This is a genomic window from Verrucomicrobiia bacterium (genome assembly GCA_035574275.1).
Taxonomy (GTDB): Bacteria; Zixibacteria; MSB-5A5; order DSPP01; family DSPP01; genus DSPP01.
On the sequence record DATLYY010000007.1, the window covers coordinates 1 to 105,471 of the forward strand.

Annotated in this window: 92 protein-coding genes and 1 pseudogene; 64 read left to right on the top strand and 29 right to left on the bottom strand. The window is 55.6% G+C overall.

Annotated features, from left to right (window positions below; genetic code table 11):
* Positions 1 to 401 precede the first annotated feature (401 nt).
* The 8 genes from VNL73_01370 to VNL73_01405 all read left to right on the top strand — a co-directional run bounded on the left by VNL73_01370 (position 402) and on the right by VNL73_01405 (position 8,378).
* On the top strand, positions 402 to 2,063 hold the full coding sequence (locus tag VNL73_01370; GenBank protein HXF48059.1) for a hypothetical protein: 1,662 nt from the start codon (positions 402 to 404) through the stop codon (positions 2,061 to 2,063).
* A 196-nt stretch (positions 2,064 to 2,259) separates the two neighbouring features.
* Positions 2,260 to 3,750 carry a Fe-S cluster assembly protein SufB gene (gene sufB, locus VNL73_01375; GenBank protein ID HXF48060.1) on the top strand — a complete coding sequence of 497 codons (1,491 nt, stop codon included), beginning with the start codon at positions 2,260 to 2,262 and terminating at the stop codon, positions 3,748 to 3,750.
* A gap of 54 nt (positions 3,751 to 3,804) precedes the next feature.
* Positions 3,805 to 4,569: a Fe-S cluster assembly ATPase SufC gene (gene sufC, locus VNL73_01380; protein ID HXF48061.1), complete on the top strand. Its 765-nt coding sequence runs from the start codon at positions 3,805 to 3,807 to the stop codon at positions 4,567 to 4,569.
* A complete protein-coding gene (sufD, locus tag VNL73_01385; protein ID HXF48062.1) occupies positions 4,570 to 5,925 on the top strand; it encodes a Fe-S cluster assembly protein SufD in 1,356 nt (451 codons plus the stop codon). It abuts the gene before it with no gap.
* 18 nt (positions 5,926 to 5,943) lie between these two features.
* Positions 5,944 to 7,194, top strand: coding sequence for a cysteine desulfurase (locus tag VNL73_01390; GenBank protein HXF48063.1), 1,251 nt, complete (start codon positions 5,944 to 5,946; stop codon positions 7,192 to 7,194).
* Positions 7,191 to 7,643: an SUF system NifU family Fe-S cluster assembly protein gene (locus VNL73_01395; protein HXF48064.1), complete on the top strand. Its 453-nt coding sequence runs from the start codon at positions 7,191 to 7,193 to the stop codon at positions 7,641 to 7,643. Before VNL73_01390 ends, VNL73_01395 begins: the two co-directional genes overlap by 4 nt.
* 33 nt (positions 7,644 to 7,676) lie before the next feature.
* Positions 7,677 to 8,036, top strand: coding sequence for an iron-sulfur cluster assembly accessory protein (locus VNL73_01400; protein ID HXF48065.1), 360 nt, complete (start codon positions 7,677 to 7,679; stop codon positions 8,034 to 8,036).
* Between the two features lie 15 nt (positions 8,037 to 8,051).
* On the top strand, positions 8,052 to 8,378 hold the full coding sequence (locus VNL73_01405) for an SUF system Fe-S cluster assembly protein (GenBank protein ID HXF48066.1): 327 nt from the start codon (positions 8,052 to 8,054) through the stop codon (positions 8,376 to 8,378).
* Positions 8,379 to 8,441: 63 nt separating this feature from the next.
* On the opposite strand, the gene VNL73_01410 is transcribed toward VNL73_01405, so the two are convergent.
* The 24 genes from VNL73_01410 to VNL73_01525 all read right to left on the bottom strand — a co-directional run bounded on the left by VNL73_01410 (position 8,442) and on the right by VNL73_01525 (position 34,119).
* Positions 8,442 to 9,488, bottom strand: coding sequence for a tagatose 1,6-diphosphate aldolase (locus VNL73_01410; protein ID HXF48067.1), 1,047 nt, complete (start codon positions 9,486 to 9,488; stop codon positions 8,442 to 8,444).
* Positions 9,489 to 9,649: 161 nt separating this feature from the next.
* Complete coding sequence (rodA, locus tag VNL73_01415; GenBank protein ID HXF48068.1) at positions 9,650 to 10,894, bottom strand: rod shape-determining protein RodA; 1,245 nt, start codon at positions 10,892 to 10,894, stop codon at positions 9,650 to 9,652.
* Between the two features lies 1 nt (position 10,895).
* Positions 10,896 to 12,719 carry a penicillin-binding protein 2 gene (mrdA, locus tag VNL73_01420; GenBank protein HXF48069.1) on the bottom strand — a complete coding sequence of 608 codons (1,824 nt, stop codon included), beginning with the start codon at positions 12,717 to 12,719 and terminating at the stop codon, positions 10,896 to 10,898.
* Positions 12,716 to 13,201: a rod shape-determining protein MreD gene (gene mreD, locus VNL73_01425; protein HXF48070.1), complete on the bottom strand. Its 486-nt coding sequence runs from the start codon at positions 13,199 to 13,201 to the stop codon at positions 12,716 to 12,718. Before mreD ends, mrdA begins: the two co-directional genes overlap by 4 nt.
* Entirely contained in the window at positions 13,198 to 14,004 is an 807-nt protein-coding gene (gene mreC / locus VNL73_01430; protein ID HXF48071.1) for a rod shape-determining protein MreC, read from the bottom strand. Before mreC ends, mreD begins: the two co-directional genes overlap by 4 nt.
* A gap of 46 nt (positions 14,005 to 14,050) precedes the next feature.
* Entirely contained in the window at positions 14,051 to 14,512 is a 462-nt protein-coding gene (locus VNL73_01435; protein HXF48072.1) for a PTS sugar transporter subunit IIA, read from the bottom strand.
* An 8-nt stretch (positions 14,513 to 14,520) separates the two neighbouring features.
* Entirely contained in the window at positions 14,521 to 14,688 is a 168-nt protein-coding gene (locus VNL73_01440) for a Trm112 family protein (GenBank protein HXF48073.1), read from the bottom strand.
* Positions 14,689 to 14,693: 5 nt separating this feature from the next.
* Complete coding sequence (locus tag VNL73_01445) at positions 14,694 to 15,701, bottom strand: acetyl-CoA carboxylase carboxyltransferase subunit alpha (GenBank protein HXF48074.1); 1,008 nt, start codon at positions 15,699 to 15,701, stop codon at positions 14,694 to 14,696.
* Positions 15,698 to 16,726: an MraY family glycosyltransferase gene (locus VNL73_01450; protein HXF48075.1), complete on the bottom strand. Its 1,029-nt coding sequence runs from the start codon at positions 16,724 to 16,726 to the stop codon at positions 15,698 to 15,700. Before VNL73_01450 ends, VNL73_01445 begins: the two co-directional genes overlap by 4 nt.
* A complete protein-coding gene (locus tag VNL73_01455; GenBank protein ID HXF48076.1) occupies positions 16,723 to 17,559 on the bottom strand; it encodes a glycosyltransferase family 2 protein in 837 nt (278 codons plus the stop codon). Before VNL73_01455 ends, VNL73_01450 begins: the two co-directional genes overlap by 4 nt.
* Before the next feature lie 3 nt (positions 17,560 to 17,562).
* Complete coding sequence (locus VNL73_01460; GenBank protein HXF48077.1) at positions 17,563 to 18,276, bottom strand: polyprenol monophosphomannose synthase; 714 nt, start codon at positions 18,274 to 18,276, stop codon at positions 17,563 to 17,565.
* Positions 18,277 to 20,715, bottom strand: coding sequence for a hypothetical protein (locus tag VNL73_01465; protein ID HXF48078.1), 2,439 nt, complete (start codon positions 20,713 to 20,715; stop codon positions 18,277 to 18,279).
* Positions 20,716 to 21,618, bottom strand: a complete 903-nt coding sequence (locus VNL73_01470; GenBank protein HXF48079.1) for a lysylphosphatidylglycerol synthase transmembrane domain-containing protein — start codon at positions 21,616 to 21,618, stop codon at positions 20,716 to 20,718. It abuts the gene before it with no gap.
* Entirely contained in the window at positions 21,615 to 22,730 is a 1,116-nt protein-coding gene (locus tag VNL73_01475; protein ID HXF48080.1) for a glycosyltransferase family 2 protein, read from the bottom strand. Before VNL73_01475 ends, VNL73_01470 begins: the two co-directional genes overlap by 4 nt.
* A gap of 1 nt (position 22,731) precedes the next feature.
* A complete protein-coding gene (icd, locus tag VNL73_01480; protein HXF48081.1) occupies positions 22,732 to 24,003 on the bottom strand; it encodes an isocitrate dehydrogenase (NADP(+)) in 1,272 nt (423 codons plus the stop codon).
* Complete coding sequence (gene mdh, locus VNL73_01485) at positions 24,003 to 24,929, bottom strand: malate dehydrogenase (protein ID HXF48082.1); 927 nt, start codon at positions 24,927 to 24,929, stop codon at positions 24,003 to 24,005. The genes icd and mdh overlap by 1 nt, the downstream gene beginning before the upstream one ends.
* Positions 24,926 to 25,339 (bottom strand): nucleoside-diphosphate kinase, encoded by a 414-nt coding sequence (gene ndk, locus VNL73_01490; GenBank protein HXF48083.1) that lies wholly within the window; start codon positions 25,337 to 25,339, stop codon positions 24,926 to 24,928. The genes mdh and ndk overlap by 4 nt, the downstream gene beginning before the upstream one ends.
* A gap of 3 nt (positions 25,340 to 25,342) precedes the next feature.
* Positions 25,343 to 26,347 (bottom strand): succinate--CoA ligase subunit alpha, encoded by a 1,005-nt coding sequence (gene sucD / locus VNL73_01495; protein ID HXF48084.1) that lies wholly within the window; start codon positions 26,345 to 26,347, stop codon positions 25,343 to 25,345.
* Between the two features lies 1 nt (position 26,348).
* Complete coding sequence (gene sucC / locus VNL73_01500) at positions 26,349 to 27,485, bottom strand: ADP-forming succinate--CoA ligase subunit beta (GenBank protein HXF48085.1); 1,137 nt, start codon at positions 27,483 to 27,485, stop codon at positions 26,349 to 26,351.
* Positions 27,482 to 28,867 carry an HD domain-containing protein gene (locus VNL73_01505; protein ID HXF48086.1) on the bottom strand — a complete coding sequence of 462 codons (1,386 nt, stop codon included), beginning with the start codon at positions 28,865 to 28,867 and terminating at the stop codon, positions 27,482 to 27,484. The genes sucC and VNL73_01505 overlap by 4 nt, the downstream gene beginning before the upstream one ends.
* Before the next feature lies 1 nt (position 28,868).
* Complete coding sequence (gene arcC, locus VNL73_01510; GenBank protein HXF48087.1) at positions 28,869 to 29,810, bottom strand: carbamate kinase; 942 nt, start codon at positions 29,808 to 29,810, stop codon at positions 28,869 to 28,871.
* A 6-nt stretch (positions 29,811 to 29,816) separates the two neighbouring features.
* The gene (locus tag VNL73_01515; GenBank protein HXF48088.1) at positions 29,817 to 31,130 is read right to left on the bottom strand and encodes a cyclic 2,3-diphosphoglycerate synthase; all 1,314 of its coding nucleotides are present in this window, start codon (positions 31,128 to 31,130) and stop codon (positions 29,817 to 29,819) included.
* Positions 31,131 to 31,327: 197 nt separating this feature from the next.
* The gene (locus tag VNL73_01520) at positions 31,328 to 32,824 is read right to left on the bottom strand and encodes an aldehyde dehydrogenase family protein (protein ID HXF48089.1); all 1,497 of its coding nucleotides are present in this window, start codon (positions 32,822 to 32,824) and stop codon (positions 31,328 to 31,330) included.
* 314 nt (positions 32,825 to 33,138) lie between these two features.
* Entirely contained in the window at positions 33,139 to 34,119 is a 981-nt protein-coding gene (locus VNL73_01525; GenBank protein HXF48090.1) for a CsgG/HfaB family protein, read from the bottom strand.
* Positions 34,120 to 34,220: 101 nt separating this feature from the next.
* Here VNL73_01525 and VNL73_01530 point away from each other — a divergent pair, with 101 nt between their 5' ends.
* A complete protein-coding gene (locus VNL73_01530; GenBank protein HXF48091.1) occupies positions 34,221 to 34,445 on the top strand; it encodes a 4Fe-4S binding protein in 225 nt (74 codons plus the stop codon).
* Positions 34,442 to 35,629 (top strand): NAD(P)/FAD-dependent oxidoreductase, encoded by a 1,188-nt coding sequence (locus VNL73_01535; GenBank protein HXF48092.1) that lies wholly within the window; start codon positions 34,442 to 34,444, stop codon positions 35,627 to 35,629. The genes VNL73_01530 and VNL73_01535 overlap by 4 nt, the downstream gene beginning before the upstream one ends.
* 16 nt (positions 35,630 to 35,645) lie before the next feature.
* Here the strand turns inward: VNL73_01535 and rpsT are convergent, their stop codons facing one another.
* On the bottom strand, positions 35,646 to 35,894 hold the full coding sequence (gene rpsT / locus VNL73_01540; protein ID HXF48093.1) for a 30S ribosomal protein S20: 249 nt from the start codon (positions 35,892 to 35,894) through the stop codon (positions 35,646 to 35,648).
* A gap of 42 nt (positions 35,895 to 35,936) precedes the next feature.
* Between rpsT and murJ the strand changes: the two genes are divergently transcribed.
* The 13 genes and pseudogenes from murJ to VNL73_01605 all read left to right on the top strand — a co-directional run bounded on the left by murJ (position 35,937) and on the right by VNL73_01605 (position 51,202).
* On the top strand, positions 35,937 to 37,523 hold the full coding sequence (gene murJ / locus VNL73_01545) for a murein biosynthesis integral membrane protein MurJ (GenBank protein ID HXF48094.1): 1,587 nt from the start codon (positions 35,937 to 35,939) through the stop codon (positions 37,521 to 37,523).
* A 6-nt stretch (positions 37,524 to 37,529) separates the two neighbouring features.
* Positions 37,530 to 39,788: a ComEC/Rec2 family competence protein gene (locus tag VNL73_01550; protein HXF48095.1), complete on the top strand. Its 2,259-nt coding sequence runs from the start codon at positions 37,530 to 37,532 to the stop codon at positions 39,786 to 39,788.
* Between the two features lie 153 nt (positions 39,789 to 39,941).
* A complete protein-coding gene (locus VNL73_01555) occupies positions 39,942 to 41,111 on the top strand; it encodes a DUF4388 domain-containing protein (protein HXF48096.1) in 1,170 nt (389 codons plus the stop codon).
* Between the two features lie 4 nt (positions 41,112 to 41,115).
* Positions 41,116 to 41,481, top strand: a complete 366-nt coding sequence (locus VNL73_01560) for a hypothetical protein (GenBank protein ID HXF48097.1) — start codon at positions 41,116 to 41,118, stop codon at positions 41,479 to 41,481.
* Between the two features lie 42 nt (positions 41,482 to 41,523).
* Positions 41,524 to 42,411 (top strand): tetratricopeptide repeat protein, encoded by an 888-nt coding sequence (locus VNL73_01565; protein HXF48098.1) that lies wholly within the window; start codon positions 41,524 to 41,526, stop codon positions 42,409 to 42,411.
* Positions 42,412 to 42,420: 9 nt separating this feature from the next.
* Complete coding sequence (locus tag VNL73_01570; GenBank protein ID HXF48099.1) at positions 42,421 to 43,353, top strand: hypothetical protein; 933 nt, start codon at positions 42,421 to 42,423, stop codon at positions 43,351 to 43,353.
* A complete protein-coding gene (locus VNL73_01575) occupies positions 43,328 to 43,666 on the top strand; it encodes a roadblock/LC7 domain-containing protein (GenBank protein HXF48100.1) in 339 nt (112 codons plus the stop codon). Before VNL73_01570 ends, VNL73_01575 begins: the two co-directional genes overlap by 26 nt.
* 8 nt (positions 43,667 to 43,674) lie before the next feature.
* Positions 43,675 to 44,250: pseudogene (locus VNL73_01580) on the top strand (ADP-ribosylation factor-like protein).
* Between the two features lie 504 nt (positions 44,251 to 44,754).
* Entirely contained in the window at positions 44,755 to 45,240 is a 486-nt protein-coding gene (locus VNL73_01585) for a roadblock/LC7 domain-containing protein (protein HXF48101.1), read from the top strand.
* Positions 45,241 to 45,284: 44 nt separating this feature from the next.
* Positions 45,285 to 46,979 carry a type IV-A pilus assembly ATPase PilB gene (gene pilB, locus VNL73_01590; GenBank protein ID HXF48102.1) on the top strand — a complete coding sequence of 565 codons (1,695 nt, stop codon included), beginning with the start codon at positions 45,285 to 45,287 and terminating at the stop codon, positions 46,977 to 46,979.
* Between the two features lie 50 nt (positions 46,980 to 47,029).
* Entirely contained in the window at positions 47,030 to 48,109 is a 1,080-nt protein-coding gene (locus VNL73_01595; protein HXF48103.1) for a type IV pilus twitching motility protein PilT, read from the top strand.
* Between the two features lie 15 nt (positions 48,110 to 48,124).
* Positions 48,125 to 49,324: a type II secretion system F family protein gene (locus VNL73_01600; GenBank protein ID HXF48104.1), complete on the top strand. Its 1,200-nt coding sequence runs from the start codon at positions 48,125 to 48,127 to the stop codon at positions 49,322 to 49,324.
* Between the two features lie 114 nt (positions 49,325 to 49,438).
* Positions 49,439 to 51,202, top strand: coding sequence for an ATP-binding protein (locus VNL73_01605; protein ID HXF48105.1), 1,764 nt, complete (start codon positions 49,439 to 49,441; stop codon positions 51,200 to 51,202).
* Between the two features lie 90 nt (positions 51,203 to 51,292).
* On the opposite strand, the gene VNL73_01610 is transcribed toward VNL73_01605, so the two are convergent.
* Together VNL73_01610 and VNL73_01615 are read right to left on the bottom strand one after the other, a co-directional pair.
* Positions 51,293 to 52,975 carry a DUF4900 domain-containing protein gene (locus VNL73_01610; GenBank protein HXF48106.1) on the bottom strand — a complete coding sequence of 561 codons (1,683 nt, stop codon included), beginning with the start codon at positions 52,973 to 52,975 and terminating at the stop codon, positions 51,293 to 51,295.
* Between the two features lie 25 nt (positions 52,976 to 53,000).
* Positions 53,001 to 53,885 carry a prepilin-type N-terminal cleavage/methylation domain-containing protein gene (locus tag VNL73_01615; GenBank protein ID HXF48107.1) on the bottom strand — a complete coding sequence of 295 codons (885 nt, stop codon included), beginning with the start codon at positions 53,883 to 53,885 and terminating at the stop codon, positions 53,001 to 53,003.
* Positions 53,886 to 54,184: 299 nt separating this feature from the next.
* Between VNL73_01615 and VNL73_01620 the strand changes: the two genes are divergently transcribed.
* The 11 genes from VNL73_01620 to VNL73_01670 all read left to right on the top strand — a co-directional run bounded on the left by VNL73_01620 (position 54,185) and on the right by VNL73_01670 (position 66,739).
* On the top strand, positions 54,185 to 56,524 hold the full coding sequence (locus tag VNL73_01620) for a sodium-translocating pyrophosphatase (protein ID HXF48108.1): 2,340 nt from the start codon (positions 54,185 to 54,187) through the stop codon (positions 56,522 to 56,524).
* Between the two features lie 351 nt (positions 56,525 to 56,875).
* Positions 56,876 to 57,733 (top strand): hypothetical protein, encoded by an 858-nt coding sequence (locus VNL73_01625; protein HXF48109.1) that lies wholly within the window; start codon positions 56,876 to 56,878, stop codon positions 57,731 to 57,733.
* Positions 57,734 to 57,772: 39 nt separating this feature from the next.
* A complete protein-coding gene (locus VNL73_01630) occupies positions 57,773 to 57,994 on the top strand; it encodes a hypothetical protein (GenBank protein ID HXF48110.1) in 222 nt (73 codons plus the stop codon).
* A gap of 200 nt (positions 57,995 to 58,194) precedes the next feature.
* Positions 58,195 to 58,440, top strand: a complete 246-nt coding sequence (locus tag VNL73_01635) for a hypothetical protein (protein ID HXF48111.1) — start codon at positions 58,195 to 58,197, stop codon at positions 58,438 to 58,440.
* Positions 58,424 to 59,854 carry a tetratricopeptide repeat protein gene (locus VNL73_01640; GenBank protein ID HXF48112.1) on the top strand — a complete coding sequence of 477 codons (1,431 nt, stop codon included), beginning with the start codon at positions 58,424 to 58,426 and terminating at the stop codon, positions 59,852 to 59,854. Before VNL73_01635 ends, VNL73_01640 begins: the two co-directional genes overlap by 17 nt.
* 372 nt (positions 59,855 to 60,226) lie before the next feature.
* Positions 60,227 to 60,961 (top strand): YIP1 family protein, encoded by a 735-nt coding sequence (locus VNL73_01645; protein ID HXF48113.1) that lies wholly within the window; start codon positions 60,227 to 60,229, stop codon positions 60,959 to 60,961.
* A 13-nt stretch (positions 60,962 to 60,974) separates the two neighbouring features.
* A complete protein-coding gene (locus tag VNL73_01650) occupies positions 60,975 to 62,291 on the top strand; it encodes a TolC family protein (GenBank protein ID HXF48114.1) in 1,317 nt (438 codons plus the stop codon).
* A 2-nt stretch (positions 62,292 to 62,293) separates the two neighbouring features.
* Complete coding sequence (locus tag VNL73_01655) at positions 62,294 to 63,541, top strand: efflux RND transporter periplasmic adaptor subunit (GenBank protein ID HXF48115.1); 1,248 nt, start codon at positions 62,294 to 62,296, stop codon at positions 63,539 to 63,541.
* Positions 63,541 to 64,227, top strand: a complete 687-nt coding sequence (locus VNL73_01660) for an ABC transporter ATP-binding protein (protein ID HXF48116.1) — start codon at positions 63,541 to 63,543, stop codon at positions 64,225 to 64,227. The genes VNL73_01655 and VNL73_01660 overlap by 1 nt, the downstream gene beginning before the upstream one ends.
* Positions 64,228 to 64,239: 12 nt before the next feature.
* On the top strand, positions 64,240 to 65,496 hold the full coding sequence (locus VNL73_01665) for an ABC transporter permease (GenBank protein ID HXF48117.1): 1,257 nt from the start codon (positions 64,240 to 64,242) through the stop codon (positions 65,494 to 65,496).
* Entirely contained in the window at positions 65,489 to 66,739 is a 1,251-nt protein-coding gene (locus VNL73_01670) for an ABC transporter permease (protein ID HXF48118.1), read from the top strand. The genes VNL73_01665 and VNL73_01670 overlap by 8 nt, the downstream gene beginning before the upstream one ends.
* Here the strand turns inward: VNL73_01670 and mazG are convergent, their stop codons facing one another.
* Positions 66,740 to 67,504, bottom strand: coding sequence for a nucleoside triphosphate pyrophosphohydrolase (mazG, locus tag VNL73_01675; protein ID HXF48119.1), 765 nt, complete (start codon positions 67,502 to 67,504; stop codon positions 66,740 to 66,742).
* 87 nt (positions 67,505 to 67,591) lie between these two features.
* Here mazG and VNL73_01680 point away from each other — a divergent pair, with 87 nt between their 5' ends.
* The 29 genes from VNL73_01680 to ftsZ all read left to right on the top strand — a co-directional run bounded on the left by VNL73_01680 (position 67,592) and on the right by ftsZ (position 104,599).
* Complete coding sequence (locus VNL73_01680) at positions 67,592 to 70,234, top strand: valine--tRNA ligase (protein HXF48120.1); 2,643 nt, start codon at positions 67,592 to 67,594, stop codon at positions 70,232 to 70,234.
* Between the two features lie 42 nt (positions 70,235 to 70,276).
* Positions 70,277 to 71,650 carry a DUF4139 domain-containing protein gene (locus VNL73_01685; GenBank protein HXF48121.1) on the top strand — a complete coding sequence of 458 codons (1,374 nt, stop codon included), beginning with the start codon at positions 70,277 to 70,279 and terminating at the stop codon, positions 71,648 to 71,650.
* A 13-nt stretch (positions 71,651 to 71,663) separates the two neighbouring features.
* A complete protein-coding gene (locus VNL73_01690; GenBank protein ID HXF48122.1) occupies positions 71,664 to 72,779 on the top strand; it encodes a tetratricopeptide repeat protein in 1,116 nt (371 codons plus the stop codon).
* 48 nt (positions 72,780 to 72,827) lie between these two features.
* The gene (gene priA / locus VNL73_01695; protein HXF48123.1) at positions 72,828 to 75,269 is read left to right on the top strand and encodes a primosomal protein N'; all 2,442 of its coding nucleotides are present in this window, start codon (positions 72,828 to 72,830) and stop codon (positions 75,267 to 75,269) included.
* 90 nt (positions 75,270 to 75,359) lie between these two features.
* Positions 75,360 to 76,037 (top strand): HD domain-containing protein, encoded by a 678-nt coding sequence (locus VNL73_01700; GenBank protein HXF48124.1) that lies wholly within the window; start codon positions 75,360 to 75,362, stop codon positions 76,035 to 76,037.
* Positions 76,034 to 77,056, top strand: a complete 1,023-nt coding sequence (gene purM / locus VNL73_01705) for a phosphoribosylformylglycinamidine cyclo-ligase (GenBank protein ID HXF48125.1) — start codon at positions 76,034 to 76,036, stop codon at positions 77,054 to 77,056. The genes VNL73_01700 and purM overlap by 4 nt, the downstream gene beginning before the upstream one ends.
* Positions 77,053 to 77,394 carry a hypothetical protein gene (locus VNL73_01710; GenBank protein ID HXF48126.1) on the top strand — a complete coding sequence of 114 codons (342 nt, stop codon included), beginning with the start codon at positions 77,053 to 77,055 and terminating at the stop codon, positions 77,392 to 77,394. Before purM ends, VNL73_01710 begins: the two co-directional genes overlap by 4 nt.
* A gap of 3 nt (positions 77,395 to 77,397) precedes the next feature.
* Complete coding sequence (gpmI, locus tag VNL73_01715; protein ID HXF48127.1) at positions 77,398 to 78,918, top strand: 2,3-bisphosphoglycerate-independent phosphoglycerate mutase; 1,521 nt, start codon at positions 77,398 to 77,400, stop codon at positions 78,916 to 78,918.
* Complete coding sequence (gene lnt / locus VNL73_01720; GenBank protein ID HXF48128.1) at positions 78,911 to 80,461, top strand: apolipoprotein N-acyltransferase; 1,551 nt, start codon at positions 78,911 to 78,913, stop codon at positions 80,459 to 80,461. The genes gpmI and lnt overlap by 8 nt, the downstream gene beginning before the upstream one ends.
* Positions 80,458 to 82,746: a two-component regulator propeller domain-containing protein gene (locus VNL73_01725; GenBank protein ID HXF48129.1), complete on the top strand. Its 2,289-nt coding sequence runs from the start codon at positions 80,458 to 80,460 to the stop codon at positions 82,744 to 82,746. Before lnt ends, VNL73_01725 begins: the two co-directional genes overlap by 4 nt.
* A gap of 1 nt (position 82,747) precedes the next feature.
* Positions 82,748 to 83,707: a GNAT family N-acetyltransferase gene (locus tag VNL73_01730; GenBank protein HXF48130.1), complete on the top strand. Its 960-nt coding sequence runs from the start codon at positions 82,748 to 82,750 to the stop codon at positions 83,705 to 83,707.
* Positions 83,704 to 84,774, top strand: a complete 1,071-nt coding sequence (locus VNL73_01735; GenBank protein ID HXF48131.1) for a glycosyltransferase family 4 protein — start codon at positions 83,704 to 83,706, stop codon at positions 84,772 to 84,774. The genes VNL73_01730 and VNL73_01735 overlap by 4 nt, the downstream gene beginning before the upstream one ends.
* Positions 84,774 to 86,003 carry a hypothetical protein gene (locus VNL73_01740; protein HXF48132.1) on the top strand — a complete coding sequence of 410 codons (1,230 nt, stop codon included), beginning with the start codon at positions 84,774 to 84,776 and terminating at the stop codon, positions 86,001 to 86,003. Before VNL73_01735 ends, VNL73_01740 begins: the two co-directional genes overlap by 1 nt.
* Positions 86,000 to 87,463 carry a glycosyltransferase family 39 protein gene (locus tag VNL73_01745; GenBank protein ID HXF48133.1) on the top strand — a complete coding sequence of 488 codons (1,464 nt, stop codon included), beginning with the start codon at positions 86,000 to 86,002 and terminating at the stop codon, positions 87,461 to 87,463. The genes VNL73_01740 and VNL73_01745 overlap by 4 nt, the downstream gene beginning before the upstream one ends.
* Positions 87,456 to 88,316: a glycosyltransferase family 2 protein gene (locus tag VNL73_01750; GenBank protein ID HXF48134.1), complete on the top strand. Its 861-nt coding sequence runs from the start codon at positions 87,456 to 87,458 to the stop codon at positions 88,314 to 88,316. Before VNL73_01745 ends, VNL73_01750 begins: the two co-directional genes overlap by 8 nt.
* Before the next feature lie 282 nt (positions 88,317 to 88,598).
* The gene (locus tag VNL73_01755) at positions 88,599 to 89,045 is read left to right on the top strand and encodes a division/cell wall cluster transcriptional repressor MraZ (GenBank protein ID HXF48135.1); all 447 of its coding nucleotides are present in this window, start codon (positions 88,599 to 88,601) and stop codon (positions 89,043 to 89,045) included.
* Positions 89,046 to 89,048: 3 nt separating this feature from the next.
* The gene (gene rsmH / locus VNL73_01760) at positions 89,049 to 89,951 is read left to right on the top strand and encodes a 16S rRNA (cytosine(1402)-N(4))-methyltransferase RsmH (protein ID HXF48136.1); all 903 of its coding nucleotides are present in this window, start codon (positions 89,049 to 89,051) and stop codon (positions 89,949 to 89,951) included.
* Positions 89,948 to 90,373: a hypothetical protein gene (locus VNL73_01765; protein ID HXF48137.1), complete on the top strand. Its 426-nt coding sequence runs from the start codon at positions 89,948 to 89,950 to the stop codon at positions 90,371 to 90,373. The genes rsmH and VNL73_01765 overlap by 4 nt, the downstream gene beginning before the upstream one ends.
* A complete protein-coding gene (locus tag VNL73_01770) occupies positions 90,363 to 92,312 on the top strand; it encodes a penicillin-binding protein (protein HXF48138.1) in 1,950 nt (649 codons plus the stop codon). The genes VNL73_01765 and VNL73_01770 overlap by 11 nt, the downstream gene beginning before the upstream one ends.
* Complete coding sequence (locus VNL73_01775; protein ID HXF48139.1) at positions 92,305 to 93,816, top strand: UDP-N-acetylmuramoyl-L-alanyl-D-glutamate--2,6-diaminopimelate ligase; 1,512 nt, start codon at positions 92,305 to 92,307, stop codon at positions 93,814 to 93,816. Before VNL73_01770 ends, VNL73_01775 begins: the two co-directional genes overlap by 8 nt.
* Positions 93,797 to 95,260 (top strand): UDP-N-acetylmuramoyl-tripeptide--D-alanyl-D-alanine ligase, encoded by a 1,464-nt coding sequence (murF, locus tag VNL73_01780; protein ID HXF48140.1) that lies wholly within the window; start codon positions 93,797 to 93,799, stop codon positions 95,258 to 95,260. The genes VNL73_01775 and murF overlap by 20 nt, the downstream gene beginning before the upstream one ends.
* On the top strand, positions 95,260 to 96,348 hold the full coding sequence (gene mraY, locus VNL73_01785; GenBank protein HXF48141.1) for a phospho-N-acetylmuramoyl-pentapeptide-transferase: 1,089 nt from the start codon (positions 95,260 to 95,262) through the stop codon (positions 96,346 to 96,348). The genes murF and mraY overlap by 1 nt, the downstream gene beginning before the upstream one ends.
* Positions 96,348 to 97,748: a UDP-N-acetylmuramoyl-L-alanine--D-glutamate ligase gene (gene murD / locus VNL73_01790; GenBank protein HXF48142.1), complete on the top strand. Its 1,401-nt coding sequence runs from the start codon at positions 96,348 to 96,350 to the stop codon at positions 97,746 to 97,748. Before mraY ends, murD begins: the two co-directional genes overlap by 1 nt.
* Positions 97,727 to 98,860: a putative lipid II flippase FtsW gene (ftsW, locus tag VNL73_01795; GenBank protein HXF48143.1), complete on the top strand. Its 1,134-nt coding sequence runs from the start codon at positions 97,727 to 97,729 to the stop codon at positions 98,858 to 98,860. Before murD ends, ftsW begins: the two co-directional genes overlap by 22 nt.
* Positions 98,853 to 99,992, top strand: a complete 1,140-nt coding sequence (murG, locus tag VNL73_01800) for an undecaprenyldiphospho-muramoylpentapeptide beta-N-acetylglucosaminyltransferase (GenBank protein ID HXF48144.1) — start codon at positions 98,853 to 98,855, stop codon at positions 99,990 to 99,992. The genes ftsW and murG overlap by 8 nt, the downstream gene beginning before the upstream one ends.
* A complete protein-coding gene (gene murC / locus VNL73_01805) occupies positions 99,986 to 101,404 on the top strand; it encodes a UDP-N-acetylmuramate--L-alanine ligase (protein HXF48145.1) in 1,419 nt (472 codons plus the stop codon). Before murG ends, murC begins: the two co-directional genes overlap by 7 nt.
* On the top strand, positions 101,401 to 102,126 hold the full coding sequence (locus VNL73_01810) for an FtsQ-type POTRA domain-containing protein (protein ID HXF48146.1): 726 nt from the start codon (positions 101,401 to 101,403) through the stop codon (positions 102,124 to 102,126). The genes murC and VNL73_01810 overlap by 4 nt, the downstream gene beginning before the upstream one ends.
* Positions 102,123 to 103,343: a cell division protein FtsA gene (gene ftsA, locus VNL73_01815; protein HXF48147.1), complete on the top strand. Its 1,221-nt coding sequence runs from the start codon at positions 102,123 to 102,125 to the stop codon at positions 103,341 to 103,343. Before VNL73_01810 ends, ftsA begins: the two co-directional genes overlap by 4 nt.
* A gap of 41 nt (positions 103,344 to 103,384) precedes the next feature.
* Positions 103,385 to 104,599, top strand: a complete 1,215-nt coding sequence (ftsZ, locus tag VNL73_01820; GenBank protein HXF48148.1) for a cell division protein FtsZ — start codon at positions 103,385 to 103,387, stop codon at positions 104,597 to 104,599.
* Between the two features lie 157 nt (positions 104,600 to 104,756).
* Here ftsZ and rpmB read toward each other — a convergent pair whose 3' ends face one another.
* Positions 104,757 to 104,975: a 50S ribosomal protein L28 gene (rpmB, locus tag VNL73_01825; GenBank protein HXF48149.1), complete on the bottom strand. Its 219-nt coding sequence runs from the start codon at positions 104,973 to 104,975 to the stop codon at positions 104,757 to 104,759.
* Positions 104,976 to 105,083: 108 nt separating this feature from the next.
* Here rpmB and VNL73_01830 point away from each other — a divergent pair, with 108 nt between their 5' ends.
* Positions 105,084 to 105,227, top strand: a complete 144-nt coding sequence (locus tag VNL73_01830) for a hypothetical protein (GenBank protein ID HXF48150.1) — start codon at positions 105,084 to 105,086, stop codon at positions 105,225 to 105,227.
* Positions 105,228 to 105,471: the final 244 nt, after the last annotated feature.

Below are 105,471 nucleotides of genomic sequence, written 5' to 3' on the forward strand. Positions count from 1 at the left end.
AACCAAAAAAAGCCGGAATAGAACACCAAAGCGCCGCGCAAGCGGCGCAGGGCAGCTGCCTCTTTGAAGGCAGCCAACCCAATAGAACTGAAGGGAAGGTGGCGCCTCCCCTTCACATGCCGCCCAAATCCCGCGAACCCAGAGCCCCAGACCTCGGGTAGCCAAAGAGGACACAAGGAAAGGAAAAAGGGGCGGAAGCGTACGCTCCGCCCCTCCCTCTCCTTAAAAAACACCTTGTCCCCTCCTTACGAAGGAGGGGATTAAGGGGAGGTTTTTTTACAGCCCCCCAAAAAAACAGAGGGGGCTTTTTTTATTTTTCCTGCAAAATCGCAACAAAATCCCCACCGTTTTTGCCTTTCCAAACGCTTGCCAATCCTGCAAGTTTTTTTAACTTATAATCGATGGCGATTCCGTTCAAGAACTACGACCCGCACAAGCCGAATTTTTACGCCGAGGCCTTCCCCCGCCCGAACATCCGCTCGATGGATGACTACGCCGAGGCCTACACCCGCTGGGCCATCGACTCCGGCGTTTTTGACTGGGTGGAGGGAACCACGCTGCGGGCCGTCGCCACGGATATGCACCTTTTGACCAAGGAGCCGGTGCATTACGGGCTTTTCAAGGGGCAACAGCGCTTCGTTCATCCGCACATCGCCAAGCTCTTGGGCATCAACCCGGTGGGCTATCCGGAAGACAAGCTTTCCTGGCTGGCGGGGGGCACCATCCGCCAGACGCAGAACATCATCGCCTATCACCAGGGCTCCTCCGAATTCGGCTCCAGCCAGCAGCAGAACCAGCTCCGCAAACTCGGCTACATGCCGCCGATTTTTGAAAAGTACGCCCGCAACGTCATCGGCGAAGAGGGTGAACACGGCACGCAGATGGGCTACTGGCTGGGGATGACCGGCGGCGATTTCGAATGGCTTTTGGTGGAGGATTTGCTGGCGCGCAACGCCAACTCCGACGACCCGAATTTGCAGCAGCCCTTAATCGAGTTCAACCCGCCGGTCGAAACCCTGCCGGAAATGGGGCATTACTTCGACAAGCAGGATCGGGACGGCTGGTCGAAGCTGGTCTCCTCCAGCGACACGGCGGACGCCCTTTACGCCGGAATGATGCGCTATTTTTTGAAGCAGGAAGCGAAACATTTGGGGAGCGGCCAGCAGATTATCGAGTTGTATTTGCAGGCCGGCCGAATCCCGATGGATTTGCATCTGAAAATGGAGTGGGAGTGGTCCGCCCGCGCCTACCGCCTGCACGGCAATCCCTACAACTCCGACGGGGCACGGCGCAATTTCCAAATCGGCGCCAAAAACCCGATTCTTCCCTGGGACCGCAAAGGCCCGAACGGGGAGATTTTGAGTTTCACCATGCCCCACCCGAAGGGGAAGAACGGCTTCCTTACCGTCCCCATCACGCCGGAGATGGACCCGGGGCATTTGAACGGCTACGAGGCGACCACCGTGCGCAAGCGGATTGCCGGGCAGAATGAAGGGAAGCGGAGCGCGCTTCTCTCCGAATCCCAGCGCAAGGAGATGCGGGCGTTTCTGGAAAAAGTGACCATGTTCGTTCCGGAGCCGGCCCGCTCGGAAATATTGAATTCCGGCAAAATCCCGACCGCCGAAATTTCCTGGCGGCCGTATCATCTCGCGTTCATCGAAGACCCCTGGCCGCATTTGCGGGGGTATTATACCGACGTTTTCGGCTACCCGATTCCCTCCGAGCGGGAGTATTTGGAATACCGCAAACTGGTGGACATCACCCCGGCCGACCGGGAAAAGATTCTGGAGCTTACCCGCAGCAAGGGGTGGATGGTGGAGTTTGAGCCGGGGAGCCGGTACGACGTTTACAAAGACGGGCAGGTGCAGCCGGACAAGGATGATTTGGTTTTGTACGAGTTCAAAGTCGGCAAACCGGCCTCCCGCTTCAAGGTACTTTTCACCTTTCCCCAGGCAATATCTAAATTCGAATCCTCCCGCCCCGCACAGATGCCCTCCACGGTCTCCGGCTCCGACGGCGCGCAGACCCTCTGGGATTTGCATGATGACATTGTGGGGAATTGAGAAATTGAACAGTTTTGTTAGGGTTTGCACAAGCCCAAATCTCCAATTCCTGCAATAACTTAGCAGGGATTAAAAATCTTTCAAAAATCCTTGACAATTCTCCCATAAAGTTCGTATAATTAATTGCCGACCATTATAGTCGGGAATAGGGATGGACGCAAGAACAATCCCTGCAAAGGCATAGGGAAGGATAAAAATGGCCATTACGGATGAAAATATAAAGCTCCAGAACCCGGCCCCGGAAGAAGGGGTTGAGGGACTGGTTGGCAAAGAATACAAGTACGGCTTCTACACCGACATCGAGCAGGATAAGGCCCCCAAGGGGCTGAATGAGGATATTATTCGCCTCATTTCGGCCAAGAAGGAGGAGCCGGAGTTTATGCTGGAATGGCGGCTGAAGGCGTTTTCCCACTGGCAAAAAATGGCCAAGGAGGAAGGCCAGCCGCGTTGGGCCAACATCCACTACCCGGAAATCGACTATCAGGATATCATCTACTATGCGGCGCCCAAAAAGAAGCCGAAACTGGACAGCTTGGATCAGGTGGACCCGGAGCTTTTGAAAACCTTTGAAAAGCTGGGAATTCCGCTCGACGAGCAGAAAATGCTCACCGGCGTGGCGGTGGATGCGGTTTTCGATTCCGTTTCGGTCGCCACGACCTTCAAGGCGAAGCTGGCCGAGTTGGGGATCATTTTCTGCTCGTTCTCCGAGGCGGTGCGGAACCATCCGGAACTGGTCAAAAAGTATCTGGGGACGGTGGTGCCGCCCAATGATAATTTCTTTGCCGCACTGAACTCGGCGGTGTTTTCGGACGGCTCCTTCTGCTATGTCCCCAAGGGGGTGCGCTGCCCGATGGAGCTTTCCACCTATTTCCGCATCAACGCCGCCGACACGGGGCAGTTTGAGCGGACTTTGATTATCGCAGACGAGGGGGCCTACGTTTCGTATCTGGAAGGATGCACGGCGCCGATGCGGGACACCAACCAACTGCATGCGGCGGTGGTCGAACTTATCGCCCTTGAAGGCGCCACGGTCAAATACTCCACCATCCAGAATTGGTATGCCGGGGACAAGGAAGGGAAGGGCGGAATCTTCAACTTCGTCACCAAGCGGGGAAAATGCCTGGGAAAAAACTCCAAAATCTCCTGGACGCAGGTGGAAACCGGCGCGGCGATTACCTGGAAGTATCCTTCGGTGATTCTGGAAGGGGAGAACTCCATCGGCGAATTTTACTCCGTCGCGGTCACCAACAACTACCAGCAGGCGGACACCGGCACGAAGATGATTCATTTCGGCAAAAACACCAAAAGCACCATCGTTTCAAAGGGGATTTCGGCCGGGCACGGGAACAACACCTACCGCGGGCTCGTCAAAATGCAGCCGCGGGCCAAGGGCTCGCGGAACTACACGCAATGCGATTCGCTTTTAATCGGTGATAAATGCAGCGCCAATACGTTCCCGTACATCGAGGTGCAGAACAGTTCCTCTTCCGCCGAGCATGAGGCCTCCACCTCGCGCATCAGCGAAGACCAGATTTTTTACTGCAAGCAGCGGGGGTTGAACACGGAGAACGCCATTTCGATGGTGGTGAACGGTTTCTGCAAGGAGGTTTTTCGGGAATTGCCGATGGAGTTTGCCGTGGAAGCAACGAAGCTTTTGTCGGTCAGTTTGGATGGGAGCGTGGGTTAAAAGCGAGATTCTTCGCTGCGCTCAGAATGACAACCAAATAGGGAGAATAAAGGAATGTTGAAGATAAAGAATTTGAGAGTGGCGGTGGGAGGGAAGGAAATACTGAAGGGGATTAATCTTTCCGTAAAAGCCGGGGAGGTGCATGCCGTGATGGGGCCGAACGGCTCAGGCAAAAGCACTTTGGCGCAGGTTTTGGCCGGGCACCCCTCTTATCAAGTGCTCGAAGGGGAAGTTCTCTACCAGGGGAAAGACCTTCTTGAAATGGCGCCGGAAGACCGGGCCAAGGAAGGGGTTTTTATGGCCTTCCAATATCCCGTTGAGATTCCCGGCGTTTCCAACGCTTATTTTTTGCGCTCGGCCTACAACGAAATCCGCAAGCACAGGGGCGAAGAGGAGCTGGACGCGATGGAGTTTTTGAAGCTTCTGCGCCGGAAGATGAAAGTGATGCACATGGATGAGTCGTTAATCAACCGGCCGGTGAATGAAGGGTTTTCGGGCGGGGAGAAGAAGAAAAACGAAATTTTCCAGATGGCGGTTCTGGAGCCGAAGCTGGCGATTCTGGACGAGACCGATTCCGGGCTGGACATCGACGCCTTGAAGGTGGTCGCCGAAGGCGTCAACAACCTCCGCAAGCCGGAGAACGCCACCGTTTTAATCACCCATTATCAAAGATTGTTGAACTACATCACGCCGGATTTTGTGCACGTTCTGGTCGGCGGGAAAATCGTCCGCTCCGGCGGCAAGGAACTGGCCTTGGAACTGGAAGACAAAGGGTATGACTGGGTGCGGGAGAAGGACGCCGCTTTGGCGGGAGCATAGATGAGCACGACATTGGTTTCTCCCAATCTCACAGCGCCGGAAAAGGCGCACTACGTGGCGGATTTTGAGCTTTTCAACAAAAACGGAGCATCGGCGGCTCCGGCGTGGGTGCGGAAGCTTCGGCAGGAGGCATTCGCCCGCTTTGTGGAGATGAATTTTCCCACGATGAAGGACGAGGAGTGGAAGTACACGAGCGTTTTGCCGATTGTGAAGCTGCCCTTCCGGCTGGCCTCCAAATTTCCAAGCGGGCTTTCCAAAGCTGAAATCGAAGCCCACTTTTTCGGGCAGGCGGGCTGGCCGCGCTTGGTTTTCGTCAACGGAATTTTTTCCAAAGAGCTTTCCGCCGTCTCCGGATTACCGAGGGGCGTTTTGGTCAAAAATCTGGCTTCCGCGCTTGCGGAAAATGCGGAGTTGGTGGAGGCGCACCTCGGGAAATACGCCTCGCCGGATGCCAACATTTTCACGGCGCTCGGAACGGCGTTTCTGGAAGAAGGGGCGTTCGTTTATCTCCCTGCCGGCACAGTTCTGGAGAGACCCATTCACCTTCTTTTCATATCCACGGCAGAAAAAGAGGTCACCGTGGCGCACCCGCGCATCCTCATCGTCGCCGAAACGGGGAGTCGCGGCGCAATAATCGAAAATTATCTTGGCAAATCGAACCAGCCGTATTTCACGAACGTGGTCACGGAAATCGTAGTCGGGGAGAATGCTTCTCTCGAGCATTACAAACTGCAGCGGGAGGATGGGCACGGGTTTCACATCGCGGCCACGGAGGTTTATCAAAAGCGGGCCAGCCATTATTCCGGATTCACGCTGGATGCCGGGGCGCAACTGGGGCGGAACACCCATCGCGTAGTTTTGGATGGAGAAGAAGTGGAGTGCCATTTGAACGGGCTTTACATCGCCGGCGGCAAACAGCATATCGACAACCATACCGCCATCGACCACCGGCGGCCGAACGGCAAAAGCTTTGAAGTTTACAAGGGGATTGTGGACGGGCGGGCGCGGGCCGTTTACAACGGCAAAGTATTCGTCCGGCAACCGGCGCAGAAGACCGATTCCAAACAGACCAACCGGAATCTTTTGCTCTCCGATTTGGCGCGAGTGGATACCAAGCCGCAGCTGGAAATTTTTGCCGACGACGTCAAGTGCACGCACGGGGCGACGGTGGGGCAATTGGACGAAACGGCAATTTTCTATCTGACTGCGCGGGGGATCAGCCGGGCCAATGCCCAAAGGCTTTTGACCTTCGGGTTCGCCAACGACGTCATCAACCGCATAAAACTGGAACCGATGCGCGCCGAGCTGGAAGCGGAACTTTTGGCCCGGATAGAAAGCGGCTCCAACACAATATAGGTTTTTATGGCGACAACAATGACCCCCGAAGTAAAAGCCGGGAAGCGATTTCATCTTGATGTAGAGAAAATCCGCAAGGATTTTCCGGCTTTGCACCAAAAGGTGTACGGCAAGCCGCTGGTCTATTTGGACAACGCCGCCACCAGCCAGAAGCCGCAGACGGTCATCGACACAGTTTCCCGCTACTACACCATCGAGAATTCCAACATCCATCGCGGGGTGCATTATTTAAGCGAACGGGCGACCAAGGCGTACGAAGATGCACGTACAAAAGTAAAGGAATTCATCAACGCCCGCGAAGTGCGGGAAATCGTTTTCTGCCGCAGCACCACGGAGGGAGTCAATCTGGTGGCGCAGAGCTTTGCGCGGGGCCTTCTAAAGCCCGGCGATGAGATACTCATCACGGCAATGGAACACCATTCCAACATCGTGCCGTGGCAGATTTTATGCGAGCAAACCGGCGCCGTTTTGCGGGTGGCGCCCATCAACGATGCGGGGGAACTTGTGCTTCCAGAATTCGAGAAGCTTTTGACCTCGAAAACCAAGCTGGTTTCAGTCGCCCATATTTCCAATGCGCTGGGAACCATCAACCCGGTCGAGCAGATTATCGAGACAGCCCACCGGCGCAGCGTTCCGGTCGTCCTCGACGGCGCGCAGGCGGTGCCGCATCTCAAGGTGGACGTGCAGAATTTGGACTGCGATTTTTATCTTTTCTCCGGGCACAAGATGTTCGGGCCCACCGGCATCGGCGTGGTGTACGGCAAGGCGCATTTGCTTGAAGCCATGCCGCCGTATCAAGGGGGCGGGGATATGATTCTCTCGGTCACATTTGAAAAAACAACCTACAACGTGATTCCGCACAAGTTCGAAGCCGGGACGCCGAACATCGCCGGGGCCATCGGGCTGGGGGCGACTGTCGAATATCTGGCCGGCATCGGGATGGAGAACATCGCCGGATACGAACAGGAGCTTTTGGAATACGGGACGGAGAAACTTTCGGCCGTTCCGGGGTTGCGGCTGGTCGGCACGGCAAAGAAGAAAGCCAGCATTCTTTCGTTTGTGATGGGCGGAATTCACCCGCACGACATCGGCACGATTTTGGACCGCGAGGGGATCGCCGTGCGCACCGGGCACCACTGCGCCCAGCCGGTGATGCAGCGCTTCGGCGTGCCGGCCACGGTGCGGGCCTCGCTGGCTTTTTACAACACCAAAGAGGAAATCGACGCTTTGGTTGCCGGGCTTTTGGAAGTGCGAAAGGTTTTTGGATGATTTCGGAAATCGGCGAACTGTATCAGGAGGTCATCATCGACCACAGCAAACGTCCGCGCAACTTCCGGGTTTTGGAAAAAGCGGACCGGCAAGCGGAGGGATACAACCCGCTCTGCGGCGACCGGCTCGTGCTTTATTTGAAGATGAATGGCGACACGATTGCCGACGTCAGCTTTCAGGGCTCCGGCTGCGCCATTTCGACCGCCTCGGCCTCGATTATGACCTCCGAACTCAAAGGGAAAACGGTGGAGGAAGCGGAGGAGATTTTTGAAAAGTTTCACCAGATGGTTACCGGGACGCCAAACGAGAATTGGGAAGAACAACTGGGAAAGCTGGCCGCTTTTTCGGGCGTGTCGCAGTTTCCGGTGCGGGTCAAGTGCGCCAGCTTGTGCTGGCATACTTTGAAAGCCGCTTTGGAAGAGAAGAAGGAAACTGTTTCTACTGAATAGCTGTTTAAATAAACAATGGAAGGAGAACAATAAATGGTAACGTTAACGCCAACGGCCGGCGAGGCCGTGCGGGGAATAATCGAGCAGGAAAAACTGCCCCAGACGACCGCTTTGCGGCTGGGGGTTACCACGGAAGGGTGCGAAGGGAGCGGGACGAAGTTCCGCTACGTTCTGGATTTCGACGCAACGCCCGCCAAGGAAAACGACTCGGTTTTCGAATCCGAGGGGATGAAAATTTTGGTGGACAACGACAGCTTGCCTCATCTTTCCGGGTTGCAGCTCGATGCGCGGAAGCAGATGGGCGGGGTGCAGTTCGTTTTCCGCAACCCGCAGGCGAAGCACAGCTGCGGCTGCGGGCACTCCTTTTCCGAGGAAGCGCCGGAGTCGCATTAAACCGTGCTGGAGACGATGGAAAAGACCCCCCTTACCGCGTTGCCGCTCGAAGCGCAGGTCATTGAGGCGATCCAGAGCTGTTACGACCCGGAAATTCCGGTCAATATCTACGAGCTGGGGCTGATTTACGATTTGAAAGTCAGCGCGGAAGGGGAAGTGGAAATAAAAATGACTTTGACCACACCGCACTGCCCGGTGGCGGGCTCGCTTCCCGGCGAAGTGGAGGAGCGGGTGCGCGCCGTGCCGGGGGTCAAGGAGGTCAAACTCGAACTCGTCTGGGAGCCGCCTTGGGATATGAGCAAAATGTCGGAGGCGGCCAAGCTGGCGTTGGGGCTTTTGTAACTTTTCGGATGCAAAACAAAAGGGCGCCCATAGGGCGCCATTTTTATCTGTATTGTAAGATTATCAGCCGATGATGGCCGGCTCGGCGTGCTTTTCCAATTCGTCAATCGAGGAGGCGCCGAATTTTTTGAACCAGGGGGCGGCGGCTTTAAGCCGCTCGTTCAGGGCCCGGATGTTTTTGACGCCGACGTCCGCCAGCCAATCCTCGAGCGCCTTCAGCCCCTGCTTGGCGTAAACCGGAATTCCTTCCTTCCAGGTGGCGCGGCCGCACAAAACGCCGTTGAAGTCGATTTGTGCCTCGGCGGCCAGTTCCAAGCTTTCGAGAAATTGGGCGTTGGAAACACCGGCGCTCAAGTAGATGAACGGTTTTTTGGCGGCTTTGGCGGCCTTTTTGTAATGCTCCATCGCCTCTGATTTTGAATACGCCTTGGTTCCCTTGAAAGCCCTGGTTCCCTCGACAAATTCCAAGGCGACGGGGATTTCGACTTTCAGAACGTCCACTTTGTACTCCGGCTTGGAAAACTCGGCGATGCTCTCGGTCACGATTTCCGGTTTTTGCCTGGCATATTCGACCGATTTTTCATCCCCACCCTTGGGGTCGTAGCCCACAAACTCGAGGAAATAGGGGATGTCATAAAGCGCGCACTCGGCGCCGATGCGCTCAACAAAGGAATGCTTTTCGGCGTTCACCTTGGCATCGTCAAAAGGGGTGTAATAAATCAGGAGCTTCACGGCGTCGGCACCGGCTTCCTTCAGCTTCCGCACGGTCCAGTCAATCAGCAAATCGGGGATTCTTCCCGGGCGGGTATTGTCGTAGCCGGATTGTTCGTAAGCAAGAAGCACACCTTTGCCTTGGGCCCTTTGTTTCATCGCCGGCAGGCCGTATTCGGGGTCGAGCAGGATGGCGGAGGCGTAAGGGGTCAGAATCCGGGTAACCGCCGATTTGAACTCGGCCATCATTTCATTTGTAATCCGGTCGGCCGAAACTCCTTTTTCCTTGGCAATCGCTTTCTTTAACGAGCCGCGCTGATCCATCGCCGCGGCGGCAATCACCCCGCGGGAATCGGCCAGTGCTTTCATACCGTTCAGTTTTCCCGGCGTCCAGTTCATTTCCCGCAAGGTAATTTCTTGAGACGGAAAATTCAACCGGTTCTGGAAAAAAATGCGGGATTCTTCGCTGCGCTCAGAATGACAAAAATTGGGGACAGTTGACGTTCCGGCGTCGATTCTGTCCCGCGACGGAAGTCGAGGCTCCGGAGCAATGGATAGATTCAGTATTCGTACCGGCGACGGCCGATGCCGGCCAATACCCCGAGCATAATCCAGGAGGTTATCATCGAGGTGCCGCCGTAGGAAACGAGGGGAAGGGGGAGGCCCGTGACGGGCATCAAACCGATGGTCATCCCGATATTCACCAGAACCTGAAAAACCAAAACGGCGGTGATGCCCAAGGCGGTGAAGCTGGCGAAGCTGTTGCGGGCTTTCTGGGCGTAGTCAATCCCGCGGTGAATCAGGTAGCCGAAAAGGGCGATCAGCACCAAAACCCCCAGAAAGCCGAACTCCTCCCCCACTACGGAGAAAATGAAATCGGTATGCTGTTCGGGCAGAAAGGCAAGCTTGGTCTGCGTCCCCCCCATGTACCCCTTCCCCAAAAGTCCGCCGGAGCCGACGGCAATTTTGGACTGGATGATTTGATACCCGGCGCCGCGGGGATCCCGGTTGGGGTCCAAAAAAATCAGGATGCGCAGCTTTTGATAATCGTGCAGCCGGTTCCAGACCAAAGGCATAATCATGCCGGCCAAAAGATTCACGGTCACCGTGGCGGTGGAGAAAAAGCCGCCGGGGCGGACGAGATACAGGACGGCCAAAAGCAAAAGGAAAAAAAGCCCCCAGGAAATCCAGTGCAGGGCGGCCAAAAGACTCAAAGCGGGGGAGATGATGAAAAACAGGTAGATTGCCGGGATGGAGGACCAAAAAAGCATGGCCAGAAAAATGGCGAAAAAGACAAGCGAGGTGCCCAAATCAGGCTGGCGCAGAATCAAAAGCATCGGCAACAGGGCCAGAAAAAGGGCCGGCAGGAGCCGCTTGGGGATGTTCGTTTCGTACTTGGAGGAATAGGCCAGAAAGCGGGCCAAAGCGAATACGGTGGCAATTTTGGCCAGTTCCGAGGGCTGCAGGTTCAAAAATCCCAGATCGTACCAACGGGTGGCTCCCAAGCGGGTGGAGCCGAGAAAGAAAACGCCGATGAGGGCGAGGATGGCGACGATGTAAAAAAGGTAGGCGAAAGCCTCAAAAAATCGGAAGGGCAGGGCGTACACAACCCAGAAAGCGACCAGCCCCAAGGCGATCCAGAACAACTGTTTCAAATAGAGATCCTGCTCCAGCGGGTTGGGGGACATGTGGGTGGAACTGTAAATCAAGGCGACGCCGGAGAGGGAAAGGAGAAGCCCGATGGCCCAGAGCCGGCGGTCCACTTCGTTCCAGAACTCAAGGATTACGGTTTTTACGGCGCGCATATCAGTCGGAATACTCGAAGGTGGCGGAATCGGCCGGGCTGACCAGCGGGCCGGTCGGCTTTCTTTTCAACAGGTAGGCCTGCAGCATCTGCTGGGCCACCGGCGCCGCAATATCGCTACCATGGCCCGCATTCTCGACCAAGACGGCAATGGCGATGACTGGATTTTCCGCCGGGGCGAAGCAGGCAAACCAGGCGTGGGGCTCGCCGTGGGGGTTTTCCGCCGTGCCGGTTTTGCCGGCGACTTTGATCCCCTCCACCTGCGAGCGGTGGGCCGTGCCCCGCTGGCCGTGGACCACCTCGACCATCGACTTTCTTAGAATTTCAAGCGTTTCCTGCGAAAAAGGAAGCCGCTCGACGATTTCCGGCCGGTATTCCTGCACGCCGGTTTGATCCTGCACTTTCTTCAACAGATGGGGTTTCCACAAAACGCCGCCGTTTCCCAAAGCGGCGTAGAAATTCGCCAGTTGGAGCGGGGTGGTCAGATACTCCCCCTGCCCGATGGACAAATTAAGCATGACCCCCTGCGACCATTTCCCCTTTCCCAGCCGGCGGTCATACCAGTCGGTGTTCGGCACCAGCCCGCGCGCCTCGTCGGGCAGATCGATTCCGGTGCGTTTGCCGAAGCCGCATTTTTTGCCGTACTCCGCCCATTTGTTGATACCGAGTTTCTGGCCGAGTTGGTAGAAGTAAACATCGCAGGATTGCTCGATGGCGCCGATAAGGTTCAAGCTGCCGTGCCCCTCCGGCTTCCAGCAGCGGAAAAAACGGGTGCCGAATTGATAGCCGCCGCGACAGGGAGTCGGCATATGGGTTTGAGGTTTCACCAAGCCATCCTCCAAGGCCGCGCCGGCGGTCAACAGCTTGGCCGTGGAGCCGGGAGGGTATTGCGATTGAATCACCCGGTTAAGAAGGGGGTGATTGGGATCCTCCACAATCCGGTTCCACTCCTCGTAGGTAATCCCGACGGAAAGCCCGGCCGTGTTGTAGACCGGTTTTGAAACGAAAGCCAGAATTTCCCCGTTGGCCGGATCCAGCGCCACGGCGCCGGCACAGCAAAAGTTAGCCAGCGCGGATTCGGCGGCCGCCTGCACATCCATATCGATGGCGATGACCATGTCGCTGCCGGAGATGGGGTGGAGCGGGGGCTTGTCCGGCACTTCCCCCAAAACCTTTCCCTGGGCGGTGACTTCGAGGTACAAGACGCCGTCCGAGCCGCGCAAAAGCTGATCGTACTGTTTTTCAATCCCCCGCTTGCCGATGTAGCCCCCCTGCCGGTATCCCTTGGAGGCAAGCTGCAAAAGCTCCTGTTCCGAGATTTCGGAAATGTAGCCGACCAGATGGCTGCCCCAGTTGTTGGGGGGGTAGTCGCGGGCCTGCTCCGCTTGATAAATGACCCCCGGAAGGTCCTCGTTCAGTTCCTCCAGTTGCGCAACGGTGGCGAAATCGACATCTTTTTTCACCTTGATCGGCTCGTAGCGGCTGGTGCGCTCCCGCTTTATCGCCGCATCCAGTTCCGCTTCGGTGAGGCCGATCAAAGGGGCCAGTTTTTGGATGGTCAGTTCCAGGTCGCGCACCTCGTACGGCAGGATCGACACGGAATAGGCGGGGCGGTTGGCCACGATTTTTCGCCCGTGCCGGTCGTAGATCGCGCCGCGGGGGGCGGGAATGGGGATCAGGCGCAGCCGGTTGACGTCCGCCATCCGCCGGTAGTAGGGGTGAAAGACAATTTGCAGAAAGAAAAGCCGGATCACCAGGGCGCCGGCCAGAAGGGCCAAAACGGCCAAAAGGATTGCATTTTTGTTCCTCCGGGAAAATTCGTTCAAAGGGTAAACTCCGGCTCTTTTTTCCTTGTACGCCCGGCCAGGTAGAAAAGAACAAAAGCCAAAAGCATGGAATAAACGGCGCCCAAAAGGGAGTAGCGCCCCAGGATATACAGCGTCGCGGTGGGGGAAAAACCGGTATCCGCGAGGTGGTACCCCAGTTCGTAAATCACCACGGAGAGGCCGGCGATGATCCCCTTGGAGTAGAAGTTTTCCAAGAAAAGATTATCCTTGAATCCCCCCAGCCAGTAACCCAGCGTCAGCCGCAAAAGGGTTCCCCATCCCAAAAGTGAGGGATGGAGCACGTCGGTCAGAAGCCCGGAGACGAAACCGAAGAAAAGCCCCTCCACGGAACCCCGCGTCAAGGCGAAGTAGGCGGTCAAAACAAGGCCGATATCCGGGTGGGCGCCCCCCACCGCGAGCCAGGACCGGAGGAGGGATTCGTACAAAACCACGGCCAAGAGGCCGGAAATGAAGGCCTTCACCGGTTTTCCCGTTCCGGAGAATTTTTGGGAACCAGGATGAACAGCTCGTCCAACGCAGAGAAGCCGACGGCGGGCAGGAGGTCGATGCTGCGGAAAAAGGAGAGCGTGTCGGCAGTCACGGTTTTCACCGTCCCGACCACCAGCCCCTCTGGAAATATCCCCCCCAGCCCGGAAGAGACGATGGTGTCGCCGACGGCCACGTCGTCGGCGGGGGAAATGTTTTCAAAAGAGAGGCAGGGGCCGGATTTCCATTTGACAATACCCAAGACCCGGCTCCTTTGGTCGCGGGCCGCAACCCGGCAGCCCGGATCAAAGAGGAGTTGAATCACGGCGGCGTCCGGCGTGGCGTCCAGAACCTTGCCCACCAGCCCGTTCAAGTGCACGACCGGCAGATTTCGGCGTATTCCATCCCGGGTGCCGCGGTTGACCGTGATTTCGGTCGGCCTCGGGGTGGCCTCGGCCCCCACCAGTTCGGCGGCAACCGGGCGGAAATCGGGCGGGGCGGAGAGGCCCAATAGTTTGCGCAGCCGCTCGTTTTCGAGCGAGCTTTCCTTTAAGGCCCGGTTTTCCATCTTCAGGCCCAAAAGCTCGTTTTTGAGGAGCCGGTTCGTCTCCCGTACGGCCAAAAGTTCGGAAAACGCTTTGCCGAGGGAGAAAAACGGAGCGTAGAGGGTGCTGGAGATGGCGGTCGCGAAGGTGTACTTAACCGGTTTGGGTAAAATTAAAAGCAGAAGGGAAAAGCCGGCCGTCAAGGCAATGGCGGCTTTCGGCTTTGTTTTAAACGGTACGGACAGTTCGCTCAACGGTTTCGCCCCCTCCTATGTTAATTCGGCAAAACCCGGATTTTATCTATCCGTTGTCGGAGGCCTTATCCAAGGCCTCCAGCAGTTCCCCCGGGCTTTTGACGTCCATGAAACGCCGCCGGTTTTTTTCGTCCTTCATGATGAAGGAGAGCTGGGCCATCACGTTCAAGTGCGCCCCGATCGCATCCTCCGGAGCGGCGATCAGGAATAAGAGATAGACCGGCTTTTTATCCATCGCCTCGAAATCCAGGCCGCTTTTGGAACGGCCGAAGGCGATCACCACGCCGCGGGTGGCCGTGGTTTTGGCGTGGGGAAAGGCGACCCCGTATCCCACCCCCGTGGTCACCAGCTTTTCCCGCTCCAGAACGGCGGAAAGCAGCTCCTTTTCATCCTTGACCAGCTTGGAGCGGGCCGCCAACGCGACCAGCTCGCGAATCGCCTCCTCCTTGGATTTGGCTTTCAGGTCCAGTGAAATCAGTTCCTCGCCGCAAAATTTTGACAATTTCATCTGCGCTCCTAAAATTTTTCCGCCTCTTCCACCAGCATGATCGGGATCCCCTCCTCGATTTTGTATTTCAGCCGGCAGGCAAAGCAGGTCAGCCGTTCATTTTCTTCATCGTATTCGAGATTCCCCTTGCAGGCCGGGCAGGCCAGAATTTCCAGAAGCTTTTTGTCCAGCACCAGTCCTCCTATTGTTTTTCTTCCGGTTCCGCGACCGGTTTGGCCAGCGATTCCGGTTCCGGCTCAATCGTATAGCGGCCCATCGAGCGGTATTTTTCTATGCGGTGCATAATCAACTCATCGGGCGGGAAGACGACCAGCTCGCCCAGGGCGGCCAGCACCTCTTTTTTCACGGCTTCAAAGGTTGTTTTGGGATCCCGGTGGGCGCCGCCCAACGGTTCCGGCACGATTTTATCGATAATTCCCAGCTCGAGCAAATCAAACGAGGCGACTTTCAAGGCCTCGGCGGCCTCCTCTTTTTTTTCGCTGTCCCGCCAGAGAATGGCGGCGCAACCTTCCGGCGAGATGACCGAATACCAGGCGTTTTCCAGCATCAAAATCCGGTCGCCGATGCCGACCCCCAGGGCGCCGCCGGAGGCCCCCTCGCCGATGATCACCACCACGATGGGGACCGGCAGGTTGGTCATTTCCCGCAAATTGCGGGCAATCGCCTCCGCCTGGCCGCGCTCCTCGGCGCCGATTCCGGGATAGGCGCCGGGGGTGTCTATAAGCACCAGAATCGGCAGCCCAAAACGGGCCGCCAGCTGCATGGCGCGCAGGGCCTTGCGATATCCTTCCGGATTGGCCATTCCGAAATTGTGAAACAGCTTTTCCTTGGTGTCCTTCCCTTTCTGCTGGGCGACCACCAAAAGCTTTTGATGGTCCAGCTTTCCGAACCCGGTAATTACGGCATGGTCGTCGGCAAACCCCCGGTCGCCGTGCAACTCGATAAAGTCGGTGATTAAGGCCTTGATGTAGTCGGAAGCGATGGGGCGTTTGGGATGGCGGGCGAGCTGGACGCGCTGCCAGCGGGTGAGCTTGGAGTAAATCTCCTTCTGCAGCCGCTCCAGCTTTTTTTCCAGCGCCGCGATTTCGCGGGAGAGTTCCACCGACTCGCCGGTGGCGAAATCCCGGATGTCGGCGATTTTTTTCTCCAGCTCGACGATCGGCTTTTCAAAGTCCAGGTAGCCGTTCATTTTTTCCTCTCCGCCACGTGCCGTACCAAGATAATAAATGCGACCGACAAAAACAGGTACAAAAGCACAAGCCCGGATAAAATAAAACGCCGGTCCAACGTCACCAAGCACAAAACGAGAAAGGAAAAAGCAACCGACGAGGAGTAAAAGAGCCAGACCGTCACCTTGTGGGAAAGCCCCAGTTCCAACAGCCGGTGAAAGAGATGCTCCCGGTCGGCGGCATGCCAGGGCCGGCCGCCTTTCAACCGGCGGAAAAGGGTGGTGGCGGCTTCCGCCAGAGGGACTCCGAGGGTCAACAGCGGAATGAAAAGCGCCGTGGCGGCAAACCCTTTGATGGGAAACAGGAGCCCGAGCGAAGCGAACAAAAACCCGACGGTAAGCGAGCCGGAATCCCCCATAAAAATTCGGGCGGGAAAATAATTAAAGGGGAGAAAGCCGGCGAGCGCACCGGCCATACACAAGGCAAAAACGGCCAAGAGCGGGATTTGCAGAAAATGGCCGGACAAAAACAAAGTCACAGCCACAATCAACGAGACGCCGGCGGCCAGCCCATCCAGCCCGTCAATCAAGTTGATGCTGTTGGTCAGCACCACAACCCATAAAAAAGTGACGGGGAGGGACCAAAAACCAAGATTCCAGGCGCCGAAAAACGGGATGTAAAGCACCCTGATGGCCAGACCTCCCGCCACCAGAATGGCACCGCCCAGTATTTGCACGAGCAGCTTAAGCCGCCAGTCGGAGGTATGCAGATCGTCGAACAATCCAACGGCAAAAACGACCGATGAACCGAAAAACACGAAATAGAGCTCCGAGGGAATGGGGCCGTTTAAGAAAAAAACGGCGAAAAGTCCGGCCCAAAAGGCGGCAAAAATGGAAATGCCGCCCAAACGGGGAGTCGGCTCGACGTGAATTTTACGAGGGCCGGGCTGGTCGAAAAGCCCTTTTTTTCGACAAAGGTACGTAACCAGCGGCGTCAAGGCCAGACCGATTCCAAAAGAGAGCAAAAACGCAATCCAGCGGCTCATCGATGCATCCCAAGGAGGCGGAAAAGGGCGCGCTGAATCCAAAAAAGGCAAGCCAGCCACACGCGGAAGAGTCGGTGGGTAGGAAAATGTTTTTTAAAGTAGTAAAGGAGGGAGGCGTGCTGCTGCCCGAGTTTTTGCAAAGAATTTTGACCGGTGGAGAAACTCCAGTAATGCCGGACCCTTACTTCCGGCGTAAAGAAGATTTTGGCGCCGGCTTCGGACAGCCGCCTGCAGAGGTCGGTGTCCTCCACAAAAAGGAAAAAATTGGGGTCAAAGCCGCCGACTTCGAGAAACTTTTTCTTTCGCACCAAAAAGCAGGCGCCGCCGACAAACCCCGTTACCGGTTCGGTTTTTTCGGGCAACGGGCGCAAATAACCGCCCCTAGGGCCAAGCAGCCATCCCAACGGAGAGCGGCGGGCAAAAAGGATGGTCGACGGCGTGGGAAAATTGCGCACCGTCGGGATCGGTATTCCTTCGGGCGTTTCCTGCAGGGGGGCCATCAAATCCGCCTCGTCCGCTTCCGCCAATTCCCGCAATCGGCTAATTTGCGCGGGATTGATTTCCAAATCGCCGTTCATAATCAAAAGCCAGTCGCCTTTGGCTTGGTTCGCACCGCGGTTGACCGCCGCGCCGTACCCCCGGTTCTTTGGCATCGGCAGATAATTTAACGCAAGAAAATCGGTTTTCAGCTTTTCACCGGTCTGGTCCGGAGAGGCGCTGTCCACCAGGATGATTTCATCCAACTCCTTGCCTATCCCTGCAATCAGCGGCTCCAGGAGCCGCCGGGTCAAAGGGTAGCTCGCATAGGTAACCATCACCACCGAGACGCCCACTTTTCACAGTTTCCCTAAAATGGACATAAGCCGCAGCCGCCAGACCATCCAAACAGCCTCGCGCACGATTTTTTTAGACATTTTGCTCGTGCCTTCCCGCCGGTCGATGAAGATGATGGGGATTTCCTTCAACCGGAACCCCTTTTTCCAGGCGCGAAAGCTCATTTCGATTTGGAAGGAGTAGCCGTTGGAGCGGACCTTGGACAAATCAATCGCTTCCAGCACCTGCCGGCGGTAACACTTGAACCCGCCGGTGGCGTCCCGCAGGGGCAAACCGGTCACGATTCGGGAATAGGTGTTGGCGTAGTAGGAGAGCAAAAGCCGCCCCATCGGCCAGTTCACCACGTTGACGCCGGAGATGTAGCGGCTGCCGATGACCAGGTCGGCCTCCTTGACGGCCTGCAAAAAGTCGGGGAGGTATTTGGGGTCGTGGGAAAAATCGGCATCCATTTCAAAAAGGTAATCGAAATCTCGTTCCAGCCCCCAGCGGAAACCGGCCAGATAGGCCTGCCCCAGTCCGTTTTTCTTTTCCCGGTGCAAGACAAAAATCCGGTTGTTTTGGGCGGCCATCCGGTCGGCGATTTGCCCGGTTCCATCCGGGGAGTTGTCGTCCACTATCAAGACGAAAAGGGAGGGATCGACCGCCAAAACCGCCGGGACGATTTTTTCGATGTTTTCCTTTTCGTTGTAGGTTGGGATGATGACTAAGGCCTTCATTTATGCGGGAGCGGGAGTTTCGGTTTGGGTGAAGCCTTTTTGCCGTGAAAGAAAAAGGAAAAATCCGACGGCCAGAAGCACGAGGAGCGAAAAAGCCCAAGTGATGGCGCGGGCTTTGCTATAAAGTGTAGGGATGTAGCGCCACTCAACGGTATGACTGCCCGCCGGGAGATAGACGGCTCGGAAGGTGATGTTGGCCTGGTACACTTTCAACTCTTTTCCATTCTCAAAGGCGCGCCAGTTGGGATAAAAATTTTCGCTCAAAAACAGAAAGCCGGGGCGGGGGAGATTCACGCTCGTTTTGTACGATTCAATTTGACGGTCGGTAATTTCGGCCACCACCGGAGATGCCAGCGTATCCGGCTGCCAGCCGGGAGGAGCGGGGTCTTCAGTGAAGAATATTGTTTTTGCTGGGTTGAAAGTTTGCGGGCGGATTCGCTCGACTATCTCGGCGGTGCTTTTGACGGTCCTGTAATCGAACACGGCAAAGGCACGCGGGAGAGCGGAGAGGTTTCGGTAGAGATAGATGCCGCCATAGCTGCCGGCCATTTCCAGAACGCCGGGCATTACAAATGAATCACGACTGACAATGTAGCGGGTGTTGAGCAGGTTCAGAAAATTCAAGTTCCCCAGATTGGCGAAGGGTTTGCCGCCGATGAAGTCCTCGTACCACCGGAGCTGGTTGCCGTGGTAGCCGGTGATGCTTTCAATGTCAAAATAAGGAAGATAGTCCTCCGTGCCGAAGATGGAAGCGCCGGTCATGCTTTGCGGGGGAACAAAAATGCGGCCCGGTGCGGGGTCGGATTTGACCGCATTCACCAGCGGGTGGGGGCTGAAATGCGCCGCCAAGTCGGTTGTTTCGATGAAGTTCTTGTCCAGCCGGAACAAATCGAACGCGCCGATCAAGAGCAGGGCGGCCACCAGAACAGAGGCCGTCACGCTTCTTTTAAAATAGAGCCAAATCAAACCGAAGGAGAGACCGCCGATGAAGAGGGAAAGCCAGGCCCGGCCCGCGATTTTGGAGTAATTGGCCTGAAAGATCGATTCTTTGAAGGGGGGCATATCGGAATAGAAAAATCCCTTCCAGAAACCGGCAAAGCCCTTGCCCGTGAAAGTGATTAAAAGCGTTAAAAGCAGAATCAAACCCACGATGGAACCGAGGGTTACAAAAAGGCGTTTTTTTAACTTCTGGTTCAATTCGTTCAGGCGCGCCAGCAGTTGTTCGAGGCCGATACCGGCCAGAAGCGCTCCGGAAAAGGCAAACAGAAACATTATCATACTGGGAGCGCGCATCTTTTTTACTTGGGGAATCAAATAATAAAAAAGCTTAAAGAGAGGGGTGGTCGCACCGAGAGCGTAAATTAAGGCGAAGAGCGCCAGAGCAACAAAAAACCACTTTTTGCGTTCTTTCCACAAGACCACACCGGTCAAAGCAAGAAGCAGGCAAACCAGGCCTGTGTATTCGGAATTGTCCTTGAAGGGATTTTTTCCCCAATAGCTTTGTTCGGCCTGCGTCATCATTCCCGAAAAGCCGCCGATGAGCTGTCCCACCAACTCCTCCGTGTGCATCGACCAGGAGGCGGCCCATTCGTAGCCCCGCTCTTCGGCGCGAGGGGAGTAGTTGTTCACGTAGTGAATGCCGGGCCACATCTGGATGGCGGAAACGCCCAGGCCGACAACCACTCCAAGCGCAATGGCGGCCGAGCGAATGACCGCCCAACTCCAGGCCTTTTCTATCCAGATTTTCTCGATAATCCGATAACCGGCGTAGAAGGCCAGCGCAAGATGGGTGAAATAGGCCATCTGGGGATGGGGAGTGAGCCAGATTAAACCTAAGACACCGCCCATTAAAACGGAATTTAGGAACGGTTTTTCCTGCAGGGCGACTTCCATGAAAAGCAGAGCCAGCGGAAAGAGAGCGGTGACGAAAATCTTTCCGTCATGCCCTGGGCTGACCAGGGAAACGAGATAGGTGGAGAGCATATAGAAAAGGCCAGAGGTGAAGGCGCCGAGATAACTTGCTCCGAAGCGGCGGGCGCAGGCGTACATAAAACAGCCGGCCAGAAAGATGTGCAAAACTTGAATCCAGCCCAAAGCCCGGTCGAGCGGCATCAAAAATTTAAGAAAGCTTAACGGGTAAAAAATGTCGCCGTGGAAGGCATCCACAAACGGCATCCCGCCGAAGATGTAAGGGTTCCACTGGGGAATGTGGCCGTAGTTTTTAAAAAACTCCACCAGATAGGAACGGAAAAAAATGCCGGCTTGCAGCGTGTCGGAACCGGCCAGCATCTGGTTGGAAAAGACAAACTTGGCGAAGAGAATTATCACCAGCACAAGGTAAACGCCCACCGGCAGATAGGGAAAAAGGCGCTCGTTTTCCCACCAGAGGACGGCTTGCATCGCTTTTTTGGGTGTGGGTTTATTCTTTTTGTCAGTCATTTACAATTTCCAGGCCACCAAAGCCCCTGCGGTTTCCCCCAAGACGACCCAGAGGCGGGAAAGGGTGGAAATCAAAATCGCCACGGGGTCGGGAAAGTAGATGCTCAAAATCAAGGCCAGAACCGCCTCGCGCACTCCCAGCCCGCCCGGGGTGAAAAAGCTCAAGTAACCAATCAAGTAGGCGGCCACGTAGGCGCCAACGACCGGAAAGAAGTTGCCGACCTCCCCGGTCACCGCCACCGTAAAGAAAAAAAAGGCCGTACCGTGCAGAAACCATCCGAAAACATAGGAGGCGAATATACCGGCGAGAGAAGTTTTCTTCAAGGCCAGAGCGGGCTCGGTTTTCTCGAGCCTGCGCAAAAGCCAGCGGAGCGTTTTTTCGGTCAAATTGGGCCGGGTGATAACAACCAGCGCCCCCAGCGTCACGGCGCCCCCCAAAATCCAGATGGTATCCTTAATCCACCCCTGCCGGGTTACAGCCGGGAGGACTCCGGTGGCTAAAATCAAAAGCAATGCGGCGGGGATGTTTATCAACTGGCTCAAAACAAAGGAGGCCGTCGAGGTGCTTTTGGAAATTCCCTCCCGCTCGCACATCGCCACCAAGCTGACGTACTGCCAGATGCGGCCGGGTAGGTAGCGGGCCAGGTTGGAAAGATAGGAGATTTTAAAGGCCTTTTTGAGCTTCAAGGATTTGCCGAAAATTTTCAAAATCTCGCTCCAGACCCAAGAGAGATAGACAAAATTCCCCAGCAGAATGAGCAGAGAAAAGCCGAGCCAGAAGTAATTTATTTTCCACTCATACTGCCGTACCTGCTGCCAGTCGGCAACGACTTTTTTCCCCAAAAAAATGAAAATCAGAAGGACGGCCGCCCAGCGCAGAAAGATGAACAGCTTTTGTTTCAACGGTCGAAGGGGAACTTCGGTTCGGATTCTTCCGGCAGCGGGGTTTCGGGAACCCCGGCGTCCCGCGATTGTCCCGAAACGGGAGCGGGGCGGCCCTGCGGCGGCCGATTCTGGTGACGGGGGCGCAGAGGGCCGTGCGCCGGGCGGTTTTTCAGTTCCCCCACCTCGCGCGCCAAATTGTCCATCCGGATCTGCAACTCAACCAATGTTTCCCCCAAAAATCCCAAGGCGAAAAAGGAGATGCCCAGAAGCTCCAGAAGCATCACCAGGTACAAAATCGGCCGGTATCCCTCGTGGGCGAAGACCCGGAAACCGATGGCAACCAGTCCGATTATGATTCCGAGGGCGATTAAAACCAAACCCCAAGAGCCGAAGAAAAGAAGCGGTTTTTTGGAAAAGGAAAGCTGGAATTTGACCGCCAGCAAATCCAAAAAGCCGATAGGGATGCGCCAGAAGCCAAACTTTGATTTGCCGAACTTGCGGGGATAGAGGCGGACCTTTACCTCGGTCACCTTGAACCCCTGCTCGTGGGCCATCACCACCAGATAGCGGTGCCAGTCCTTGCGGAAGGAGAGGGCGTTCAGCACCTCCCGCTTGAACCCCTTGATGGAATTCAAATCGTGCACCGGGACTTTAAACAACACCCGCGAAAGCGAATTGTAGATGAAAGAGACGAAGCGCTTGGGGCCGTAACGCCCCTGTTTCCAACCGGTCACCACGTCGAATCCGGAGGTGAGCCGGTCCACCATCTGGGGCAAATCGTTGGGGTGATACTGCAAATCGGCGGGGAAAAAGAAAAGGAAGCGCCCTCGGGCCAGGCCAAAACCGGTGTTCAGGGCCGCCGTCACCCCCTGGCGTCTTTTGTGGTAATACACCCGCAGAAAACGGTAGCGGTTGGCCAAGTCGCGCGCTTTGGCATAGGTTTTGTCGGTTGAACCGTCATCAATCAGAATCAATTCGCCAGAAATCCGTTCGCGGCGGAAGACCTCGTCAAACGTCTCCAGAAGCGCCGGCAGGTTCTCCTCTTCGTTGTGGGCCGGGACGACTACGGAGACCAAAAGCCCGCGGGGACGGTCGGGACGCCGGCGGACGGGAGGACGGGTCTCCGGCATTTCAACTCACCGTCTCCAACTGCGGGACCTTGCTTTCGTTGATGTGGGAGATGATGCGGTCGGCAAAGCCGGAGGTGGATACCAGCTGTGCACCGGACATCTGCCGCTCCAGATCGTAGGTTACGGTTTTATGTTTCAGCGCCCTTTCCAGCCCGGCGTAAATCAGGGCCGCCGCTTCTTTCCAGCCCAGATACTCCAGCATCATCGCCCCGGAAAGAATCAAGCTGCCCGGGTTGACCTTGTTCTGCCCGGCGTACTTGGGGGCGGTGCCGTGGGTGGCCTCGAACACCGCCGTGCCTTCCCCCACGTTGCCGCCCGGCGCCATTCCCAATCCCCCCACTTGGGCGGCGGCGGCATCCGAAAGAAAATCCCCTTCAAGATTTGGGCAGGCCAGAATATCGTATTCCTTGGGGCGGGTCAGAATCTGCTGGAAAATGGAGTCGGCAATCCGGTCGTTGACCAGAATCTTTCCCGGCGGCACTTCGGCGCCGCGCAGTTCCTCTTCCGTAACGGTCACTTTGCCGAATTCCTTTTTGGCCACTTCGTAGCCCCAGTCCCGGAAGGCGCCCTCGGTGAACTTCATAATGTTTCCCTTGTGAATCAAGGTCACCACCCGGCGGTTGTTGTCGAGTGCATACTGAAGGGCCTTGCGGACGAGCCGCTTGGTGGCGAAGGCGGAGATCGGCTTGATTCCCACGCCGGAATCGGGACGGACTTTGGCCTTCAAGGTTTTCCCCAAAAAGGAAATCAGCTTTTTGGCCTCGGGCGTCCCTTTTTTCCATTCCAGCCCGGCGTAGACATCCTCCGTGTTTTCCCGGAAAATGATCAGGTTCACATCTTCCGGGGTTTTCACCGGAGCCGGAACCCCCTCGAAGTAGCGCACGGGCCGGATGCAGGCGTAGAGGTCCAAAACCTGGCGCAGGGTGACGTTCAAACTGCGGTGGCCGCCGCCGATGGGGGTGGTCAAAGGCCCCTTTAAAGCGACGACGAAGAATTTGATGGCATCGTAGGTTTCCCTCGGAATCCATTCGCTAAAGCGTTTTTGGGCTTTCTCTCCGGCGAAGATTTCCACCCAGACCAGCTTGCGGCCCGGGCCGTAGGCCCGCTCGACGGCGGCGTTCAACACCTTCTGCGCCGCCGGGGTTATGTCGACGCCGATGCCGTCCCCTTCAATAAAGGGAATCACCGGATAATCCGGCACGAGCAGCTTCTTGTTTTTGAAACTGATTTTCTCCCCTTCGCGGGGGACGGTGAAGGTTTTGAATTTGCGCATCAGTAGCCCAGGAATTTGAGCATGTCTTTGTAGGTGGCGGCGGAGCGCGCGAGCGCCTCCTTCTCCTCTTTTTCCAGTTTCAACTCGATTACTTTTTCCACGCCGCCGGCACCCAAAATCACCGGCACCCCAATATACAACCCGGAGAGGCCGTAGGGACCGTCCACATAGGCCGAGGCGGGCAGAAGCTTCTTTTCGTCCAGAAAGACCGCCTTGGCCATTTCGGCCGAGGCAGCCGCCGGGGCATAGTAGGCCGAACCGGATTTCAAGAGCTTCACAATTTCGGCCCCCCCATCGCGGGTGCGGGCGGAGATGGCGTCAATCCGCTCCTTGGAAATCAACTCGGTAATCGGCACGCCGGAGACCGTGGAGTAGCGCGGCAGGGGGACCATCGTATCCCCGTGTCCGCCCAAAACCATGGCTTGCGTATCACTGAAGGCCACGCCCAGCTCCATCGCCACGAAAGTACGGAAGCGGACGGAGTCCAAGACGCCAGCCTGGCCGAAAACCCGGTTGGCTGGAAAACCGGTTTTGCGGAACATATGGTAGGTCATTATGTCGAGCGGGTTGGAAACCACCAGCACAAAAGCGTTGGGGGCTTTGGCTTTTATTTCGTCCGCCACTTTGCCGACGATATCGGCGTTGGCGGAAAGCAAATCCTCCCGACTCATCCCCGGTTTTCTCGCCAATCCAGCCGTTACAATCACCATGTCGCTGCCGGAAATTTCCTTGTAGTCGTTCGTTCCGGTTATTTTGGCATTGTAGCCGCGCACCGGCCCGGCCTGGGACAAGTCCAGGGCTTTCCCCTGCGGGATACCCTCCAGAATATCGACCAGAACGATGTCGGCCAGGTTTTCTTCCGCCAGATAGAGCGCGAGGCTGGCCCCGACGTTGCCGGCCCCGATGACGGATATTTTCCTTTTCATTTCCCCTCCGAGTTTGGAAAGAAGAACTCGATTTCAATTTTGGCATTCTCCGGTGAATCGGAGCCATGCACGGAATTTTTTCCCATATCGATCGCCAGATCGTGGCGCACGGTGCCGGGATCGGCCTTGGCCGGGTTGGTCGCGCCGATCAGCTTGCGCAGATCGGCCACGGCGTTCTCCTTTTCCAAAACCATCGGCACCACCGGGCCGGAGGACATGAAGGCGACCAACTCGTCCAGGAACGGTTTGCCTTCGTGCACCGCGTAAAAGCGGCGGGCCTCGGCCGGTTTCAACTGCACCATTTTCATGGCCTTGATTTTAAAACGGGCTTTTTCCACCCGGGAGACGATTTCCCCAATCAGGTTGCGGGAAACGGCATCCGGCTTGATAATCAAAAGCGTTTTTTCCATTCCTTATCGTTTCCTTCTTCCTTTGGCCGCCCAAGCGGGAGTTTTTTTGAACGACCTCCCTTTTGCGGCGCGTGTTTTCATTGCGGGAAGTCGTTTCTTTGGTTTGGCTGCAACGACGGAAATTTTTACTTTCTTGGATTTTCCCAAGGCCCGCTCCACCAAAGCCGGGATTTCGGCCGGAGTGGAGGCGACCGGAACGCCGACCTTCCTGAATGTTTCGATTTTTTCTGCGGCGGTGCCGGAGCCACCGGAGATGATGGCACCGGCATGCCCCATCCGCTTGCCCGGCGGGGCGGTCTGGCCGGCGATGAAGGCGACTACCGGCTTGGACACTTCGGCTTTGATGAAAGCCGCCGCGCGTTCTTCATCCGTGCCGCCGATTTCTCCAATCAGAACAATAGCCTTGGTCTGTTTGTCTTTCTCAAAGAGGGCCAAAACGTCCACGAAGTCAGTGCCGATGACCGGATCGCCGCCGATACCGATGGCGGTGGACTGGCCGATGCCGGATTGCGTCAGGTTGTAAACCACCTCATAGGTCAGAGTGCCGGAGCGGGATACGACGCCGACCGGGCCCTCAGTGTGAATCTGGGCCGGCATAATGCCCACTTTACATTTGCCTGGAGTTATCAAACCGGGGCAATTGGGGCCGACCAGACGGGTTTTTGTGGTTTTCAAATAATGATAAACTTTCAGCATATCAAAGGCGGGAATGCCTTCCGTGATGCAGACGACAAGCGGCAGGCCGGAATCAGCCGCTTCGTAGATGGCGTCCGCAGCAAATGCCGGAGGGACGTAGATAACGCTGCAATTTGCGCCGGTGGCCTCTTTGGCCTCTTTCACCGAATCGAAGACCAAAACGCCATCCTCTTTTTCGCCACCCCGCCCCGGTGTCACGCCAGCGACAATCTTGGTGCCGTATTCCTTCATCTGTCGGGCGTGGAAGGAGCCGTCCCGGCCGGTGATCCCCTGAACGATTACTTTGGTTTTTTCGTCGATTAAAATTCCCATTTTACGCCGCCTTGGACAGTTCGATGGCCTTTTTGACTACTTCGGTCATCGAGGAATAGACGTTGAGGTTGACTTTTCGCAAAATTTCCTTGGCCAGTTCTTCGTTGGTGCCAACCAGCCGGATGGCAATCGGCACCTTCGGCTTCAAGGTATTCACCGCCTTTACGATGCCATTGGCGACGTCGTCGCCGCGGGTTATGCCGCCGAAGATGTTGAAGCAGATGGCTTTCACGTTGGGGTCGGCCAGGATGATTTTCATGGCGGCAATAACTTTTTCCGGATTGGAACTGCCGCCGATATCCAGAAAATTGGCGGGATTTCCGCCGTAGAACTTGACCAAGTCCATAGTGGCCATTGCCAGGCCGGCGCCGTTGACGATGCAGCCGATGCTGCCGTCCAGCTTGACGAAGGAAAGCCCGGCTTTTTTGGCTTCTTCCTCGATTTTTTCCGCGCCGGAGAACTCCTTGTACTTCTCAAACTCCGGGTGGCGGTCCAAGGCATTGTCGTCGATGCTCACTTTGGCGTCGAGGGCTACCAGTTCGTTTTTTTTTGTAACAACGAGCGGGTTGATTTCAGCCAGCGTCAAGTCGGCCAGAAAGTAGAGCGAATAGAGCTTCTTCAAAATTTCCTCCGCCTGTTTGCGGATGTTTTTATCGGCATACAGAAAGCCGGAGACCTGCCGGGCGTGGTAGGGGAGCAGGCCGGTCAAGGGGTTGACGCGCAGTTTTAAAACCTTTTCCGGAGTTTGTTTGGCCACTTCCTCGATTTCGATGCCGCCGGCGGGAGAGGCAATGATTACCGGCATCTTGAATTCGCGGTCGAGCGTGACGCTCAAGTAAGCCTCCGAAGCGATGTCGGCGGCTTCGGTGATCAGGACCTTTTCAACCGTGTAGTTTTTGATGTCCATTCCCAAAATGGCAGTCGCCTTTTCTTTCGCCTCCTCCGGCGTTTGGGCAAGTTTTACGCCGCCGGCCTTGCCCCGGCCGCCGGTGTGCACTTGGGCCTTGACCACCACGGTTTGGCCGAACTCGGAAGCGATTTGAAACGCTTCTTCGGGCGTTTGGGCGACTTTCCCTTTGGGAATGGGAATCCCGGCTTGGGCGAAGAGTTCTTTGGCTTGGTATTCGTGCAGGTTCACTTGGCCTCCAGCCCGGTATAATAATCTTTTGCGAGCTTTAACAAAGCACTTTTTTCGTTTAAAGTTGGATCGTCCAAGACCTGTTCCAAAAGGTGGTTCAGCACTTTGCCGACGGCCGGTCCGGCCGGAACCTGGAGATGCTCCATCACATCATGGCCGCTGACAGCCAAATCGCGCACGCTGAAGGGGGGCCTTTTTTCCAGTTCGGCTTTGATGCGGGCCTCCAGCTCGTCCACATCGTCCGTTTTCCCTCCCATTCCCTGGCCTGCCACATCCGCGCGGCGCAAATCGAGCAAATCAAAGACCAGTTCCGGCCCGACCTTGCGAATCAGGCGGCGCACCCCCTTGTCGGTAACCTGGGTGGTGAACATATGCTTGTCTACCAAAAGAAAAACCTGGTCGATGAAGTCGTTGGAATATTTCAGCCGGCGCAATATCTGTTTGGTCATTTTGGAGCCGAGCTTTTCGTGGCCGTAGAAAGTGGCGCCTTCTCCCGTTTCCACCTTGGTGCGGGGTTTGGCGACGTCGTGGAGCAAACAGGCCCAACGCAAGTGTAGTTTAGGCGGGGCGGCATCCACCACGTACAACGTGTGCTCAAAGACCTCCCAGCGGTGGTAGCCGCCCGGCTGGGAAACGCCCACTCCTTCGGCCAGCTCCGGCAGCAAAATTTTCAAAAGTCCCGACTTTTCCATCAGTTTGAAGCCGACCGAGGGTTTGGAAGAGAGGAGAATCAGTTTGTTCAACTCCTCGGCAATCCGCTCGGCGGAGACGGTTTCAATCAGTCGCACCGAGGCGACCAGATGCTCCCAGGTTTTCGGCTCGATTTCAAAGTTGAAGCGGGAGGCGAACTGGATGGCGCGCAGCATCCGCAAAGGGTCTTCTTCAAACGCCTGTTCAAACACCTGACGCACCAGTTTGGCTTTAATGTCGTTCCGGCCGCCGAAGGGGTCGATTAGTTTCTGCGCGGCAACGTCGAAGGCCATGGCGTTGATGGTGAAATCACGCCGGCCCAAGTCGGTCTCAACCGGCAGGGCCGGGTCAAAATCCACTTCAAAATCCTTGTGCCCCGTGCCGGTGCTTTTTTCCTTGCGGGGGAGAGAAATGTCGAAGGTGGTGCCGGATTCCCGGTCCGTGAATTTGATAACGCCGAAAAAACGGCCGACCAAATCGACGTAGCCGAATTTTTTTAACAGCGCCACGAGCTCGGCCAACGGGATGCCGGTGACCAAGTAGTCCGTGTCCTTTTGGGTGCGGGGGATGCCCAACAGCCGGTCGCGGACGGCCCCGCCGACCTCATACAATTTCCCTTTTTTTAGAATGGCTTCCGCAACTTTGACGCCAATGGCGGTATTCAAATCAACTCTTTCTTCAAAAAGAATCATTTCAGCCCGGCAGGATGTGCGTGCCGGCTTTTCCCAAAACGGCCGGATAAGCCCGGTCAATCGAGGTGATTATAACCTCTTTGCCGCCGGACTCAAGGAAATTTATGGCCGCCTTAATCTTCGGCCCCATGCTGCCGGGGGGAAATTCTCCGGCCTCGAGATATTTTTGCGCTTCCTTCAAGGTGATTTTGTCCAAAAATTGCTGATCCAGACGACCAAAATTTATTGCGACCTTGTCCACGCCGGTTAAAATCAGGAGCAGCTCGGCCCCAACTTCGCGGGCCAAGACGGCGGAAGCCAAATCTTTGTCAATTACCGCATCCACCCCTTCCAAGGAGCCGTCCGGCATCCGGCACACCGGTATCCCCCCGCCGCCGGCGGCGATGACCACCACTTTCTGATCGAGTAGTTTCTTGATGGACTCCTTTTCAATAATATCGAGCGGTATAGGGGAGGGCACGACCCGGCGCCAGCCGCGGTTGGCATCTTTCTTCATCTTCCAGCCCCTTTTTTTCATCAGCTCTTCGGCTTCCTCCTTGGAATAGAACTGGCCGATGAATTTGGTCGGGTCGGAGATGGAGGGATCATCCTTGTCCACCAGGACTTGGGTCACCACGGTTACCACCGGACGGTCGATTTTTTCTTTTAGCAGCCGGTTTTTGAGGGACTGGGCAATCATATACCCCATTCCGCCTTCCGTGTCGGCTACGCAGATTCCGAGCGGGAGAATAGGGGCCTTGTCGGCCGCCAGCTCCACCCGCAAGATGGCGTTGCCGACCTGCGGACCGTTGCCGTGGGTCAAGGCGATGTCGTACCCTTCGCGCAAAAGCTCCACCAGCCCGCCCAGGGAGGCGCGGGTGTTGGCAAACTGGTTGGCAATCGTATCCGGCTCGCCCGCTTTGGAGATGGCGTTGCCCCCGAGGGCAACCACGGCCCGCTTCATTTCGGCCTACTTCAAGAAGGGAGAAAGCACCGCCTTCAAATCCGGCTTCCCCAACTCTTCCAGTTCGTAGCGGACGCGCAGCATCGGTTTTTTCACCTTCAGAAGCCGACCCAAATCAATCGGCGTGGCGACGATGACCAAATCGGCTGGAACGCGGTTGATGGTGTTCTGCATATCCTTGATTTGCGCCTCGCCATATCCCATCGCCGGCAGGAGTTTGCCGATGTGGGGATATTTTTTGTACACCCCCACCAGGCTTCCCTTGATGTAGGAGCGGGGGTCAAGTAACTCGGCGGCGCCGAATTTGCGGGCGGCCACCACCCCGGCGCCGTATTCCATTTCCCCATGGGTCAAAGTGGGCCCATCCTCGATAACCAGCACTTTCTTGCCGCGGATGCCGTTCCCTCCTTCGACGAAAATAGGCGAGGCCGCTTCGATGACCACAGCGTCCGGATTCGTGCGTTCAACGTTTTTCTTCACGGTCTGGATGTTTTCAAACGCCGCCGTGTCCACTTTGTTAATCACCACCACGTCGGCCGACCAGAGATTCTGCTCCCCAGGGAAATAAGCCAGCTCGTGCCCGGGGCGGTGGGGATCCACCACGGTTATCAATAAATCCGGCTTAAAGAAAGGATAATCATTATTGCCGCCGTCCCACAGAATGACGTCCGCCTCTTTTTCGGCCTGCCGCAGAATTTTTTCGTAATCAACCCCGGCATAGACCACCGTTTTGCGCTCCAAATGCGGCTCGTATTCCTCCCGCTCCTCAATCGTGCAGTCGTAGCGGTCCAAATCCTTGAAATCGGCGAAGCGCTGGCAGGTCTGCTTGACCAGATTGCCATAGGGCATCGGGTGGCGCACCACCACCAGCTTTTTGCCTGCTTTCTTCAAAATGTCGGCCACCTTGCGGGTGGTCTGGCTTTTGCCGGATCCCGTGCGCACGGCGCAGACCGCCACGACGGGGACTTTGGATTTTAGCTGCGTTTCTTTCGGCCCCAGCAGCATAAAACTGGCCCCCTCGGCCATCACCTGCGAGGCTTTATGCATCACGTAGGTATGGGGCACATCCGAGTACGAAAAGACGACCGTGTCGATTTTTTTCTTTTGGATGATTTCGGTCAACTCCTCTTCTGCGTAGATCGGAATACCCTTGGGGTAGCCCCGTCCGGCCAATTTTGCCGGATATTTGCGATCCTCGATATTCGGTATCTGGGTGGCGGTGAAGCAGACCACTTCGTAATTCTTGTTGCCGCGGAAGGCGGTGTTGAAATTATGAAAATCCCGCCCGGCGGCGCCCATTATCAAAACCTTCCTTTTCATTTTGTTTCTCTCCTTTCTTTTCTCAAAAATCCGGAAAGGGCGAGCATTCGCCCTGCCTCAGCGTTCCGTTAAATTGTATGAGAAAAGAAAAGTCAGATGGAAGACGAGAGCCAGAGCTGGGAAACGAGGTAATGCTCCGGTTGATTTTCAGCAAAGCAAACAAACTTATTCGGCTTCATATATCGAACTTCAGGCGCTCATTCCACGTCGATTTGGGCCTTTTGCAATTTACCGGAATAGTCGATGTAGAGAACCTTCCACTCGGAGAAAACGTCCAAGGCGGCCTGCCCCGCTTCGCGATGGCCGTTGCCGGTCTGCTTGGTGCCGCCGAAGGGGAGATGCACTTCCGCTCCAATAGTGGAGGCGTTGACGTAGAAAATGCCGGTGTAGACATCCCGCATCGCCACGAAGGCCCGGTTGACATCCTGTGTGTAAATGGAGGCGGAGAGGCCGTAGGCCGTATCGTTGACAATTTTGATACCTTCTTCGAGTGAATTTGTCGGGATTACTGCGACGACCGGACCGAAGATTTCTTCCTGAGCGATGCGCATATCGGGATCGACGTCCCCAAAGATAGTCGGTTCGTGGAAATTTCCGTGGGCATACTCCCCCTTGGTCAAGCGGTGTCCGCCGGTCAAAAGGGTAGCGCCGTCCTCTTTTTTGCCGACCTCCACATATTTCATCACCGTTTCCAACTGGCTTTCGTTGACGGAGGGGCCCATTTCGGTTTTGGCATCCAGCCCGTTGCCGACTTTCAAAGCCCGGGCGCGGGCCACGAATTTCTGGGTGAATTCCTTCAGCACTTTTTTATGCACAATCACCCGACTGGCGGCCGTGCAACGCTGGCCGGTGGTGCCGAACCCGCCCCAGACGGCCCCTTCCACGGCCAAATCGACTTTGGCGTCGTCCATCACCAAAATGGCGTTTTTCCCCCCCATTTCCAAATTGGTGTGCTTGAAGGTGGAGGCGGTCGCCTCCGCCACCGATTTGCCAACGGCCGTGGAACCGGTGAAGCTGACCAGCTTTACGTCCGGATGGGTCATCAACGGCGTGCCTACTTCGGAACCGGTGCCGGTCACAAAGTTCAAAACCCCTTTTGGCAACCCGGCATCCTCACAGGCCTTCACCAGATTATAGGCGGAAAGGGGGGTATCGGTAGCTGGTTTGAAGACCACTGTATTGCCCAAGATGAGAGCAGGCATCAGCTTCCAAGAGGGGATGGCCATCGGGAAATTCCAGGGAGTAATCAGAGCGCAGACGCCCAAGGGCATCCGCACGGACATCATAAACTTGTTGGGGAGCTCGGACGGCGTGGTCTGGCCGAACTGGCGGCGCCCCTCGCCGGCCATATAGTAGGTCATGTCAATCGCTTCCTGCACGTCGCCGCGGGTCTCCTTCAAGACCTTTCCCATCTCGCGGGTCATATCCCGGGCAAACTCCTCTTTTTTCTGTACCAGAATTTCCGCCACCCGGAACAAAATTTCCGCCCGTCTCGGCGCTGGGTAAAGCCGCCAGCTTTCGAAGGCCTTTTTGGCCGCTTCCACGGCGGCGTTCACATCATCCTGATTGGAACGCTGAAAAAGCCCGATTAAATCCCGTTTGTCGGCCGGGTTTCTGTTTTCAAACGTTTCCCCCGAGCCGGACTCCACCCATTCGCCGTTTATATAGTTTTTGTAAACTTTGGTCTTCGGCATTTTTCCTCCTGAAAGTAAGTTGCAAGGGCGGTTGCAAACGCCCTCAATTTTTCTATTTACAGTTGCTTGCAAACCATTTTTGAAACCTCAAAAGCCAGAAAGTTCCCCTCTTACAAAGGGGGCTCTGGACGGGTAAAGTTACATTTTAAATGCGGTTTGGCAAGGGCGGTTTTTGACAACACCCTTTGAGCCGTCTCCGGCGGGCTTTAAACTCTCCCCACAAGGTGAGGTGAATGCTCGATTAATGGACTAAATAAAGAGACAAGAATTGATCTAAGCGCTTGATTACTAAATTGTTAGGTCGGTGGAAATCCCTACCGGGTTACGGGGACGGCGCGGAACTGGGCTTTGTACTGGCCGACCCCTTCCAAGTGGCAACTGATTTCAAAAAGCGCGATTGTGCGTACACTTGGTGAAACGCCGGTAAAGCTGGCGGCGGCCTTTGTGGCAATTCCGTTTACCAACGGTCGTTGAACGGAATCCCATCCCTCGGCCGTGCCAAGCTGGAGTTTTTGAGCACGGTATTCGTTGCCGGCAGGGTCGATGATACGGGTATCGGCTGTGGTCAGTTTGTAGCTTTTGTCTTCCTTTACGTTGGTCAGAAGCATGGAGCAGGTCAGATTCGGGCCGGAGGCCCAGCACTCTTGAAGCTCCAAGACAAACTCCGGCGTTTCCACCTTCTGCCGAATTTCGACCGGCGGCGGGGCCGGTGCCGGTTTAGATGGAGCAACCGGAGTTACGGAGGCGCTCGGCGGCGGGTTTTGGGCCGGGGGATTCCTTTTTTCCGGTGTATTGTCTCCCATGATGATTTTCGATTTCGGAAAATCGGTGCTGGTGGCAAATAGAATTTTTGCGTTCCCGGCATCCAGAATTTTTACCGAAAGGTGCAGACTGTCGCCGAACGGGGTCAAATTCCCGGCAATGATGGCGTTAATCCCAGCGGCCTTTTTGAGTTTTTTCCCCATTTCCGGGTCAACCCAGCCGGTGGCTTCCAGTCCCTGCTCCTTCAGCAAACTTTTCAAACGCATCCTGTCGACGACCTCAAACTCCGTGCGGCTGCCCAAACTGGAAAGTTGAACGGAAAGCTCTTCGGCCAAAAACCGCCCGGCATAGATGGTGTGCCCCTCCATATCGGTGAAATCGACTATGGCCACCTTCTTTTTTCTTCCTTCAAGCAGCTTTTGGGTCAAGGACCCGGCCAAGGCGTTCAATTCTTTTTCATAACAGAATGAAAGCGTCGGATAAATCAAAAGGAGAACCGCCAAGCCAACCGTCCATTGAGCCAATTTGCGCATGTATCCCTTCCCCTTAATATCTTATCGGATGTAACGGCTTTGGCTTTAGGGGGTGTTTTTCCTTGCCTTATTGGCTTGCCGGTTTAAATTTACGGCCTACTATGCCGGTGGAGGAGGCCAAGGCCCAAGTTGTAAGGAACCGCAAAGCGGTCGGGAAGCGGCTTTTGTTCAACGTGGCGCTCTGCTTTGAATGCGGGGCCTGCGTGGGGGTTTGTCCCCACGATTCACTGGCTTTAACTCCGCGCGGCATCGAAATCGACCACCACACCTGCACGCTTTGCAACGCCTGCGTGCGCACCTGCCCTACGGGAGCGTTTACTTTATGAATTCCGAGAATCGGTATGATGTAATCGTGGTCGGAGCAGGGCCGGGGGGCTCTTCGGCAGCAATGGCGGCGGCTAAGAAAGGGAAAAAGGTTCTTCTCTTAGAGAAACATCCCGTCGTCGGCTATCCCCTCTGCTGCGCGGAGGGAATTTCCAAGTCTGGCTTGGAAGATATCGTTCCTTTGAATCCGCGTTGGGTGGCTTCGCGCGTGGAGCGGGTTTTACTCGTCGGCCCGGGTGGCGCGAAAGCGAAAATCGTGCATCCGGAAGCGGGGTATGTGCTGGACCGGAAAATTTTTGACCGGGATTTGGCCGGGCTGGCAGCCAAAGAAGGAGCTACGGTGAAAGCCGGAACGCCGGTCGTGGGGTTGCTAAACGGTGACGGCGGGCTGATTCGGGGGGTCAAGGTTTTAGAGGAAGGGAAGCCCAACGAATACTTTGCGCCGGTCATCATCGCTTCCGACGGCATCGAATCCCGCATCGGCTATTGGGCCGGGTTGAACACGACTTTATATCTTTCCGGTTTTGATTCCGCCGCGCAGTATCTTTTGGGAGGGTTGGATGTCGATGAAGAATGTTTGCAGTTCTACTTCGGCCGGGACTTGTGCCCCGGCGGCTACGGCTGGGTTTTTCCCAAAGGGAACGGCACGGCCAACGTGGGGCTGGCATTCACGCCGGCTTTGAACGCCAAAGTAAAGGCGGTTGAACTTTTGAACAAGTTTGTGGCGGAGCGCTTTCCGCGCGCCTCGATAGTCGAAACCATCGTCGGCGGAGTACCCGCCTATGTCGGCAAGAAATTGATGCGGGTCAAGAACGTGCTTTTGGCCGGGGATGCCGCCCGGCTGGTGGATTCCATTTCAGGAGCCGGGATTGCCAATGCTCTTTTATCCGGCAAAATCGCGGGGGGAACGGCGGCGGAATATCTGCCGTCCAAGCATTCGCCCGATTTTCTGGAGCGGTATCAACGTGAATGGGATAAAGTCAAAGGGCGGGAGATGCGCTTCTATCTTTATGCCCGGCAAATTTACATACGGATGAGCGATTCTGAATTTGATAACGTGATTAACTTCGTCCGGCCGCTTTTTGAAAACAATCCCGTACGGGGTATCGAGCCTATTGGGCTTTTGAAGCGGGTATTAAAAGAAAACCCCAAGCTCCTGCTTTTGGCCCGCCATATACGATGGTGAAAAAACCAGAGAAAAATTACGCGGCCTTGGAACGGGACAGGCGGGATTTGAGCCGGGCGGCGCGGTTTTTGGGAATCAGCTTCCGCTTGGCGGCTTTGTCGATGAGCGAAAAGGCCTTGCGAATCTCCTCCGATTTCTTGGAGGCGTCGCTTTCGGTCAGGGCGGTTTTGAAAACCGTTTTCAACCGGGTCTTCAGCGCCTTGTTATGCTCGCGCAGTTTTTCCGACTTCCTAAGCGCCTTTTTGGCTGATTTATGTCTTGGCATTCATTCTCCTTTGGCCCTCCAAAGTAATTTTTTGGTCCCCATTTGTCAACCGAAAACCAACAGTTAGCCCGGCGGGCCGGGGGCGTTTCGGCCGCCACCACCGGCTCGCGCATTTTGGGGTTGGTGCGGGAGCAGGTTTTCGCCTATCTCTTCGGCGCCGGGCTGGCCACGGATGCCTTCATCGCCGCTTTTCGCATTCCAAATTTGTTGCGCGACCTCTTTGCGGAGGGGGCGATGTCGGCGGCCTTTGTGCCGGCTTTCAGCAAAAAACTTTCGCGGGAAGGAAAACAGAACGCATTCTTTCTTTTCAATTTAGTGGGGAACGCGCTCGTTGTGGTCTTGGCCGTCGTCGTCTTGCTCGGGATTTATTTCACGCCGGCCATCGTTTCGGCCATCGCGCCGGGGTTTGAGAAAATCGCCGGCAAGGCGGAGCTGACCGCCTTTATGGCCCGGATAATGTTTCCCTATCTCGTCTTGGTCGCCCTGGCGGCTTTGACGATGGGGGTTTTAAATTCGCTCGGGCACTTTACCTGGCCGGCGTTTTCCTCCGCCTTCCTTAATATAGGGATGATTGGCGCGGGCTTTCTTTTATGTCCGTTTTTTGACCCGCCGATTGTCGGGATGGCGTACGGCGTTTTGTTGGGTGGATTTTTACAGTGGAGCGTGCAGATGCCTTCCTTGCGAAAGGAGGGGTACCGCTACCGGCCGATTTTTTCCTTCCGCCATCCGGAGCTTTTGGCCGTCGTAGGGCTTATCCTTCCCGCCTTGGCCGGGATTGCCTCCACCGAAATAAACATTTTCGTCAATACGCAAATCGCCTCCTTGATGCCGGAGGGGGCGGTGTCATACCTCAATTACGCCTTTCGTTTGATGCACTTTCCGCTCGGGGTCTTCGGGGTGGCTTTGGCTACCGTTTCCCTGCCCACTCTTTCCCAAAAGGTGGCCGCCAACGATTTGAAAGGGGTGGGGGATACGGCGGCCTCCGCCTTGGGGCTGGTTTTCTTTCTCAACGTGCCGGCTTCGCTGTTTCTAATCGTCGCCGCCGTTCCGGTCGTTTCGGTCTTGTTTCAGCACGGGCAATTCGGCCCGAATGATACGCTTATGACCGCCTCGGCTTTGCAATTGTACGGTCTTGGGCTTCTCGGCTATTCCGGTGTCCGTGTACTCGCGCCGGTCTTTTACGCCTTTGCCGACACCAAAACGCCGGTCCAGGTGGGAATCCTGGCCGTTTTTTCCAACATCATCTTGAACGTTTCTTTTTACAAACTCGGCTTTGGCTTCCGCTGGCTGGCGTTTTCCGCTTCCGTCTCGGCTTTTGTGAATTTCTTCGTGCTCCTCCATTTGTTCAGAAAAAAACTACCGGAATGGGATGGGGGCGCGGTCTGGTCGAAATTCTGGCGGATTTTGCTGGCCGCCCTTGTTCCGGCGCTGGTTTGTTGGGGGGGGCTTGCGTTTTTCTACGAGCACCACACAGCGACACTTTTGCGGCAGCGGGTTTTGGTGCTGTTTGTTTTGTTCCTGGTTTTTAGCGGTTTGTATCTTGTGGCAGCCAAGCTTTTCAAAGTTGAAGAAACAAAGTTGTTCGCGAACGTTCTACAGCGGATGTTTGCGCGGTTTAAGTCAACGTGACGGCGTATGGGGGTCGAAAAAATCGTCAAGTATTCCCTGCCGGCCCCGGCCTTCTGGGCGGCGGTGGCCTTTGCCGCCGGAATCTTCATCTCCGCACTTACCACCAATCACCTTTTATTCTGGTTTATTTTCTCCGCCCTGGTCGGGATTGGCGCCTCATTTTTTCATTTTCGCTCCAATAATGCGGCCGCCAATTTAGGCGTTCTTCTCCTTCTTGTCGGTCTGGGAGCCGTGCGGTATTCGGCGGCCACGGATGTTGCCGAAGAGCGCTCGGTGGCCCATTTTGCCGGCCTCGACAAACGGTTGTTGATCACCGGCCGGGTTTGCGATCTGCCGGATGTCAAGCCGGAGCGTACCCGGATTTATCTGGATGAAATTACAATCGGCTGGACAAGCAAGCTCCACTTGGATGGGAAAGTCCGGCTTACCATCGGCCGGGCGGTCACTTCCTACGTGGTGGGAGACCGGATTGGGTTCGTGGGTCGTCTTGATTCCCTTTGGCAGCCGGCCAACCCGGGAGCTTTGGATTTTGCCCGGTTGATGCGCATTCGCGGCGTGCAAGCGTCTGTTTATTTGAAAGATGATGAAGCAATCTCCGTTGTTGCTCAAAATTTGGGGAGCTGGCGTGCGCGTCTATCCAAAATTCGGGACGGCGTCGAACGAAAACTGACGACAGGATTGCCGCGCAAAGCATCCGGAGTCATCAAAGGGTTCGTGCTCGGAGATACCAGGGACATCGAGCCCTCCACCTACGATTTGTTCCGGAAAACCGGCACGCTGCATCTTTTGGCCGTTTCCGGCGCCAACGTGGCCTGGGTGGCCATGTTGCCAATTTTTCTTTTGAAACTGTTTTTCCTTCCCCTGCGTACCCGTTACCTCGTTGCCCTGTTTGTCGTCTGGGTCTTCGTTTTGCTTACCGACTTGCAGGCCTCCGTTTTGCGGGCGGCCATTATGTTTACGGTGTGGACTACTTCACGAGTTGTTTATCGTGAAATATCCGGTTTGCAAAGCTTGGGGCTTTGCGCCCTCGTTCTGCTTGTCTTAAACCCGCTCTGGTTTTTCGACATCGGTTTTGAATTGTCCTTTCTGGCAGTTTTTGCTTTGATCTTTTCCTTTGAAGAGAAAGATGAGCATCAGAAAAACTGGGCCAAACGATGGCTCATCCAGCCGTTTCACACTAATCTGGGCAGCTCGGTAGCGGTTTTTTTATTGATAACACCCCTTTTGGCTTACTATTTCAATCAGGTGGCTTGGACTTCGCTTTTGGTGAACGTCATGGCTATGCCACTGGCCGCCTTGATTTCCTGGTGTGCGCTCGTACGACTCGGTATTGGCTTTACGGAATTTTCGAGCCCTTTGGCATTCGTTCAGGAAAAACTGTTTGAATGGTTATTCGCCATACAGAATCTGTTTGTCAATCTGCCACACACACTTGTGCGGGTTCCCCATCCAAACGGTGTAGAGACCTTTTTGTTGACGATCGCCGGGTTTGGACTCTTTTTGATTTTCTTCAAATCACAATATAAAAAGGTTGGTGTCTATCTTTTTTTGCTCGGTCTTGCGCCGGTTTTGTGGGGTTGGGGTTTCAAACGTTCATCGGGCTTTTCCCTTTCAGTTTTGGAGGCCAAGGGAGAGATGGTATCCGTTTTATCTCTTTTGGACCAGATAATCGTTATCGGGGGAGGCGAGGTACGCGATGCCCAGCATACGCCCCGGCAGGTTGTGGAACCGGTCTTGGCTTACTTGGGAAGGGACAAAATCGAGGGCTATTTGCCTTTGCGATTCGATTCTTTCGGGCAGGCCGCTTCGGCGGAAATCGTCACAAGGTTCCGGCCCGGCTTTGTCGGCTGGCCTGTGGCCCGTCAGCCGAAGGAGGAAACGGCTGATTCAATGACGTTGAAGTTTGAATACCTTCTGACAAGCGGGGATTCCGTCCCCTTCGCCCTCCGGGTAATAAAAGAGGACTACACCTTTCTGTTTGTTCCTCAGTTCAAGCGGTTTAGGCCGCCCCGATGGGATTCCCTTTTTGACGGCCCGACCGTCCTTATTGCCCCTTTGGAGTTTCCCCGGGCCGAGAGTTTGGCCCGGTTTTCCAACGTGAAAGTGGTGGTCTCTACCCGGCGGGATTACCGGCTTTTCCAAACCGGTCCGGATAGAGTTTTCTTCACTTTTCGGGACGGAGCAGTCAACTTCCGGGTCAAAAAAGAAGAATGGGAGGTTCGAACCCACTTTTCCAAGCGGAAGTTGGCCTTCGGCAACCGGTAGGAGCGCTCTTTTTTCCGGTTGTCCGTCGGGTGCTGAAGTTGGGCTTTCCTGCCCGAAAGAGGCGGCCAAGCCGAGCCCGTTGAGGCTTTTTAACTTGTAAAGAAAAATCCGGCTTTACCCGATACTAATAAAGACAAGGGGGTATTTGAGAAGATGGCGTTTACCGGCAACCTGAATACCGTCGCTTTTTCGGACATTCTGCAGCTGCTTTCCCAAGGGAAGAAGACGGGGGCCTTGGCGGTCAGCAAGGGGCCTTTGAAAAAAGAGGTCTATTTCCGGAACGGCAACATTGTCTATGCTCTTTCCGCCAATGCCGAGGAGGATTTGCTGGGGAATCTGCTCCTGAAGCGGGGAAAAATCTCCAAGCCGGATCTGGAGCGGGCCATCTCCCTGCACAAGTCCACCGGCAAAAAGCTGGGGGTCACCTTAATCGAGCTCAACTTGTTTTCGCGGGAAGAGATCGTGGCGGCCTTGAAGCTGCAAATCGAGGAGATCGTATACAACCTGTTCGGCTGGAATGAAGGGGAATTCATGTTCTATGAAGGGAAAGCCCCGGCGGCCAGCCAGATTTTAACCGAACTGCCCACTTCCTCGGTCATGCTGGAGGGGGCGCGGCGAATCGACGAATGGGTGGAGATTCAAAAAGCCCTGCCGGCCGCCCATCTGCCCTTAAAGCTTTCCTCCAACCCAAAAGTCCGCGGGGAAGAAGTGACCTTGAGCGTGGACCAACTGGTCGTGATGTCCCTGATTGACGGCAGCCGTACCTATCCGGAGGTTCTGCGGGCCTCGCCGATGGGGGAATTTGTAACCTCCAAGGCGTTGCACCAGCTCGTGCAGAGCGGGCTGGTGGAGGCGCTGCCCAAAAGCCGCTCCCGGCTTTCCTCACGGGAGGAGGAGGAATTGGTGTTTTCGGTCTCCCTGCGGGTTTTTTCCGCCTGCTTTGCCGTCTTGGTCCGTTTATTCGACAAAAAGGTGGGAAAGAGCTTTTTCCGCCGCCGGCTGCCGACCCCGCAGGAGAAAAAGGGAATCGACTTTTATCTGGCCTCTTTTTTATACGGGGAGGAGCATTTCAACCAGAACGATTTTTTGAGCCGGCTCTCGGAGCTGCCCAAGGAAATCCGGCTGCACAAGCTTCTGGCCGGGTTGGGGGCCATTCTGGAGGAAGGACTGGAGGTGGTGCGGCTGGTTTTGGGGGGGGCGGTTTACAAACGGGCCTGCAGCGACATGCGCAAGGAGGCTGCCGCCATCTTCGCCGAGGAACGGGAACTGGTGGGGAAATACGACCTGGAAACCGAAGTGTACCGGCAGATAAGGAAGGAGTGACCCCATGAAAACGGCCGTTTTCACTTTTGCTTTACTTTTGTTTGCCCTTGGCAGCGCCCGGGCCGATGATTTGGCCAACCCGGCGGCCCCTTTTTGGGGAATCATTCTTTCCCTCGTTGCCGGGGTCTTCGGCGCGGCGGGATTGGCCTTTGCCTTTCGGGTGTACCGGCTTACCAGGGGAGGGGAACTGGCGGCGGGCTGGCAGTGGCTGGTGGCGGCCCTGTTTCTTTTCGCCGCTTCCCAAATTTTAAGTTTTCTCTCCTCCGCCGGCTGGGCCGAGGTTTCCCCCACCACCCTTTCGCTTTTGCAGTTCGGCGCAGGACTGGGGATTGCCTTCGGTGTGGCGCGCATAAAAAAAGTGATGAGTTGACCTTGCCGAAAACCACCGACCCGCATAATTTGAAGGCGCCGAATGCTTAATATAGCCGAACTGGACGACCGCATCGCCAAGTGCGAAAAAATTCTGGCGGAAAATCCGAATTCCCAAATTTTTGCCGCCCTGGCGGACGCCCACCGGCGCAAGGGGCAGTTGGACAAGGCCCTCGAGGTTTGCCGCAACGGACTGAAGCTGCATCCCAACTACGGCTCGGCTCATCTGGTTTTAGCCAAGGTGCATATGGACCGGCAAATGTACGAGTTGGCTGAAAAGGCGCTCGAAGAAGCAATCCGGCTGGACGGTCGCACCCGCGCCACCGAACTCTTGCTTTGCGAGATATTCATTCACAAAAAGAAGCTGCCCGAAGCGCTTTCCATTTTGGAGAAGCTGCACATCACCGATCCGGAAAACCAGGAGGTTAAGTATCTGTTGGAGCTCTGTCGCAAGGAAACGGGAAAAACCCGCCCGACGGCGGAGATCACCCGCCCCAGTTTTTCCGCGCCCGCCCGGCCCGGGTCGAAGCGGGGGGATTCCGACATTTTTACGCTCGACACCGAGCGGGCGCAGGACTCCGTCATCGGTCCGGAGGAGGCGTTGGACGAGCTTTTTGCCATTCCGGAGGTGGACGCCCTGATGGTGGTAAACCGGGAGGGGCTCATCATCGACAAGCGTTTCCGCGGTAGCTGGGAGGCCGACAGCCTGGCGGCGGTCTCCGCATCCATTTTCACTGTGGCGGAAGACAATCTGGAAAAAGTGGATTTGGGGCAGCTGGAAAAAGTCTGGATTGATGCGGACGGCGTCAGTTTCCTGGCCGTGCGCATGGAAGAAAAGGTCTTGATGGTGGTGTATCGTCCGGACATCAATTTGGGGGCTTTCAAGATGAAGGTCGGGGCGTTTTTGGATTACGCCCTTTTGGCCGGATAAGGAGCGACGATGTCAAAAGAACTTTCCAAAGCGTTGATTCTGGTTTTTTTGTTGGCCGCCGTTCCGATGATCTTCCATCCGGCCGACTTCGGCCTGGAATACGCCGGGTGGGCCGGCCCCCGGCTTCTGATCGCCGAGGCAATTTTCTACTTTTTGGTTTTCTTCTGGGTCTTTCCGGAAGCCGGAATGGGAAAAAAATTCGGCTTTGCCCTCGGCACGCTCGCGTACCGCCTTTTTGCCGGGACGGTTTTGGGCATTTTTTTGGCCATCACCCGCTCGATCCCGCTGGGTGCCGCCCTGCAGCAGGGATGGTACGGCTATTTCCCCGGTTTTCTTTTGATGAGCATCATTACCCCGTTTTTGCTGAAGGGCATGTGGGCCGCTTCGCTTAAAAAGCCTCGCGCCGCCCGGCCCCATGAGCCGGCCGCCCGTCCGGAACCCTCGGCTTCTTCCGTGATTCCGGTCCGCTCCGAAACGGGCCGGCCCCGCCACGAACCGGCGCCGGCGCGCCACGATTTGCGGGAAATCAACTTTGACGACGCGTTGGCCTACATCGGGGAGCAGAAAGGGGTTTCGAAGGCCTATTTGGTTGACGAGGAGGGGCTGGTTTTGGCCCGCTTTGAGGCCGGCGGCACCTGGGAAGATGAGCTCTGGGCGGCTTGGGGGCTGGTTTTGGTTGAAAGAAACAAAGAGCTTGCCGCCCGGGTGGACCAGTCAAATTTTTCGGCCCTCGAGCTTTCCACCTCCGCCGGCAAGGTGTACGTGCAAAAGGTCTTGGATTTCTATTTGGTGGCCGTGGTCGAGCCCCATGCCGACGAGCTGTTGAACGTCCGGCTGGTGCGGGCCTCCGAAATGATCAAACGCCACTGGCAGGAGAAATATGAACCGGTTTTGAAAACCAATCGGGAGGGACACCATGTACCAGATCTTAGAGGAGCTTAACCGCACCTCCGGCGTCACCGGCAGCATGCTGGTGGGGCAGGACGGCATCGTCATCGCCGCCGATTTGAACACCGGCGTGGAGGATGACACGGTGGGGGCCTTGGCCGCCGCCATCACGACCAATGTGCAGAAGTCGCTGGAGCGCTTGCGCCAGACGCCGATGAAGCAGGTAACCATCGAGGCGGAGCGGGGAAAAATCTTTCTGGCCGACGTGGGAAAGGGGATTTTGGTGGTGACCACCGATCCCCGGGTGAACATCGGGCTGGTGCGGCTGGAGATTAAAAACGCGGCCTCGCGCCTGGCACTGATGTAAGGCAGACGATGGTTTCCATCAATTACGCGTTCAAGGAAATCTCCTGCAAGATCGTCTATTACGGTCCCGGGCTTTCCGGCAAGACCACGAACTTGCAGTACGTTCATAAAAAGGTGCCCCAGCCGACCAAGGGGGAGCTGATTTCGTTGGCGACGGACGCCGACCGGACCCTTTATTTTGACTTCCTCCCGATCAATATCGGGTCCGTGGCCGGTTTCACGACCAAGTTTCAGCTCTACACGGTACCCGGACAGGTGTACTACAACGCCACCCGCAAACTCGTTTTGCGGGGGGTGGACGGGCTGGTTTTCGTGGCCGACTCCCAGGAATCGAAGATGGAGGAGAACGTCGAGAGTTTGAAAAATTTGTTGGACAACCTCCAGGAGTATGGCTACAGCTTGAACGAAGTGCCGATGGTCATCCAGTACAACAAACGGGATTTGCCCGGGGCTTTGCCCCTGGATGTTCTGGAGAAAGCGTTGAACCCGAACGGACTCCCCTCTTTTGAAGCGGTCGCGGTGAAAGGGGACGGGGTTTTCGACACGCTCAAGTGCATCATCAAAATCGTATTGGAAAAAGCCCGGGCGAAGTCGGAGACGGGGTCCAAAGCCTCCGAAACTGCACCCGCTCCGATGTCGGAGCCGGCTTCGCCGCCGGCGAGGCAGTCGATACCGGAACCGTTGGAAAGTGGTAGCGAGGAACGGCCCGCACCCCCGCCGCGGCCCAAAATGGAACCGGTCGGCGTCCAGTCGGACTGGTCGGTCCCCACGGCTTCGGAGCAGTTTCGCCCCGTGCCGGGGCTGTCCAAACCGGCCTCCGCTCCGGCGCCCCTGGAAGGACACCGCCCTGTGGTCGTGCCGGGTGTGCGTCAGACCTCGGGTTCGGAAGTGGAGCAACGGGCTCGCCAATCGGTCGAACGCCCCAAGCCTTTGGCCGCAGCCGAGCGGCCTTCCCCCGCCCGGCCGGAATTGAATTTGAAAAACCGCCCCGTTCTGCGCCCCAGCGAGCTGGCGCGCAGCCGGAAGGAAGAAAAGAAAAAAGGTTTTTTTTCGCGTCTGTTCGGGCTCTTTAAAAAGTAGGAGGGAATCGTGGACGAAAATCTGATCCTCTACGAAGAGGAAATAAGCCGCATCGACAAGGTGCTCTCGCGGCTGATCAAGGGGGCGGAGGCCAAGTGCGCCCTCCTGGTGGACAAAGACGGGCATTTGATCACCCGCCAGGGGTTCACCCATTCGCTGGACACCACCGCCTTGGCGGCGCTTCTGGCCGGCAGCTTTGCCTCCACCCGGGAGATCGCCCGGCTGGTGGGGGAACCGGAGTTCTCCGTGCTCTTTCATCAGGGGAAGCGGGACCATATCCACATTTCACTGGTCGGCGAGCGAACCATTCTGGTGGTCATTTTCGACGACCGCACCACCATCGGCATGGTCCGGCTTTACGCCAAGGAGGTGGGGGATGAACTCGCCTTGATTTTCCGCGAGGCGAAGGAGAAGGCCAAAAAATCGGTCAAGCCGATTTCCAGCGAATTCTCCAATCAGGCGGAAAGCCGCCTGGACGACATTTTCAAGGATTAGCACCGTTTTCCCCTTAAAGGGGCAGGGCGCAAAAGGAGGGTTTTTTGACGGCCGAATTGGGGGCCTTACTGGTCAAAGCGGGCAAAATCACGCAGCAGCAGCTCGCCAAGGCCTTGGAAATCCAGAAACAGACGAACGGCAAGCTGGGCCAGATTCTGGTCCAGATGGGGGCGGTTCCGGACGAAAACGAAATTTCCGAATTCGTCGGGCGCCAGCTCAACATCGGGGCTTTGCGTTTGTCGGATTTGGAGCTGAACCCGGAGGTGGTCAAGCTCATCCCGCTGGATATCGCCCGCAAGTTCAACGTTATCGCCATCTCGAAATTGGGCAAAACGCTGGTCGTTGCGATTTCCGACCCGAACAACATCTACGTTTTGGACGCCATCAAGTTCATCACCGGCTGCACGGTACAGCCGGTCATCTCCCCCGAAAAGGCGATTCAGAAAGCGATCGAGACCCAGTACCAGGACTCCGGCGGGTTGAAGGAAATTCTGGACAAAATCGAGGGGGACAGCCTCGAAGTTATCGACAGCGGCGAGGAGACGATCACCGAGCAGGACCTGCAAAGCCAGGTGCAGGACAAACCGTTGGTCAAACTGGTGGACCATCTCATCGCCGATGCCATCCGCAAGGGGGCTTCCGACATTCATATCGAATCGTACGAAAAACGAATCCGGGTGCGCTACCGCATTGACGGCGCCCTGCAGGAGATGGCTCCCCTGCCTTTTCGTTACCGGGCGGCCATTGTCTCCCGCGTCAAAATCATGGCGGACCTGGACATCTCCGAGCGGCGGCTGCCGCAGGACGGACGCATCAAGGTGAAAATCGGCGACCGGACGGTCGATCTGCGCGTCTCCGTTCTGCCCACCATTTTTGGCGAAAAAGTGGTCATGCGTATTTTGGATTCCAAAAGCTTGATGGTCGATCTGACCCGGCTGGGGTTCGAGGAGCAGGCCTTAAAGCAGTTCGAAGCGGCCATCAATCAGCCCTACGGCATCATTCTGGTCACCGGGCCGACCGGCTCCGGTAAAACCACATCGCTTTACTCGGCCTTGAAAACCATCAACACCACGGACATCAACATTATGACCGCCGAGGATCCGGTGGAGTTCAACTTCGACGGCATCAACCAGGTTTTGGTCAAGCCGGACATCGGGCTCACCTTTGCCGCCGCGCTACGCTCCTTTTTGCGCCAGGACCCGGACGTCATACTGGTTGGTGAGATTCGCGACGGCGAGACGGCGGAAATCGCCATCCGCGCGGCCTTGACGGGGCATTTGGTTTTCTCCACCCTGCATACCAACGACGCTCCTTCTTCCATAAGTCGACTTATCGATATGGGGATTCCGAACTATCTGGTGGCATCGGCCACCAAGATGATCGTCGCCCAGCGGATGGTGCGCAAAATCTGCCAGTTCTGCAAGGTAGAGGTGCCGGTCACCAAAGAGGTGCTGTTGAAACTGGGGGTAACGGAAAAAGAGGTGGGATCGTTCAAGGTTTTTGAAGGGAAGGGCTGTCAGGAGTGCGGGCAGACCGGTTATTCCGGCCGAAGCGGCATTTTTGAGGCGATGCCGATCACTCCGGCCATTGAAGAGATGATCTTAAAACAGGCCTCCACGGCGGCATTGCGCGAGCAGGCGATAAAAGAGGGGATGCTGACTTTGCGGATGGCCGGTCTGATGAAAATCAAGCAGGGGCTCACTTCCGTGGAAGAGGTTTTGGCGGAAAGCTCGGTCTAAGCGCTTCAGAAGCAACGCATTTTGCCGATACTCTTTAAGGAGGGAAAATCGTGGTCACGTTAAAGGATTTACTGGATTTGATGGTAAAAAGAGGGGCCTCCGATCTGCATTTGACCGTCGGCACGCCGCCCCAGATACGGGTGGACGGCAAGCTCACCAAGTTGGAAGGATACGACATCCTCACACCCGAGGAGACCAAAAAGCTGGCCTACAGCATTATGAACGAAAAGCAGCGCCAGCGCTTCGAGGAAAAATCGGAACTGGATTTGTCGTTCGGCATCGAGCAACTTTCCCGCTTTCGGGCCAACGTCTTTGTGCAGCGGGGGAATGTGGCGATGGCTTTGCGCCAGATCCCGTTCAAAATCCGCAGCTTTGAGGAGTTGGGCGTCCCCAAGGTGGTATCGGAATTGGCCAATTTACCGCGCGGGCTGGTTTTGGTCTGCGGCCCGACCGGCAGCGGCAAATCCACCACGCTGGCGGCTTTAATCGATAAAATCAACCGGGAGCGGCGCGATCACATCATCACGGTGGAAGACCCGATCGAATATTTGCACCGCCACCAGTCCTGCCTGGTCAACCAGCGGGAGGTCGGGGCGGATACCCAGACCTTTGCCTCTGCGTTGAAATACGCCCTGCGGGAGGATCCGGATGTGGTGTTGATCGGCGAGATGCGGGATTTGGAAACCATCGAGGCGGCCTTGACCATTTCCGAGACCGGACATTTGGCTTTCGCTACCCTGCACACCAATTCCTGTGCAGAAGCGATCACCCGTATCGTGGACGTTTTTCCGACCAATCAGCAGGAACAGGTGAGGGTGACTCTTTCCTTTGTTCTGCAGGCTGTGGTCTGCCAGCAGCTTTTGCCCAAAATCGGCGGCGGCCGGGTGATGTGCATGGAAATCATGGTTTGCACGCCGGCCATTCGGGCGCTCGTCCGGGACGATAAAATTCATCAAATTTACAGCCTGCTTCAAGCCGGGCAGAAGTACGGGATGAAAACGATGAACCAGTCCCTGGCGGAGCTCTATCTGGCCCGCAAAATCACCCAAGGGGACGCTTTGGCCCGCTGCTCCAACCAGCAGGAGTTCGCCGATCTGGTCGGGCGTAAAATGGAACTGGCGGCGGTCTAACACAGGGGAGAAGCGATGCCGGTATTTGAGTACAAGGGAAAATCGATGGGGGGCGCCGCGGTAGCCGGCGAGTTGAAGGCCAAAAACCGCGCCGAACTGGAACGGATTCTCCGCTCCAACCGGATTCTGGTCACTTCCGTGACCAAAAAAGCGTCTGAAATCAAGCTTCCCACGTCCAACCGTATCCGGAAAATCGACATTTCCCGTTTCACCCGGCAGTTCGCCACGATGATCGGGGCCGGGCTGCCGATGGTGCAGTGCTTGGATATCTTGGCCCAGCAGATGGAATCTCTGGCTTTTCGCAAAATTATCGCGGAAGTGCGGGATTCGGTCTCTTCCGGTTCCACCCTGGCGGAGGCCTTGGGAAAGCACAAAAAAGTTTTTGATGAACTGTACTGCAACATGGTTGAAGCGGGAGAGGTCGGTGGCGCATTGGATACCATTCTGGTCCGGTTGGCTACTTACCGGGAGAAAGCGGACGCTTTGAACCGCAAGGTAAAAGGGGCGATGGTCTATCCGGCGGTCATTATGATCGTGGCCGCGGGCGTTACCTTTGCCATGCTTACCTACATCGTGCCGATTTTTGCAAAGATGTTCGCCAATTTGGGGACGGAACTGCCGGCCCCCACGCGGATGGTTTTGAAAATCAGCAACTTTATCCGGGATTTTTTCTGGTACGGCGTGACCTTGCTCGTGGTCGGTGCCTTCGTCTTCAGCCGCTGGATCAAGACGGACAAGGGGCGGCTGGCTTTCGACAAGTTTAAACTGAAGATACCCTTGATCGGGTCCTTGATCCGCCGCACGGCCGTAGCCCGGTTCACCCGGACGCTGGGCACTTTGATCTCCTCCGGTGTTTCCATTCTGGACGCGTTGGATACGACCGCAAAGACGGCTGGCAACCGGGTCGTGCATGACGCCATCAAAAAATCGGTTTTGTCGATTGCCGAAGGGGAAACCATCACGCAGCCCCTAAAGGAGTCGGGCGTTTTCCCGCCGATGGTAATCCAGATGATTTCCGTGGGGGAAAAAACCGGCGGATTGGATGAGATGCTGCAAAAAATTGCCGATTTCTATGACGAAGAGGTGGATGCCGCCGTTTCGGCCTTGACCTCCATCATCGAGCCGGTCATCATCCTTTTTATGGGTGTGGTTATCGGCGGCATTCTGATTGCCATGTATCTGCCGATGTTCGACATCGTGGGCGCCATCAAGTAGCGTTTGGCAACCCGAAAGCCCTTCTCCCGTTTGGCAACAACAGACCGGATAAGGGCTTTTTTGTTGGGTTTGCTTTGTCGGGCCGGGCGGAGCTCGGCCGGAGCGTGAAAGCAAGTGAGTTTCCTTAAATTCAAACTGGAAAAGATTGAAAAGGGTGACGAGGCCCGCCAGAGGCTGTTCTTCGTTCTCGGATTGCGCCTTTTGGTTTTTCTGGCGCTTCTGGCGGGATTGGTCGCCGGCACGCGCGTACCTCCGGAGCTTTTTTGGCCCCTCGTGGCGTACGGCGTTTTTTCGCTGGGCTTTCTTTTTCCGCTCGGCTGGAAGACGCCCTTGGCACTTTCGCGCAGCTGGATGTATTTCTACACCGCCCAGCTCATTCTCGAAGTGTGCTTGGAAGGGGCTGTTTTGCGCTACACGGGGGATTTTTCCAGCCCCTTTTCGGCTCTGTTTGTTCTTTCCATCATTTCCGCCGCGCTCATTTTCCGCTTTGCGGGAACCCTGCTTTTCTCCACGCTTTCGGCGTTGGTCTATACGATTGCGCTGGCGGTGTCGGTCGCCGGAGATTTCCACGGGCCGGAGGTCCTCCTTAATTTCTGGGTGGCGCTGTTTGCGTCCCGGAGTTTTTTCGCAACTTATGTTTTAAACCTTTCCGTTTTCTATCTAACCGCCCTGACCGCCGGGTTCATAGCCCGACGGCTTACCCAAAAAACAGAGGAACTGGCCCGCGCGGCCCGGGAACTCCGCCAGGCGCGGCTCGATTCCGAAGAGGTTTTGCAGACCATGAACTCCGGCGTTCTGTCCGTGGACCGGCTGGGAAAAATTCTTTTTGTCAACCGCACGGCGGAGGAGATTCTGGGACTTTCGGCCAAGGAACTGCTCGGCCGGGACAGCCGGGAGGCGTTGAAGGCGCCGGAGCTGGTGGAGCGGCTCTTTTCCGCCCTCTATTTTTTGAAGCCGGAGAACCGCTCCGAAATCAGCATCGTATCCAGCAAGGGGCGGTTGATTCCCTTGGGAATCTCCACCGCTTTATTGGGGGAAAAAGAGACCGGCGTCCGCGGGGTGGTGGCGGTTTTTCAGGATTTGACCCAGGCCAAATTGATGGAGGAAAAAATAAAGGAGCAGGAGCGGTTGGCGGCCATCGGGGAGCTTTCCGCCGGCATTGCCCACGAAATCCGGAATCCTTTGGCCTCTCTTTCCGGATCGGTGGAGGTTTTGAAAAACGAACTGGTTTTAAGTGCCGAACAAAGGACTTTGTTCGAGTTGATACAAAAGGAGGCCACCCGGCTCAACTCCATCATCACCGACTTTTTGTTTTTCGCCCGCACCTCGCCCCCCCGACTGGAACGGTTAGACGCGGCCAAGGTAGTCCGGGAAACCGTCGAGCTTTTGAAATCGAATCCGGCGTATCGTTTTTTTGACATTGAGTTGAAACTTTTGGCTCCCAACGTTTGGGTGCAGGGGGACGAGGGGCAGTTGAAGCAGATTCTCTTGAATCTGGCGGTCAACGGGTTGGAGGCGATGGAAAAAAATCTTTCCGAATCCCCTACCGGTATTTCCCGCGGCCGGAAGCTTTTGATCGCCTGCGGCTACAAGGCCCGCCGGCCGGAAAGCGATCCTTCCCCGTTTGTTTCCGTTGCCGACGAGGGGAGGGGAATGTCTCCCAATTTGCATGCCAAAATATTCCAGCCCTTTTTCTCCACCAAAAAAAGCGGCACCGGGCTTGGGCTGCCCATCGTCCAGCGGCTGGTTGCCAACCTTGGCGGTGCGCTCGATTTTACCTCCGAGCCGGGCAAGGGCACGACTTTTCTCCTTTTTCTGCAACGGCCTGAAGTCAAGAAAGAGCTGCCCTTGCCGCAATTGGTAAAGTCGTTCCAATAAATGGTGACATGGGGATAGGGATTCTCGAAAGAAGTTTAGAGATGACAAAAAAGCCCCCGACGTACGTCGGGGGCTTTTTCTTTGTGGACGTTATTCCGCGGCCCAGCGGGAAACGTTGAACGAGGCCAAGTCGGACAGATAGGAGGGCCGGGTTGGGAAGAACGGCGGGGCGAAGCCGGTGGCATAGCGGTTGTCGTACCAGTAACGGCGGGAATAGCCACCGGAAAGTGCGCCGCTGCCGTTCAAGGTGCCGACCGTCTGTGATTGGTACTCGATAATCCCGCCCAAAAGTTTCACCGTGCCGTGCGGGTTGGACAAATCCTGCGAACCGAACCCGCGGTTAGTACCGCTGGCCATGATAGTGGCATGGACGTTGATGTTGTCCGGCGCGCCGGTACCGAGCTTGACGTCGCCGCCGGAGGAGAATAGCCCCAGGGTGACCGTGGCGTTCGGGTCGATGTCCGGAATCGCCTCGGCCAAAGTCGGGTCGGACAGAATGGCGCCTCCCGAGTCCTTGAAAATGGCCCCTTCGTAAATCAGGTCGTTTTTAATCAAGATGTCCCCGGTGGTGGCGAGAGTCAGTTGTGTTTGAGCCGCCACGGTGGCCGTAGTGCGGGAAGTACCTCCCAGCCAGTTGACCGCACCGGCCACAAACAAGGCGCCGTTCGGCACGCCGCTGTAGGTGGTGCCGTTCAAAATTGTCTGGCGGTTGGCGTAGTCCACCGTCAGGGTATAACTGCTTCCGCCTTGCGCAAAGCGATAAATCTGTTCCCCGTTGGAGCCCCGCGTCAATTTGAGCGAATCCAAAGTTCCCTGCACGTAAATGCCGCCCGTGACGTTGGTGGTGCCGTTGTTGGCCACATATACCCCGGTAGGCACCGCGCCGCCCCCTCCGAGACCTAATCCAGACCGTATTTCGTTGTTGTTGGGAGCCGTGGTATTATTAAAATCACCGCCAAAGGCCGCCCGCTGCTGGCTGTAGTTGTTGGTCGGCAGGGCCACCGTGGGGACGCCCCACTGGCTGCCGCCGTTGAAAACCGGGTTGGCGTTGTTGATGCGGGAACTGGTGGCATAGGAGCCCCAGGAGGAAGTGAACGGCCCGTTGAAAATCGGCGAACCGGAAAAGCCGGGTTTGCCGTTGGTATGCACCGGCCCGTTGAACTTCTCCCCGCCGGCAAAGTAAAGCTGACTGCCGGAGGTTGAAGTGGTCAGGTTACGGAAAAGGGCATATTGGGCAAATGACGGCCGGTCCAGATTGATGGAAAACGAGCCGGCGATGGTGTTGTTTTTCTGGTTGAAGCCGAGCGCCGGGTCGGCGTATTTCCCCTGCGAGGTTATCGTGTACTTGTAGGTAAACGTATACCCCCGCGAGGTGACTGCCGTGTCAAACGGCACGATGGAATATTTCAACCGGTAGGATTCCCGCCCCCCCATATAGGCGGCGGCCTTGAAGGAGTCCTGCGGGAAGCGATTGTTAAAGTTGGTGATGTATTTGGTCAACAGCCGCATAGGGTCGTCCAGAAAGGCAATCGCCGTATCCCGGTCGATGACGTAGCCCCCGATGCCGTTTATGGCGGTTCTCAAGTCCCCCTGGGCCGCCGCCAGCCCGCCTTCTGCGGTGTAAAATGCCTTGGCGTCGTTTTTCTGGTTGACCGCGATATTGGTCTCCGTGTCGGACGTCAAAACGGCCGCCAGCCCGATTAAGCTGACCATCAGGAGCAACCCGACGGCCACAATCAGGGCGATGCCTTTTTGGTTTTTAAGCGTTTTCATTGTGATTGCCTCCATTCCTTTTCAATTAGAGAAGGTTCAAATTGCGCAAATGTACTTCGGAAGTCAGCGTCCGCAGGCGGAAACCGCCGTCGGACGGCCAGTTTGGATCCCGTTTTTGGGTGCGGCTCTGCACCAGAATCTGCACATTCTGGATATCGCGGGCGTCCCGGCCGGCGGCCACAAAATCGGTCACCGTGTCAGGTGTTGCGCCACCCAGGATGTAGACGAACTGCAAATCGACGATGTCTTCGGCATAGATCTGGGGGGCCTGGCCGTTACGCACCTTCATCAGTTTGGGATGGGCGGGGTCGGTGGTGTTATCGATGTAGTATTTGGCTTCTTCCATCACCAGAACAAAGTCTCCCGGTTTCGGTTCCCCCTGCAAAACTTCGGCATGGTGGATTTCCTGCCAGCCGTTGCCGGGATTGTAGGAAGTGTTGGTCAAGGTAAACCATTCCCCGGAAGGTTCGCCGGGTGAAGGGTTGAGGTGGACCAGGTAAACCTGCTGCCCGATGAAGGGGGTAAAACAGTTCACCGTGTCCCGCGTGTGGATGGGGCGGGACTGTTGAATTTGAGTATGGTCGCCGACCGTGATGATGCAGCCGGTTTTGTTGTACCGGACGAGAATGGTATCCGGGTTGGCATCCACCGCGACCACCGGAGCAAAACCGGCGGGGATTTCCGCCCCGGCCGCCATGATGTTCGTGGTTAGCTCATCCAGCGCAATGCGGCTATTTTGCTGGGCGTTGGCGATTTCTTCCTGCACGGAATAAACCTGATGCTCCCGGCCGTAGAATTGAAAGGCGGCCAGGCTTATGATGGACAGCAAGATGGCGGAGACTAAAAGTTCCACCAGGGTGAAACCGCATGATTTTCGGATTCTTGCGAGCACTTGAATTCTCTTTTTCATATTCGCTCCTTCGTCTTTCACGGTTTCGCAAGGGGTGTGCCCGTTATTTTGGTAAAATTCCCCAAGGGGGACAAGGACTTACCTGGGCGCAAGTTTGGGGGGGTGTTTTTTAATATGGGAACTTTCCCATAGCCTTCCCGTTGTAGGCGCGCAAGTCAGCTCCAATCATAAATGCGGGGGAAGGGCAGCAGTCGCTGTTGTGAAAATCTTCACAATTTTGGCTTGCCAAAAGTTTTTGGGCGCATATATTGGACGGCCTTTGAAAATCGGAAACAAACGCTCGAAAAGGAGAGAGAGGAATGTCGAACTTGTTTAGAAAACTGGCCGGCTGCACCCTTTTGGCCGTTTTTGTGCTGGCCCCGGCCGTCGTTTTCGCCGGTGAAGGGAATGTGGTTTTGCCGCCGTTTGACCGCTCGGTGAATATCGCTTTGTATCTGGTCTTGTTTTCGGCCGTGGTGGCGCTGGCCTACGGTGCCTACCTCATCCGCAAGGTTATGGCGCAGGAGGAAGGTACGGCCAAAATGATAGAGGTCGCCCGGGCCGTGCAGGAAGGGGCCAAGGCGTATTTGACCCAGCAGATGAGGGTACTGGCGGGCTTCATCGTTCTTCTATCCATCATCATTTTCCTGGTCTATTCCAACGTTTATAAAATGGAGGATGGTGCCACCAATTGGAAGTTGGTTTGGGGCATTGCCGTCGCCTTCTTTCTCGGTTCCTGTCTTTCGGCGGCCACCGGCATCATCGGAATGTCGGTTGCCGTGCGCGGGAACGTCCGCACGGCCAACGCCGCCCGCACCTCTTTCAAAAAGGCCTTGGAAGTGGCCTTCGAAGCCGGCACGGTGACCGGAATGTTCACGGTCGGAATGGGGCTTTTGGGAGCCACCATCATCTTTATGATTTTCAAAGAGCATGCCATGCAGGTTTTAATCGGCTTCGGCTTCGGCGGCTCCTTGGTCGCTTTGTTCATGCGTGTCGGCGGTGGGATTTACACCAAGGCCGCGGATGTGGGCGCTGACCTCGTAGGCAAAGTGGAAGCCGGCATTCCAGAAGATGACCCGCGCAACGCTGCCACCATCGCCGACAACGTGGGGGACAACGTGGGGGACTGCGCCGGGATGGCTGCCGATTTGTTCGAGTCATACGAAGTGACACTTGTCGCCGCCATGATTTTAGGGGCCGCATTTGTTCAGTACGACCCGGATTTGGCTTTGAAAATGATTCTTTTCCCGCTTTTGGTGCGTGCTGTTGGCGTTTTCGCCTCCATTTTTGGCGCAATGTCGGTACGCGGGCAGGATCGGGATGATTTCAACCCGATGCGCCCGATTCAAAATGGTTTTGTGGTCGCCGCCATCATTTCCACCATCGGCTTCGGATTGGTGAATTACTTTTACATCCAGGGCCCGCCGGGATTTTTCTGGGCCACCTTCTCCGGAATTTTGCTGGCCGTGATAATCAGTTACCTGACCGAATACTATACCGCTTTGGAATACTCCCCGGTCAAAGAGACCGCCAAGGCGACCCGCACCGGGCCCGCCACCACCATCCTTTCCGGCTTTGCGGAGGGGCTGGAATCCACTTCCGTGGCGGTTTTGGTCATCGCCGTCACCGTGGTCACATCATTTTTGATATTTCGGAATTTCTCCGCCGATGCGGGGGCCAATCTGGCGATGGCCGCCTACGGCATCGCCTTGGCAGGGATGGGGATGCTGACCACCACCGGTATCATCGTCTCGATGGATACCTACGGGCCGATTTCGGACAACGCCAACGGTATTTTTGAAATGTCCAAGGTTCTGGAGGAGGACAAAAACCCAAAGGCGCACGCCATCGTTCACAAACTGGATGCCGTCGGCAACACCACCAAGGCAGTGACCAAGGGATTCGCCATCGCTTCGGCCGTCGTGGCCGCCGTGGCCCTTTTCCGCTCCTTCACCTCCGACGTGGATTTGCTGGACCCGGCCTTGAATTTCCCGGCGCTTGGCATTCAGGTGAATCTGCCCTTCGTTTTTGTCGGTCTTTTGATCGGCGGGGCGATGCCATTTCTTTTCTCCTCGATTGCCATCCGCGCCGTCGGCCGGGCCGCTTTCCTGGTGGTGGAAGAAGTGCGCCGCCAGTTCCGCGAGATACCGGGTATTATGAAAGGGACGGCAAAGCCGGAATACGGCAAGGTGGTCGCCATCACCACCGCCGCCGCCCAAAAAGAGCTTTTGGGGCCGGGGCTTTTGGCAATTTTGTCCCCCATCATCGTCGGTTTCTATCTCGGCGTGGAAGGCCTGGGCGGCTTTCTGGCCGGCATCATTTTGACCGGTCAGCTCTTGGCCGTTCTTCTGTCCAACGCCGGCGGAACCTGGGACAACGCCAAAAAACTGGTGGAACAGGGGATGTACGGCGGCAAGGGTTCGGAAGCGCACAAAGCCGGCATCATTGGCGACACGGTGGGGGATCCGTTCAAGGACACCGCCGGGCCTTCGCTCAACCCGCTCATCAAGGTGATGAACTTAGTGGCGCTTTTGATTCTGCCCTTAATCGTCGGCCCAAGCAAACTTTCCAACGCGCTCGCCGTCGGCTCCGCCTCGGTGGCCTTGGTCGTTCTGATTATTTTCCTTATCCGCTCCAAGCGGGCCGCGCAGACGGATTGAAACTCTTTTGCCTTACTTGAGGGGCGCGGCTCTCCGCGCCCCTTGTTTTTTGCCTCAACTGTCAACTTTTGGACACCAAGTGTCAACTTTTTTGCATTGACGGGCGTTTGGTTTTCCTCTCATTTTATTCCCGTATGCTATGGCAGGAGCGTAACTGGGGTAGAGATTTTTGGGGAAATAGCCGCATCATAAACCGCAACCTCACCCGGCTTGGCAACCGGGGGAGATCTCTTCCAGCCTCCGTTCGTGTGAAAGGAGGTAGTTTATAACCTAAAACAATCCATTTTGAGTGTAAGTGAACAGCATTTTGTTGGACCGAACTTGACCCGTTTCTTGGAAAGGAGCAGGTTTATGCTATCCAGATTCCGCTTGACACAAACTTTCAAAGGGCTTACTCTTTTTGTGCTTATGTCCTTTATTTTATCCGTTTGGGCAGGATGTTCGGATACTAAAATCACGGGTACAGATGTGCCGTTAGTCAGCTCAGCACCGGAATTTTTAGGGAAAGTTGATACGGCCGGGTGCGAACAATGTTCCGCCAAAAAAGAAGTGGATAGTGGTACACCAAACAAGATCGGATTGTTTCTTGCAACCGATCGTGGCGACGATGGAACAGAGTCGGAGCCCGCGCCGCCATATTTGGTGACCGATGGACCGGAGCTCCAACTTTTGGTGGGGATGGCCAATGGCAACCCCACGGTAGCCGCCGCAAAGGCATATTTGATTGCCGGCGGGTTCTATTATGCTCCTTCAGTCGCAATAGGGGTAAGAGATCATTACGGTGGAAATGAAATCGTCTATCTGCCATTTGGTGTGTTTTCCGACCCCAATACAGCTGCTTATCTCATTTATGCCAATTCACAAGGCCAAAGCGCTTCCGCCGTTGGTTATGTAAAAGCCACCAATACTTATCCAGGAAATGGGTACGAATACTGGACCACCTTCCAGACGGATGATGGTTCGTATAAACAAGTATGGGTTAAGACAGTAAGCCTGACTCCCATTGGAGGTAACACAGTTGTAACCGATTGCAACGCTCGATACTGGAAGTGTTTTTTGGGTGGAGCGCTGTTAGGTTGCCGCGGAGCTACGCTTCGGTGTCTGATAATGGGGCCGGCTACGCTGGTTTGTGCTGCCACAGGTTGCGCATTCGCTATGATTCCCGCTGCGTTGGGTTGCGGTGTTCGTACCGCTCAAGGATGCCAATAATAAACGGAATGGTGTAACTTCGGAAAAAGGAGGAAAAAGGTGAGCAATTCTAATTCCAATTTCAGAAATGGAAGGCAACTGCTTATTTCGCTCATTGTGGCTATTATTGTGGGTGTTCTCTGGGGTTGGTTAACCACGATTAAGGCACTCGACGAGTGGTGGCGGTACTTCACGTTTGGCCTCCTTATTTCCGAGATTTATCATTACGGCTACTGGATTCCCAAACTCAAAGCCGAAGGGAAGCTTATCATTAAGAAATAAATTTTCGTTCCGTTGCAAGGCCGCTTCATTGAAGCGGCCTTTTTATTTCCTAAACTCACAATCGCCTTCCTAAAAAAGCACTTGACAAGCTCCTAAAGCACCTTATATATTTTTTCCGATATTAAAAGTAGAGCCATAGACCGAAAGGAGTGGTGATTGTGCGTCCGCTGGCCTTTAAATTTTTAACCCTTGCGTTAACCATGTTCCTGCTCCTTTCGTTTTCCCTTTCCGCTTTCGCCTTGCCCCTCCGCTATTGGCTGGCCACTCGGGATGTGGATGAACAACCGTACCCGGCGGCTTCCCGCAATGCGACCTATTTTGTGGTTCTGAAGACGACGTACGGAATTGTGTTAATACCGGTTTTTGTAAAATCGGGCAAAATCTCAAACGCCATTACCCCGGAAAAGTCGGGTTTTTCATCAGGGAAAAATGAAATCCTCGACTAAACGGCTCTCCGTACTGTCCGAAAAGCTTAGAAAGACCAATTCCCTGGTCAAAACGAACAAGTTTCAGGAAGCGCTTGCGGAATTAAATTCCTTGTCGGATGCTTTTGACGCAACGGATTTCTCCGAAGAGCGGGCCCAATTTAATTATTTGCGCGGACTTGTCCTCTGGCGGTTGGGAGAAAAAAAGCAGGCCTTGGAGCCAGCTCGAAACGCTTTGAAGTCCTATTTATTTCTGAAGAGTTTCGTGGGAGTAGCCAAATCGCAAAGTTTGCTTGGGTATGTTCTTATCGATTTAGGCAATTTAGAGGATGCGGAAGAGCATTTGCAATTGGCGGTTTCCAGTTTTAAGCTGGCGAACGATTGGTCGCAGGCCGCCAGGGCTTTGAACCGCATCGCTTACCTGTACAGCATTCGTGGAAAGCTGGACTTTGCAAACTATTTCAATGACCAAGCCCGAACCTGCGCCGTTAGGGCCAACGACCGGTACTATGAGCAGTTGTTAGGGTGCAGTCGCGCCGTTCATTGCCGGTTGGCCGGGGATTGGAAATCCGCCCTTGAAAAGTTGGATGATTTTTTGAATCAAAGCAAAAAGGCCGCGGACTACTTCAGCCATGTTTTCGGATTGATTAACGCGGGTCATGCCAAATTTCTTGGCAATCTTTTGAAACAAGCGCGGGATCATTATTTGGAAGCCATCCGGGTCGCAAGCCGAGAGAATTTGATAGGCAGTTTGAAAGTCGCCTACGAATTTTTAGCCGAGCTGGATATTGCCGAAGGGCGGTATGCCGAGGCGGAGGAGAACCTCAAAAAGGCGCTGGAAATCGGCGAGCGAGTCTCCCCGTACGGCACCATTATGACCCAGTGCTGGCGCTTGATGGGGGATTTGCGGCTGGCCCAAAAAGAATACGATCGGGCCATGGAGGCCTACGCCACTTGCCGGAGCTACTTGATTAAACTGCCCGAGAAACTCGAAGAAGGTGCGATGTATCGCGGGATGGGTATCTGCCACATCCGCAAAGACCAGTTCTCGCTGGCGCAGGCGGCATTCAAAAAAGCGATTGAAATTTTCGAGGCGTGCGAAAACGATTGGGAGCTGGCAAAAACCTACGTGGAAGCGGCCGAGTGCGGGGCATTTGCTCTGGCCGAACTCCGCTCCAAGCTCGCCTGGGCCAAGGGGATTTTCCATGAACTGGAACACCCTTCTTGGGAGAAAAGAGTGGAGGTGCTTTTGGGGCATTCTGAACCCTCCTCGAACGGAATCCCGTTACGCTTGGCCCACGAAATGGCCGACCGCCAAAGAGTCACCCAGGCCCTTTTCGAAACCGGAGGAAACATCTCCCACGCGGCCGAAAAGCTGGGGATTTCCCGCCCGGCCCTGCACTACAAAATCAAACGCTACAAATTGGCGGTATAGCCCAACTGTCAACTTTTTGACACCAAGTGTCAACTTTTTTACGTTGACCCCCTTTTATATTCCCTTTCATATTACCACCGGTTTTGGAAGCGCGTCCCTGAAATGGGACTTCGGGGGAATGCCCATTTGCCCCACGCCTCCTCCGGCAGAGCCGCTCCACCCTTTTTCGGGGAGATTGCCGGGGGAGGCATTTTTTAGTTCCCATCAAAACGATGCCCGGCGGGTAAGCGGCCTTGCCGTTGTCTGTTTGCCCTCCAACCCCTATTCCAAGACCCCCTCTCAATCGTTATATTAAAATTTGTGACGGTAGTCAGTTTTTGCAACCTCACGGAAAAAACGGCGTATGAGAAAATGACGTAGATGGGAGGAACGATGGAACAAGCGATGGCGGCCCCGGCGGCCATGCAGCCGGGCGGCGATTTGGGTTTTTTGGCCCGCTGGGCCAATATCTATTTTTCGCCCAAGAAGGTCTTTGAGGCGGTGAAAGCCCGCCCTTATTGGGTGGTACCGATGGTTCTTCTCGTGCTTCTGGGAACCGGATTCTATTTCTGGACCTCCGGGGCGCGGATGAACGACACGTTAGAGAAGATGCGCAAAAACGAAAATATCATGGCGATGCCGGCCGAACAGCGCCAGGAAATTTTCGACCGGGTGGAAAGCCAGTTCAAAAGCCCGCTGTGGGGTTCCGTGGGGGTTCTTTTCGGAATCGCCTACTTTTTCATCGCTGCCGGAATTTTGTTTTTCGTCGGCAACATTATAATGGGAGGGGAAGCCCGCTTCGCCCAGGTTTTGGGGGCCTTCGTGTACACCGGGTTTATCGGCGTCCCGGAAATGCTGGTGCAGGGGCTTTTGGCCGCAGCCAAGGGAAGTTTGAACACGGCTTTGTCGTTGGCTGCCTTTTTCCCGCCCGACCAATCGGAAACTTTCGTCTATCGGTTGATCAACGGCTTCGACATTTTTTCCATCTGGTTCATCTCGGTTTTGATTATCGGCCTGGCCACGGTTTACAATTTCAAAGCCGGCAAGGTGGCGGCTTGGATTCTGCCGCTCTGGGTTCTTTGGAAGGTGATTGCCGCGGCCTTGGCCGGTCTGGGCATGGGTTTTTAAATTTGGAGGAAGGATGAAGAGAATAGTACTCATTAGTTTTTGTCTTGTCTTTGGGGCGGTCGCCGCTTGGGCGCAGGTCAAGCCGCTGACCTTGAACGACGCCCTTTCGACCGCTTTGGAGAAAAACTTCGGCTACCGCATTGCCGAGGGAAACTGGGAAGTGGCGAAAGCGGAAAAAACGGGTGCCGCGGGAGGGCTTTTGCCCTTTGTCTCCGTCGGTTTGTCCTACGGCTGGACCAAGCGGGGCCCTTCCTCCTCCTTTACGCAGGGTCTCATAGTCGTTCCCGGTTCGAATCAGACCACCACCACGGCCAACTACAGTTTGGGGCTGGAGATCCGCCAGGATTTGTTCGACGGAGGGGCTTCCTTCTCCGGTTACAAAGCCGCTTCGGCTTCGGAAGCCGCCGCGCGCGAGGGTTTTCGCGGCGCCCGGCAGCAGCTTGTTTTCGACGTCCGGAATTCCTACTATTCGGCTCTCAAAGCCAAATTGCTTTTGGAAGTCCAAAAAGACGTAGTAAAAAGGGGGGAGGAGCAGTTGAAAATCGCCCAGGCCCGCTACGATTTGGGCTCGGCCTCCCTATCCGACGTTTTGAAAGCGAGGGTTTCCTACGCCAACGACCAGCTGGCCTTGATTTCGGCCGAGAACAGCTATCAGGTTTCGCTGGCCAATCTGAACTCCATCATCGGCGAAAACGTCAATGATTCCATTGAACTGGCCGATACATTGGTGCCTCCGTCCGAGTTGAATTTGGGTTTTGAAGAGGCCCTGCTAAAGGCCGAAAAAAATCATCCCGACTTATTGGCTGCCCAGGAAAATATGAAGGCGGCCGACTGGGGAGTGCAGGCCGGGCGGGCAGGGCTCTATCCATCCTTATCCTTGAACGCCGGCTACGGCTGGAACAACCGGGATTTTTCCCGTGTCACCTCCCTTTTTGACCGGGATTACCAGTGGCGGTTTGGGTTTTCCATCGGCTACAACATTTTTGACCGGTTTTCCACCTACCAGTCGATAAAATCCTCCCAGGCCCGGCATTCCAACGCGCGGGAAACGTACCTGCAGACCAAAAGCCGGGTGGCGCTCGAAGTCAAGCAAGCGTTTCTGGATATGGCTCAGGCCAAACAGAAGCTGGAGGTGACCAACCAGCAATCGGAATCGGCGGAGGAGGATTTGAACATCGTGCAGGAAAAATACAATCTTGGAGCGGCCACCATTCTGGAACTCTTGGATGCCCAGGTGAGCTACAAGCAGGCCAAGTCGGACCAGGTGCAGGCGCTCTTCGACTACAACCTGGCGGCGGCGCGGCTTAAAAAATCAATCGGCGAGGAGTGAAAATGAAAACCAAGACAAAAATCTTCATCGGCATAGGCGCGGGGCTTGTCATTCTGGCCTTGGTGCTGGTCAACCTCAAGCGCTCCTCCTCTTCGGAGATAAAAGTGGAGGCGGAAAAACTGAAGCGGACCGACATCGTCTCCATCGTTACCGCCAACGGCAAAATCAAGCCGCGAACCGACGTCAAAATTTCGGCCAACATTTCGGCCCAGATTATTGAACTTCCGGTGGAGGAGGGGGATCGGATCCATCGCGGCCAGCTTTTGGTCCGGCTGGACCCCGGCCGCTATCGGGCCGCCGTGGACCAGGCCAAGGCCCAGTTAAAGCTGGAAAAGGCGAATCTGGATCAAGCCGAGCAGAATTTTAACCGGATCAAACCGCTCTTTGAAAAAAACCTGGCTTCCCAGGAGCAGTACGACCAATCCGCCACCCAGCTTTCAGTAGTCCGGGCCCGCCACGAGGCGGCCCAGCACAACTTGGAGCAGGCGGAGGATGATTTGTCCAAGACCATAATCAATTCCCCCATCGACGGCATCGTCTCCGAGCTTAGGGCCGAAAAAGGAGAAACGGTGATTCCAGGCACGATGAACAATCCCGGCACGGTGATCATGACCGTGTCCGATTTGTCGGCCATTGAGGTGGAGGTGGATGTGGATGAAACCGACATCGCATTGGTGAAAGTGGACCAGACCGCGGAAGTTTCCGTGGACGCCTTCCGGGACACCACCTTCAGGGGCCGGGTCATAGAAGTGGGAAGCGCCGCCTTGGCTCCCGGCGCCGGTTTGGGACAGGAACAGGTGACCAACTTCCGGGTCAAAATCCTGCTTTTGGACAAAGTCGCCGGCATCAAGCCGGGAATGACCGCCACCGCCGATATCGTCACCGCCGAAAGGAAAAACGTCCTTGCTGTTCCCATTCAGGCCGTGGTGCTGCGGGATTCGTCCGCTTTGGTAAAAGCCAAGGAGAAAGACAAAAAAGACAGCGGGGCATTCGCCTCCACACCGGCTTCCGCCCCGGCTTCAACCGCGGCTCCAAAAAAGAAAAAAGAGCTGGAAGGGGTATTCGTTATCCGGGACGGCAAGGCGGTTTTCGTCCCGGTCGTCGTGGGAATCGCCGACCAGACCAACATCGAAGTGCTATCCGGCTTGCAGGAGGGGGATATGATTATCACCGGCAGCTACAAAACCCTCCGGACGCTGGAGAACGAAGCGAAAGTAAAGACGGAGGAGAAGGGAAAGAAGGCCTCCTGATGTTAATCCATATTCGCAATCTCTGGAAAACGTACGATATGGGGCAGGCCGTTCAGGTGCAGGCCCTGCGGGGGGTGGACTTGGACATCGAACGGGGGGAATACATCGCCATTATGGGCCCTTCCGGTTCGGGAAAGTCGACACTGATGAATCTAATCGGCTGTCTGGACACTCCCTCGGAAGGAACCTACGAGCTGAACGGCCGGATGGTCTCCCAGCTTTCGGATGACGAGCTGGCCTTCATCCGGAACAAGGAGATCGGCTTCGTCTTTCAGACCTTCAACTTGCTGGCCCGGGCGACGGCCTTGCACAACGTCGAACTTCCCCTGATTTACAACGGCACTCCGGCCGGGGAGCGGAAGAAAAAAGCGCAGCAGGCCCTGGCGGCGGTCGATTTAACCGACCGGGCGCATCACAAGCCGAACGAACTCTCCGGCGGGCAGCGGCAAAGAGTAGCCATCGCCCGCGCGCTGGTGAACAGCCCTTCGATTATCCTGGCAGACGAGCCGACCGGGAATTTGGACTCCGCCACCGGGGCAGAGATTATGCAGCTTTTCGACCGGCTTCACAAACAAGGGAACACCATCATTTTGGTCACCCACGAGCACGACATCGCCGCCTATGCCGAGCGGAGCGTGCATCTGCGGGACGGCAAAATTGAAAAGGACGAACGCCGGGCGGCGTAAGGGTATTGCGACATGGGAAAACTGAAAACGCCGATTTGGGAAAGCGTTAAAATCTCGCTTACCTCCCTGCGGGCGAATAAGCTCCGCTCTATTTTGACCTTAGTCGGTGTCATCATCGGCGTCACCTCGATTATAACCATGGTCTCTTTGATTTCCGGTTTCAACAAGCTGGTGGCCGACCAGTTGGCGACTTTGGGCTCCACGACCTTTATCGTAGAAAAATTCGGCATCATTTTGTCCGACGACGACTGGTTCGACGCCATGAAACGCAAGGATTTGACCTTGGCTGACTACCAGGCGGTGGTAGCCGGCTGCACGGAATGCGAGGAGGTTGCGCTGCAAAAAGTTTCCAACCGCAAGGTCAAATACGGGCGGGAGCATTTTTCCCGTGTCCCGATTGTCGGCATCACCCCAAATTACATGAAAGTGGTGGCGCTGGACGACATCGTGGACAAGGGGCAGGGGCGGGTGATCACCGAGTTCGAAAACGACCACCGCCGGCAGGTGGTGATTTTGGGGCCGGAGCTGACCGACAAATTTTTCCCGATGCTCGACCCGATCGGCAAAAAAGTCAGAATCGGCGACGCCGACTTCACCGTGGTGGGAGTGCCCAAAAAGCGGGGTTCTTTTCTGGGAGACAACCAGGACCGTTTCGCCGCCATCCCCTTCAGCGTTTATCAAAAATATTTTTCCAACAAGCTGGAACCCTGGGAAGGGCTTCAGTTTTACATCAAGGCCAGGGATTATCCTTCGATGGAAAAAGCCCAGGATCAGGTGCGGGCCATTCTGCGCGCCCGCCGTCACGTTCCCTACCACGCCAAGGATGATTTCGGCATGTACACGGCGGAAACCTTGATGGATCTGTTCAAACAGGTGACCACCGGGATTTCCTTCACGCTGGTAGGCATCGTTTCCATTTCCCTTCTGGTCGGCGGCATCGTGATTATGAACATCATGCTGGTTTCCGTCACCGAGCGGACCCGCGAAGTCGGCGTCCGCAAGGCCCTCGGCGCCCGCCGCCGCTCGATTTTGTTGCAATTTTTGATTGAATCGGTCACCCTCGCGGTGGTGGGCGGCACAATTGGGATTTTTCTGGGGGTTTTATTGGCCAAAGTGATTTCCTGGACCACCCCGATACCGGCCGCCATCGAGCCCTGGTCGATAATCGCCGGGCTTTTGGTTTCCACCGGCGTGGGGGTTTTCTTTGGCGTTTTCCCGGCCGCCAAGGCGGCCCGGCTGGATCCCATCGAGGCGTTGCGTTATGAATAAATTCCGCTGGGCGGAGATGCGGGAGGGGATGGCTCTGGCCTTCGACAGTTTGCGCGCCCACAAAATGCGCTCCTTTTTAACCATGCTCGGAGTTTTCATCGGCGTACTTTCGGTCATCGCCATGGCTTCCATCATCGAGGGGCTGAACCGTTCGGTCTCCGACCAGATTCAAAACCTTGGCTCCAATGTTATCTTCGTCACCCGGTTCAAAATTGGTTTTCAATTCGGCGACCGTTCGGAAGAGGAGCGGCTGCGCAAGCCGATCACCTTCGAAACCGGCGAGGCAATCAAGGAGTTCTGCCCGGCCGTGGACGCCGTTTCCCCGCAAAACTACGTTTTCGTGGACGGCGGCAACGTCGCCAAATACAAGGGAAACACCTTCAAGCGTCCCTCCCTTTTCGGCACCCTGCCGGACTACGAGCGTGTGAACAATCACTATGTGGAGCAGGGGCGTTTCATCACCGATATCGACCACCATTTCAAGGCGATGGTCTGCGTCATCGGCGCCGACGTAGCCGAAGCGCTTTTTCCCAAAATCGAGCCGATCGGCAAGGAGATTTTGGTGAACAACCACAAGTACCGGGTGGTGGGGGTGATGGAGCACCGCAAATCCAATCTGGGGCGAAACTCCAACAACATCATCGTGCTTCCTTACGGCACCTTCGCCCGGCTGCATCCCTGGGAAAAGGAGCTTCTACTTGTAGTGCGCAGCCGCTCGCTGGAAGAACAGCAGTTGGCGATGGATCAAATTGAATCCGCCCTGCGCCGCCAGCGGGGGGTTCCCTACAACAAGCCGAACGATTTCGAGCTGGCCACCCAGGAGCAGTTGTTGGAATCCTTCCGCTCCGTCACGATGGGAATTTTCTTTTTGATGATAGGCATTTCCGGCATTGGGCTTTTGGTCGGCGGCGTCGGCGTGATGAACATCATGCTCGTTTCGGTCAAGGAGCGCACGCGGGAAATCGGCATCCGCAAGGCGATCGGCGCCAAGCGCAGAAACATCCTCTGGCAGTTTTTGATTGAGGCCGTCACCCTTTCCTGCTCCGGCGGCATAGCCGGAATCCTCATCGGCACGGGCATCGCCCTTTTAATCGGTGCCACCACGCCCTTGCCGGCGGCCGTCTCGCCGGTCTGGGTTTTCATCGGCTTCACCGTATCCGTTTCGGTTGGGCTGGTCTTCGGCATCTACCCCGCCTATCAGGCCGCCAAACTGGACCCAATAGTTGCCTTGCGGTACGAATAGCTACCGCTTCTTCGCCTTATTCCACAACCTGTCCAATTCCTCCAACTCCATTTCCCCCAAATTCTTCTTTTGCTTTTTTAAACTTGCTTCGATAAAGGCAAACCGCTTCTCAAATTTCTCCACCGAGATCTTCAACGCCTTTTCGGGGTTAACTTTTAAATGCCGTGAGAGATTTATTGCTGTGAAAAACAAATCCCCGATTTCCTCCTCCAATTTTCCCGACTTTTTCTTCAAATCCTTTTCAATTTCCTTTATTTCCTCTTTCAACTTCGGAACCACTTGATTCGCTTTTTTCCAGTCGAAACCAAACTGCGCCGCTTTTTCCTGTACCCTTTGCGCGCGGAATAAAATCGGCAGGGTTTTTGGTATCGATTCAAGAACGCCCGTTTCCTTCTCCTTTAACTTTCTTTTTTCCCAGTTTTCCAGCACCTGTGCCGGGGTCAGTTTTTCCTTTTTCCCGAAAACATGCGGATGGCGGCGTATCAGCTTGTCGGAGATTCCTTTGGCCACCTTCTCAATGTCAAAACGCTTTTTTTCTTTGGCCAACTGGGCGTGGAAAACCACCTGTAAAAGCAAATCTCCCAATTCCTCTTCCAGTTTCTTGTAATCCTTTTCATAAATCGCCTCAATCGCCTCGTGCGCCTCCTCCACCAAATAGGGGACGAGCGTCTCATGGTTCTGTTTCTTGTCCCAAGGACATCCCTTCGGCCCCCTTAGCGTGGCCATAATCTGTATCAGCCGCTCCATTTCCGACTTTTTCTTCATAGGGAACGGAAGTTAGGTTTTTAAAAGCAAAACCGCCACTTCCTTGACATTCCCGCCATAAAAACTATCCTTTGCAAAATGGAGATTTTGCCCAAACAATACGATTTCGCCGCCGCCCGGCAGCGCTGGAATCTCTTTTGGAGAGAGGCGAAAATCTTTGAGCCGGACTTGAACACCAAAAAGCCGGTCTATTCCATCGTCGTGCCGCCCCCCAACGTCACCTCCATTCTGCACATCGGCCATGCCTTAAACGCCACCCTGCAGGATATCCTCATCCGCTGGAAAAAACTTTCCGGTTTCGAGGTCGAATGGCTTCCCGGGGTGGACCACGCCAGTATCGCCACCGAGGTGATGGTGGGGAAGGAGCTGCGCAAGCAGGGAATAAACAAGCAGGATTTGGGACGGGAGAAATTCCTGGAGCACGCCTGGGCCTGGAAAAACAAATACGGAGATGCCATCGTCAACCAGTTCAAGGAAATGGGCTGCGGCTTGGACTGGAGCCGGCTGCGCTTTACGATGGACCCCGGCGCCTCCCGCGCCGTGATGGAGGTTTTCGTCCGGCTTTTCAACAAGGGGTTGATTTACCGCGGCAACTACATCATCAACTGGTGCCCGACGGACAAAACCTCCCTTTCCGACGATGAGGTCGAAACCAAAGAAGAGGATTCCTCCCTCTGGTACGTCCGCTATCCGGTGGAGGGTAGCAAGGAGTTTATCGTTGTCGCCACCGCCCGGCCGGAAACGATAATGGGGGATACTGCCATCGCCGTCCATCCGGAAAATCCGCGCTTCAAACATTTGATTGGCAAGAAAGCCATCGTTCCCTTCGTCAACCGAACCGTCCCGATTCTGGCGGAAACCTACGTCGATTTGGAATTCGGCACGGGGGCCTTGAAAATCACGCCGGCCCATGATCCTAACGATTTTCAGCTCGGTCAGAAACACAAACTGCCGACGGTCAACATTTTGAATCCGGATGGAACCTTGAACGCCGAGGCCGGGCCGTTTGCCGGGCAGGAACGATTCGAGGCCCGCAGGCAAGTAGTGAAGGCACTCGAAGAAAAAGGGCTTTTGGAAAAAATCGAGCCGTATCACCATTCGGTCGGCATCTGTTATCGCTGCAACACGGTGGTCGAGCCGTATCTATCCGAGCAGTGGTTCGTAAAAATGCAGCCCTTGGCCCTTCCGGCTCTGAAAGTTTACGAGGAAGGAAAACTCCGCTTTCATCCGCCCCATTGGGGCTCGGTCTATTCCCATTGGTTGAATAACATCCGCGACTGGTGCATTTCCCGCCAGCTCTGGTGGGGGCATCGCATTCCAGTTTACTACTGCGACTGCGGCGAAACGTTTGTCTCGGTCGAGACACCTAAAAATTGTCCTAAGTGTAAATCGACCCGATTCCGGCAGGATGAAGACGTTCTGGATACCTGGTTTTCCTCCTGGCTCTGGCCTTTTTCCACCTTCGGCTGGCCGGAAAAAACGCGCGATTTGGAATTGTTCTATCCGACCAAATCCCTTTTCACCGCTTCGGAAATCATTTTTCTCTGGGTGGCGAGGATGGTAATGGCCGGACTGGAGTTTATGGGAAAAGAGCCGTTTTCCGATGTCTATATCCACGGCACCGTGCGGGATTCAATAGGCCGGCGGATGTCCAAGTCGCTGGGCAACGGCATCGACCCGTTGGAAATCATTGACAAATTCGGCCCGGATGCCCTGCGGGCCACCTTGGTTTTCGCGTCGCCGGAGGGGGAGGATCCCAAGCTTTCCTCCAACAGCTTTGAGCAGGGGAGGAACTTCGCCAACAAGCTCTGGAACGCCGCCCGCTTCGTGCAAATGTCCGTTCCTGATTTGGATAAACGGGCGGCAGAAGGAATTCCAAGCAAGGTTGAAAACTGGGCCAACCGTTGGATGCTGGGGCGCTGGGATACTTCCGTGGCCAAAGTCACCAAGGAATTGGAGGCCTTCCGCTTCAACGCCGCAGCGCTCGCGTTGTACGAACTTTTCTGGCACGATTTCGCCGACTGGTATCTGGAACTTTCCAAAACAAGTTTGCGCCAAGGTTCAGAAGCCGAAAAAGCCGAAACGGAACGGGTTTTGGCCTCGCTTCTTAGGCGAATGCTCATTCTCCTACATCCGTTTGTTCCCTTCGTAACCGAAGAGCTTTTTGCCTCACTCGGCTTCGCTGGGAACTTGAGAAGCATTACCGAAGAAAGCTGGCAAAATTTACAAGTTTATATCAAACAAGAAATTGAGCTAGATGAACAAGTAAACATGTTTCAATTAAGCAGTAGTAGTATGAGGAACTTGAGATCAGAAGCGCAGGTGCCACCAAGTGAAAAAGTTACTTTTATAATTACAGTAACCAATAAAGACTATCAGGAATTCTTCAACAAGACTGAACCATATTTGAAGGATATCGTTCGTGCATCTGAGTTGAATATATGGTTAAATGAGAAGCCCCAAAATTGGTCAAACTTATCAGTTTTACCACATGCACAGCACTTCATGATATATACGAAAAATGTAGATGTTGCATCGGAGCGTGAGAAATTAAAAGTCGAACTGGAGCGGATTTCCGGCCTTATCGCCGGTACCTCGGCCCGTCTATCGGATTCCCAATTTCTTTCCAAAGCGCCGGAGTCGGTGCGGGTCAAGGAAAAAGAGAAGCTGGCCAAACTCGAAGGTATGAAACGGGAACTGGAAGAAAGTTTGAAAAACCTGGGAATATAGTCCAGAGGGATGAGTATTATAGGATGACAGGAGGGAGAAGCTATGTCAGAGGATAAAAAAACCGGTTTCAGAAGGGGGTGGCTGTTGGGTTGTTTCCTCACCATCTTTTTTGCTTCCAATACCTTTTCCCAGAGCGACTTGACCGTCACTGTCTACAACGACGGCCGGGGGCTGGTCAAGGATGTCCGGGAGCTTTCTTTCAAGCGCGGCGCAGACACGGTCAAAATCACAGATGTGGCCGCATCTTTAGACCCGACTTCTGTTCGCTTTGAACCGCTTGTCAAGAAAAATGATATTGACCTGCTCGAGCAGAATTTTGAATTCGATTTGGTCGGCTCGGAAAAACTTTTGAACAAGTATCTGGACAAAACCATCGATTTGGTCACCAAGGACCAAAAGGTCTTTTCCGGCAAACTACTTTCCTATAGCGGCGGGAATTACGTTCTCGATGTTTCCAATGGCGGTATACGGATGGTCAACTCTGGAGAAGTGGTCAACATTTCAATGCCGGAATTGCCCGCCGGCTTTTACACCCGCCCGACTTTGGTCTGGCTCTTCAACAGCCGTTATTCAGGCAAGGAGAAGTGTCAGGTTTCGTATTTGACAGGAAATCTGGGCTGGCACGCCGAATATGTTGCTCTGGTCAACCCCACCGACGACCGGCTCTCCCTCTCTGGCTGGGTTTCCATCGACAACCGTTCCGGGGCTACTTATCCAAAAGCAAAGTTAAAACTGGTTGCCGGTGAATTACATCGTGCCAAACAGCCGCGTCTTATGCGGGCCATGGACGGCGTGGCGGCGGAGGCGGTGGCACCATTTGAAGAAAAATCCTTCTTCGAATACCACCTTTACACCTTAGCGTTTCCGACCACGCTGGCCAATAATCAAATCAAGCAGGTTTCCCTTTTTGACCCCGCTGAAACGCCGGTTAAAAAACACTTCATTTATGACCCCGATCGGGATGCCAAAAAAGCCTCGGTCGTTTTGGAGTTCAAGAACGCCAAGGAGGCCGGTTTGGGGATGGCGCTGCCGGCCGGCATCGTGCGTATAATGAAAAGAGACACGGATGGAGGCATCGAGCTTATCGGCGAAGACAACCTGGAGCACACCCCCAAGGATGAACGGGTGGAGCTTACGGTCGGCAAGGCGTTCGACATCGCGTGCGAACAGGCCCAAAAAGACCGCCGCCAGATTTCCAACAAGGTTTGGGAGGAGGATTGGGAAATTTCAGTGCGCAACCACAAAACCGAGCCAGTGACCGTCCGGGTGGTCAAGCATTTTTGGGGTTTCTGGGAGATTCGCCAAAGCTCCCACTCCTCCATCAAAAAAGATGCCTCCACGGTCTGGTTCGAAATATCGGTTGACAAGGACAAGGAAACCAAGCTAACTTTGACCGTGCGTTATGAGAATAAGTGAGGAAGGAAAGAGGATGAGACAGCTTTTGCTGACTTTCGCCATGGTGAGTGTCTGGGCAACGTTTGTCTGGGCTGACTGCAAGCCGCGCGATTATTACACCCGTTCGGCCAAAATCTACATCAACCCTTCCCAGGGAAAACAGGATTTGAAACGCGCTGAACAGCTGATTACCGAGGGACTCAAGTGCTACCCGGAAGACGGGGAGATGCAGTACACGGCGGCCTGGATGTACTCCCAGAAAAAAGAATTCCAAAAAATGATGGACGCTCTGAACGCTGCCATCAAGTTCTCCCCGCAATGGAAACCCAAGGCCGAAACGCTGAAGGCGGTTGTGTTCGGCGAAACGTTCAACCAGGCCATCGGATTTTTGGAGAAGGGAACCAAGGCGGCCACCCGCAAAGACAGCATCAAAAATTTCAGGGAGGCAATCAATCTCTATCGTGGCTGCATCCTGATGGACTCCACCGCCACCGGCCCCTACAAAAATCTTTCCTTCGTTTATTATGCCCTCGGCATTCAGGACACCTCTACCTATTATGATGGGGTGGCTTTCAAAATGAAACCCGATTCCACCCGTTGGGGATATGCTTATGCCGTTGGGCTTGTCAACCAGAAAGATTACAGGGCTGCCATAGGTATTCTGGAAAAAGTGGTGGCGGCCGATACGGCATTTTGGGATGCCTGGGGGCTTTTAGGCCAGCTCTACGGGGCTGAAGACAGTTTGGATAAAATGGTTTACGTATACCAAAAACTTTTGCGCCAGTATCCCGACTCGGCCGAATTTTTGGGGCAATTGGCCATGTACAACTTGGGCAAGGGCTCGAACGCCAAAACCTTCAAGGAAGGGGCTCCGTATTTTCACCAGGCCGATACGCTATATACGCGCTATCTGGCCAAAAACCCGGCGGACAGCAATTCGTGGTATAATCGGGGGCTGGCGTTGGCTTCCCTCAAAGAGTATGCGAAAGCCAAGGATGTTTTAAAAACGGCTACGGATAAATTCCCCGGATTTCCGGAGTTGTGGGAATCGCTGTCCGGAGCGTACGCCCAATTGGGAATGGCCAAAGAGGCTAAAGAAGCTTTTGAGAAATTCCAAAAGTTAAGTGGCAAACCAGCCACGCAAAAATGAAAAAAACTGGCTTTTCCCAAAGGCGGACTCGCTCCGCCTTTTTTGTTTATGCCGCTTGAAGTCGGTTTTCCCTTTCGTGCCGGCCCCGCTTTAAGCTACGAAGCACCCAAGGGGGTTGATCCCAAAGTTCTTTTGGGTTGCCGGGTTGTGGTGCCGCTCGGTTCCAAAAAAGAAATCGGCGTAGTCATCGGCTTGGACGCCCCCCGCACCCCGGGAATTAAGACCGTAGAAAAGGTAATCGATTCACAACCGGCCTATTTGCCGTCCATTCTTTCATTGGTTCGCTGGGCGGCGGACTATTATATCAGCCCTCTCGGCCCCGCCCTGCGCGCCGCGGTGCCCGGGGAAGTGCAAAGCAAAATCTTTCGTAAAATAAAGTTTCTTTTGCCGGCCGACACCCCCGTTCCGGACGAACTCTTCAGAACGGAAAAGGAACTCTTCTTCTTTCTTGCCAATGAGGGAGAAGTTGAACTGAAAAAGCTCGCCTCGCGGTTTCCCAAAGCGGCTTTGAACCGGCACCTTTTGGATTTTGCACGCCGCGGCTGGATTGCCAGCTTCGACGTTCTGGAAGAGAGTCCCGGCGCCAAAAAGGTTTTGTGCCTTTCCGCCAACCTCGATTTTCAGAATGAATCCTCGTCGGCTGAATTTTTAAAACTTGTTTCCGAAATTCCAGCCAAAGATGAAAAGAAAAAACATCTGCTTTTATTCCTTCTGGAGCGCCCCGGCTTTCATCCGCTTGCCGAATTAGCCAAACGCTTCGGCCTTTCCCGCACGGCTATCTCCGCTCTGGCTCAAAGGGGACTGGTCAAACTCGAAAAGAAATCGGAGGAGGAACGGGCCGTATTTCCGCAAAAAAAGGAGCTCGTTCTCTCCGCCCAGCAGAAAACCGCCTTCGAAACCATCCGCGAGACGCTTGGAGCCGGGCGCTTTGAGCCGTTTTTACTCTATGGGGTCACCGGTTCCGGTAAAACGGAGGTGTACTTCGCCTCCATCGAAGAAGTTCTGAAACAGGGGCGGCAGGCGCTCGTTCTTTTGCCCGAAATTTCGGTCGCTTCCCAAATCATCACCCGCTTCCGGGCCCGCTTCGGAAACCAGGTCGCCGCCTTGCACTCCGGCTTGACCCCCGGCCAAAAAGCGGCAGCGTGGAAGGCCGTACGCACCGGGGCGTATCCCATTGTCGTCGGCGTCCGCTCGGCGGTTTTTGCCCCCTTGGAAAAGCTTGGTTTAATCATTGTGGACGAGGAGCATTCCGTCAGCTACAAGCAGACCGAAGCGGTGCCCTATTACCACGCCCGCGATGCCGCCTTGATGCGGGCGCAAATCGAAGAAATTCCAATCGTTCTGGGTTCCGCCACGCCCTCGGTCGAGTCGTTCTATCACGCCCAGACGGGCAAGTACAAACTATTGGAGTTGACCGAACGTTTCGGCGGGCAGAAATTACCCCGGTTCGAAATCATTGATTTGCGCCGCGAAGCCAAACCGCTTCTGGCCGGGAATCTTTCCGGCACGCTGGTTTCCAGCCTGAAAAAGTCGCTGGAAGAAGGGAATCAAGCGATTTTGTTTTTGAACCGCCGCGGCTTTTCCTCTTGGGTTCATTGCTCCTCCTGCGGCTTTGTCTTCATCTGCCCCCGCTGCGACGCCGCCTACACTTATCACAAAAAGGATTTAACGCTGCGCTGCCATCTTTGCGGAAAAAAGGAAAAAGCCCCGACAGTCTGTCCCCAGTGCCTCGGTGCCACGCTCGATTTCCGCGGCACCGGCACCCAGCGGGTGGAGGAGGGCCTGGCCTCATTCAAAGATTTGGGCGTGGCGCGCATGGATTACGATACCACCCGCAAAGCCGGGGCGTATCACAAAATTCTTTCCGGTTTCGCCGCCAGGAAATACCACCTGCTTTTGGGCACCCAAATGGTCACCAAGGGGCTGGATTTCCCGCTGGTTAACTGGGTTGGTGTCCTTTCCGCCGATGCCCATATCTATCTGCCCGATTTCCGTTCTCGCGAGCGTACTTTTCAGCTTTTGACCCAAGTGGCCGGCCGGGCCGGAAGGCACATCAAGGAGGGAAAGGTTTTAATCCAGACCTACCAGCCGGAAAATCCGATCTTGCAGGAAGTCGCCGCGAGCGACTATCGGCAGTTTTACGAGAATGAAATCGCCGGGCGGAAAAGGCATTTTTATCCTCCTTTTTCGCGGCTCGTTTTGCTCATTTTCTCTTCCAAAAAAGAAGACGCCGCCCGCGATTCGGCCGCCAATTGGGCTCAAAAACTTTCCGAAATGGCAAAGAGTGTCAAACCGCTCGAAGTGCTGGGCCCCGCCCCCCATTTTTTGGCCAAATTGCGCAACCGTTACCGCTGGCAGGTGCTCCTCAAAACCGGCCAGATTTTGAAACTTATTGCCGAATTAAAAAAGCTAAAAGAGGACTGGCAGCGCTTCCACAAAGTCGATTCGGTTTTTTTGGACATCCTTGTCGACCCGCAAAGTTTGGTCTAATGCCGACGCAGTTTGGGAGGTGTTCGGGTAATCAAATCCCCGTAACTTGCCGTCCGCTCCCTTTTTTCGTAGTTTAAGTGAATGGCAAAAATGGCTATCCAGGAAAAACTGGTAACCCTTGAAGAGGTCAAGAAAAACGAAGACGTCCGGCTGCTTATCGAAATGGCCGATCGCTACTTGGGGGTCATTGGTTATACAGAACACGGGTTGCGCCACACCGCTTTAGTGGCCAATATCGCCTACAACGTGATGACCCGTCTCAAACGCACCGAACGCCAGGCCCAGCTCGCTTCCATCGCCGCCTATCTGCACGACATCGGCAACGTGGTCACCCGCGACCATCACGCCCAGACGGGCGCCCTTTTGGCCTACCGGATTCTGTCCAATATGGATATGCCCAAAGAGGAGGTTCTGGAAATTATGGCGGCCATTGGCAGCCACGAAGAGCGGGGGGGACAGCCGGTGAATGAAATCGGCGCGGCCGTGATTTTGGCGGACAAATCGGACGTGCACCGCTCCCGGGTGCGCGCCACCGGCTCCATCAAGGAGGATATCCACGACCGGGTGAACTACGCGGCCACTTCCTCCTTTTTGCGGGTGGAGGAGGACAAGGGGGTTATCTCCCTCGAATTGAAAATCGACACCTCGATTTCGCAGGTGATGGAGTATTTTGAAATCTTCCTCTCCCGTATGGCCTTCTGTCGGCGGGCCGCGGAGTTTTTGAAAATGAAATTCGAACTGGAAATCAACGGGCAGAGATTGTTGTGAGTGAATACAAAAAAGCGGGGGTGGACATCGCCCTGGCGGACGCCGTAAAAAACAAAATCAAACTTTTGGTCGCCTCCACCCGCACGCCTGCGGTTTTGGCGGACGTGGGCGCCTTCGGCGGGATGATGACTTTTCCTAAGGACTTCAAAGAGCCTGTTTTGGTTGCCTCCACGGACGGCGTCGGCACCAAGCTGAAAGTGGCCATCGCCGCCCGTCGACTGGACACCGTCGGGGAGGATTTGGTCAATCACTCCGTCAACGACTTGCTGGTACAGGGCGCGGCTCCTTTGTTTTTTATGGATTATCAGGCCTGGGGAAAATTGGATGCCTCCGCCGCGGAGGTTTTGATGGAAGGATTAGTCCGCGGCTGCAAAAAGCACAACTGTCCCCTTTTGGGCGGTGAAACGGCCGAAATGCCCGGTTTTTATGCCGATGGGGAGTTCGACTTGGCGGGGTTTATGGTCGGTGTTGTGGAAAAAAACAAAATCTTGGACGGCCGGAGCATTACTCCAGGGGACATTTTAATCGGCCTCGCGTCCTCCGGCCTCCACACCAACGGCTATTCGCTTGCCCGCAAGGTGTTGCTGGACTCCGGTCTTTACCGGTTGGACAGCTTTCTCCCCGACAACGGAACGACCTTGGCCGATGAGCTCCTGCGCGTCCACCGCTCGTATTTTCATTTATTACACCCCTTGATTCTGCAAGGGAAATTAAACGGTCTCGCCCACATCACCGGCGGGGGGATACCTGGAAATCTGGTGCGAATTCTGCCCTTCGAGACCTCTGCCGTGGTGAGCGCCTCCACTTGGGAGGTTCCCCCCATCTTTTCACTTATCCAAAAAGCGGGGGAAGTGAGCAAAGAGGAGATGCACCAGGTTTTCAATATGGGAATCGGGATGATTGCCGTGGTGGCCAAGGATAAGTTGGAGGACGTGCTGCGGGACTTGAAGGGGATGAACGAAAAGTTTTGGGTCATCGGCGAAATTACCGCCGGGAAAAAAGAGGTGGTTTTGCAATGAGCGGGCTGGAGCCGGTTTTGAAAAAACTCGAAGAGCTCGGAAAAGTCTTGGTTGTGGCAGGAACTTCCGGCGCAGCGGTCAACATGAGCGGAGAAATCACCTTTACCGTTCACCCGAACGAAATTTTGCTGGAGTTGAAGGAATGCGCCTGCCGGGTGCACATCAACCCAAGCAGTTTTCAAACCCTTCATTTCACGCAGGAGGATTTGGGACGCGGGGAACCGGATCCCGTGGTGGAGTTTGCCGATTCCTCCGACCGGCCCGTTTTGCGCATTTGCTGTCCCTATGAGCCGGAAAAGTTTCTGGCCGTACGGGATTCGCTCCAGCGCGGCGCTTAGTTTATGCTGATTCTCATCATCCTGGACGGCTATGGAGTCCGGGAAGCCGACCAATACAACGCCGTCACCCTGGCCAAAAAGCCGAACTTGGCCCGGCTATTCGACGGCAACCCCTATACCCAGCTTGGCGCCTCCGGCCGCTCGGTCGGCCTGCCGGAGGGGCAGATGGGGAACTCCGAAGTGGGGCATTTGAATTTGGGCGCCGGCCGTATCGTCTATCAAGAGATCACCCGCATCGACAAATCAATTGAAGAAGGGGATTTTTTCAAAAATCCTGTCTTGGTCGAAGCAATGGAGAAGACCAAAAAAGACAAGGTCGGTTTGCACCTGCTTGGTCTGGTCTCCAACGGAGGGGTGCACTCATCCATTGAACATCTTTTTGCCCTATTGCGGATGGCCAAACAGAAAAACGTACCGGATGTCTTTGTCCACGCCTTTCTGGATGGCCGGGACTGCCCCCCCACTTCCGGCGCGGGATTCATCCAGCAGGTCGTGGATTTCTGCCGTCAGGAACAAGTTGGAGAACTCGCCACCGTTTCCGGCCGCTATTGGGGAATGGATCGGGACAAACGTTGGGAAAGAACTTCCAAGGCATATCGCCTGCTGGTCAACGGCGAAGGGAAGAAAACCAAAGATCCGGTGGCCGCGGTCAAAGATTTCTACTCCAAGGGGACGACCGATGAATTTATGGAGCCGATTTATGTGGAAAGCAAAAAGCCCAATTTGATTACTGATGGCGACCAAGTCATCTTCTTCAACTTTCGCACCGACCGGGGACGGCAGCTCTCGTTTATGCTTACGGAAAAAGATGTTCCTGTGGAAGGGGTGGTGAAAAGGCCGCGTGTCGATTTGTACACGCTCACGCATTATGATGACCGATTAAAAGCCGCCGTGGCTTTTCCGCAAATGACGATGACCAACCTGTTCGGCGAGGTTTTATCCAAAGCGGGGAGGAGGCAACTGCGCATCGCCGAGACGGAAAAATACCCCCACGTAACCTTCTTTTTCAACGGCCAGAACGAAAAGCCCCATCCAGGTGAAGATAGAATCCTGATTCCCTCCCCCAAAGTGCCGACCTACGATTTGCAGCCACAAATGAGCGCGCCGGAAGTAACTGAAAAAGTGGTGGAGGCCGTTCTGTCAAAAAAGTACGATGTAATTATTCTAAATTATGCCAATCCTGACATGGTTGGACACACGGGTGTTCTGAAGGCGGCCATCGCGGCCGTTGAAACCGTTGACGCCAGCGTCGGCAAGGTAATGGAAGCAGTCACGAAAGTCGGCGGGACGGCCTTGATTACCGCCGATCACGGTAACTGCGAAACGATGTGGGATTATCAAACGAACGGCCCGCACACCGCCCACACCACCAATCCCGTTCCCTGCACGCTTGTGGCGCCGGAAAAGCACCTTTCTTTGCGTTCCGGCGGAATTCTGGCCGATATTGCCCCCACATTTCTTGAACTCTTGAAGCTCCCCCAGCCCAAAGAGATGACCGGCCGAACCCTTGTGGCCAATGACTGAAGTATTGACTTTTCCCCCTGATATCGCCCCTGCTTTAGAAACGAGACCGGGTATTACCCGGCGAGATTCTCTCCTGGCTGTTGTTGGTGGTCTTCTTCTGACCTTGGCCTATCCGCCGTTCTCAACCGGTTTTCTGGCCTACTTTGTTTTGGTTCCGGTTTTGTATGCGCTGAAAAACAAAACACCCAAACAGCATCTTTACTTGGCCTACTTGTTTGGATTGGCTTTCAACGCCACCGCTCTTTTCTGGACATGGCGAGTGACTCTTCCGGGTACGGTTGCAATGATTCTGATTCTGGCCTTCTATTGGGCCGTGCCGTTCTGGATTTTCGGGCTTTCAAAAAAACGCTGGGGATGGAAAGCTTATCTGCTTCTGCCGTTTTTGCTGGTTGCGCTTGAATACTTTCGCACCTTGGGAGAACTCGCTTTCCCCTGGACGAACTTGAGCTATACGCAAAGTTACTATCCCGCCTGGCTGCAGCTTTTGCCTTTTGCCGGCGACACGTTGCTTTCCTTTTGGATTGTCTGTCTCAATTTGCTGATTTTTTTCGCCTTTGAAAACGCAGGCAAAAAGCGCTGGCTCGGTTTTGCCGCCGCCTTTCTTTTCTGGCTTGCGCCGGGCGTGTATGGGGCACGGCTTTTGGCCAATGCGAGGAACGAATCGGTGATGAAAGTTGCGCTTTTACAGGGAAATATCGATAGCTGGAGCAAATGGGATGCCGCTTTTACCCAAAAAAGTTTTGACACCTACCGGGAGTTGGTCTTTGTGGCCGCCGCGGCGGGGGCCGATTTTCTGGTCTGGCCGGAGACGGCGGCCCCCTGCTATTTGCTCCAGGAGCCGAACTATTTGTATCAAGTTATGGCGATGGCGCAGGTGGCCAAAAAGGAGATGCTGGTGGGGACGCTGGCTTACCGCACGCTCGGCCCGAACCAATATCTCTACTACAACTCGGCCTACCACTTTGACACTTCGGGCGTCCCGTCCATTCCATACAGCAAGTTGCACCTGGTGCCATTCGGCGAAACGATTCCTTTCTCCGGTCGGGTGCGTGTTTTGAAAGACATTCACGTAGGGCAGGCGGATTTCACCCCGGGGGATTCAATTCTACTCCTGCAATCTTCCTTCGGCCCGTACGCCGCACTGATTTGTTACGAAGTGGTCTTTCCCGATTTGGTGCGGCGGTTTGTTTTGAAAGGGGCGAAGTTTTTGGTGGGCATCACCAACGACGGCTGGTACGGCCGCACGAACGGCCCCTACCAGCACGAGCGGATTGCCTTATTCCGGGCAGTGGAAAACCGGGTCCCGCTCGTGCGCGCCGCCAATTCGGGCATCTCGGCCGCCTTCGACCCGTACGGCCGGGTCATTTCCGAGGGAGAACTTTTCAAAAAGCAAATCGTGATGGCCGAAATTCCGTTGAGGCAGGAAATCACTTTCTATTCCCGCTGGGGGGACTTTTTTCCGCAGGGCTGTTTTGTCGTTTCGCTTCTGGCTGTTCTCTCGCTTGCGCAGGGATATGTTAAGCGCCGGTTTGGGATAGCATGATGAAAAAAACGTTCGGCTTGTCTTTTTTGGTTTCACTTCTGACCTGTTCCGCCGCATTTGCTTTCGTCATCGGCGAGTGGAAAAACTACACAAATACGAACGACGTTCGCGGCTTTGCCTATTCCGGCGGCTATCTCTGGGTCGCCACCACCGGCGGATTGGCTCGCTTTGACCCCGTAACCGAAAGCCGCCAGGTTTACACCAACGCCGAAGGATTGGGAGGCAACTTCCTTTTGTCGGTGGCCGCCGACGGAAGGGGGAACGTCTGGGCGGGGGCTGACAACGGCACCCTGACCAAGTTTGAATTGGCCCGCAATCGTTTTACCGTTTATCCGATGATGGCGCCGGATGGCCGGGCGCTCAAGCTTTCCGCCATCCTGCCGGACTCAGATCGGCTCTGGATTGCAACGGACATCGGGGTGGCCTTGTTCCTTACCGAGCGGAACGGCGGCGAAATGAAGGAAATTTACCGCCGGCTCGGTACCATCAATATCGAAACGCCCGTGCGCTCCCTCACGCTTTTCCGCGACTCCATTTGGGCCGCCACGCCGCAGGGGGTGGCGTGCGGGTATAAAAACGATCCCAATCTTCTGGATCCGGCCCGCTGGCTAAGCTTCCGCCGCAGCAGCAATGTTGGCTTGAATCATGAAGATTCTTATTCACTTTTGAATTTTCAGGACACCCTTTTGGTTGGGACTATAAAAGGAATTTATTCGTTTGTTCCCGACTCCGGCCGCTTTCGGCGTTTCCGGCCGGAAGTCGATTCGTTCGGGTTTGTCACCACAATGGCAGCCTTCGCTGACACGCTGTATGCGTCTTTTCAGTTTGGTTTGACGGGAGTCACGCCGACCGGCGCCTTTCTTCTGGGCAGCGACACGGTAGAGGGCGCCCGCGTTTTTCCCGCATTATTTGTGACTTCCCAAAATCAGCTCTTTGCCGGCACGGGCGGGAAGGGGTTTGCCCGCTGGCGGGGCGGTTTCTGGTCCATTTACCGCCCCTTGGGGCCGCCCGGAAATTATTTTGACGATTTAGCGGTGGATGCCGGCGGAAAAATCTGGTGCGCCAACGACCGGTACGGTGCCTCAATGTTTGACGGTTTAAACTGGACGATTCTCGACCCGGCCATCTATCCGCAAATTGCCGGACAGGCCTGGGGCATCGACATCGACCAAGCCGGCAACAAGTGGTACAGCTTCTGGGGAGCGGGGGCCTCGGCTGTCTGGGGTTTAGGTTTTCCTCCGGACAGCATCACCCGCTACGATTCCACCAACTCACCCTTCCGAAGAATCACATCCAGCGACCCTTCGCTTATTGTCACGGATGCCGCCGTGGATGATTACGGCAACGTCTGGTTTCCGAACGTGCGCCTCGATACGGTTGGCCCGGGTTTGGTAGTGCGTAGACCTGGGGGAACTTTTACGACATTCAGTAAAACCGTCTGGCTCGAAGGGACAGATAGTCTTGTTTCCAGCGACATCGTGGCCTTGTATCCCTTCGGCAATCATATCTGGATTGCCTTCAAGACCGCTGGCGCCACAGCCGGCGTGGCGGATTTGAACTTGGACTCTTTAATTTGCCGTGGTGTCTTTCCCTTCGAGATTTGCCTGAGTGATACGGTGCTTACCTATTACAACAAGGAGAATAATTTTCTTTTAGACAATCGGGTGACCGCCATTGCAGTCGACCGCCAGGGAACTTTGTGGGCCGGCACCGGGCTGGGGCTTTCCCGTTTCAATGCCGATTTCAGCATCTTCGAAACCGTCCCCCTGCCGCCGCCGGTGGGGCAGGTGAACTCCATCGTGGTGGACCCGCGCAACAACAAGTGGATTGGCATGACCAACGGGCTGGTTTTAATCACTCATGAAGGGGAGATTTTCGGCCCCTTCACGCCGGAAAACTCCGGCCTCGTGGCTCCCTTGATTAACGATATGGACTTCGACCCCAAAACGGGCTACCTCTGGATTGGCACCACCGGCGGGCTTTCGCGTCTCTCCACACAGGTTTTGGAGGAAACCGTGCCCCCCTCGGCGGTTGAGGCGTTCCCCAATCCCTTTATTATTCGTACCGGCAGCGAGCGGGTCTATTTTCGCCGGCTCCCCTTGGAGGCCCGGCTGCACATCTACACCACGGCTGGGGAGGAGGTGCGGCGGCTGGAAAAGGCCGACTTTTGGGACGGAAAAAACTCACAGGGAAAATATGTCGCTTCAGGCATTTATCTTTTCTTGGTGCACGTCCCCGGCCAAAAAAGTTTCACCGGCAAATTGGCCCTTATCCGGCAGTTTTAAGTTGATTAGGCTTCTCAAACTTTCCGAGCTGGAACGGCCGAAGTGGGAAAAACTTTTGGCAGCCGCCCCTTCCGCCACTTTTTTCCACACCGCTGAATGGGCCCAGCTCTGGGAAGAGAGCTATTCGTTTTTTAAAAGCTGCTTTCTGGTCGATGTCGCCCCGGACGGGAGCTACCGTGCCGGGTTACCGTTCGTCCGGGCGCGCAAAGGGCTGGATAACTACTATTCCATGCCCATGGGCAGTTACGGCGGCGTGATTTCCACAGAATCCGGCCTGGAGGGCGCCCTGTACACCGAATGGCTGAAACTCGCAAGACATCCACGCACGGAACGGCTGATGGTCTCTGCCGAGCAGGAAACGCCGGCGCTGGTTGCGCTTGGTTTCTCTTCCAAAACCAATTTCACCCACTCGTTGATCCTAACGCCGGATTACGGCGCCCAGCTCTCCCGCTCGGCCCGCAAGGATATCGAACACGCGCGGCAGGCCGGGTTTTTCTTGGACCGGCTGGAAAATAAAGAAACGCTGGCCGAGTTCTTCGCTTTTTCCGGCCGTAGAGCGGAGAAAGATTTTTATACAAAACGATTCTTTGAAAATCTTTTCGCCATTTTGATTCCATCCAAACGGGCCGCCTGGTTTTGCGCCCGCAAAAATGGAGTTCTGGCGGCCTATCAAATTTGCTTTCTTTTCAAGGATAAAATCGTTTTCTGGGATACCGGCTTTGACCCCCGATTTTCAGAGGATCGCCCCGGCTATTTCCTGATGGATGGAATCCTGTCTTGGGCTTTGGAGAACGGTTTCAAGGAAGCCGGTTTCGGTCAGACGCCCGAAGGAGCAAAGGGTGCCCTCGAATTCAAAGAGCGGATGGGTGGGGAGAAAAAGACGGTCTTTGAATACGGCCATGCGTCGCCCCTGAAACGAAAGCTCCGCTCCGCTTTCGAAAAAGTCCGGGGCCGGAAGTGAAGATTCTTTTTTTGGGGGATGCCCATAGTATTCACTTCATCCGCTGGGTTCGTTTTTTTGCCGCCCGGGGGCACGAGGTTTTCGCTTGGTCGGCCGAGCCGCCCAAGGAGGAAATTCCCGGTTACCGCCGCCTCTTTCCACGCCTGCCGGGGCGGGTTTTGGGCTATCTTTCGCTTGTGCGGGAGCTCAAAAAAGAGATCGCCAAACTCGGGCCTGATTTGGTCAATGCCCACTTTGTTCCCAACTACGGTTTCATCAGTGCCCTGGCCGGTGCCCGGCCGCTGGCCATCACCACTTGGGGATCGGACGTTCTGATTTCCCCCCACAAAAGCTTTCTGCACAAATGGCGCGCCTCCCACTCCCTTTCCAAAGCCGGTCTGGTTTTGGCGGATTCGAAAGCGTCGGCGCTCGAGGTTTTGTACCTCGGCGTGAACAAGAACAAACTTCTTTCCCGCCCGATGGGGGTGGAGCGGGCTTTTGTGCAGCAAGGGGAAAAAAGAGCCTTATCAGGCACGAAGGAAAATTTGACGATTCTTTCCTGCCGGCGGCTGGAAAAACTGTACAATGTCGAGACTCTTATTCGGGCGCTCGCCCGGTCAAAATCCGCCCCCAATTGGCAGGCGGTAATTATCGGAACGGGCTCGCAGAAATTTAAGCTGGAAAAACTGGCTTCCAGGCTGGGAGTCGCCAACCGGCTCTCATTTCTGGGGGAGCTTTCGGTATCCGATTACCGCAAAATGATGCTGGAGGCTGACATCTACGTTTCCACCGCCCTTTCCGATTCCACCTCCGTTTCGCTGCTTGAGGCGATGGCTTCGAAGCTGGCCTGCGTAGTGACCGAAATCCCCGGCAATTCCGAGTGGATTACGGTTATGGAGAATGGACTAACCTTCGTCCCGAAAAATGATGAAATGCTGGCCTTTCTCATCGGCAAACTTTTAGACGACCCGGAACTGCGGATGCGGCTGGGCGAGCGGGCTTTCGAGCGTGTCTCCGCCCGGGCGGTATGGGAGGATAATATGGCCGACGTGGAGGAGGCCTTTTTGAAACTGGCGGGGAAACATTAATGAACCGGTCGATTCTCGTCATCAGCTACTATTTCCCGCCGCTTGGAATGGCCGGGATCCAGCGGCCGCTCGGATTGGCCAAATATCTTCACCGGCTGGGTTGGCGCGTTTATGTGCTGACCGTAAAACCCGTTTCCTATTGGGAAACGGATTCAACCCTTCTCGAAACCTTTCCCAAAGAAATTCCCATTTTCCGCGCCGGTTCGCTGGACCCGGCAAGAGTATCTTACTTAATGGGGCGGAAAAAAAGAACGGATGCGGGCTTCCGCTCCTTCTCTGAAAAATTGCCTTGGGATTCGAAACTCGGCTGTGTGCCGTTTCTCTGGGCCAAGGGGTGCCGCCTGATTGAAAAGTTCTCCATTGCGGTCGTTTGGACGACCTCCCCGCCTCCCTCCATCCATCTGGCCGGGCTCTGGCTCAAACAGACCAACGAGGTCCGCTGGTTCGCCGACTTCCGCGACCCTTGGGAGGTGGAAGCGCCGGGGGAGAGCTCCACCCCCTGGCAAAGACGGCAAAAAAAGCTGAAACGGCTCCTGTCCGCCGCCGGCGGAGTAACGGCGGTCAACGACGGCTTGAAGGATTTTCTTGCCTCCTTGGTAGGAGAGGGCAAAGTGACCACCGTCTTCAACGGCTTCGATCCGGAGTTAAAAGTTCCCACTCCGGCATCTTCGCAAAAGCTTTTCACGCTGGCCTACGGCGGAACCTTAAGCCCGGCCACCAGCCCGCTTTCATTCTTCCAGGCGCTGGCCCGCTGGAAAAAAGAGAAAAAAAGAAGTTTCCGGCTGTTTTTGGCCGGAAAAACCCTCGGCTTGGCGGTCACCGAATGGGTGGAGGAACTCGGTTTAGCCGGGGAAACCGAACTTGCCGGCTATCTTGCGCATCGTCTTCTTTTGGAAAGGCTTGCCGCAGCGGACGTTTTGCTCCTTTTCTTGTCCCCGGAGGAAAAATACCGTTTAACAACTCCCGCCAAACTTTTCGAATATGTTGGCTTGGGCAGGCCGGTTCTGGCCGTCGCCACGGAGAAAGGAGCAGTGGCCGAATTTTTGGCGCAATATCCGGTCGGCGTGCTTTGTAGCCGGGAAGAGGAAATTGTCGAGAAGCTGGAGTATTACTATCAACAATGGGAGAAGGGTTCTTTGCCCGCTCTTCCCGAAACTTTGCGCGCGCCGTTCGGCTGGGATAAGCAGGCCGAACGGCTGTCGAATTTCATCGAGTCCCGGCTGAAATGAATTTCTGGCAGAATTGGTCGCTCCGCAGAAAAATTTTTGTAATGATTCTTCTGCACGTTACCTTCTTGTCAATTTTTATGTTCCTTCGGCTTATCGATGCCGACGAGGGGCTTTACGTCTCCGCCGCTAGGGAAGTCGCCGCTGGAAATCACCCCTATCTGGATTTCGCCTATGTCCATCCACCCTGTTTTCCCTATTTATTGGCTCCCTTCTCTGGTTGGGGCTGGGCAAGTTTGTTTGTATCTCGAATTGTTTCCGCCCTTCCATCCCTGTTTATCGGTGTTTTGCTTTTTTTGATAGCCCGGCGGTTGTGGAACGAAAAAATCGGATTCGTTCTCTGGGGTTTTTGGATGCTTCACGGCTTGCTTTTGGCCAATCACTCAGTCGCCAAGCCGCTCGCTTGGGCCGATTTGTTTGTTATTTTGTCTTTTTGGTTTCTGATTGAAGCGAGGAGCTGGGCCGGCCATCTTTTCAGCGGGTTGGCCGTCGGAATGGCCGCCAACTTGCGCGGTTTTATGCTGGTTCCCCCAGTCGTATTTTTTCTTTACCTGCTTTTCCGCGCAGAAAAGCCGCGAACGGAAAGGATTCTGTACTGGTGTTTCGGTTTTTGCGCCACTTTTTCATTTTCTCTTTACTTTTTCCTGCGCGAGCCGGGTGGATTCATCTTCGACAACCTGACCTACCACTATCTATGGGGTGTGCGGGTGGTGATGGAGGGGGGTCGGTTCGATTTTTTGGACCGGCTCGCCAGCTTGGCCAAGTTCGTCCTCTTTCCGCAGAATTCCGTTCTCCTCCTATTGGCCGCCGGCGCGGTGCCCGCTTTTTTTCAAACAGATGACAATCACCGAAAGAACCAAATTCTCCTAATGACCGCCCTATTTACGGCGCTTGTGCTCACCTTCTTTTCCACAACTCCGTCCCCGCTGGCCTATTACGTCCAGACCGTTCCTTACCTTGTGTTATTGGCCGGCTTTGGCGTAAATCGATTGCTGGAAGGAGGGAGGGAGCCATTCTCACCCCTATTCCGCCGGGGGCTCATTGCCGCCCATCTCTTCTCGCTGGCGCTCATCGCCTACATTTTTCTTTTTGGCCAGCGCCCCCGCGACAGGCAGTATTTGTTGTCCAGTGTAAAGCCGGTTATTGAGTATTTGCGGGAAAACGGAACTCCAACCGACACGGTTTTTTCCGAATGGCCGGGGTACGCTGTTCTGTCAGGGATGCAACTGCCAAAGGGAACGGAGACGGTGGGGTTGGATGTCGCCCACTTGTTGACCGCCGAAGAAAAGATGACCTACCATATTCTTGATTCCGCCGGCGTCGATTCCCTTCTGTCGCAGAAAAAAATAAAATGGGTCGTCACCGGCGGAACCGTTTCCGCCGTTTGGCCCAAACCGCTGGCCGACAACTATACCGCCGTCCTTCAAGCCGTTCCGGCCACTATTTACCGCCGAAATGAGTAGCCCGAAAATCTCGGTTGTCTGCGTCACCTTCAACTCTGCCGATTCGTTGCCCGATTTCCTAAAAAGTTTGGAACAACTTCCTTCGGTGGAGTTTGAATTTATTTTTATCGATAACTATTCCACCGATTCCTCCGTAGGGGTTGTCCAAAAATGGAAAAGGGCTTCGCAACTTATTCGAAATGAACAGAATTTGGGCTGGTCGGCCGCCAACAACCAAGGTATCAAGGCTTCAAAAGGGGAGTTGATTTTTTTTGCCAACCCCGATATTTGGTTTGAGGCGAATGACTTGCAGAAATTGGCCCAATTTCTTGACCAATATCCGGAATTTGCCGCCGTCGCTCCCCAACTTTTAAATCCGGACGGCAGCATTCAGCCCTCCTGCCGCCGGCTGCCAACTTTGTCCGATTTGATTTTCCAAATGACCGGCCTGGCATTTCTTTTTCCCAAATCCTTCTTCAATCGCTGGAAGATGCCTGGGTTTGACCACCAAAATTTTCGGGATGTGGAGCAGCCGATGGCTTCCGCGCTTTTGATACGGCGGATGGTTTTTGAAAAAATCGGCGGGCTGGATGAACGGTTTTTCGTCTTTTTCGGGGATGTCGACTTCTGCCGCCGGTTAAAAGATGCCGGATTCCGCATTGCCTTCGTTCCGGAAGCTAAGTTTTTCCACCGGCGAGGCGGCTCCACCCGCCAAATGGGCGCACGTTTTTACTTTTCCTCCCATTTCGGGTTCTTCCACTACCTTTGGAAATGGTCGAATCCAATTGAAAAGCTTTTGCTACTATTCCTATGGCCGCTTGTTTTGCTGACCGCACTCGGTAGGGCGGTCGCCGCTTTCGTATTCCGCCGCTAAGTTCTTTTTTTCACATTCAAAAAAGCACTAAGCAAGCAACTTGCCGTTTCGTTTTCATTCCGGAGGGCGTTTGTCCTCCTTTTCTTAAAAATTTTTTGCAAAAAACCGAGATTTTTCTTGACAAGGGAAGTGGGGAGGAATAATATGGAGTGGATTTTTTTGGGTGGAAGTGGGGAAAAGTGGTAAAGCGAAAGCGTTAGGGCGGGTTTAAAAGAAGTGAAAAAATTGGACCTTTCCGGACGTGAAGGTCTCGGATGAAAGGAAAGAGAAGCTTTTTTTCGTATGGCCGGATATACCGGGAACTACCGCACGTCGGTGGACGACAAGGGACGCATGGCCATCCCCGCCAAGCTGCGAAAGGGGGGAGGGGAGAAATTTTACCTCTCCCCCGGTTTCGGGGACTACCTCGTTCTGTATCCGGAGTCGGAGTGGGAGGGGATTGAAAAAAATCTTTCCGGGCAATCCTTCACCAAAGGGGCCTTCCGGGATTTTGCCCGCTACCTTTATGCCAACTCTCAAGAAGTCGCCCCGGACGCGCAGGGGAGAATCTTGATTCCCGCCGAGTTTCTGAAAGACGCGGGAATTTCCGGCGAGGCGATGGTTTTGGGGGTTTCCCGCTGGATGGAAATCTGGAGCCCGGCCCGCTTCAAAAATTTTACGGCCCGCATGAAGCCGAAATGGGACAAGGTGGCGGAAAAAATTCTGCCCGGGCCTTCGGGGGGAGCGTAGTGGGTGCACCGGCCGGTGCTGGTTCAGGAAGCGCTCTCGTACTGGTTCGTGCGGCCGGAGGGCGTGTACGTGGATGCGACCCTTGGAGGAGGGGGTCACACTAAGGCGCTGTTGGAACATCCCCGTTTTAGGGGGACGGTAATCGGAATCGACCGGGATAGGATGCCGGAGGAAAAGGCGTTGGAAAATCCGCGTTTTTCGTTTTACCGGGGAAATTTTGCCGGGATGCCGGACTTGCTGGCGCAAGGCGGGGTCGCCCAGCTATCCGGCATTCTCTTTGACTTCGGGTTGTCCTCCGAACAACTGGACGATCCTGCACGCGGCTTGTCCTTCCAATTGGACGGCCCGCTCGATATGCGCTTCGACCGGGAACAGCCGCTCACCGCCGAAAAAATTTTAAACGAATACCCGGAAGAAAAACTGTCTGAGATTTTTCACGGTTTTGGCGAAGAGCCAAAAGCCAGGGCGCTGGCCCGGTTTTTAGTCCGCACCCGTCAAAAAGAAAGAATAACCACAACGGGGCAACTGCGGAAGCTGTTGTTTGCTTTCTGGAGAAAACCGGATCCCCGCCGCTTTCTGGCGCGCATATTTCAGGCCCTGCGCATCGCGGTCAATGATGAATTACAAAACATCCAACGCGGACTCTCGGTTTCGCTCCCGCTTCTGGAACCGGGGGGGCGGCTGGTCGCCATTTCTTATCATTCTTTGGAAGACCGCTTGGTCAAGGATTTTTTCAGACGGGAATCATCCGATTGCATCTGCCCGCCGGGCCTGCCGGTTTGCCAATGCGGGCATCGCGCTTCTTTAAGGATTTTGACATCCAAACCGGTTGTGCCTTCGCAAAAGGAGAAGAAGGAAAACCCCCGTTCGGCATCGGCCAAGCTTCGGGCGGCCGAGAAAATATGAGACGCTTTTTTGCTTTTTATTTGTTTCTCTTCAAAACACGCCTGGCCAAGGCGTTCGGCTGCGTGGTCTTGGCGGTCGGCTTGGCGGCGGCCTATATCGGCCAGCGGGTGAAAACCTACTCCCTTTTGGAAGAAACGGCGGCCTTGGAGGCCGAAAAGCAAAAACTGGTGGAAAACATCGCCTATTTGGAGGAAGCGGTAGCCCGCGCCTCCTCCGTTGAGGCCCTGGAGCCGAAGGCGTACCCGCTGGGGCTGGAGTACCCCCGGCTGGGGCAGTTGGCGCGGCTTCCCCTTTTCCCGGTGTCGGAAGAAAATCTTTGGCAAAAATCGCTGGATGACCGGGGAATTTTGGCCCGCCTGCGGCAGAATTTCCCCTTCAAGGAGGCGGTGGTCGTAGCCCGCGAGTTCAAAAATGGCAAGTAGATTCCCAATCGGCGTTTCGAAAGGGCGCGTCAAGCTGCTTTTATCCCTTTCGCTTTTGGTCTGGGGGGCTTTGGTTTTGCGTTTGGCGCAAATCCAGATTTTCTCCGGCCCGCGCTACGCCAAGATGGCCCGGGAGCAGGAAAAAGGGGTCAAAATTCTGGCGGGCAGCCGGGGGATCATCTACGATCGGAACGGAGAGGTTTTGGCCAAAAACCTGGCCACCTATTCCTTTTTCAGCTTCGCCGAAAGCCTGCCCGCCCCCCGTTTCTTGGCCCAGAGCGTTTTCCGCGGAAAGTTATCCGAGCGGGAGCTCGCGCAGAAGAAGAAACGGAAGGGCTTCGTCTGGCTGGCGCGGGATGTGGAAAAGGGGGAGGCGGAAAAGATTTTTGCGCGGCGCCCGCGCGGCATTTACGTCACCCCCGAAGAAAAGCGGGCCTATCCGTATTACCCCCTCGGAGTGGACTGGCTGGGCTTCACCAGTGTCGATAACGCCGGTCAGTCCGGGCTGGAGCTCTTTTACGATAAGCATCTGCGTGGCGATTCCGCCCAACTCCCCCTGGTTCGGGATGCCCGCGGCCGGACTTTCTCGGTGGAGGAAAAGCAGACCCGCCCGAAAGCGGGGCAAAATTTAATCACCACCATCGATTTCCGGATGCAGTCGGTTCTCGAAGAAGAGCTGGAGCAGGCGCTAAAGAAATCCAAGTCGGCCGGCGCCTGGGGCATTTTTATGAACCCCAAAACGGGGGAAATCTGGGCGATGGCCTCCGTTCTTTCCGGAAACCCGGACCCGCGCGCCACCCGCCAGAAAAATCGGCTGGTGGCGGATCTGTTCGAGCCCGGTTCCACCTTCAAGCTCGTGACGGCGGCGGCGGCTTTGGAAAAAAAGAAATTCTCCCCCCGCTCCCTCATCAACTGCGAAAAAGGGAAGTACAAAATCGGAAAACGAACCATCCGGGATGTTCACCCCCACGAGTATTTGACCTTCGAGGATGCCGTGGTGAAATCCTCCAACATCGCGTTGGCAAAAATCGGCCTGGCCATAGGAGGGTCGGGCTTTTATGAAGCGGCCCGTAAATTCGGTTTCGGGGAAAAAACCGGCATCGACTTGCCGGGGGAGGCAAGCGGACAGTTTCCCTCCGAGGCGGCCCTTTCGCGCGAGATTCGGCTGGCCACTTGTTCCTACGGCTACGGCGCTTCGGTCACCGCGTTGCAACTCGTTTCCGCCTACGGCGCGGTGGCCAACGACGGTGTTAGGATGAAGCCTTATATCGTCAAGGAAATTCGGGACGAAAAAGGAGAATTGATCCAGCAAAATCTCCCCACGCCGATGGGGGAAGCGGTCTCCAAAAGGACGGCAGAGATGCTTCGCCGCTTTTTTTCCGGCGTGGTGGACTCCGGCACGGCCCAAGCTGCCGGTATGGAGGGCGTCACGGTCGCTGGCAAAACCGGCACCTCCAAAAAAATCGACCCCGAGACCCGGCGCTACGCCCAGGGGCGCTACGTCTCCTCCTTCGTCGGCTTTTTCCCGGCCGATTCCCCGCGGGTGGTCGGTTTTGTCGCTTTGGACGAGCCGAAGGGGGCCTACTATGGCGGCGAAGTGGCGGCGCCGATCTTCCGCAAAACGGCGGAAAAATTTTTGACCCTCTTGGACGAACCGCTCCGGCCCGGGGAGCCGAAAGAAGAATCGTTTGAGTTAATACAGCTGGCCTCCGCCGCCGGGTATAAAACGCCCCCCCCAGTCGGGAGCTGGCGGCTGGACGAAGTACCGGATTTTGCCGGCATGCCGGTGCGGTTGGCCCTGCGGGAAGCCGCCGCCCGCGGGCTTTCCGTGCGGGTAAAAGGGAAAGGAGTGGTGCGGGAGCAAAACCTGCCGCCCGGTAGCTCCATCGACCGGTCGGAGGTGGTTTTGTGCTGCCGCCCCCCCTTCACGGATGAGTGAGCTGTTTTCCGCCCCCCTGCCGGGGCCGGTCAAAAAAGAGGAAATCTTGAAAATTCTGCCGGAAGCCAAGGAAATCGGGGAACTTCCGCCGCAGTTTACGGGAGTGGAGTGCGATTCCCGCAAGGTGACCAAGGGGGCGCTTTTTTTCGCCATTCCGGGTTTCAGGCAGGACGGCCGGCAATATGTGCCGGATGCGGTGAAAAGAGGGGCCGCCGGCGTGGTCACGGTGAACTTTGGACTGGAAGCCGAAGTGGGCTGGCTGGTGGTGCCGGAGATTCGCATCGCGTTGGCAAAAGTGTCCCATTTGGCCTACCGCCACCCGGCCGACAAACTTTTGCTTTTCGGCGTTACCGGCACGAACGGCAAATCGACCGTGGCTTTTTTGATGCGGGACATTTTAAAAGAGGCCGGTATGAACCCGGCCGTTCTGGGTACCATCGCCTACGAATTTGCCGGAGCATCCATCCCGGCTTGGAACACCACGCCGGAGTCACTCGACTTGGCCCGCTTCTTCCATAATATCACCGAGCGAGGAGGAAAGGCGGCCTCCATGGAGGTCTCTTCCCACGCTTTGGCCCTGGGGCGGGTGGAGGAGATTTTGTTCGACGTCGCCGTCTTCACCAATTTGACCCGCGACCATTTGGACTTTCACAAAACGATGGAGGCCTACCGCGAGGAGAAGCTGAAACTTTTCACGCAGCATCTTAAGCCCAATGGCAAGGCGGTTTTGAACCTGGACGTCCCGGAGTTTGAATTTTTCCGCAAACTGACCAAGGGGAAGGTTTTCACCTATTCCGCCGAACATCCCACCGCCGACTTGCAGGCCGTGAAATACCGCTTCACCACGGAAGGGACGGAAATTGATTTTTCCTGCAAAGGGAAGAAGTTTTCATTGAAATCGCATCTGGTCGGTCCCTTCAACTTGCAAAACCTGCTGGCGGCCGCCGCGGCCGGGCTGGCGCACGGTTTTCCGGTCGATACCGTCCGTGTCGCTCTGGAAAAATCCCCCCCCGTGCCGGGCAGGGTGGAGCAGGTGAAAGCCGGCCAGCCGTTCATCGTGGTGGTGGATTACGCCCACACCCCGGACGGAGTGGAGCAGATTTTGAAACTGGCCCGCTTCTTCAAGCCGAAGCGGGTGTTGGTCGCTTTCGGCTGCGGCGGGGATAGAGACAAAGGCAAAAGGCCCTTGATGGCGCAGGCCGCCGAAAAGTACGCCGATTTGATATTTCTCACCTCCGACAATCCCCGCACCGAACCGCCGGAGCAAATCATCGAGGAAACCTTGTTCGGTTTTGCCGACCGCTCCAAAGTCCGAAAGATTATTGACCGGAAAGAGGCGCTTTTTGCCATGGTAGAGGAGGCGAAAGATGGGGATTTTCTGGTGGCCTGCGGGAAGGGGCACGAGACCTACCAGCAAATCGGCGAGAAAAAATTTCCGTTCGACGATAGGGAGGTTTTTCGGGAGGCCTTGAAAAAGAGAGGGTATGCTGGCGGCGGCAACTGAAAATTTGGTAAAAATGGCCAAGGAGACCCCCTCTTACCGCGTGCTCTTCGGCGAAGCGGGGGGCTTTTCCGCCGGGCAGATTGCCTGGGCGGTAAAGGGGGAGCTTTTCGGCATAAGCCAGGCGGAGCATTTTTACGCCGTCACCACCGACACCCGGCAACTGGCCCGCGGCGACATTTTCTTCTCCCTGCCGGGTGAAAAAATGGATGGGCACCAGTATCTCGAAAAAGCGTTTTCTGCCGGGGTCGGTTTGGCGGTGGTCTCCAAGACGTGGTATCTGCAAAACCGGCCGGAAGGAAAACCGTTGCTCGTTGTGCCGGACACCTTGAAGTCCTTTGGCGATTTGGCCGCCTGGTACCGGGGGCGTTTTTCCCTAAAAGTGGCCGGCATTACCGGCTCCTCCGGCAAAACCACGGCCAAAGGGATGAGTATGGCGGCTCTTGCCGCCAGCTTTCCGACCTCCGGCTCGCTCGGCAACTTCAACAATTTGATTGGTCTGCCGCTCTCGATTTTCACCTTGAATAAGGAACACAAGGCCGCCGTGTACGAAATCGGCATCTCCAAATTGGGAGAAATGGAGCGGGTGGCTTTAATCTGCCGGCCTGATTTCGGCGTCGTATTGAACATCGGCGACACCCATCTCGAGTTTTTGGGGACAAAAGAAAATGTGATGCGCGAAAAGTGCAAACTGGCGGACGCCCTTCCGCCGGGGGGAAAGTTTTTTTTGAACGCCGACGACCCCATGCTTGCCAAATTCCGTCCCCGGCCGGAGATTCAACTCTGCCGGTTCGGAATCGACAAGCCGGCCGATTATTGCGCCTCGGATTTGAAGCCGAACAAGAAGGGCGGCTATGATTTCGTTTACAACGGAAAACTCCCCGTCTCCCTATCCATAATGGGACGGCATCAAATTTACAACGCGCTGGTTGCGCTGGCGCTGGCGGAAACGATGGGCGCCGATTTGGAAAAAGGGCGCGTGGCCCTCGAAAACTTTCGGCCGGTCGCCTGGCGGATGGAACTGGAAGAAGTTGCCGGAATCTCCATTCTGAACGACAGTTATAACGCCAACCCCGACTCTATGCGGGCCGCTTTAGCCACCCTTGCGGAGCAAAAAGCGGCCCGCAGGGTGGCCTGTCTGGGGGATATGCGGGAACTGGGGGAAAAGTCGCAGGCGTTACACGCGGAAGTCGGCAAAAAAGCGGCGGAGGCAAAGCCGGATATTTTGGTGGCCATCGGGCCGAAGTCAAAAGCGCTTTCGGAAGCGGCGGTTGCTTCCGGCTTGGATGCCAAAAGGGTCTTTTGGTTTCCTGATAAAAATGAGGCGCTCGGCTTTCTCGTTGAAAATCTGCGCACAGGGGATTTCGTTTTGGTCAAGGCCTCGCGCGGAACCGGCTTGGACGTTTTGGTGCGCGGGTTGAAGGAAAATCTGGCGGGGAGGAATTGATGCTATACCATTTGCTCTATCCCCTTGCCGATACGATATCCGGTTTCAACATCTTCCGCTACATCACCTTCCGCACGGCCTACGCCACCGTGACGGCTTTGATCATCGCTTGGATTCTGGGACCGTATTTCATCCGCAAGCTGTCGGCGATGCAGCTGAAGGAAAAAATCCGGGAAGAGGGGCCGCAAAGCCACCAGTCCAAAGCCGGCACGCCGACGATGGGGGGGCTTATCATCCTCGCCGCCATCGTCATCCCGACTCTTTTGTGGGCCAATTTGACCAACCGCTACGTGCAACTCATTCTTTTGGTCACCGTCTGGACCGGGGCCATCGGTTTCATGGACGACTACCTCAAAGTCATCAAGCATCAGAAAAAGGGGATGGTGGCGCGCAAGAAACTGGCAGGGCAGATTTTGCTCGGGCTTTTGTTTGGTGCGGTTCTCTATTTTTTCCCGCCCTCCTCTGGTTTTACGCCGGATACCGAAATCCCATTTTTGAAAAACTACTATATCCCCTTCGGCCCTTTCTACATCCCATTCGTGATGCTGATTATCACCGGCGCCTCCAACGCCGTGAATTTGACCGACGGGCTGGACGGGCTGGCGATCGGTCTTTCCGGCATCTGCTTCATGGCTTTTGCCGGGCTGGCGTATCTCACCGGCCGGATCGACTGGTCGGGCTATTTGAACATCACCTATCTCGAAGGGGTTGGCGAGCTCACCATCTTCTGCGGGGCCGTAATGGGGGCGGCCTTGGGATTCCTCTGGTTTAATTCCCACCCGGCCCAGGTTTTTATGGGGGATACCGGGTCGCTGTCCCTCGGTGCGGCCTTGGGGGCCTGCGCGGTTCTAATCAAAAAGGAAATGCTTTTGGTGATTCTGGGGGGCGTTTTCGTTCTGGAAGCGCTTTCCGTGATTTTACAGGTCGCCTCGTTCAAGCTTCGCGGAGGCAAGCGCATCTTCAAAATGGCGCCGCTGCATCACCATTACGAGCTTTCCGGCTGGGCGGAGCCGAAGGTGGTGGTGCGCTTCTGGATTCTGGGGGCGCTTTTCGCCCTGTTGTCCTTCAGCACGCTGAAAATCAGATAATGCCGAACCGACCGGAAAGAATTAAGGGGAAAAAAGTCACCGTTCTCGGAATGGCCCGCTCGGGCCTGGCTTTGGCCCGGCTGGTGAAGGATTTCGGCGGGACGCCTTTCGTTTCCGACCAAAAACCGGCCGCCGCTTTGTCCGAGCCGATTACCGAATTGGAGAAATTAAAAGTGGCCTACGAAACGGGCGGTCATACTTCCGCCTGCTGGGAAGGGAAGGATTTTCTGGTGATTAGCCCTGGCGTCCCTAAGGACGCCCCGATTCTTCTGGAAGTACAAAAGCGGGCGTTGCCGGTTTTCGGCGAAGTGGAGGTGGCCTACTGGCTTTGCCAGTCGCCCATTGCCGCCGTCACCGGTTCCAACGGGAAGACCACGACAACCGCCTTGCTGGGAAATATTTTTTACTCCGCCGGTGTTTCCAGCCGGGTGGCGGGCAACATTGGCCTGCCGTTTTCCGCCGTGGTGGCTGAAAAGAAAAAATATGAAATGATTGTTTTGGAAATTTCCTCTTTCCAATTGGAGTACATCGAGGAGTTTGCGCCGGAGCTTTCGCTCTTTTTGAACCTTTCCCCCGACCACCTGGACCGTTACGCCTCATACGAGGAGTACCGGGCCGCCAAGTTGCGGATTTTCGAAAACTTCGCCCCCGGTAAAAAGACCGTGGTGAACTACGACGATGCTTTTTTGCGGAAGTACGCCCGAAAGCTGAAGGGGGACGTGTATTACTTTTCAATGAAGGAAAAAGTGCCGCAGGGGGCGTATCTCGAGGGGGAAACTTTGGTTTTTACGGGCCCCCAAGGGAAAATTCCCCTGGTAAAAAGAGGCGAAATTCCCATCAAGGGGCCACACAACTGCGCCAATGCCCTGGCGGCCGCCGCCGCGGCACTGGCTTGGGGGTTGCCCGCCGAAGGCGTCAAAAAAGGGCTTCTGACATTCCAAGGCGTGCCGCACCGCTTGGAGCCGGTGGCAACCGTCAATGGCGTTGCCTTTGTCAACGACTCCAAGGCCACTAACGTCGATTCGGTCTGGTACGCCCTGCAGTCGGTAACCCCCCCCATTGTCTGGATTGCCGGCGGCAAGGATAAGGGAGGGAGCTATGCGCCGTTACGGGAGCTTTTTCCCAAGCGGGTCAAGGCGATGGTCCTGATTGGTCAGGCCCGCTCCCTCATTCGCAAGGCGCTGGAGGATTTGGCGCCGGCCTATGAGACGAGGACTTTGCCGGAGGCGGTGGAGAAGGCGTATGAGCTCGCCTCCGAGGGGGACACCGTGCTGCTTTCGCCGGCCTGCTCCTCCTTCGATATGTTCACCAACTTCGAGGAGCGGGGAGAGGTTTTCAAGAAATCGGTTCTGGAATTGAAACGGAAAACGGAGAACAAATGGAAAACCGCTGGGGCTTAGATTTCTTTCTGCTCACCGTGGTTCTGATTCTCCTCACGGTTGGGGTGGTGATGGTTTATTCCGCCTCCCATTTCATCGCGGAAAAGAAATTCGACACCCCGCACTTCTTTTTGCTCCGCCAAGTGGTTTGGAGCATCATTGCACTCGGCGCCGTTCTTGTTTTGTCGCGCATCGATTATCATTTGTACCGCCGGATCGCCCTGCCTCTTCTGATAGTTGGTTTTCTGCTTTTGGTTCTGGTTTTGTTTTCCCGTCCCATCAAGGGGGCCCACCGCTGGATTTCTTTCCGGGGTTTCCAGTTCCAGCCCTCGGAGTTTTTCAAGTTCGTTCTCGCCATTTATCTGGCCCATTCGCTGGCCAAGCGGGCCGGCAAGCTGGAGAACTGGCGCTATTTGTTGATTCCCTATGCGCCGATACTCCTTTTGGCCTTCGTTCTGATAATGAAGGAACCGGATTTGGGGACTTTTATGACCATCGCGGTGATGACCTTCCTGGGCCTTTTCGTCGTGGGGGCCCGGCTCAAGCACTTGGCGTTTGTCACCTTTCCGGTCGTAGCGCTGGCGGCAATTCTGGTCTTCGGCTTCGGTTACAAAAAAACGCGGGTTTTGGACTATTCCCGCTCCTTCCACGACCCGACTTTGGGGAGCTATCAGGTCAAGCAGGCGACTCTGGCCCTGGGCTCCGGCGGTTTTTTCGGCCGCGGCTTGGGCGAGGGGCGGCAGAAGATGTTTTATCTGCCGGAGCCGCACACCGACTTCATCTTCGCCTCCATCGGCGAAGAGGGGGGGTTCGTCGGGCTGGTTTTGCTTCTTTTCGCTTTCTTGGTGCTCATCTGGCGGGGCTGGATGATCGCCGCCCGCGCGCCGGACGTCTTCGGTTTTTTGCTGGCTTTCATTTTGACCGCGTCGATTTTCGTCGCGGTGGTGTTGAACCTTGCCGTGGTGACCGGCCTCGTGCCGACCACCGGCATCCCGCTTCCTTTTTTGAGCTACGGCGGCAGCTCGCTTTTGGTCACCGCCATGGGAATCGGCGTGCTTTTGAACATCGCCGCCCAGACCAAACTGTTCGAAGCGGCCCGCGCCGGAAGAGAAAGGAGAAGCTTCTTTGCCTAAAATCCTTTTTGCCGGCGGCGGCACGGGAGGGCACATCTATCCCGCGATAGCGATGGCGCAGGAGCTGGTTTCGCGCCAAGCCGGTTTTACGCCGGTTTTCGTCGGGCGGACCGGCGGGCCGGAGGAAAAAATCGTGCCGCAGGCGGGGTTTGAACTTTTCACGCTCAAAATCTCCGGCCTGGCCCGTTTCTGGTCGCTCTCAAACTTTTTGTTTCCGCTGCGGCTTTTGCGGTCTCTTTTGGGTGCGCGCCGGCTTTTGAACCAGCTCCGACCGCTGGTCGTGGTCGGCACCGGCGGCTACGTCTCCTTCCCGGTCCTCTTTTGGGCGCAGTGGAAACGGGCGCCGAACATCGTGCAGGAGCAGAATTCCGTTCCGGGACTGGTCACCCGCCTGCTCGCGCCGCGGGCGAACGTCGTCTTCCTCGGATTCCCCGAATCCGGGGAATATTTCTCCCGGCTGGAAAACCTGCTTTTCACCGGCAACCCGGTTCGCAGGGATTTGGCCAAATCCCGTGAAGAAGGGGCGAAGGTTTTTGGGTTGTCTCCCAACAAAGAAACGGTATTTGTCTTTGGCGGCAGTCAGGGGTCGCGGAAATTAAACGAAGCGGTGCGGAGCTGGATTTCCTCCGGAAATTTGGGGGATGTCCAACTCCTCTGGCAGACCGGGCCGAAATGGTTTGCCGAAAACCAGAGCGCATTGTCCCAAAATCCTTCCGGTGTAGCCGTCTTCCCCTATATCGATGATATGGCGGCGGCCTATGCTTGTTCCGATTTGGTGGTTTGCCGGGCTGGAGCGCTCTCGATCGCCGAACTCACCGTTTTGGGAAAGCCCTCGATTCTGGTTCCCTACGAACTGGCCGCCGCCGACCACCAAACCAAAAACGCCGAGGCGCTGGCCCAAACGGGCGGAGCGGTGGTGTTGAAGGAAGCGGATCTGGGGGGGCTGCCGGAAAAAATTATGAATCTCTTGAAAAACGCCGCCGAGCTGAAAAAGATGGGAGGGCGCGCCCGCGCCTTCGGCAAGCCGGAAGCGGCGCGGCAGATGGTGGATGAAATCTTGAAACTGGCCAATCCGGTGAAGCCCTTTCTGCCCGAACCGGAAAAACCAAGCCCGAAGGGGGTGAAATGCTGACGATGGTCAAGGAAAAACGCTCCGTGCTTCCGGTTCTGCGCAAAATCCGCTCGCTCCATTTCGTCGGTATCGGCGGCACGGGGATGTGCGGGATGGCGGAAGTGCTGTTCAATCTGGGCTACCGGGTCACCGGCTCCGATCTGGCCCCCTCGGAAGCGACCGACCGGCTCATCAAACTGGGCATTCCGGTGGCCTTCGGCCACAAGCCGGAAAACATCTTCGGCGCCAACGTGGTGGTTATCTCGTCGGCCGTGAAGGAAGAAAATCCGGAAATCCGGGCGGCCCGCAAGGAGAAAATCCCGGTCATCCGCCGGGCGGAGATGTTGGGGGAGCTGATGCGGATGAAGTTTGGCATCGCCGTCTCCGGCACGCACGGCAAAACCACCACCACTTCAATGATCGGGCAGATTCTTTCCTCGGCGGGCCTCGACCCCACCATTGTGGTCGGCGGCCGGGTCGTGAATCTCGATACGCACGCCAAGCTGGGGCAGGGGGAGTTTATGGTGGCGGAGGCGGATGAATACGACCGCTCCTTTTTGATGCTCTCCCCCCATATCGCCGTGGCCACCAATCTGGAAGCGGACCATCTGGATTACTACAAGAATCTGGACGAAATCAAAGAGGCGTTCGTGCAGTTTTTGAACCGGGTTCCCTTCTACGGGACGATTATCCTCTGCGCGGACGAGCCGAACCTGCGGCTGATTGAACCGTTGCTCACCCGCCCCGTTCTGCGCTATGGCATTACCTGCCCGGCCAGGGACTGCGATTTCTGGGGGGAGGATGTTCAAATGGAGGGGTTGGAGACCCATTTCGTCATCAAAACAAAGCTCGGCGAGACGCAGCCGATTACCTTGCATGTTCCCGGTTTGCACAACGTCAAAAACGCTCTCGCCACGGCCGTCGTGGGGCGGGAGATTGGGATGGGTTGGGATAAAATCGCCGCCGGTCTTTCGGAATTCCGCGGCGTGAGAAGAAGATTCGAGATTAAAGGGAAGGGGCGCGGGGTGATTGTGGTGGACGACTACGCCCACCACCCGACTGAACTGGAGACCACCATCCGAGCCGCCCGCGCCGCCTTCCCGAAAAATCGGTTAATCGCGGTTTTCCAGCCGCATCTTTTTTCCCGCACGCGGGATTTCGCCCTGGAGTTCGCCGTGGCGCTCTCGCATGCCGACCGGGCCGTGGTGACCGAAATCTATCCCTCCCGCGAGCAGCCGATTCCGGGGGTCACGTCGGCCTTGATTTTGGAGGGATTCGAGAAAGTGGGGTACAAGAACTTTGAATTCGTTCCCAAATGGGAGGATGTGCCAAACTTTCTGTTTCCGCAACTCACGGAGGGGGATTTGGTCATTACGCTGGGGGCCGGCTCCATTTACCGGGCAGGCGAAAAACTGGTGGAGCTTTTGAAATGAGACGCAAACTGCGGAACGCCGGGTTGGGCATTCTTCTTTGCCTGTTCATTCTCCCCTGGTATTTCTATTTCGGCCCGCAAGCGCCGGAAATCGCCCGGATTGTGGTGGAGGGGACGGAGACCGTCCCGCCGCGGGAGATCGCCCGGAAGCTGACCGATTTGAAGGGGAAGCCCTTCTCCGGCTTCTCCACCAAGCTGGCGGCGCAGGAGGTCTTGAAAGACCCGCGCATCGAAAAAACATCCGTGCGCTTCGCCTTTCCCAACAAACTGGTGGTCCGGGTGAAGGAGAAAAAATTCGATTATCTGCTTGTCTCCAACGAGCTTTTCGGCCTCTCGGAAAAAATGGAGATTTTTCCCCTGGGCGACAGCGTAAAAACGGGCGACCGGCTCGTGATTTCCGGCTGCGGCACCTTTACCGGCTGGTACTACCGGCCGACTAAAACGCCGGCCTTCGGCCGGGTTTCCAATTTTCTGGCCTCCGTCCGCAAGGAGTTTCCGGAATTCCTGGATCGTGTTTCCCAGTTCGATTTCGAGGACCCGAACAATGTGAAAGCCTATTTGCAGCAGGGGGGTACGGAGATCAGTTTGGGCGCCGCGCCGTTTGAGCCGAAGCTTCTGCTTTTAAAACAGATGGCCGCCTCGGGCTTCCCGGCCGGGAATCTGGATTTGCGCCAGAAAAACGCGGTGTACGGCTTTGTCGGTGTGCCGGAGGAAAACAAATGAAGCGGACGGTTGTCTGCGCTTTGGACGTCGGCTCCACCAAAGTCACCGCGGCGGTGATGGAAACGCCGGAAGACCGCCGCCCCCGCTTGGTCGGGCTCGGTGTAGCCCCCACCCGCGGCGTCAAGCGGGGGGTGGTGGTTGATCTGTTCGGCGCGGTCGATTCCATCCGCCGGGCTTTGCGGGACGCCGAGATGATTCTGGGGGAGCCGATTTCGCTCGTGGTGGTCGGCATTGCCGGAGAACACTTGAAAAGTTTGCATTCGCGCGGGGGGGTCTCTGTAGGCCATTCTGGATTGGGCATCAGCGAGCAGGATTTGGAACGGGCCGTGGCGCAGGCGCGCGCCGTGACTTTGCCGCACGACCGGGAAATCTTTCACACCATTCCGTTCGAATACGTATTGGACGGCCAGCCGGGAATCAAGGACCCGCGGGGGATGTCCGGCTTCCGGCTGGAAGCGGACGTGCATCTGGTGACCGGCTCCACCACGGCGGCCCAGAATTTGTACCGCTGCGTGGAAAAAGCGGAGGTGGAACCGTGCGATTTGGTGCTTTCCATTTTGGGCGCGGCGGAAACGGTTCTGGCCCCCACCGAAAAACAGCGGGGGGCGGTTCTTTTGGATATCGGCGGCGCGGCGACCCACATGGCGGTTTTTCTGGACGGGGAGCTTTTGCACACCTTCGTCATTCCGCTCGGCGGCGGCAACGTCACCAACGATGTCGCCATCGGGCTGCGGTTGGAGCCGCCGGAGGCGGAGGAGTTGAAGAAGAGTTTCGGCGTTGCCAGTTCCCATCTGGTTGACCCCGAGGAGGTTTTGGTTCTTCCGCCCTCCGCCGGGCGGGGGGAGCGGAAGATATCCCATTCGATTCTGGCCTCCATCATCGAGCCGCGGATGGAGGAGATTTACGGACTGGCCCTGCGGGAAATGCGCTCGCTCGGACTCACCGAATTTTTGACCGGCGGCGTGGTTTTGACCGGCGGCGGCGCGATGCTGGCGGGGGCGGCCCGGCTGGCGGAGGAGATTTTCGATCTGCCGGCGCGGGTCGGCGTGCCCAAAGGGTTCGGCGGTTCCATCGAGCAGGCGGTAAATCCCCAGTACGCCACGGCGGTCGGGCTGGCGCTCTACGCCTCCGGCCACCAACTCGGGCAGAAAAAGCCGCGCGGCAAGGTTTTCGGCCTTTTCGAAAAAACGATGGATTGGATGAAGGAATATTTGTGAAAAAAAGCGTAAACGTAAACCACAAACCAATAGGAGAGGGTATGGAGAAAGTCACTACCAATCCGGCCGAAATGTTCATCGATTTCGACCTGGAGGCGCTTTCCGGCGCCAAAATAAAAGTGGTCGGGGTCGGCGGGGCGGGGGGGAACGCCGTCAACCGGATGATTGAAGGAGGATTGAAGGGGGTCGATTTCATCACTATCAACACGGACAACCAGGTGCTGGAATCGTCGCTTGCGCCGCACAAAATTCAAATCGGCTCCAAAATCACCCGCGGATTAGGGGCGGGAGCGCGTCCCGAAGTGGGCCGGCAGGCGATTGAAGAAAGCCGGGATTTGGTTTCCGAATTTTTGGCCGGTTCCGATATGGTTTTCGTCACCGCCGGCATGGGGGGCGGGACGGGAACGGGGGCGGCCCCCATCGTGGCGGAAATCGCCAAGGAATCGGGCGCGCTCGCGGTCGCCATCGTCACCAAGCCGTTCGAATTCGAAGGAAAAAAGAGGATGAGCCGGGCCTTGGACGGCCTGGACGAGCTGAAATCCCGCGTGGATACGCTCATCGTCATCCCCAACCAGCGTCTTTTGTCGCTCGTGGCGGCGGATACGCCTTTGACGGCGGCTTTTTACAAGGCGGATGAGGTTTTGATGCAGGCCACGAAGGGGATTTCCGAGCTGATTACGGTTCCGGGGTTGATCAACTGCGATTTTGCCGACGTCAGAACCGTCATGGCGGAATCGGGCGACGCCATCATGGGCACGGGGGTGGGGCACGGGCCGAACAAGGGGGAGGAAGCGGCCAGGCAGGCGATTGCCAGCCCGCTTTTGGACAACGTTTCCATCCTGGGCGCCAAAGGGGTGTTGATGAACATCACCGGCGGAAAGGATGTCACGCTCGCCGAAGTGAACGAAGCGACTTCGGTCGTTTATGAAGCCGTCGGCGCGGATGCCAACATCATCTTCGGGGCGGTGATTGACCCGACCTTGAAGGATGAGATGCGCGTTACCGTGATTGCCACCGGATTTATCGGCGGGTCGGGCGGGGCGACGATGGAGGTGGTGGGGGCGAACGTTTCCGACCTTTTCACTTCTGCGCGGCATAAGCTGGGATTGGACAAAATCGGGGTGACCAGCCATCCCTCCATGAACGGGGCGGGGATGGATGCGCCGATTGCGCTGCCGAAAAAAGAGGCGATGGACCCGAACAACCCGGAAGTGCCGGCGTTTTTGCGCAAGCAGATGAACGGGAAGCGATATTAACCTCTCCCTGAACCTTTCTCCTACGAGGAGAGGGGACAAGAGAGAAAAAAACGAATGAACGGGAAAAGATACTGATCTGTCCCCCGGAAGGGGGACGGCTCGAAGGGCCGGGGGAAACGGAGTTTTGCCCCGGCCCTTTCCCTTTTATGGGGATAAATTACGCTTCGGCGGCGGCTTTGGGGCGGTGGGTGACTTTCAACACCTTGCCCGCCTTTAGACAGGAGCTGCAGACCCGGAGGCGCTTGTGGACGCCGTTCAAATTGGCGCGGACGGGGTGCAGATTGGGGAAAAAGCGCCGGCGCGATTTGTTGTTCGCGTGGCTGACGGTGTGTCCGTTCTGGGCGCTCTTGCCGCAAATATCACATACTTTCATAATCGTTTCCTCTCAACGAGAAGGGGAATTTAATGATTTTTTCGGGAAAGGCAAGGGCTTGCGACCGGGGGGAATTTGAGCTACCTTGGGGGGACAAAAAAGGAGAAGGAAATGAAAAAATTCACCGAGATGACGGGGGATGAATTCGTTGCGATGATTCAGGCGGAAGAGAAGCACCGGGAGCGGGAGGCGCGGAGGTCGAAGGGGAGCGGGATAAAACCCTCCAAGAAACGGCTTAAACGGAGGAACCGATAGAAAGACAGAGATCGGAGATTAGGGATTAGTGAAAGGCAAAAACAGTGGGGAAAAAGTTGTGAATTTGGAAAAATGGGCAAAAAAAGGGGGTGTAAATTTGGGGGGGCTGCAAAATCGGGGGGATTTTGCAGGGGAAAATGCAACCTCCCCTTAATCCCCTCCTTCGTAAGGAGGGGAGGAAAGACAACCTCTCCCTGACCCTCTCCTACAAGGAGAGGGGACAAGACGAAGCAGATTCCACTCC

What these genes read in the sequence shown, in the direction of transcription:
- VNL73_01600 (HXF48104.1), top strand. Translation starts at nt 48,125, where the DNA reads ATGCCGGTATTTGAGTACAAGGGAAAATCGATGGGGGGCGCCGCGGTA.
- VNL73_01635 (HXF48111.1), top strand. Translation starts at nt 58,195, where the DNA reads ATGTTCCTGCTCCTTTCGTTTTCCCTTTCCGCTTTCGCCTTGCCCCTC.
- ndk (HXF48083.1), bottom strand. Translation starts at nt 25,339, where the DNA reads ATGGAAAAAACGCTTTTGATTATCAAGCCGGATGCCGTTTCCCGCAAC.
- VNL73_01685 (HXF48121.1), top strand. Translation starts at nt 70,277, where the DNA reads ATGTCAGAGGATAAAAAAACCGGTTTCAGAAGGGGGTGGCTGTTGGGT.
- VNL73_01750 (HXF48134.1), top strand. Translation starts at nt 87,456, where the DNA reads ATGAGTAGCCCGAAAATCTCGGTTGTCTGCGTCACCTTCAACTCTGCC.
- VNL73_01765 (HXF48137.1), top strand. Translation starts at nt 89,948, where the DNA reads ATGAGACGCTTTTTTGCTTTTTATTTGTTTCTCTTCAAAACACGCCTG.
- VNL73_01450 (HXF48075.1), bottom strand. Translation starts at nt 16,726, where the DNA reads ATGAGCCGCTGGATTGCGTTTTTGCTCTCTTTTGGAATCGGTCTGGCC.
- VNL73_01555 (HXF48096.1), top strand. Translation starts at nt 39,942, where the DNA reads ATGGCGTTTACCGGCAACCTGAATACCGTCGCTTTTTCGGACATTCTG.
- VNL73_01655 (HXF48115.1), top strand. Translation starts at nt 62,294, where the DNA reads ATGAAAACCAAGACAAAAATCTTCATCGGCATAGGCGCGGGGCTTGTC.
- VNL73_01650 (HXF48114.1), top strand. Translation starts at nt 60,975, where the DNA reads ATGAAGAGAATAGTACTCATTAGTTTTTGTCTTGTCTTTGGGGCGGTC.
- VNL73_01570 (HXF48099.1), top strand. Translation starts at nt 42,421, where the DNA reads ATGTCAAAAGAACTTTCCAAAGCGTTGATTCTGGTTTTTTTGTTGGCC.
- VNL73_01645 (HXF48113.1), top strand. Translation starts at nt 60,227, where the DNA reads ATGGAACAAGCGATGGCGGCCCCGGCGGCCATGCAGCCGGGCGGCGAT.
- VNL73_01435 (HXF48072.1), bottom strand. Translation starts at nt 14,512, where the DNA reads ATGAAATTGTCAAAATTTTGCGGCGAGGAACTGATTTCACTGGACCTG.
- VNL73_01670 (HXF48118.1), top strand. Translation starts at nt 65,489, where the DNA reads ATGAATAAATTCCGCTGGGCGGAGATGCGGGAGGGGATGGCTCTGGCC.
- VNL73_01410 (HXF48067.1), bottom strand. Translation starts at nt 9,488, where the DNA reads ATGAACTGGACGCCGGGAAAACTGAACGGTATGAAAGCACTGGCCGAT.
- VNL73_01475 (HXF48080.1), bottom strand. Translation starts at nt 22,730, where the DNA reads ATGCCGGAGACCCGTCCTCCCGTCCGCCGGCGTCCCGACCGTCCCCGC.
- murC (HXF48145.1), top strand. Translation starts at nt 99,986, where the DNA reads ATGCTGACGATGGTCAAGGAAAAACGCTCCGTGCTTCCGGTTCTGCGC.
- sucD (HXF48084.1), bottom strand. Translation starts at nt 26,347, where the DNA reads ATGGGAATTTTAATCGACGAAAAAACCAAAGTAATCGTTCAGGGGATC.
- VNL73_01775 (HXF48139.1), top strand. Translation starts at nt 92,305, where the DNA reads ATGAGTGAGCTGTTTTCCGCCCCCCTGCCGGGGCCGGTCAAAAAAGAG.
- VNL73_01525 (HXF48090.1), bottom strand. Translation starts at nt 34,119, where the DNA reads ATGCGCAAATTGGCTCAATGGACGGTTGGCTTGGCGGTTCTCCTTTTG.
- VNL73_01725 (HXF48129.1), top strand. Translation starts at nt 80,458, where the DNA reads ATGATGAAAAAAACGTTCGGCTTGTCTTTTTTGGTTTCACTTCTGACC.
- VNL73_01390 (HXF48063.1), top strand. Translation starts at nt 5,944, where the DNA reads ATGACCCCCGAAGTAAAAGCCGGGAAGCGATTTCATCTTGATGTAGAG.
- VNL73_01560 (HXF48097.1), top strand. Translation starts at nt 41,116, where the DNA reads ATGAAAACGGCCGTTTTCACTTTTGCTTTACTTTTGTTTGCCCTTGGC.
- VNL73_01665 (HXF48117.1), top strand. Translation starts at nt 64,240, where the DNA reads ATGGGAAAACTGAAAACGCCGATTTGGGAAAGCGTTAAAATCTCGCTT.
- VNL73_01710 (HXF48126.1), top strand. Translation starts at nt 77,053, where the DNA reads ATGAGCGGGCTGGAGCCGGTTTTGAAAAAACTCGAAGAGCTCGGAAAA.
- VNL73_01550 (HXF48095.1), top strand. Translation starts at nt 37,530, where the DNA reads ATGGGGGTCGAAAAAATCGTCAAGTATTCCCTGCCGGCCCCGGCCTTC.
- VNL73_01660 (HXF48116.1), top strand. Translation starts at nt 63,541, where the DNA reads ATGTTAATCCATATTCGCAATCTCTGGAAAACGTACGATATGGGGCAG.
- ftsZ (HXF48148.1), top strand. Translation starts at nt 103,385, where the DNA reads ATGGAGAAAGTCACTACCAATCCGGCCGAAATGTTCATCGATTTCGAC.
- rodA (HXF48068.1), bottom strand. Translation starts at nt 10,894, where the DNA reads ATGCGCGCCGTAAAAACCGTAATCCTTGAGTTCTGGAACGAAGTGGAC.
- lnt (HXF48128.1), top strand. Translation starts at nt 78,911, where the DNA reads ATGACTGAAGTATTGACTTTTCCCCCTGATATCGCCCCTGCTTTAGAA.
- sufB (HXF48060.1), top strand. Translation starts at nt 2,260, where the DNA reads ATGGCCATTACGGATGAAAATATAAAGCTCCAGAACCCGGCCCCGGAA.
- VNL73_01400 (HXF48065.1), top strand. Translation starts at nt 7,677, where the DNA reads ATGGTAACGTTAACGCCAACGGCCGGCGAGGCCGTGCGGGGAATAATC.
- VNL73_01465 (HXF48078.1), bottom strand. Translation starts at nt 20,715, where the DNA reads ATGACTGACAAAAAGAATAAACCCACACCCAAAAAAGCGATGCAAGCC.
- VNL73_01460 (HXF48077.1), bottom strand. Translation starts at nt 18,276, where the DNA reads ATGAAGGCCTTAGTCATCATCCCAACCTACAACGAAAAGGAAAACATC.
- gpmI (HXF48127.1), top strand. Translation starts at nt 77,398, where the DNA reads ATGCTGATTCTCATCATCCTGGACGGCTATGGAGTCCGGGAAGCCGAC.
- VNL73_01575 (HXF48100.1), top strand. Translation starts at nt 43,328, where the DNA reads ATGTACCAGATCTTAGAGGAGCTTAACCGCACCTCCGGCGTCACCGGC.
- ftsW (HXF48143.1), top strand. Translation starts at nt 97,727, where the DNA reads ATGGAAAACCGCTGGGGCTTAGATTTCTTTCTGCTCACCGTGGTTCTG.
- VNL73_01740 (HXF48132.1), top strand. Translation starts at nt 84,774, where the DNA reads ATGAACCGGTCGATTCTCGTCATCAGCTACTATTTCCCGCCGCTTGGA.
- mazG (HXF48119.1), bottom strand. Translation starts at nt 67,504, where the DNA reads ATGAAGAAAAAGTCGGAAATGGAGCGGCTGATACAGATTATGGCCACG.
- mdh (HXF48082.1), bottom strand. Translation starts at nt 24,929, where the DNA reads ATGAAAAGGAAAATATCCGTCATCGGGGCCGGCAACGTCGGGGCCAGC.
- VNL73_01620 (HXF48108.1), top strand. Translation starts at nt 54,185, where the DNA reads ATGTCGAACTTGTTTAGAAAACTGGCCGGCTGCACCCTTTTGGCCGTT.
- VNL73_01505 (HXF48086.1), bottom strand. Translation starts at nt 28,867, where the DNA reads ATGATTCTTTTTGAAGAAAGAGTTGATTTGAATACCGCCATTGGCGTC.
- murD (HXF48142.1), top strand. Translation starts at nt 96,348, where the DNA reads ATGCCGAACCGACCGGAAAGAATTAAGGGGAAAAAAGTCACCGTTCTC.
- VNL73_01830 (HXF48150.1), top strand. Translation starts at nt 105,084, where the DNA reads ATGAAAAAATTCACCGAGATGACGGGGGATGAATTCGTTGCGATGATT.
- VNL73_01770 (HXF48138.1), top strand. Translation starts at nt 90,363, where the DNA reads ATGGCAAGTAGATTCCCAATCGGCGTTTCGAAAGGGCGCGTCAAGCTG.
- VNL73_01745 (HXF48133.1), top strand. Translation starts at nt 86,000, where the DNA reads ATGAATTTCTGGCAGAATTGGTCGCTCCGCAGAAAAATTTTTGTAATG.
- VNL73_01755 (HXF48135.1), top strand. Translation starts at nt 88,599, where the DNA reads ATGGCCGGATATACCGGGAACTACCGCACGTCGGTGGACGACAAGGGA.
- VNL73_01515 (HXF48088.1), bottom strand. Translation starts at nt 31,130, where the DNA reads ATGAAAAGGAAGGTTTTGATAATGGGCGCCGCCGGGCGGGATTTTCAT.
- VNL73_01405 (HXF48066.1), top strand. Translation starts at nt 8,052, where the DNA reads ATGGAAAAGACCCCCCTTACCGCGTTGCCGCTCGAAGCGCAGGTCATT.
- icd (HXF48081.1), bottom strand. Translation starts at nt 24,003, where the DNA reads ATGCGCAAATTCAAAACCTTCACCGTCCCCCGCGAAGGGGAGAAAATC.
- VNL73_01530 (HXF48091.1), top strand. Translation starts at nt 34,221, where the DNA reads ATGCCGGTGGAGGAGGCCAAGGCCCAAGTTGTAAGGAACCGCAAAGCG.
- murF (HXF48140.1), top strand. Translation starts at nt 93,797, where the DNA reads ATGCTGGCGGCGGCAACTGAAAATTTGGTAAAAATGGCCAAGGAGACC.
- VNL73_01565 (HXF48098.1), top strand. Translation starts at nt 41,524, where the DNA reads ATGCTTAATATAGCCGAACTGGACGACCGCATCGCCAAGTGCGAAAAA.
- VNL73_01810 (HXF48146.1), top strand. Translation starts at nt 101,401, where the DNA reads ATGAGACGCAAACTGCGGAACGCCGGGTTGGGCATTCTTCTTTGCCTG.
- VNL73_01610 (HXF48106.1), bottom strand. Translation starts at nt 52,975, where the DNA reads ATGAAAACGCTTAAAAACCAAAAAGGCATCGCCCTGATTGTGGCCGTC.
- VNL73_01535 (HXF48092.1), top strand. Translation starts at nt 34,442, where the DNA reads ATGAATTCCGAGAATCGGTATGATGTAATCGTGGTCGGAGCAGGGCCG.
- VNL73_01615 (HXF48107.1), bottom strand. Translation starts at nt 53,885, where the DNA reads ATGAAAAAGAGAATTCAAGTGCTCGCAAGAATCCGAAAATCATGCGGT.
- arcC (HXF48087.1), bottom strand. Translation starts at nt 29,810, where the DNA reads ATGAAGCGGGCCGTGGTTGCCCTCGGGGGCAACGCCATCTCCAAAGCG.
- VNL73_01395 (HXF48064.1), top strand. Translation starts at nt 7,191, where the DNA reads ATGATTTCGGAAATCGGCGAACTGTATCAGGAGGTCATCATCGACCAC.
- ftsA (HXF48147.1), top strand. Translation starts at nt 102,123, where the DNA reads ATGAAGCGGACGGTTGTCTGCGCTTTGGACGTCGGCTCCACCAAAGTC.
- VNL73_01640 (HXF48112.1), top strand. Translation starts at nt 58,424, where the DNA reads ATGAAATCCTCGACTAAACGGCTCTCCGTACTGTCCGAAAAGCTTAGA.
- VNL73_01370 (HXF48059.1), top strand. Translation starts at nt 402, where the DNA reads ATGGCGATTCCGTTCAAGAACTACGACCCGCACAAGCCGAATTTTTAC.
- rpsT (HXF48093.1), bottom strand. Translation starts at nt 35,894, where the DNA reads ATGCCAAGACATAAATCAGCCAAAAAGGCGCTTAGGAAGTCGGAAAAA.
- sufD (HXF48062.1), top strand. Translation starts at nt 4,570, where the DNA reads ATGAGCACGACATTGGTTTCTCCCAATCTCACAGCGCCGGAAAAGGCG.
- priA (HXF48123.1), top strand. Translation starts at nt 72,828, where the DNA reads ATGCCGCTTGAAGTCGGTTTTCCCTTTCGTGCCGGCCCCGCTTTAAGC.
- VNL73_01520 (HXF48089.1), bottom strand. Translation starts at nt 32,824, where the DNA reads ATGCCGAAGACCAAAGTTTACAAAAACTATATAAACGGCGAATGGGTG.
- VNL73_01700 (HXF48124.1), top strand. Translation starts at nt 75,360, where the DNA reads ATGGCTATCCAGGAAAAACTGGTAACCCTTGAAGAGGTCAAGAAAAAC.
- sufC (HXF48061.1), top strand. Translation starts at nt 3,805, where the DNA reads ATGTTGAAGATAAAGAATTTGAGAGTGGCGGTGGGAGGGAAGGAAATA.
- VNL73_01445 (HXF48074.1), bottom strand. Translation starts at nt 15,701, where the DNA reads ATGAACGGCTACCTGGACTTTGAAAAGCCGATCGTCGAGCTGGAGAAA.
- VNL73_01690 (HXF48122.1), top strand. Translation starts at nt 71,664, where the DNA reads ATGAGACAGCTTTTGCTGACTTTCGCCATGGTGAGTGTCTGGGCAACG.
- mraY (HXF48141.1), top strand. Translation starts at nt 95,260, where the DNA reads ATGCTATACCATTTGCTCTATCCCCTTGCCGATACGATATCCGGTTTC.
- VNL73_01625 (HXF48109.1), top strand. Translation starts at nt 56,876, where the DNA reads ATGCTATCCAGATTCCGCTTGACACAAACTTTCAAAGGGCTTACTCTT.